Genomic DNA, 112,451 nt, shown 5'->3' with positions numbered 1-112,451 from the left:
AACCCACGGTGTAGGTATTGAGGTACTGCCGGGGAAAATCCGTGGCATTCCAGCTCTGGCCAGTGACGTCGGTGCCGGTGGAACGCATGTCGATGTCGAAAGCGAACTTGGCGATATCGTCCAGATAAAGCGTATCGCCCTCAGCGTCACCGTTGCGGTCAGCACCATCGTTGGTACTGATGCCATCCCAGTTCGGCAGACGGGATCCGCCTAACGGATCGTTGGTGGGAAAGGTACGGTCGTAGGTGGGCAAGCCGTCGGTGATCACCACACCGAAATTCTTCTGGCACCGGTACTGGATCGGGCTGGTGTAGGTGCTGGGGCTATTGTTGTGGTACGGCGCCATGCCCCTGAAATAACGGGTGACCTCGTAATAGCTCTCGGCCAATGGCGTATTGGCGACCGCGCCCAGACCGTTGATGGCGTTGATCAGGGCACTGTAGTTGGCGTTGGCCTGGGTCTGGGTCACGCTGCCGCTGACGGGTGACAGATCGCTGACGACACGGGCGATGTAGCCCCCCGGGCCGGAGTTGCTGAAGTTGGGAGGATTGAAGGTGGCAAGCCCGATGCGCAAGGCACGGTTGTTGGCGACCAGGTCGTTGGAGACATCCCGTGCCACGTTGATTCGATAATCCCTGGGGATTGAGCCATTGGTGTAGTCCCGGTTCGAGCCGTTGGCCAGGGTTACCAGATACGCCAGGTACTTGGCGGTGTAGCGTGTATCGCCCCCACCCACCGGGTCTGGCAGCCGCAGACAGATCCGACCAAGGCCGGGCCGGTAGAAACCGTACCAGCCAGACGAGCAACCGCCCCGCAACAGGCTCATTAACAGAATGTTCGAGTCATCCAGATCCAGTTCATACCTATCGTTGCAATTGCTACTGGCGCTGCATGCATAAGTGCGCGTTTGCGTCACCGTCGGATCAAACCCCGACGCCCAAATGATGTTGTTCATACTCCCCGAGTCATCGATCAGCAGCATCACGTTGGGCGTGACTGCGGCGGCACTCAGCAACGGCGAATCCGAAGGCGTGAAAGCATAGGCCGGTGCAGCCAGGTACAGGCTGAGCAGCACACCCCACAACGCCTGCTTCCAATCGCGACGCACCTTAATATTTCGCATAGATGCTCTCCACGACGCTGCGCTGGTTATTTCCCACCACGGCCACCGCCGTGATCCGGTACAGCGTCGCCGACGTATTGATCGGCACGTTGACCGCCGTCAGCGTGGTGCCCAGATTCTGCACGCCATAGAACCCGCCAGGGACGGCGATCCAGGTCACCCCCGACGATGAATTGCGCCCGGCCGTCGTGAGGGTTGCCGATTCAGCCGGCGGCGCACACTGGGTCGCGGTGGTACACACCGGCAGGGAGTAGGCCTCGGCCTGTACCGCGCTTTCACCAACCCGCAGCGCTGCCTCGGCCAACTGGAAGGACTGGTTGCGTAGCATGACGCTACTGGTCATTTTTTCCTGAAGGGTAGCGCTCTGCATCGACGACAGGCCGATCAGCGTCAGGAGCAGCAGGAAAACCAGGCTGACCAGCAATGCCATACCGCGCTGGCGATGCTTGATGGGCGTTGAATTCATCAGTCGCCCTCACAGAAGCCGGTTGCGCAAAGCGGCAACCACGTTGAAGGTCTGCTCACGCACGTTGTTCTTCGGATCAAAGAGCGTGAGGGTCAGGCGCACGCTGCGGATCAGGGCCGGATTGCTCGGGTTGCGGCTGTAGCTCGATGCCGCGATGTCTGTCGCGCTGCTGGCCACCCCAAATGTCACATCGAATGCCCGGACGTTATCCACCAGCACCGCCTGGGTCGGGTTGCCAGCCCCGGTGCCCATCAACAACTGGTTATTGCTGAAACTGTAGACCAGCCGCCGTATCGGAAACGCCATTTGCCCGGCCGCCGGTATCCGCGCCCCGGTATAGGCGGTCGCCGTGTTGCGACAATCCGAGATCACGGTCCAGGTCGGCACGCCGCCGCTGTTGCCGACATCCGTCGTCACCAGGGTCAGCTTCAGATTGGCATTGTCCCAGCTGATCGGCGTGACCTTGCTGGCATTGAAATCCCCCGCCGAGGACGCGTCGAGGACGGTCTCCAGGCAACCGAACATGCCCACCATACGAAGCTCCTGGACCATCTTGCTCAGAGCGAACCGCGCATCCTCCTGCATCACCGCCGCCGCACCCTGGCTGACGTAGGTGTTTTTGGCGGCGATGAAAATCTGCACCACACCCAGCACGACAATCAGGCTGAGCACCAAAGCGATCATCAGCTCAATCAGGCCGAATCCCCGGCAATGCCTGTTCATGGCGTCGCCCCGGGTGGGTCGACGGCGACGCGACTGGTCAGCACGAAACTGCGTCGCGCCTCGGCGGCGTTGGTCGTGTTGGCGGCCCGGGCGTCATCCCAGGAGATGGTAATGGTGTAGACCCGCTGGTGCAGCGCAACAGTGCCGGTGGCCGTGGCGCCGCCGAAGCTGACGATGTTGGTCTTGAAATCGTAGAGATCCTGGTCCCGGGCTACGTTGAGATTGGGTGAACTGGGCGGCGTAACCGTGTAATCGGCGCCGGAGTTGGCACGAATGCGGTCGAGCATGTCGTAGGCGATGAAGCTGGCCTGGCTGGTCATGCGCGAGCTGTCGGTATATTTGAGGGCATTGAGCTGAACCATCGCCGCTCCCAGCAAGCCCACGCCAAGAATCAGCACCGCCACCAGCACCTCGATCAGTGTCATGCCATCCTGTGCCTGTTTACTGCAACCCTTCATCCGCAACTTCCACCCAATACGATTCGTCCATTGAGGCAAACACTCAGTGTCCTGCTCTGCGCCCCCCTTACATAATTGAAAGTCACCGGCGTGGCCGGTGCCGACAACCCGCCGAGGTTGTTGAAATCAATGCTGGTCACGTCTGAGGTTAGCGTCAGAGTCGCGCCGCTGCTCATCGCTGGAACAACCCGCAATACATTGGGCTCAGCGCCAGTACTGTCATACACCGTCAGCTCGCTGCTCCATACGCTGCCCTGGACCGTGGGGCGAATCCGTGTGGTGACACCACGGTCGATCGCCGTCATCCGGGCGAAGTTCAGTGCCCGGCGCAGGTCGTCAATATCGGTATCGGCCTTGGTGCCCTGCACCGAACCGGTAAGGGCCGGTACCGCCAGGGTGATCAGGAGCAGCAGCACGCCAAGGGCGACCAGCACCTCAATCAGCGTGAAACCTTTTGTACGAAGATCCATCGATGCCCTCCGTCGCCATTGGCTATACCTGCTTCTACACGCTAGAACAAACGACTGCCTGTGGCGAGGGAGCTTGCTCCCTCTCTACAACAAGCCCTCCAGGGAGGAGACGTCATGTATCAACAGGGCTTTAGCCTGATCGAACTGCTCATGGGACTGGCGATTGCCGCGATTGTTCTGCCGTGGGCCGGTTCCGGATACAAAGCCCTGGTGGAATCCACTGACCGCGACGACGCCGCACGGCTGCTGGCCAGCGGTCTGCGCAGCGCCCGCAGCGAAGCAATCACGCGCAATCGGACAGTGACGATTCAAGGAATAGACAACGATTGGAGCCTGGGCTGGCAAATCATGCTGGACGGCGATGACCAGCCACTGCTGACGCAGCACAGCCGCCATGCTCGAATCATTGGCAACGGGCCGGTAAAACACTCGGTGAGATTCGCAAGCCAGGGGGAGCCGCTCCTGCCCAGCGGCGCATTTCAGGCGGGAACGTTACACGTTTGTGCACACCATAAGCCGGTCAGTCACCACCAGGTGGTCCTGTCGCGCAGCGGTCGCGTCAGCCTGCGCAGCGAGAAAACCGAGCAGGCCTTGTGCGAAATGGACTCAAAGCAAGGAGCGCACGCGTAGTTCCTTGGGCATGGAGAAGGTGACGTTCTCCTCGCGACCGGACAATTCATCGGCACCGGTTGCCCCCCAGGCCTGCAGTTGCTGGATCACGCCGCGCACCAACACTTCCGGCGCTGAAGCACCGGCGGTAATGCCGATACGCTCGACGCCGTCAAACCAGCTGCGCTGCATGTCTTCAGCGCCGTCGATCAGGTACGCCGGAGTGGACATGCGCTCGGCCAGCTCACGCAGGCGATTGGAGTTGGAGCTGTTCGGGCTACCGACTACCAGCACGACATCACACTCGTCGGCCAGTTGCTTGACCGCATCCTGACGATTCTGGGTGGCGTAGCAGATGTCATCCTTGCGTGGCCCACCGATGGCCGGGAAGCGCGCACGCAGGGCGTCGATCACTCGACTGGTATCGTCCATGGACAGGGTGGTCTGGGTGACAAACGCCAGCTTTTCCGGGTTACGCACCTGAAGGGCGGCGACGTCCTCTTCATCCTCGACCAGGTAGATCGCGCCACCATTGCTGGCGTCGTACTGGCCCATGGTGCCTTCGACTTCCGGATGGCCCTCGTGGCCGATCAGGATGCACTCACGACCGTCACGGCTGTAACGGGCCACTTCGATATGGACCTTGGTCACCAAGGGGCAGGTCGCGTCGAATACCTTCAGGCCACGGCCGGCGGCTTCGGTACGCACTGCCTGGGAAACCCCGTGGGCACTGAAGATCACGATGACGTCGTCTGGCACCTGGTCCAGTTCCTCGACGAAGATCGCCCCGCGGCTACGCAGGTCTTCGACGACAAATTTGTTGTGGACCACTTCATGGCGCACATAGATGGGCGGCCCGAAGACTTCCAGGGCGCGGTTGACGATTTCGATCGCCCGGTCCACGCCGGCGCAGAAGCCACGGGGGTTGGCGAGTTTGATTTGCATGCTGTGCCTCGTGTCTTGCGCGCAAGAAATTGAATCAGGGCAATCCAGTGTGGGAGCGAGCTTGCTCGCGATGACGGTATATCAGTCAACGTCAATATTGACTGATCCGACGCTATCGCGAGCAAGCTCGCTCCCACAGTGAATCGGGTGGCAGCAGGAACTGCCTGTTAAACCTTAAACCGCCTTCACTTCGATGATTTCCACTTCGAAATTCAAGGTCTTGCCCGCCAACGGATGGTTGAAGTCCACGGTCACCTGGGCGTCGTCGAACGCCTTCACCACGCCCGGCAGTTCGGTATTGGCCGCATCATTGAAGATCACCAGCAACCCTTCGGACAGTTCCATGTCCTGGAACTGGGAGCGTGGCATGGTCTGCACGTTTTGCGGGTTGGGCTGACCAAAGGCGTTTTCCGGTGGAACCACCACGGTGCGCTTGTCACCGGCCTTGAAACCGAAGATCGCCGCCTCGAAGCCCGGCAGCAGGTTGCCGTCGCCAACCTTGAACACGGCCGGAGCCTTGTCAAAGGTGCTGTCGACGGTGTCGCCGTTTTCCAGGTGCAGGGCGAAGTGAAGCTTCACTTCAGTGTTTTGAGCGATACGCTGCTCAGTCATGGACGGCTTCTCCGGGTTTCTTGCTCTTGAACATGTCCAGGGCGAGCATTACGGCGCCCACGGTGATGGCGCTGTCGGCAAAGTTGAACGCAGGGAAATACCAGCGGTTCTGCCAATGCACCAGGATGAAATCGATCACGTGGCCCAAGGCAATCCGGTCATAAAGATTGCCCAGCGCGCCCCCAAGCACCAATGCCAGCGCCACGGCCAGCCAGGTCTCATCGCGACCCAGGCGTTTGAGCCAGACCACCAGCACGCCGCTGACCACGACAGCGATCAGGGCGAACAGCCAGCGCTGCCAGCCCGAACTGTCGGCCAGGAAGCTGAACGCCGCGCCCGTGTTGTAAGCCAGGGTCCAGCTGAAGTAGTCGGGGATGACCACGATCTGCTGGTACATGGTCAGCGAGTTTTCGAAGTGGAACTTGCTGGCCTGGTCAATGACCAGCACCAGCAAGCTCAACCACAGCCAGCTCAGCCGGCCGAAACGGCTCGCCACGTTAGACGCACTAGGCATAGTGACGAACCTCACCAGTGCCGCTGATGTTGTCGACGCAACGGCCGCAGATCTCCGGATGCTCCGGATTCACGCCGACGTCTTCGCGGCAGTGCCAGCAACGGGCGCACTTGGTGTGGTTCGACTTGACGATCTTCAGCTTCAGGCCGCTGACTTCAGTGACGACCGCATCGGCCGGCGCCTGCACCAACGGTGCGACACTGGCGGTGGAAGTGATCAGCACGAAACGCAGCTCGTTGCTCAGCTTGGCCAGATCGGCACTCAGGGCTTCTTCGGCGTAGAGCGTCACTTCGGCCTGCAGGTTGCCACCGACGGCCTTGGCCGCGCGCTGGATCTCCATTTCCTTGTTGACCGCCGCCTTGACCGCCATGATCCGGTCCCAATAGGCACGGTCCAGCTCGAAACCTTGCGGCAGTTCGGTCAGGCCTTCGTACCAGGTGTTGAGCATCACCGACTCGTTGCGCTCGCCCGGCAGGTACTGCCACAGCTCGTCGGCGGTGAATGCGAGGATCGGCGCGATCCAGCGCACCAGCGCTTCGCTGATGTGGAACAGCGCGGTCTGGCACGAACGGCGCGCCTTGCTGTTGGCGCCAGTGGTGTACTGACGGTCCTTGATGATGTCGAGGTAGAAACCACCCAGCTCCTGCACGCAGAAGTTGTGGATCTTGGAGTAGACGTTCCAGAAACGGTACTCACCGTAATGCTCCTGCAATTCGCGTTGCAGCAGCAGGGTACGGTCCACGGCCCAGCGGTCCAGCGCGAGCATTTCTTCGGCCGGCAGCAGGTCGGTGGCCGGGTTGAAACCGGTCAGGTTCGAGAGCAGGAAGCGCGCGGTGTTACGTATCCGCCGGTAGGCGTCCGCGCTGCGCTGCAGGATCTGCTCGGAAACGGCCATCTCGCCGGAATAGTCGGTGGAGGCGACCCACAAGCGCATGATGTCGGCGCCCAGGGTGTCGTTGACCTTCTGCGGGGCGATCACGTTGCCCAGGGACTTGGACATCTTGCGGCCGGACTCATCGACGGTGAAGCCGTGGGTCAGCAACTCGCGGTACGGTGCGTGGTTGTCGATGGCGCAACCGGTCAGCAACGAGGAGTGGAACCAGCCGCGATGCTGGTCCGAACCTTCCAGGTACAGGTCGGCACGCGGGCCGGTTTCATGGCCCATCGGGTGCGAGCCACGCAGCACATGCCAGTGGGTGGTGCCGGAATCGAACCAGACGTCCAGGGTGTCGCTGATCTTGTCGTACAGCGGCGCTTCGTCGCCCAACAGTTCGGCGGCGTCCATCTTGAACCAGGCTTCGATGCCTTCGACTTCGACGCGCTTGGCCACCTCTTCCATCAGCTCGACGGTGCGCGGGTGCAGTTCGCCGCTTTCCTTGTTCAGGAAGAACGGGATCGGTACGCCCCAGTTACGCTGGCGGGAGATGCACCAGTCAGGACGGTTGGCGATCATCGAGTGCAGCCGCGCCTGGCCCCAGGCCGGCACGAACTTGGTGTCCTCAATGGCTTTGAGGGAGCGCTGGCGCAGGGTGTCGCCAGTGGCTGGCTGCTTGTCCATGCCGATGAACCACTGCGCGGTGGCGCGGTAGATCAGCGGAGTCTTGTGGCGCCAGCAGTGCATGTAGCTGTGTTCGATGACGGTGGTGTGCAGCAGCGCGCCGACTTCGGTCAGTTTGTCGACGATGGCCGGGTTGGCTTTCCAGATGAACTGGCCGCCAAAGAACTCCAGCGACGGCACGTACACGCCATTGCTCTGTACCGGGTTGAGGATGTCGTCGTTGACCATGCCGTACTTCTTGCAGGTCACGAAGTCGTCAACGCCATAGGCCGGCGCGGAGTGAACCACACCAGTGCCTGCGCCCAGCTCTACGTAGTCGGCCAGGTACACCGGCGACAGGCGGTCATAGAACGGATGACGGAAATTGATCAGTTCCAGCGTCGAACCTGGCGCGGTAGCCAGCACCGAGCCTTCGAGGTTGTAGCGGGCCAGGCAGGACTCGACCAGTTCTTCGGCCAATACCAGCAGCTTGTCGCCAACATCGACCAGGGCGTAGTTGAATTCCGGGTGAACGTTCAACGCCTGGTTGGCCGGGATGGTCCACGGGGTGGTGGTCCAGATCACGATCGACGCCGGTTTGCTCAGCTTGCCCAGGCCGAAAGCGGCGGCGAGCTTGTCTTCATCGGCGATCGGGAACGCGACGTCGATGGTCGACGACTTCTTGTTTTCGTACTCGACTTCCGCCTCGGCCAAGGCCGAACCGCAATCGAAGCACCAGTTCACGGGCTTGAGGCCCTTGAACACAAAGCCGCCCTCGACGATTTTCGCCAAGGCCCGGATTTCGCCGGCTTCGTTTTTGAAGTCCATGGTCTTGTAAGGGTTGGCGAAGTCGCCCAGCACGCCGAGGCGGATGAATTCGGACTTCTGCCCTTCGATCTGCTCGGTGGCGTAGGCACGACACAATTCGCGGGTCTTGTCCGCGCCCAGGTTCTTGCCGTGGGTCACTTCAACCTTGTGCTCGATCGGCAGGCCATGGCAATCCCAGCCCGGGATATACGGCGCGTCGAAACCCGACAGGGTCTTGGAGCGCACGATCATGTCCTTGAGAATCTTGTTCAGCGCGTGACCGATGTGGATCGTGCCGTTGGCGTACGGAGGGCCGTCGTGCAGGACGAACTTCGGACGATCCTTGCCAATCTCGCGCAACTTTCCGTACAGGCCAATGCTGTCCCAACGCTGCAGAATCTGTGGTTCGCGCTGAGGCAGGCCGGCCTTCATAGGGAAGGCGGTGTCCGGAAGGTTTAGCGTGGCTTTATAGTCGGTCATTTAAGGCTCTTCATTAGCGATTGGCGCTGGTTGCGACAAGGGCACGGGCGGCGGCGATATCTGCATGGATCGCCGTCTTGAGCGCCTCCAGAGAGGCAAAACGCTGCTCTTCACGCAGCTTTTGGTGGAAAACCACCGTCAAACGCCGGTCATACAGATCGCCGGCAAAATCCAGAACATGTACTTCGAGGTGGGCCTTGCCATCCCCCTGGACCGTGGGCCGGACGCCGATATTGGCGACACCGGGCCAGGTCTTGCCGTCGATCTCGACACTCACCAGGAACACCCCGGTCAGCGGTACACGACGACGCTTGAGTTGCACGTTGGCCGTCGGCGTGCCCAGTTGGCGCGCCAGTTTCTGCCCGTGCAGGATCCGTCCGGCAATCCGGTACGGCCGGCCGAGCAAACGCTCGGCCAATTCGAAGTCGGCAGCCGCCAGGGCATTGCGGACCTGGGTACTGCTGACGCGCATGCCATCCATCTCCACGGTCTGCGCCGCTTCGACGGTAAAGCCCCGGGCCTTGCCGGCCTGTTGCAGGTAATCGAAATCCCCTGCCCGGTCGCAGCCGAAACGGAAATCATCACCGACTTCCAGATGTTTTATGTCCAGACCGCCCACCAGGATGGTCTCGACGAATTCGGCGGCACTGAGCTTGCTCAGGCGCTGATTGAAGGCCAGGCACAAGACCCGGTCGACGCCTTCGGCGGCCAGCAGATGCAGCTTGTCCCGCAGCCGGGCCAGACGGGCCGGCGCGGTGTCCGGGGCGAAAAATTCCCGGGGTTGCGGCTCGAAGATCACCACGCAACTGGGCACGCCCAATTCCTGGGCACGCTCGCGCAACCGCGCCAGGATAGCCTGGTGGCCACGGTGAACACCGTCAAAGTTGCCAATAGTGGCGACACAGCCCCGATGCTGGGGGCGCAGGTTGTGGAGGCCTCGAACCAGCTGCATAACGCGCTTCTTGCTCATAAAGTGGCCGATTATAACCACACCCGGCGGCCGACGACAGGCAACACCGTAACCCAAAGTGATCGAGCCGACAAAACCACTGCCCGGCCCGGGATTATCGAGGGTAAACCCTCAGCTCAAGCCCTTGCGGTTGAAGTCGCGCAGGCGAAAGCCCATCAGCAGCAGCATGCCGAAATACGCCACCACACCCGCCGCGACCAGTACACCCAGGCGCAGGAAACGCTCGAGCATCTGCCCTTCGCCCCAGGCTGGCATGAAATGCATCGCCCCCAGCAGCACCGCCGACATCACCCCCACGGCCACCAGCAGCTTGAGGCCGAACTTGCCCCAGCCCGGCTGCGGCTGATACATCTTCTGCTTGCGCAGTTGGTAAAACAGCAGCCCAGCGTTGAGGCACGCGCCGGCACTGATCGCCAGGGCCAGGCCAGCGTGGGCCAGCGGGCCGATCAGCAACAGGTTGAACAATTGGGTCATCACCAGGGTAAAAATGGCGATTTTCACCGGCGTGCGAATGTTCTGCTGGGCGTAGAAGCCTGGCGCCAGCACCTTGATCACAATGATCCCGAGCAAGCCCACCGAGTAAGCGATCAGAGCACGCTGAGTCATCAAGGCGTCGAACGCATTGAATTGACCGTACTGGAACAATGAAACGGTCAACGGCTCAGCCAGGATGCCCAGCGCCAGGGCACAAGGCAACACCAGCACGAAGCACAGGCGCAGGCCCCAGTCGAGGATGCGCGAGTATTCCTGGCGGTCCTGGCTGGCATAGGTCTTGGCCAGGGTCGGCAACAGGATCGTGCCCAAGGCCACGCCCAACACGCCGGACGGCAACTCCATGAGGCGGTCGGCGTAGTACATCCACGACACCGAGCCGGCCACCAGGAACGAAGCGAAAATGGTGTTGATGATCAGGGAAATCTGACTCACCGAAACCCCGAGGATCGCCGGCAACATCTGCTTCATCACCCGCCACACGCCGCTGTCGCGCAGATTCAGGCGCGGCAGCACCAGCATGCCGATTTTCTTCAGGTGAGGCAGCTGATACAGCAACTGCGCCAAGCCACCCACCAGCACCGCCCAACCAAGTGCCATCACCGGCGGGTCGAAGTACGGCGTCAGGAACACCGCAAAGACGATCATGCTGACGTTGAGCAGGGTCGGCACGAAGGCCGGCACCGAGAAACGGTTCCAGGTATTGAGGATCGCCCCGGCCAGGGACGACAGGGAAATCAGCAATATATAAGGAAAGGTCACCCGCAACAGGTCCGAGGTGAGCTGGAATTTTTCCGGGGTATCGGTAAAACCCGGTGCCGTGGCCCAGATCACCCAGGGCGCGGCGAGCATGCCGGCGACCGTAACCAGCGCCAGCACCAGCGTCAGCAAACCCGTGACGTAGGCAATGAACGTGCGGGTCGCTTCGTCGCCTTTCTGGCTTTTATATTCCGCCAGGATCGGCACGAAGGCTTGGGAAAACGCCCCTTCGGCGAAGATTCGCCGCAACAGATTGGGCAACTTGAAGGCGATGAAGAAGGCGTCGGTGGCCATCCCGGCACCGAATATCCGAGCGATCAGCGTGTCACGAACGAACCCCAGGACGCGTGAAAGCATCGTGATAGAGCTGACGGCAGCCAACGATTTGAGCAGATTCATGAAAAGAGTTTTTGCCTGTCGATAAACAGCAGGCGAACAACGCGCCCACTTATGCGATACTCCGCGCCGCTAAACAGTGCAGAGCCAAAGCCCGCGAGTTTACAGGTCGCACGCCGGAAAGAAATCATCCGGTGCGTTGTACCTGCCATTCAGCGGAACGCGTCACCCGCCCTTGACAAGACATCAACTCATCGGCATGATTCGCGGCCTATTTTGTTTGCTATTTCCTAAAAAGTCTTTCGAGGAGCTCGACGGTGGCCAACACACCTTCCGCCAAAAAACGTGCAAAACAGGCTGAGAAGCGTCGCAGCCACAACGCCAGCCTGCGTTCCATGGTCCGTACCTACATCAAAAACGTAGTTAAGGCCATCGACGCAAAAGACGCTGAAAAAGCACAAGCTGCTTACGTTCTGGCTGTGCCAGTTATCGACCGTATGGCCGATAAAGGCATCATCCACAAGAACAAGGCTGCTCGCCATAAGAGCCGCCTGAATGGCCACGTAAAGGCCCTGAACGTTGCCGCTGCTGCCTAAGCGACGCGCTCGTTAAAAAACCGACCTTAGGGTCGGTTTTTTATTGCCTGGGATTTACCACACATACCGCAAAAAAATGTGGGAGCGAGCCTGCTCGCGATAGCTGACTAACACTCAATACAAGTTGACTGTTATATAGCTATCGCGAGCAGGCTCGCTCCCACACTGGGATTTGCGTCGGGTTATTGGGTACGAGCCCACGGCAGGATCGGGATCGCCGTCACCGCATTCTGCGGACTGCCTTCGATCACACGGTCGCTGTAGACCAGGTACACCAGCGTATTACGCTTCTTGTCGAGGAAGCGCACCACCTGCATGGTCTTGAATACCAACGACGTGCGCTCCCTGAACACCTCCTCGCCGTCCTTGAGCTCCCCCTTGAAGCTGATGGGACCGACCTGGCGGCAGGCAATGGATGCCTCGGCGCGATCCTCGGCCAGGCCCAGGCCGCCCTTCACACCACCGGTCTTGGCCCGGGACAGATAACACGTCACCCCGTCCACCTTCGGATCATCGAAGGCCTCAACGACGATCCGGTCATTTGGCCCGACAAACTTGAACACCGTCGACACTTGGCCAATTTCCTCGGCCGAGGCCAGCAGCGGCAATGCCACCAGCAAGCCGATCAATCCTTTTGCCAAACCCATGATTTTTCCTTAGACGAGAATCAGGTTGTCACGGTGAACCAGCTCTGGCTCGGCCATGTAACCCAACAGACCGACAATCGCATCAGACGATTGACCGATGATTTTTTGTGCTTCGAGCGCGCTGTAGTTGGCCAGGCCGCGAGCGATTTCGCGACCATCCGACGCCACACACACCACCATTTCGCCGCGACGAAAACTGCCCTGGACCAGCTTCACGCCCACCGGCAGCAGACTTTTATTGCCCTGGGACAGCGCCGACACCGCCCCCGCATCCAGCACCAGCGTGCCACGGGTTTGCAGATGCCCGGCCAGCCATTGCTTGCGCGCCGCCAGCATGCCGCGCTCAGGGGACAACAATGTGCCGATGCGCTCGCCCGCCTTCAGGCGATCCAGCACCCGCTCCAGCCGACCACCGACAATGATAGTGTGAGCCCCGGAGCGAGCAGCCAGACGGGCGGCGCGCAGCTTGGTCTGCATGCCGCCACGCCCCAGCGCACCACCGGTACCGCCCGCCACCGCATCCAGCGCCGGATCATCGGCACGGGCTTCGTAGATCAGCTTGGCATCAGGATTGTTGCGCGGGTCGGCGTCGAACATGCCGTCGCGATCCGTGAGGATAACCAGCAGGTCCGCCTCCACCAGGTTCGCCACTAACGCGGCCAGAGTGTCGTTGTCGCCGAAACGAATCTCGTCGGTGACCACAGTGTCGTTTTCGTTGATCACCGGGATGACTTTCAGCTCGACCAGCGCCCGCAAGGTACTGCGGGCATTGAGGTAGCGCTTGCGGTCGGACAGGTCGTCATGGGTCAGCAGGATCTGCGCCGTATGGCGACCGTGCTCGGCAAAGCTCGACTCCCAGGCCTGCACCAGCCCCATCTGACCGATGGCGGCAGCGGCCTGCAACTCGTGCATCGCGCTGGGTCGCGATGTCCAGCCCAACCGGCTCATGCCAGCGGCTACAGCCCCCGAAGAGACCAAGACCAGTTCGACGCCAGCCTCATGCAAAGCCACCATCTGCTCGACCCACACCGCCATTGCCTTGCGATCCAGGCCCTTGCCATCCGCCGTCAGCAATGCACTGCCGATCTTCACGACCCAGCGCTGCGCACCCGTCACCTTGCTCCGCATCATCTTCAACCTTTGCCAGCGAACGGCGCGACCCAGCACCGCCCATGAGATTATTCGTATTTGCGTTTTACAGATACCAAAACGCCGCTCGAATGAGCGGCGCCTTGGAAACTGGCTGGTTGCGATGATAACACCGCACTGAAACACTTAAACCTGTGGGAGCGAGCTTGCTCGCGATTGCATTGGGTCAGCAATATTGATACCGGCTGTCACACCGCTATCGCGAGCAAGCTCGCTCCCACAGGTCCTGGTTTCAACTGAGTGACATCAGCACACGATCAGTCGCGAACGTAGATGATTTCCGGACCGTCTTCGTCATCCACGTCTTCTTCGTCCCAATCGTCGTCACCGATGTCATGGACCGACTTCACGCCGCTGCGACGCAGGGCACGCTGATCATCCAGCGCCTGCAACTGAGCACGCGCCTCGTCTTCGATACGCTGATCGAGCTCGGCCAACTCTTCCTTGTAGGCAGGGTCATTGGCCAGGCGATCGGCACGATCTTCCATGTAACGCATGATGTCGTGGCACAGGCGCTCGGTGCCTTCTTTGGCAATGGCCGAGATCACGTAGACCGGACCTTCCCACTCCAGGCGATCGACGATTTCCTTGACCCGCTCCTCGTGCTCTTCTTCGAGGATCTGGTCGCACTTGTTCAGCACCAACCAGCGATCACGCTCTGCCAGGGCCGGGCTGAACTTGGTCAGCTCGCTGACAATGACTTCAGCCGCATCAGCAGCACTGGTTTCATCCAGCGGCGCCATGTCCACGAGGTGCAGCAACAGCCGGGTACGGGACAAGTGCTTGAGGAAGCGAATCCCCAGGCCGGCGCCATCGGACGCACCTTCGATCAACCCCGGAATGTCCGCAACCACAAAGCTCTTCCAGCGATCGACACTGACCACGCCCAGGTTCGGCACCAGGGTGGTGAACGGGTAATCGGCGACTTTCGGCTTGGCTGCCGATACCGAGCGAATGAAGGTGCTCTTGCCGGCGTTCGGCAGACCCAGCAGGCCCACGTCGGCCAGCACTTTCATTTCCAGCTTCAGGTCACGCTGCTCGCCCGGCTTGCCTGGCGTGGTCTGGCGCGGCGCACGGTTGGTACTGGACTTGAAACGGGTGTTACCCAGACCGTGCCAGCCACCATGGGCCACCAGCAGACGCTGGCCAGCCTTGGTCAGGTCGCCAATGACTTCCTGGGTGGCGGAGTCGATCACCGTGGTGCCGACCGGCACGCGCAGGATCAGGTCTTCGCCCTTTTTGCCGGTGCAGTCGGTGCTGCCGCCGTTGGAGCCACGCTCGGCATCGAAGTGACGGGTGTAACGGTAGTCCACCAGGGTGTTGAGGTTTTCGTCGGCGAGCATGTAGATCGAGCCGCCATCGCCGCCGTCACCACCGTTCGGACCACCGTTCTCAATGAATTTTTCTCGACGGAAACTCATGCAACCATTGCCGCCGTCGCCGGCCTTTACTCGAATCGATACTTCATCAACAAACTTCATGACACACGCCTCTCGCCATACGGACGAGCCAAAAAAACAAGACATAAGACTCTTGCAAAAATGAGCGCAGCGACCTGATGACACGCCCCAACCGCAGCGCCGACAGCCCATACAAACAGTTTTGCAAGAGACTCACCCCACAAACGAAAAAGCCCCGTCGCAAGACAGGGCTTTTCCAGCGGTCTCGCAATTAAGCTGCGATAACGCTTACGTAACGACGACCGAAGGCGCCTTTTACTTCGAACTTGATCACGCCTTCGACTTTAGCGAAGAGGGTGTGATCCTTACCCATGCCTACGCCGTAGCCAGCGTGGAATTGGGTGCCGCGCTGACGCACGATGATGTTGCCCGCTTTGATAGCCTGGCCGCCATACATCTTGACGCCAAGGCGTTTGGCTTCTGAGTCGCGACCGTTACGGGTACTACCACCAGCTTTTTTGTGTGCCATGAGTTCAATTCTCCTAGTGAGGAATTAGGCTGAAATTAAGCCTGAATACCGGTGATTTTGATCTCGGTGTACCACTGGCGGTGGCCCATACGCTTCATGTGGTGCTTACGGCGACGGAACTTGATGATGCGGACTTTATCGTGACGACCTTGGGAGATCACTTCAGCCACAACGGTAGCGCCAGCAACGACTGGAGCGCCGATATTCACGTCATCGCCATTGGCGACCAACAGAACGCGATCAAAAGTCACGGATTCGCCAGTAGCGATTTCCAGTTTTTCGATCTTCAGGTATTCACCTGGGGCGACCTTGTATTGCTTGCCACCAGTAACAATTACTGCGTACGACATGGTATTTCTCCGATAATCCTGCTCACCCAGCGCTTTATAAGAAGAGGTATTGGCTGGCATGGCTGCATGGGCTGGAAGGCCCGGATGCAATTGCGTAAGGCAGGTGCTGCCCAGGAAGTTCAGGGTGCGCGATTGTACGCAAGCCGCAAGCGCCTTGCAAGAGGCCGTCCATCGCGCCTTGACAGGCCCAGGCGTGGGTCCTAGCATGCCGCGCAACCCTTCTGGAGCACCTGTCGCTGATGCAACCCCAAGCTTTCTACCGCGCGGTGGCGGACGATTTTAGCGCCGTCGACGGCATCATCAAGAAGCAGCTGACTTCCCGAGTGCCGCTGGTATCGAAAATCGGCGATTACATTACTTCGGCCGGGGGCAAACGCCTGCGTCCTTTGTTGGTGCTGTTGTGTGGCAAGGCCTTGGGCCGCGAAGGCGACGACATGCGCCTGCTGGCCGCCACCATCGAATTCCTGCACACCGCGACCCTGCTGCATGACGACGTGGTCGACATGTCCGGCATGCGCCGCGGCCGCTCGACCGCCAACGCCATGTGGGGCAACGCCCCAAGCGTGCTGGTGGGCGACTTCCTGTATTCGCGCTCGTTCGAAATGATGGTCGAGCTGGGCTCGATGCCGGTGATGAAGATCCTGTCCCAGGCCACGCGCATCATCGCCGAAGGCGAAGTGCTGCAGCTGTCCAAGGTGCGCGACGCCAGCACCACGGAAGAAACCTATATGGAAGTCATCCGCGGCAAGACGGCGATGCTCTTCGAAGCCTCGACCCACAGCGCCGCCGCCCTGGCCGGCGCCAGCGCCGAGCAAAGCGAAGCGTTGCGCACCTTTGGCGATCACCTGGGCGTGGCCTTCCAGTTGGTGGACGACCTGCTGGACTACAAGGGCGACGCCGAGACTTTGGGCAAGAACGTCGGGGACGACCTGGCCGAAGGCAAGCCGACCCTGCCGCTGATCTACACCATGCGCGAAGGCACCCCTGAGCAGGCAGCACTGGTACGCCAGGCGATCCAGAAAGGCGGGATCGAAGACCTGGAGAGCATCCGGGAAGCGGTTGAAGCCTCCGGCTCGCTGGACTACACCGCGAACCTGGCCCGTGACTACGTCGCCCGCGCGATCAAATGCCTCGACGCCCTGCCGGCCAGCGAATACCGCGATGCGCTGGTGGAACTGAGCGAGTTTGCGGTGGCTCGCACCCATTGATGGCATGAAGCCCCTGTGGGAGCGAGCAAGCTCGCTCCCACAAGGGTATTTCACTGCCCTGCCCTTCGCGGCCTAAAACCCTATATAATGTGCGCCCTTTTGCCCTCCTGATACCCAAGGAACCTTAGTGAGCACGTTGCCTCCCTGCCCGAAATGCAATTCCGAATACACCTACGAAGACGGTACTCAACTGGTCTGCCCGGAGTGTGCCCACGAATGGTCTGCCAGTGGTGAAGCTGAAACGGCGTCCGATGAGACGGTGAAGAAAGATTCGGTCGGCAATGTCCTGCAGGACGGCGACACTATCACCGTGATCAAGGACCTGAAGGTCAAAGGCACGTCGCTGGTGGTCAAGGTGGGCACCAAGGTCAAGAACATCCGTTTGTGCGATGGCGATCACGACATCGACTGCAAGATCGACGGCATCGGCCCGATGAAGCTCAAATCCGAGTTCGTCAGAAAAGTCTGAATCTTGTGTATTCCATCCCACGCCCCGCGTGGGATGGTGCTTCACCCTCCCCGCTCCAACCCCCGTTTGCGCCTCCGAGCCATGCGCAAGCCGATTGAGCCACCGCAACCCACCATCAGAAAAACAATTCGAACACCAATAGAGTCTTGCTATTTAGCGAATAAGAATTATTCTCATAACGCCCATCAAGGAGATGAGAACCATGACTTATTTGATCGATGCCTGGCTGGACCGCCCACACCCTTACCTGAGAATCCTGCATCGGGAAACCGGGGAAGTCTGTGCGGTGCTTGAAGAAGAAGCCCTGAACGAACTGCAGGACCAGGGGGATCTGGACCTCAACAGCCTCAATTCCAGCGAGCCGCTGGTGCTCAAGGAACTGGTGCGCAATCTGTTCCTGTTCTGTTACGCCCGGGCGTTGCGCCCTACGGCGGATTTCAATGGCAGGTTTCATGGATGAAGCGCGCAAACCCTGTGGGAGCGAGCCTGCTCGCGATAGCGGTGTGACACTCAACATCAATATTGACTGACCGACCGTCATCGCGAGCAGGCTCGCTCCCACAAAAGCCTGCTTAAGCGTTGATGCCTTACAGAACGTCCAACAGCTCGACGTCAAACACCAGTACGCTGTGCGGCGGAATGCTGCCAACGCCTTGAGCGCCGTAGGCCAGTTCGCTTGGCACGTACAAACGCCATTTGCTGCCGGCGTTCATCAATTGCAAGGCTTCGGTCCAGCCTGGGATCACGCCACCCACCGGGAATTCGGCAGGCTGGCCACGATCGTAGGAGCTGTCGAACACAGTGCCGTCGATCAGAGTGCCATGGTAATGGGTACGCACCTGGTCTTCACGGCTCGGCTTGGCGCCTTCGCCCTGAGTCAGCACTTCAAATTGCAGGCCCGAGGCCAGGGTGGTGATGCCTTCGCGCTTGGCGTTTTCAGCCAGGAATGCACGACCTTCGCCAGCGGCGGCTTCTGCCTTGGCGGCAGCTTCGGCCTGCATGATTTCGCGAATGACTTTGAAGCTGGCGGACATCTCGTCCTGGCCCACACGGCTCGGCTTGCCGGCGAAAGCGTCGGTCAGGCCAGCCAGGATTGCGTCCAGGCTCACGCCCGGTGGCGGGTTGTCGCGCAGTTGGTCGCCCAACTGACGGCCAATGCCGTAGCTGACGCGGGTTTCGTCGGTGGACAGGTTAACTTCGGACATGATGCTGCTCCGCTGTGCGGACGGCTCGGGAATTTGCCGTGCTTGACACAGCGCCTCCCGGAGCGCCCGGAACCAAAAGGGCGAGCAGACTAGCACAGATGCCGCAGCGGGTGACGAGCCCCCTGATCAAAGCGCCGCCACCAGAAACGACAACGCCCGCCTGCTTTGCAACAGACGGGCGGTGCGCCGCAGCGATGAACGGACCTCAGTGCTTGGTCAGTTTATCCAGGTAACCCATGGCAAACGCCGAAACCACGAAGGTCATGTGGATGATCACGTACCACATCAGGTGCTCGGGATCGACGTTCTTGGCATCCATGAAGATGCGCAGCAGGTGAATCGAGGAAATGGCAACGATCGAGGCCGCAACCTTCATTTTCAGCGAGGACGAATCCATGGTCCCGAGCCAGTTGAGCTTTTCCTTGTCGGAATCGATGTCCAGTTGCGAGACGAAGTTCTCATAGCCGGAAATCATCACCATCACCAACAGGCCGCCCACCAGCGCCATGTCGATCAGCGACAGCAGCACCAGAATCAGCTCGGATTCGGCCATGGCAAACACATTGGGAATGATGTGAAAGACTTCCTGGAAGAACTTCAGGGCCAGGGCCAGCAAGCCGAGGGACAGCCCGAAATAGATCGGCGCCAGCAGCCAACGGGAGGCGTACATTGCATTTTCGATAAAGCGTTCCATTGAGTCTCACACCAGGGCTGAAAAATCGCGGCGAGTATATCAGTCACGACCTGGGTCATAAACGCCAGGCCCATCCGCGACTTCAGCCCTTGGAGCTAAACCGTACTGCCAGCGCCCGCACGATGACGGCTTTCAATGCAACGGGCGAAACTCGAAGCCGTCAACGCTGCGACAACGGCCTCCATTGATTTCCCGCAATTGGGCCTGCATGTGCAGGCACCAGATCTGCGGGTCGTCGGCCAGCTCATAACCATGCGTTGTCAGGCTTTGCACAATGGTGTCGAGAATGGACTCAGCGGCATTCGGGCCGGGAAAAGGGCCTTGGGCCTTGATGGCCGAAGGTTGTTCGCCAGCCATTCCGGCGGCAAAGAGCAAGGTCCACATACCGGTATCTCCCGCCAGCGGACGGATGGCGCATTCGATACGGGTCACAAGGCCCAGGCATTGACGAGTGAGGCAAAGGTTGCGCGACATGGCGGCGCCCCTCGATAGATCCGGTATTCAGCCTCAGGACAAGGCTGTTTCGATCCGATGATGGCTCTCGTTATCCTTGAACTGAGGATAGAAGAAAAGTTCCGGCCGCAAGCCCCGCCGAGACCAGAATGCGCCGAATGGTCATAGTGTGAATATTGACGCCAAAGTGGTGGCACTTTTTAGCCATCACCACAAACAATTGTGGGAGCGAGCCTGTGGGAGCAAAGCTTGCTCGCGATGACGTCGTCACAGACAACACCTCTGTTGGCTGTAAAACCGCTATCGCGAGCAAGCTTTGCTCCCACAAAGCTCGCTCCCACATTGACCTACTCCGACCTGGAACGCATCAAGCCGGCTTGGCCTCCGCCAGCGCCTGTTGCGCCAGTTCCTTTTCCGCTTCCTTGATGTCGTCTTCGCTGATCATCTCCGCGATCACCCGCAGCCGTTCCACCACCCGGGCATTGACGCTCCCTTCGGGGAACTCACCGTTTTCATCCGGCTCGCCGGCAGGCTCACCCACCAGCAGGCTCAGGGCTTCGTCGGCCTGGCGCACCGCATAAACGTGGAACTGCCCGGCGCGCACGGCGGCGAGCACCTTCTCGTCGAGCATCAGGGTGGCGACGTTGGCCTGGGGGATGATCGCCCCCTGCTCGCCGGTCAGCCCACGGGCTTCGCAGAGGCGGAAGAAGCCTTCGATCTTCTCGTTGACCCCGCCCACCGCCTGCACTTCACCGAACTGGTTGATCGAGCCGGTGATAGCGAAACACTGCTTGAGCGGCGTCTTCGACAAGGCAGAAATCAGCGTACACGCTTCCCCCAGGGACGCGCTGTCGCCGTCCACGTAGCCGTAGGATTGCTCCAGGGCGATGCTGGCCGAGATCGCCAGAGGAAACTCCTGGGCGTACCGGCTGCCCAGGTAACCGGTGAGGATCATCACGCCCTTGGAGTGGATCGGCTGGCCGAGGTTGACCTCTCGCTCAATGTCGACGATGCCGCTGCCGCCGGGGTAGACCGTGGCGGAAATCCGCGCCGGCACGCCGAACGCCGAATCCCCCACCTCCAGCACCGTCAAGCCGTTGCACTTGCCTACGGCCGCGCCGTCGGTGTCGATCAGGATGATTCCCGCCAGCATGTCGTCGAGGATCCGCGCCGAGACGCGCCCGGTGCGGGTGGCCTTGGCCTTGAGGGCGCGTTCGATGTGACCGGCATCGGTCATCTCGTCACCGGCCAACTGACGAATGAAATCCGCCTCGCTGACCAGCTGGAACAGATCGCCAATCCGCGCCGACAAACGCCCCTGATGTTCGGCCAGGCGCGCACTGTAGGTGGCCAGGCGCGCCACCGCATCGGCGGTCAACGGGGCCATGCCCTCCTCCGAAGTACGGGTCTTGAGCAACTGGGCGAACTGCTCCAGGCTTTCATCCCCCATCGGAATGTCTTCGTCGAAATCCACCAGCACGCGAAACATTTCCTGGAAGTCCGAATCCAGGTCCTGCAAGGCGTAGTAGAGCTGGCGGGCGCCGATGATCACCACTTTGACTTGCAGTGGAATGTGCTGCGGGGTCAGGGTGACCGTGGCCAGACGCCCCAGCTCCCCCAGTGGCGACTCCATTTTCAGTTTGCGCGATTGCAGGGCACGTTTTAGTGCATCCCACACGAACGGCTCGCCAAGCATTTTTTCTGCTTCAAGGATCAGGAAACCACCGTTGGCCCGGTGCAACGCCCCCGGGCGCAGTTGTCGATAGGTGGTGTAGAGCGCGCCCTGGTCAGTGCTGTATTCAATGCGCCCAAACAGGTTGTCGTAGGTCGGGTGCGGTTCAAACACCACCGGCGCGCCACCGCTGGTTGGGTGCCCTACCATCAGGCTCGGGGCGTATTGCTCCTCCAGGAGCTTGCGGGCAATGGCGTCGGTCTTGCTGTCGTCCACCAACTGCTCGACCACCGTTTTGAGCAAGTAGACCTGCATGGCTTGCAAGTAACCGCAGACCGCGGCGTTCTCTGCGTACTTTTCCGACAGCGGCGCCAGCAACGGTTGCAGGGCCAGGGTGATGGTTTCTTCGTTAAGTTGACGCAACTGGTTGCTGGACTCGCGCTTCCACTGCGGCAGGCTGGCGAGCTCTTCGTTCAGGCGTTCTTCCAGGCCCGAGATGTCGTCATGAAAACGCTCGCGCTCGGACTCCGGCAACTGGGCGAATTCCGCTTCGTCCAGGGCCTTACCCTCGCTCATCGGCGTGAAGGCGATGTTACTGCTGTCGCGGTACAGGGCGACATCCTTCTCCAGCGCCAGGCGCTCGATGACATCCAGGGCACGGTCGTAGCGCTGGTTGAAAGCACGGTCGATGGCGCTTTTTTTCTGTTGATAGGACGGATGCTCGAACACCGCCGGGAAAGTCGCCAGCAGGTTGTCGATCAGGCCGTTGATGTCGGCGATGAAAGCCCCCGCCGTACCCGATGGTAGCTCCAGGGCACGGGGTTCGCGGGGCTCATCGAAATTATTGACGTAGACCCAGTCCGCCGGGGTCTGCATACGCTTGCCTTCGGCCTTGAGATAACGCTTTACGAACGAAAACCGGCCAGTGCCGGGCTCTCCCATGACAAATACGTTGTAACCGGGGCGCGGCATGGCCACGCCGAACTGCAATGCTTCGACCGCACGCTCCTGGCCAAGCACACCGCGGAAGGGTTCCAGATCATTGGTGGTAGAGAAGCTGAACTGTTCAGCGGAAAACGGGCGGGTCAGCGCTTCGGGCGCTAGACGCAAGCTGGCAGCAACAGGATCAGGCATCGGGCTTCCTTACATCAGGCGGGGCAGATAGCGGCATTCTGGCGCTGCCTGCACCTGACTGGCAAGAAGCGCCTCAGGCCAAAGCATAGTCCAGGGGCATCCCCTGAGCCCGAGCCCGTAAATTCATGACACTGCTGTTACTTTTTGCAAAATGTCACGGAACCCCAGGATCGTGCCTAAACTCCAAATTGCGCGGCTGGAACAATAACCGGCCCACTGGCCTGTAGGGTCAGACCCTGTCCATTGGTATGCACATAAAAGAGAACATAGCTATGAAACGGATTCTTCTCGGTACTCTCTTCACCGCTGTATCCCTCAACGCCATGGCTCAGGCGCCAGGCGGTCCGGATTGCGGCTGGGGCAACATGCTGTTCGAAGGTCAGCGTGGCACCCCAGCTCACTTCCTGGCATCCACCACCAACGGCACCTCGGGCAACGCCACCTTCGGCATGACATCCGGCACCAACGGTTGCTCGACCAACGCGGCACTGACCTACGGTGGCAAGTCCTGGCTGGCCATGAATGGCATGATGAACGAGCTGTCCGAAGACATGGCCAAGGGCCAAGGCGAAGCGCTCACCACCTACGCCGTAGTACTGGGCGTGGCACCGGAAGACCGTGCGCATTTCTCCGCTGTCACTCACGAGCACTTCCAGCAGATCTTCAGCAAGGCTGATGTGACCGCAGAAGACGTGCATACCAACACCCTGGCCGTGCTGAAAAGCGACCCACGCCTGGCCAAGTACGCCACTCCAGCTTAAGCTCGACACCACTCGCTCCTCTCGGGGAGCGGGTTTTCTTTTTGGGGCCCCTTCCGGTCTTTATTTTTCGACTGTCCAAGTAGCCAACTATGCTCAAACGCCTTGCCTGGCTGGCGCTCTGTGTGTGCGCCCCGTTGTCCGCCGCACCTCATGTCGACCCTCAACGCTTGCAGCAACTGGCCAACGACCGTTTCTGGATTTCCCTGGGCCACTACGAAACCGCCAAGCTCGGTGGCTGGCGCAGCTATATCAGCGACAAAGAGTTTTTCCTCGCTCCCGACGGCAACGAACATCCCGACCACGAACTGGCCGCCACGGTGCAAGCGCTGTACGGCCCGGCCAGCGCTGGCCAGCAACACGCCCAATGTGTGTACCCGGCGCGAACACGCTGGCTGAAGGCGCAGCTCAACCTGACGGATCTGCCGACGGTTGACTGCAGCGAATTCACCCAATGGTTCAAGGATGTCGCGCCCCACAGCGCGGTGATGATTTTTCCGGCCGCCTACCTGAACAGCCCTTCTTCGATGTTTGGCCACACCCTGCTGCGCATCGACCAGGCCGATGTGCAAAGCGACAAGACCGCGCTGCTCAGCTATGCGATCAACTTCGGTGCCTACATCGAAGGCTCGGACAACAGCATTCTGTATGCCTGGAAAGGCCTGATGGGCGGTTACCCGGGCCTGTTCGCCCTGGTGCCCTATCAGGAAAAGCTCTCCGAGTACCGCAGCCTGGAAAACCGCGACCTGTGGGAATACCGCCTCAATCTGAGCCAGGTGGAAACCGAGCGCATGGTCGAGCATGTGTGGGAACTCAAGCAGATTGAGTTCGACTATTTTTTCTTCGACGAAAACTGCTCCTATCGCCTGCTCGAACTGCTGCAAGTGGCCCGTCCCAGCCTGCGGCTGACCGAACAGTTCCCGTTGACGGCGATTCCCACCGACACCGTGAAGGCGGTGAAAGAAGCCGGGCTGGTGGAAAGCATCGAATACCGGCCCTCCCGTGAGCGGGAACTGCTCAGCCGCGCCGAACCACTCACCGACGACGAGCAGCAGTGGGTGCTGAAAGTCAGCGCCGACCAGAAACAACTGCAGACTTCAGCATTCAAGGCATTGCCTCGCGCTCGCCAGGCGCTGATCATCGACACCGCCTATCGCCTGGAGCGCTACCGCGCCAACGGCCAGGAACGCGACCCACAGCGCGCCCAGCGCAGTTTCGAACTATTGCGGGCGATCAACCAGAACCCCGCGCCGGAACTCGACATCCCGCAACCGGGCCTGCCCGAGGATGGCCACGAGTCGCGCACCTGGCAGGCTGGCCTCGGCACTCGTGGCGACCGGGCGTTCGGCGAATATGGCCTGCGCATGGCTTATCACGACCTCAACGACAACGCCGAGAGTTTCCCGTTGGGCGCACAGATCGAGATCCTGCAACTGAAGCTGCGCCAGTACGAAGGCAATGACTGGCAGTTACAGCAGCTGGACCTTGCGACCATTCGCTCCCTGACTCCGCGCAACGAACTGCTGCAACCGCTGTCCTGGCAAGTCACCGGCGGCCTGGAGCGGGTGCCGGGCAAGCACGACGACGAAACCCTGGTCAGCCACGTCAATGGCGGAGCCGGCGGCACCTGGGCACTGGGTGACGACATGCTGGGGTTTGCCTTGGGCACGGTGCGGGTCGAACACAACAACGACTTCGCCCAGTTCATCGCTCCGGCCGCAGGCTTCAACACTGGCGTGCTGTGGAAAAACCCGCTGGGCAACTTGAGCCTGGAGGCCAAAGGCGACTATTTCATCAACGGCGAAGTGCGCCGTAGCGTGAGCCTGAACCAGCAGTGGGAACTGTCACGCAACCTCGGTCTGCGCCTGAGTGCCCAGCGCGAGTTCAGCCATCTGGCGTCACCGGAGAACGAAGTGATGCTGGAGGTGAAGTGGTATCACTATTGACCGGGGCATACCCCGCACTCACCTAAGCGAACAGATTCATCACAGCGCTTTCACATCGGCCTGACGAATCCACTTCTAAACTTCTCTTATGAGTGGATCAGGCAGGAATGCAAAAAAAATGAGGCGCGCGGTGGTGCTGAGTGTGGTGATGTTGCTCGGTGGCTGCGAAACCACCCACGAAAACCTGATCGCCCGGGGTTACCCTCCGGCATTCGCCGACGGCTTTGATGACGGTTGCAGCAGCGGCCGGCAGGCAGCCGGCGTGATCACCGGCCAGTTCAGGAAGGACGTGCCACGGTATCTCAAGGACGCTCCCTATGCCGAAGGCTGGAGCGACGGTTTCCGTCAATGCCAGGCCATGCGCGAAAGTGAGGAGCGTAACGCTTACCGCGAACGCCATTGGGACGAGCGAGAACGGGCCTGGCAGCAGCAGAAGGACCAGGACGCAGCCCGGGCTTATCGCTCACAGTGAGTCGCGTACAGACATCCGCTGAAACCAAAAGCCTGCGACCATGGCCCAAACTCCAATAGAGGAGAACATCATGAGTCGCGCCTTCGTCAATGAGGACAACGCCGCTGCCCAGGCCGATCAGCCGGTCGAACGCCAGGTCAGCGCGCAACCCAATTACGTCACGCCCGCCGGACTCGCCCAATTACAGGCCCGGGTCGCTGAGCTGCAGGCGCTGCACAGCCAGCAGGTGGCCAGGGGAGAACTGGCGGACAAGCAGCGAATCGCGGATATCGAACGGGATCTGCGGTATTTCAATCAGCGTTTGCAAAGCGCGCAGGTCGTTACGCCAACCTCATTGGATCAGGTGCGGATCGGGCATTGGGTGACCTTTGTCGATGAGCATGACCACGAGCAGCGAGTGCAGTTGGTGGGTGAAGATCAGGCCGATGCGGCCAGCGGACTGGTCAATTGGGGCTCGCCGCTGGGGCGGGCGTTGCTGGGGACGAAAGTTGCCGATGAAGTGATCTGGAAACGGCCGGTGGGGGATTTGACCATTGAAGTGGTGGCGATAGAACCGGGGTGATCTTGCCGGCCTCATCGCGAGCAGGCTCGCTCCCACAGGAATCGCGCCTCACCGTGCAGCTTGTGGCTGACCCAAAACCAGCGTGGGAGCGAGCCCCACCGTGCAGCTTGTGGCTGACCCAAACCAGTGTGGGAGCGAGCCTGCTCGCGATGGCGGCGGGTCAGGCAACTTACGCTGGCTGATCCACCGCTATCGCGAGCAGGCTCGCTCCCACAGGGTTTGTCGCTCGGTCGCCGGCCGAATCAGGCCAGCTTCTTGTGCCTTACGCGGTGCGGCTGGGCAGCGGCTTCGCCCAGGCGTTTCTTGCGATCGGCCTCATACTCGGTGTAGTTGCCTTCGAAGAACACCGCTTGCGAGTCGTCTTCGTACGCCAGGATGTGGGTCGCCACACGGTCGAGGAACCACCGGTCGTGGGAGATCACAATCGCTGCGCCCGGGAAGTCCAGCAGGGCTTCTTCCAGGGAACGCAGGGTTTCGACGTCGAGGTCGTTGGACGGTTCGTCGAGTAGCAGGACGTTGCCGCCCTCCTTCAAGGTCAACGCCAGGTGCAAGCGACCGCGTTCACCACCGGACAGGTCCTTGACGAACTTCTGCTGGTCGCCGCCCTTGAAGTTGAAGCGCCCCACGTAGGTGCGCGACGGAATTTCATAGTTGCCGATGCGGATCTGGTCGGAACCGTCGGAGATCTGCTGGAACACGGTCTTGCTGCCGTCCAGGTCTTCACGGCTCTGGTCGACACAGGCCAGCTGCACGGTTTCGCCGATTTCGATGGTGCCCGAATCCGGTGTTTCCTTGCCCATCAGCATGCGGAACAGTGTGGATTTACCCGCACCGTTACCACCGATCACACCGACAATGGCGCCTTTGGGCATGGCGAACGACAGGTTGTCGATCAGCACGCGGTCGCCGTAGCCCTTGGTGACGTTCTTGAATTCGATGACCTTGTCGCCCAGGCGCGGACCGGCCGGGATGTAGATCTCGTTGGTTTCACTGCGCTTCTGGAATTCCTGGGACTGCATTTCCTCGAAGCGTTGCAGACGTGCCTTGGATTTGGACTGGCGGGCCTTGGCGCCTTTGCGCACCCACTCCAGTTCTTCCTTCATGGCTTTTTCATGGGCCGACTGCTGCTTGGATTCCTGGGCCAGACGATCGGACTTGGCTTCGAGCCAGCCCGAGTAGTTGCCTTCGTAAGGAATACCCGCGCCGCGGTCCAGTTCCAGGATCCAGCCGGCGACGTTGTCCAGGAAGTAACGGTCGTGCGTGATCGCGACCACAGTGCCCGGGAAATCGTGCAGGAAGTGTTCGAGCCAGGCGACGGAATCGGCGTCCAGGTGGTTGGTCGGCTCGTCGAGCAACAGCATGTCCGGCGCCGACAGCAGCAGGCGGCACAGAGCCACACGACGCTTTTCACCACCGGACAGGTGTTCAACCTTGGCATCCCAGGCCGGCAGGCGCAGCGCATCGGCGGCGACTTCCAGCTGGCGATCCAGGTTATGGCCATCGCTGGCCTGCAGGATCGCTTCGAGCTTGGCCTGTTCGGCGGCCAGCTTGTCGAAGTCGGCATCCGGTTCGGCGTAGGCCGCGTAGACCTCGTCCAGGCGCGCCTGGGCATCCTTGATCACGCTGACCGCCTCCTCGACCACTTCCCGTACGGTCTTGGTCGGATCCAGCTGAGGCTCTTGAGGCAGGTAACCGATGTTCAAGTCGGGCATCGGACGGGCTTCACCGTCGAACTCGTTGTCGACACCGGCCATGATTTTCAGCAGCGTGGACTTACCCGAACCGTTGAGGCCCAGTACGCCGATCTTGGCCCCGGGGAAGAACGACAGTGAAATGTTTTTCAGGATTTCCCGCTTCGGCGGAACAACTTTGCTCAGCCGATGCATGGTGAAGACGTATTGAGCCATGGTGAACCTAGCGTCAGTGACAGGTGAAAAGAACGAGCCAGGCCATGCGCGGCGCCGGCGCTTGACGGTCATCAATGCCGGCGGGCAGATAAAGCCTGGGGATCGGAGCTTGCGCGCTCTTGTTTGACCGGCAAAGCTACCTCAACCATCGGTCAAGGTCCAGCCGCCAGGGGCTGGCACTTTGCCACAAGTCAAGGCATGCTAGCCGCCCTTTGGGCGTCCGGCTTATAGTGCACGTCGCGCCAGTCCAGCAAACTGCAGGATTACAGCTTGTCCAACGTCACGCCGACCCTGTCCCCACGCGCACCGACTGCTGCGAGCGGCTCGCCCCTGCGCGGGACATTGAAGGGCGCGCTGGCCACACTGGTGCTCTTGCTGCTTGGGTTGCTCTTCTGGCAGTTGCTTGATCAATTGCGCGAAACCCAGCAGCAACAGCGCCAGTACACCATCGATTACACCGCCGACCTGGCCGCGCAAGTCAGCCTGAACATGGCCTTGAATGCGCAGATCGCCCTCAACCTGCTACCGATCGTCGAACAACCGCAGAGCGCCGACGAACAGCAGGCCCTGTTGCGCAAACTCCAGCAATCGTTGCCCGAGCTACGCAGCCTGGCGTTGCTGAGCCCTTCCGGCCGGGTGCTCAGCGACAGTGATCCTGCCAGCCACGATGCCGATTACCTGGCAGAGCTGGTACGGCGCAGTCGGGCCCAGGCGCACTATTTCAGCAATGCCGACGACGGCTCCGTGGTGCATCTGTTGTTGCACCAGGCCAGCGGCAGCAGCCGCAGCTATTGGGCGCTGCGCCTGACCCCAACCTTCTTTTCGACCCTGACCAAGCAGGCCGATACAGGCATGCGCCCACTGTGGCTGGTGGAAAACCGCCTCAACCAGCAAATCATCAGCCGGGACGAAAGCCTGCCCTCGGCCAGCCCTACCCGGCTGTCCCCGGATGATCTGAGCAACACCGTGCTGACCGTGCCCCTGAGCAGCAGCGACTGGCAGTTGCGTGGACTGTTCGACCGGCGCCAGGTGCTGGAGCAATTGCTGCCGGCCTTCATCGGCAAATGCCTGCTAGGCCTGGCGTTTTCAATGCTGCCGGTGATCGCGCTCTTGAGCATGCGCCGCCGCCAGCGTCAGTTGCACGAGGGCCGCCGACGCTACCAGGATATTTTCGAAGGCACCGGCGTCGCGCTCTGCGTGCTTGACCTGTCGAGCCTCAAGGCGTTTTTTGAAAGGACCGGCCTGCGCAACGGCGACCAGTTGCGCGCCTGGTTGGCAGTCCCTCACCAGCTTGAACAACTGCAGCAGGAAGTTCACGTCACCGAGGTCAATCAGATGGCGTTGAAGCTGCTCAACGTCAATTCCTGCGAACGGGCCTGGCAACTGCTGGTCGGCAATGCTGCCCAGGACAACAACCCGGTGGGTTCGAAGCTGCTCGAAGCGCTGCTCGACCAGCACAAGCAGTTGGAGCTGGAAATCAAGCTGCAGGACGCTCATGGCCGTGATCAGCACCTATGGCTGGTGCTGCGTCTGCCGGAAAAACAACAGGACTACAACGCCGTCATCCTGAGCATCAGCGACATTACCAGCCGCAAGCTGATCGAACTGTCGCTGCTCGAACGCGAAGGCTTCTGGTCCGACGTGGTGCGCACCGTACCGGACCATCTCTATGTGCAAGACGTGATCAGCCAGCGGATGATCTTCAGCAACCATCACCTGGGACAGACCCTGGGGTACGACCGCACCGAACTGCACCAGATGGGCGAATACTTCTGGGAGATCCTGTTGCACAGCGAAGACGCCGATCACTACCACAACTTGCGCCAGGCACAACGCCAGGCCGGGTATGCGCAACTGCTGCAATGCCAGCTGCGCTTTCGCCATCGCAATGGCAAATGGCGGCGCTTCGATATTCGCGAACAAGCCCTGGCCCGGGACCGGCACGATCAGGTGACACGGATCATCGGCGTAGCCAAGGACATCACCGAACAGATCGAAGCCAGCGAATCGCTGCGCGACAGCGAACAACGCTACCGGATGCTCGCCGAAAGCATCAGCGACGTGATTTTCTCCACCAACAGCAAGCTTTCGCTCAACTACGTCAGCCCCTCGGTGCAAGCAGTGCTGGGCTACAGCGCTGACTGGATATTCCAGAACGGCTGGCAATCAACCATCGCCAACCCGCAACAACTGACCGGCATCTACACCTTGATGGATCGGGTCAGCAAAGCCCTCGACAAGCCTGAGCAACTGGCCGAGTTGCGCAACCAGATGCAGACCCAGCTGTTTCTGTTCGACTGCCTGCGCGCCGACGGGCGCAAGATCCCCATCGAGCTGCGGCTGGTACTGGTGTGGGATGAGCACGGCGCGTTCGAAGGCGTGCTGGGCGTGGGCCGCGATATCAGCCAGCAACGACGCGCCGAAAAAGACCTGCGCATGGCCGCCACGGTATTCGAGCATTCGACCTCGGCGATCCTGATCACCGACCCGGCCGGTTACATTGTCCAGGCCAACGAAGCCTTCAGCCGCGTCAGCGGGTATGCGGTGTCGCAGGTGCTGGACCAGTTGCCCAACATGCTGACCGTGGACGAGCAGCAGGAAGCCCACCTGCGCTACGTGCTCAAGCAGTTGCAGCAACACAGCACGTGGGAAGGCGAGGTCTGGCTCAAGCGCCGCAATGGCGAGCACTATCCGGCCTGGGTCGGCATCACGGCGGTGCTGGACGATGAAGGCGACCTGGCCAGCTACGTGTGCTTCTTCAGCGACATCAGCGAACGCAAGGCCAGCGAACAGCGCATCCATCGCCTGGCCTACTACGACGCGTTGACCCACCTGCCCAACCGCACGCTGTTTCAGGATCGCCTGCACACCGCGCTGCAATCGGCCGAGCGCCAGAAAAACTGGGTCGTGCTGATGTTCCTCGACCTGGACCGCTTCAAGCCGATCAACGACTCTCTGGGTCACGCCGCCGGCGACCGGATGCTCAAGGAAATGGCCACGCGGCTGCTCGGCTGCGTGGCCGACGACGACACCGTGGCGCGCATGGGCGGCGACGAATTCACCCTGCTGCTGCAACCGCGTTCCAGCCGCGAAATGGCGCTCAACCGGGCGATCAACGTGGCCGAGCAGATCCTCGCCAGCCTGGTCCGACCGTTCGTACTGGAAGGTCGGGAGTTCTTCGTCACCGCCAGTATCGGTATCGCCCTGAGCCCTCAGGACGGCAACGAGCTGAGTCAGCTGATGAAGAACGCCGACACGGCCATGTATCACGCCAAGGAGCGCGGCAAGAACAACTTCCAGTTCTACCAGGCCGACATGAACGCCAGCGCCCTGGAACGACTGGAGCTGGAAAGCGACCTGCGCCACGCCCTGGAGCAGAACGAGTTCGTGCTGTATTACCAGCCACAGTTCAGCGGCGACGGCAAACGCCTGACCGGCGCCGAGGCCTTGCTGCGCTGGCGCCATCCACGACGCGGGCTGGTGCCGCCAGGGGACTTCATCCCGGTACTCGAAGAGCTCGGGTTAGTGGTGGACGTCGGTGACTGGGTGATCAGCGAAGCCTCTCGGCAGCTCAAGACCTGGCACCAGGCCAAGGTCCGGGTGCCGAAAGTCTCGGTCAACATTTCGGCCCGGCAGTTCTCCGATGGCCAGCTCGGTACGCGCATCGCCAACATCCTGCGTAGCACCGGCCTGCCGCCGGCCTGTCTGGAACTGGAACTGACCGAAAGCATCCTGATGCGTGAAGTCAGCGAGGCGATGCAGATCCTGGCCGGGCTGAAAAACCTGGGCCTGAGCATCGCCGTGGATGACTTCGGCACCGGTTATTCGTCCCTCAACTACCTCAAGCAATTCCCCATCGACGTGTTGAAAATCGACCGCACCTTTGTCGATGGCCTGCCATCCGGCGAACAGGACGCCCAGATCGCCCGGGCGATCATCGCCATGGCCCACAGCCTCAACCTGGCGGTGATTGCCGAAGGGGTCGAAACCCACGAGCAACTGGACTTTCTGCGCGAGCACGGCTGCGATGAAGTCCAGGGCTACCTGTTCGGCCGGCCGATGCCGGCCAACCGGTTTGAGGCGCAGTTCAGCAATGATGCGCTGTTCATGCTCGACTGAAAGCTTGTGCTGGCCGGGCGGGCCTCATCGCGAGCAGGCTCGCTCCCACAATTGCTTTTGGCTGTCCTTGGAATAGACATACACCACAGCCCCCCTGTGGGAGCGAGCCTGCTCGCGATGAGGCCAGTACAGGCAGCGTGAATCCCATTCGTCCGCGACATGACGTCCTTTCATATGCCTTCCAAAACCGGTTGGGTTAGAATGCCCCCCTTTTCTGCCCCCGATCCTTGAGGACCGCCATGTTCAGCCGTGATTTGACTATTGCCAAGTACGACGCCGATCTCTTTGCCGCCATGGAGCAAGAAGCTCAGCGCCAGGAAGAGCACATTGAGCTGATCGCTTCGGAAAACTACACCAGCCCCGCGGTGATGGAAGCTCAAGGCTCGGTACTGACCAACAAGTACGCCGAAGGCTATCCAGGCAAGCGCTACTACGGTGGTTGCGAGTTCGTCGACGTGGTCGAGCAACTGGCCATCGACCGCGCCAAGGAACTGTTCGGTGCCGACTATGCCAACGTCCAGCCTCACGCCGGTTCCCAGGCCAACGCCGCTGTCTACCTGGCGCTGCTGTCGGCCGGTGACACCATTCTGGGCATGAGCCTGGCCCACGGCGGTCACCTGACCCACGGCGCCAGCGTTTCGTCTTCGGGCAAGCTGTACAACGCCATCCAGTACGGCATCGACGGCAATGGCCTGATCGACTACGACGAAGTCGAGCGCCTGGCACTCGAGCACAAGCCGAAAATGATCGTGGCCGGTTTCTCCGCCTACTCGCAGATCCTCGACTTCCCACGTTTCCGCGAAATCGCCGACAAGGTCGGTGCCTACCTGTTCGTGGACATGGCGCACGTTGCGGGCCTGGTTGCCGCTGGCGTCTACCCCAACCCCGTGCCATTCGCCGACGTCGTCACCACCACCACCCACAAGACCCTGCGCGGTCCACGTGGTGGCCTGATCCTGGCTCGTGCCAACGCCGACATCGAGAAAAAGCTCAACTCCGCCGTATTCCCCGGCGCCCAGGGTGGTCCGCTGGAACACGTGATCGCCGCCAAGGCGATCTGCTTCAAGGAAGCGCTGCAGCCTGAGTTCAAGGCTTACCAGCAACAAGTGGTGAAGAACGCCAAGGCCATGGCCGGCGTATTCATCGAGCGTGGCTTCGACGTAGTGTCCGGCGGGACCGAGAACCACCTGTTCCTGCTGTCGCTGATCAAGCAGGACATCTCCGGCAAAGACGCCGACGCAGCGCTGGGCAAGGCGTTCATCACCGTGAACAAGAACTCGGTGCCCAATGATCCACGCTCCCCGTTCGTCACCTCCGGCCTGCGCTTTGGCACCCCGGCCGTGACCACTCGTGGTTTCAAAGAAGCCGAGTGCAAGGAGCTGGCTGGCTGGATCTGCGACATCCTGGCGGACCTGAACAACGAAGCGGTGATCGACGCCGTTCGCGAGAAGGTCAAGGCGATCTGCAAAAAGCTGCCGGTATACGGCGCTTAATCAGCCCGTTACACCTCAGTAAGAAAGGCCTCCATTGAAAGATGGGGGCCTTTTTCATGGGCGCAAACAATTACCCCAAATAATTAACCCCCACGCTTATCTAATGTCTTGCAATACACACACCACCACCGACAGCTAATAAATCAATAATATCGCTCCATAACTGCACACTTCATAAACCCAACGAGGAGTCGAATCACATGGACCGTGATCAATCTTTTAACGCCACACTTCGAATGTTTGACAACCACGTCAACCTGCTTGAAATACTTCATGGCAAACCCGCGATGGCCACCGTGAGTTTATTCAGCGGCGGCTTCTTTACCGGCCGCCCGCAAACCCACGACCACTCCAGCCTGCTCGGCATGCGCCCCAAAAATCAGGGTCAATCCAGCAACCCATTGAAATTGCATTTACGACACACCCCGAACGGCTACAACCTGGTCATTAAAAACACGGGGGAACATGAAAACAAACTTATCGGTAAACGCTGGCTTGAGGTTCTCGGCGCACAGGACTCCGGCACGGATGATCCGATGCTCTTTACCCTCGTTGATCATCAGAACAACGCCATCACCCGGCAGAATATTTCCACGCCGCATTTACCTGTCTCGTTCATGACAAAAAATAAAAAATATATCGGCGGATTGAAAGTTCGAGGCTCGCCTTATATTTATCTTGCCGAGACAGAAGAAAAATCGAAAGTGACATTCATCCTGAGTGTTCTTTAAAGAGCATGTCGATACTTTGTGGCGAGAGGGCTGATCCCTCGCCACAGGGAGCTGTGGCGCACTGCTTGCCACCCACATTTTTTTCACTGCAACAAACGGCTCAAGCACAAGGGTTCCGGCCTAACTGGTAAGACCGGTCATGCCAAATCTCTACAGATCAGCTTGCGCAGCAGCGAAAACAGGGCCTAGACTGCGCCTGCACTGGACAAACCGGTAAGACCACAATAATGAAGTCCTGACGCCTCTATTGACGGCGAAAAGGACACCGAACCAGGAATCCCTCCCATGCTCAAATGGTGCTCGCGTTCGATCTTCCTTCAAGTTGTCCTCGGATTGGTGCTCGGCATCGTCTGTGGACTGACCCTTCCCGAATACTCCGCACAGCTCAAACCCCTCGGCGACGGCTTTATCAAGCTGATCAAGATGCTCATCGGCCTGATCGTGTTCTGTGTGGTAGTCAGCGGCATCTCGGGTGCCGGAGACCTCAAGAAGGTCGGGCGCATTGGCCTCAAGTCGGTCATCTACTTCGAAGTATTGACCACCATCGCCTTGGTCATCGGTCTGGTGCTTGCCTTCAGCACCGGTATCGGCAGTGGTGCGAACATCCACCTGGAACAACTCTCCAGCGCGGACATGGGGGATATCGCCCAGCGTGGCGAGCACCTGGTCACCACCACCCAGTTCCTCATGAACCTGATCCCAACCTCGGTGCTCGGGGCCTTCGCTGAAAACAACATTCTGCAAGTGCTGTTGTTCTCCGTGCTGTTTGGCAGCGCCCTGAACCTGGTGGGCGATGCAGCGTCCGGCATCTCGCGGTTGATCAACGAACTGAGCCACGTGATCTTCCGCATCATGGGCATGATCGTGCGTCTGGCCCCCATTGGGGTCTTCGGGGCCATCGCCTTCACTACCAGCAAATATGGCCTGGACTCGCTGCAACACCTGGGCAGCCTGGTGGGCCTGTTCTACCTGACCTGCATCGCCTTCGTTGCACTGATCCTCGGCTTGGTGATGCGTGTCTCGGGCCTGCCGATGTTGCCGTTTCTCAAATACCTGCGTGAAGAGCTGCTTATCGTGCTCGGTACGGCCTCTTCCGACGCCGTGCTGCCACAGATCATGCGCAAGCTTGAGCACCTGGGGATCGGCAGTTCCACCGTCGGCCTGGTGATTCCGACCGGCTACTCGTTCAACCTGGACGGTTTTTCGATCTATCTGACCCTGGCGATTGTGTTCATTGCCAACGCCACCGGCACACCTCTGGCCATGAGTGATTTGCTGACCATCCTGCTGGTGTCACTGATCACCTCCAAGGGCGCCCACGGGATTCCCGGCTCGGCGCTGGTGATCCTGGCTGCCACGTTGACGGCCGTCCCGGCGATCCCGGTGGTTGGCTTGGTGCTGGTACTGGCGGTGGATTGGTTCATGGGCATCGGCCGGGCCCTGACCAACCTGATTGGCAACTGCGTGGCCACCGTGGCGATTGCCCGCTGGGAAAAAGACATCGATGTCCCTCGGGCGCGCAAGGTACTGTCCGGCCAACACGGTTATACCTTCCAATCCAGGAAACCGGTGGGCACTGCCCATCAGCAGCAATTCTGAAAGACTGCGGTGCCGGCCCGCGAACCGGTACCGCCTGATTGATTTTCGAGGAGTCACCAGTGATCAGTTCATCAACCGTCGTCAATTCCGTGGTGGAGAAACTACGTGCCGCCCTCGCTCGGGGCCAATGGCGCTCGGGCGACATGCTGCCCGGCCAACGCGAGCTGGCCGAGCAATTGGGCATCAGCCGACCAAGCCTGCGCGAAGCGGTGATTGTCCTGGAAACCCTGGGGCTGGTGCGTTCGATGCCCGGCAAGGGCGTCGTGGTGCTGGAGGCCAACTTCACCGACACCGCCAATGAAGGCAGCGCCATGGCCGGCGCCAGCCTGGAGGACGTGCTGCAACTGCGCTACACCCTGGAGCCTTTCATCGTCGGCCTTGTGGCGCAATCCATCAGCAGCAAGGAGGTCGGCCAGTTGCGCCTGACCCTCATGGACATGCGCGAAGCGTTGGAGGCCAACGACAGCGACGCTTGCGCCAACGCCTACATTGCCTTCCATGAAGAGCTGTTTGCCTTGACGTCCAACCCGATTTTTCAAAACGTGGTCCAGCAGACCAGCAACGCGCTCAAGCAAAGCGCCGATGTGTTGCGCAATTCACCCCAGCATCTGGCCGAACGCCTGGAGGAAAACGAAGCCGTGGTGCGCGCCATCCGCGCCAAGAACAGCGCCCAGGCCAGTACCGAAATGCGCCGGCATATCCTCAGGGAAGGCCAGCGCATGGGCATCGAACTGAACATTCCGGACGACAACCTCGGCACTTGAGCCACACCCTGCGGAGACCGCCATGAACAACCTCATGCCCCACCCGGATCAGCCTGAGCGCAACGTGCTCGCGTCCCTGTCGCTGCCCGGTCGGGTCGGCAAACCGTCGGTGGACGATATCTACCCGCGGATCTTCGACGCCATCCTCGAACAACGCATTGCTCCGGCCAGCCGTTTCACCGAGGAAAGCCTGGGGGATGTGTTCGGTGTCAGTCGCAGCATCATTCGCCGTGTCCTGGCGCGCCTGTCCCACCAGCAAGTGGTGATCCTGCGGCCCAACCATCGGCCCCAGGTGGCGGCACCGGACCTGGAGCAGACCCGGCAAATACTGCATGCCCGGCGCCTGGCCGAACAGACCCTGGTGCGCCTGGCCTGCAAGGCGCCGCAGCCCAAGGACCTGCAGCGCCTACGCGATCTGATAGAGCGCGAGCGCCAGTGCCTGGATCGCGGCGAACGCGGCCCGGCGATTCGCCTGTCCGGCGAGTTTCACCTGCAATTGGCAGCCATGGCCGGGAATGCGCCGTTGGCGCAGTTTCTCGGCAGCCTTGTGCCCTTAACCTCGCTGGCCCTGGCGCGGCATGAGATCAAGTCCCGCAGGCATTGCGCCTGGCAGGAGCATTTGGCGATCGTAGACGCGATGGAACGTGGCAGCGTTGATCAAGCGTTGCAACTGATGAGCGAGCACCTGGACCATCTTGAACAAAAGCTGCTGATGGCCGCAGGCACCGGGACGTCAAAGTAGCGCGGCTTCGAAGCCTGCGCGGATCTTCTCTTCGGGCAACTCGTCGGCGATGAACACAATGACGCTCTCCCGTGCTTCGCCTGGCGCCCATTCGGTATCCCAGTCAAAACCGTACAGTTTGAGTACGCCCTGGAACACCAGTCGACGGGATTCGCCAGCGATGCTCAGTACCCCCTTGTAGCGCAGCAACTGCTTGCCGTGCTCCTCCAGCAACTGGTTCATGAACTCGCTGAGTTTGTCGATATCCAGCGGTTTGTCGGTGCGAAGCACGAGGCTGCTGATGCGGTCCCCGGTGCTTGCCTTGCCCACCGGTCGCAGGCTGAACCCCGCCCCCAGGTCTGCGTTGAGATTGAAGCCGCGGATGTCGAGCAATTCGGCCAGATCGATCTTGCCGTGCTCCACCACCCTGATCGGCGCCCGTCGGTTGATCCGCGTCAGTCGTTCGCCAAGGGCTTGGACATGGGCTGCGTCCACCAGATCGGTCTTGCTCAGCAGCAGACGGTCGGCAAATCCGACCTGGGCCTGGGCAATGGCCTGGGTCAGGTGGATCTCGGCGTGAGCGGCGTCCACCAGGGTCAGGATACCGTCGAGGATGTAGCGCTCGCGCAGGTCCTCATCGATAAAAAATGTCTGGGCCACAGGGGCCGGATCGGCCAGGCCGGTGCATTCGATCACCAGGCGATCAAAGGCAATTTCGCCGCTGTCCAGCCGTTCGAGTAGCAGGTACAGGGCTTTGGTCAGGTCAGTGTGAATGGTGCAGCACACGCAGCCATTGGCCAGAGTCATGACTTGCACCGGCTCATCGCCCAACAGCTGGGTATCGATGCCGGCATCGCTGAATTCATTCTCGATCACGGCGATTTTCAGGCCGTGCTCGGCCTTGAGCAAATGACGCAAAAGCGTGGTCTTGCCGGCGCCGAGAAAGCCGCTGAGGATGGTGACCGGGATGGGAGAGGACAACGTGATTCTCCTGTTGCGAAATTAAAAGAAGCGCACAGAACCCATGTGGAGGCGAGGCAAACTGTTGCGACGCCATCGCGAGCAGGCTCGCTCCCACAAGGGGGTCTGTGGTGTATGCGAACCCAAGGCCACCCCAAAACAACTGTGGGAGCGAGCTTGCTCGCGATGGCGGTGGGTCAGTCAACATCATCGTAACTGACCCGACGCCTTCGCGAGCAAGCCCGCTCCCACAGGGTTACCTCATCAACCTGAAATCAGTTGATCAACAGCACTTGGGTCCCGCCTTGCCACCGTATCGGGCTTCCTGGCGTTCGCGGAAGAACGCCTCGTAGTCCATCAACGGTTTGTCCGGGTGTTTGCTTTGCATATGCTCGACGTAGTTGTCGTAGTCGGGCATGCCGACCATCAGGCGGGCGGCCTGACCGAGGTATTTACCGAGGCGACTCAAGTCATTGAACATCGTTGCAATCCTCGATTCAGGCGTCCGGCACGGCCTGGAAGGGCGCTTCTTTATCCGTGCGTTCCTTGTGACCCCAGGCAGCGATGCCGACCTTGAGCGCGTAGAACAGGATGCTGAAGACCACCAGCAGGAACAACACCGTCAGCGTTGCGTTGGTGTAAGCGTTGTACACCACGTGCTGCATCTGCTCGATGCTCTTGGCCGGGGCCAGGATCTGGCCGGCGGCCAGGGCATCGTTGTATTTGCGCGCCAGGGCCAGGAAGCCGATCGCCGGGTTGGCGTCGAACAGCTTGATCAGGCCCGCCGTGGTGGTGCAGATCAGCAACCAGACCGCCGGCAGCATGGTCACCCAGACGTAGCGCTGGCGCTTCATCTTGATCAGTACCACGGTGCCGAGCATCAGGGCGATACCGGCCAGCATCTGGTTGGAGATGCCGAACAGCGGCCACAAGGTGTTGATGCCGCCCAGCGGATCGATCACGCCCTGGTACAACAGGTAGCCCCACAGCGCCACACAGCCAGCGGTGGCGATCAGGTTGGCGACCCAGGATTCAGTCCGCTTGAGGGCTGGTACGAACGAGCCCAGCAGGTCCTGCAGCATGAAGCGCCCGGCACGGGTGCCGGCGTCTACCGCCGTGAGGATGAACAGCGCCTCGAACAGGATCGCGAAGTGGTACCAGAACGCCATGGTGTTCTCACCCGGCAACACCGAGTGCAGGATCTGCGCGATCCCCACCGCCAGCGTCGGCGCACCGCCGGCACGGGCCAGGATGGTGGTCTCGCCGATGTCATTGGCCACCGCCTGCAGCGCTTCGGGGGTGATTGCAAAGCCCCAACTGCTGACGGTCTGCGCCACGCTCACCACATCACCGCCGACGATCGCCGCCGGGCTGTTCATGGCGAAGTACACACCCGGCTCGATCACCGAAGCGGCGACCATTGCCATGATGGCCACGAACGACTCCATCAGCATGCCGCCGTAACCGATGTAGCGGGCGTTGACTTCGTTATCGAGCATCTTCGGCGTGGTGCCCGAAGAGATCAGCGCGTGGAAACCCGAAACCGCGCCACAGGCGATGGTGATGAACAGGAACGGGAACAATCCGCCCTTCCACACCGGGCCCGTGCCGTCGGTGAACTGGGTCAGTGCCGGCATTTTCAGCTCGGGCATGGTGACCAGGATGCCGATCGCCAGGGCGACGATGGTGCCGATCTTCAAGAAGGTGGACAGGTAGTCGCGCGGCGCCAGGATCAGCCAGATCGGCAACACCGCGGCAACAAAACCGTAGCCGATCAGCATCCAGGTGATTTGCACGCCGGTGAAGGTGAAGGCCTCGGCCCAGACCGGGTCTGCGGCCACTTGCCCGCCGAGCCAGATCGAACCCAGCAGCAACAGCACGCCGATGAGGGAGATTTCACCGATGCGGCCCGGGCGGATGTAGCGCATGTAGATGCCCATGAACATCGCGATCGGGATGGTCGCCATCACCGTGAAGATCCCCCACGGGCTCTCGGCCAGGGCCTTGACCACGATCAGCGCCAGCACCGCGAGGATGATGATCATGATCAGGAAGCAGCCGAACAGCGCGATGGTACCGGGAACGCGGCCCATCTCTTCGCGGACCATGTCGCCCAGGGAGCGACCGTTGCGACGAGTGGACAGGAACAGGACCATGAAGTCCTGCACGGCACCGGCCAGCACCACCCCGGCGATCAGCCAGAGCGTACCGGGCAGGTAGCCCATCTGCGCCGCCAGTACCGGCCCGACCAGCGGCCCCGCACCGGCAATGGCCGCGAAGTGGTGGCCGAACAGGATGTGTTTGTTGGTCGGGACATAGTCCAGGCCATCGTTGTTGAGCACGGCGGGGGTGGCCCGGCGCGCATCGAGTTGCATCACGTTATTGGCGATGAACAGGCTGTAGTAGCGGTAGGCGACCAGGTAGATGGCCACGGCTGCGACGACGATCCAGAGGGCGTTGATCGCCTCTCCCCGACGCAATGCCACGACGCCCAGGGCGCTCGCTCCCAAGACGGCCAGCAGTAGCCAGGGTATGTGGCGCAGCAGGCTATTATTATTTGTCATTTTTATATTCCGGCCAGGGTGGACAAGAAAGACAGCCATCGGAGTTTAGCGCTAACGAGAACAAAGGCCACCCCCGACATTTGTCTGCCCAGCAGCCCAACGGTGACGACGGCGCGCCAGTTGGGTCTATAGTCAATCAATCTCCAGAAAGGAATGCGTAATGAGCGAACGCCGCCGCTTCGTACGAATCGAGTTCCATGCCCGAACCGAGCTGAGTCAGGGCAAGGACGAGGACAAACTGACTTGGCCGGTCGAACTGCTGGACCTGTCTCTCAAGGGCCTGCTGATCAAAAAGCCCGAGCCCTGGCTTGGCAATCCCGAGAAGACTTTCGTAGCCGACATTCACTTGAGCAACGACGTGGAAGTGCAGATGGAGGTTCGGTTGACCCACGACGACCATGGCCATCTGGGCTTTGTCTGCGAGCATATCGACCTGGACTCCATCGCCCATCTGCGCCGGCTGGTGGAGTTGAACCTCGCCGATCAGGCTGAGCTTGAGCGGGAATTGGCGGCGTTGGTACATATTTGAATAACCCTGCACCACGCAGCAGGCCTCGGAGTTATTCGAACAATGCATCCAGCGCCTGTTCCAGGCGAGTCACGGCAATGATCTGCAACCCGGCAGGCGCTTCCTTCGGCGCGTTGCCCTTGGGCACGATGGCGCGTTTGAAACCGTGCTTGGCCGCCTCCTTGAGCCGCTCCTGTCCGCTGGGCACCGGCCGGACTTCCCCCGACAGCCCCACTTCACCGAACACCAGCAGATCATGGGGCAGCGGCCGATTGCGCAAGCTGGACATGACCGCCGCCATCAACGCCAGGTCAGACGCGGTTTCCAATACTTTGACGCCGCCCACCACGTTGAGGAAAACGTCCTGATCGTGGGTGGGAATGCCACCGTGTCGATGCAGGACCGCCAGCAACATGGCGAGCCGATTCTGATCCAGCCCCAAGGTGACCCTACGCGGGTTCGCCAAATGGCTGTCATCCACCAGCGCCTGAACCTCCACCAGCATCGGCCGGGTGCCTTCCCAGGTCGCCATGACCACACTGCCCGGCACTTCTTCCTGGGCGCGCGTGAGAAAAATCGCCGAAGGATTCGAGACTTCTTTCAAGCCTCTGTCGGTCATGCCGAACACACCCAATTCATTGACGGCGCCAAAGCGATTCTTCACTGCCCGCAGCAACCGTAGGCGACCGTCGGACTCACCCTCGAAATACAACACGGTATCCACCATGTGCTCCAGCACCCGCGGGCCAGCCAGCGCGCCTTCCTTGGTGACGTGGCCCACCAGGAAAATCGCCGTACCGCTCTGTTTTGCGTAGCGCACCAGCAACGCCGCGCTTTCACGCACCTGGGACACGCCGCCCGGCGCCGATTGCAGTTGTTCGGTGAAAATCGTCTGGATCGAGTCGATCACCATGACCTTGGGTTTTTCCAGGCGGGCCGTGGCGATGATGGTTTCGATGCACGTCTCGGTCATGACCCGCAGTTGATCCTGGGGCAGCCCCAGACGCCGGGCGCGCATGGCGACTTGCTGCTGGGATTCCTCGCCAGTGACGTACAGCGCCGGCATGCGCGTGGCCAGGTTGCACAAGGTTTGCAACAGGATGGTGGACTTGCCGATGCCCGGGTCCCCGCCAATCAGCACGACCGAACCGTCCACCAGACCACCGCCCAATACGCGGTCCAGCTCGCCGGACGCGGTGGAAAACCGTGGAATTTCCTCGACGCTGACTTCGGCGAGGGTCTTGATTTGCGCCTGCTGACCGGCCCACCCCGTGCGACCGGTGGGGGCTGCGGCACCGCCACTCTCGACCATGGTTTCGGTCAAGGTGTTCCAGGCACCGCACTCACTGCACTGGCCGGCCCATTTGGGAAAGGTCGAGCCGCACTCGGTGCAGCCATACATGCGCTTTGCCTTGGCCATCTGAACTCCGGGATAAAAACCGCGATGATAGCCCACGCGGGGGTCAGCGCGGGGCCGGCATTCTGATTTCACCGTTGGCCAGGTTCGCCGCGGTATTGCCCAGCGGATCCCGGGCCTGCAGGTCCGCCCCTTTGGCCGCCAAGGCGTCGAGCAACTCGACGCGCTTGAACAGGCCGGCGTACATCGCTGCGGTCTGTCCGGCGCCGTTGCGCTGGTCCGGGTTGCAATCGGTGGACAACAAACGGCGCGCGATCTGCACTTGGCCCTTGAAAATGGCGCCCATCAGCGCCGTGTTGCCCCGGTTGTCCTGGGTGCAGGCATCGGCGCCAGCGGCCAGCAGCCGCTCCACCGCCGCGCCATGGCCGTGGTAAGCGGCCAGGATCAGCGCGGTGTAGCCCTTTTCGTCCTGGCGGTTGAGCGAGTAACCGGCCTCGATAAAGGTCTCGAGCATCGGCACGTCGCCCCGGCGGGCGGCGTCGAAGTAATAAGTTTGCAACTGCTCTTGTACAACCACCGGATCGGTGGGCATGGGCTGATCGGCCCATACGCTCAACGACCCGATTGCGAGCATCGAAAACAGGAAGTTACGCAGCATGACGTCTCCTTGGCGCAAGGCTGTAGATGCAGGGCTGTGGGAGCATGGCTTGCCCGCAACGCAGACGACTCGGTCTGGCTTCAGACCGCAGCGCCTGCTTCGCGAGCAAGCTTTGCTCCCACGGGTTATGCACGTGCCAGGCTGTGGATCAGTCGCTGAGTTTTTCCGCCAGCGCCTTGACCCGGGTCAGATCGCCTTTGGCGACACGGGCTACACCGGTGCCGTATTCAGGATCAGCCTTGTAGAGGAACGACAGGATGATGTGCTTGCTCTCCTCATCGGTGGTCGCCAGCGATCCACCGAAGCTTTCGATCAGGTCATTGCGCTCTTTCTGGTTGAACGAGCGGTACAGGTCACCGGCTTGCTTGAAGTTCTGCTCACGCTGGATCTTCGCCTGCTGGGTACTGCCAGTCAGCGCGGTCTGGCTGTAGCGTGCCGTTGGCTGTTCCTGGCGAGGCATCAGGCGGCTCGGCTGATAATTCACGCCGGTGCTAGTGGCGCCCGAATTCATCGCGCCGTCCTGGTTGCCATTGTTGACCGCCACCTTCGGCGCATTGATGGGCAACTGAAGCGCGTTGGGCCCCACTCGATACATTTGCGTATCGGCATAGGAGAACACCCGCCCCTGCAACAGCCGATCTTCCGACGGCTCGATGCCCGGAACAAGATTGGCCGGCGCCATCGCCACCTGCTCGGTTTCCTGGAAAACATTCGCCGGGTTACGGTTCAAAACCATTTGCCCGACTTTGCGCTCAGGCACACCCGGCCAGATTTTTGTCGCATCAAGAGGATCGAAATCAAACGTGGAAAGGTCCTGCGGGTTCAGCACCTGAACGTACAAGTCCCATTTCGGGAAGTCGCCCTTATTAATATGACTCACCAGATCGTTAGTCATATGGCTGTAATCTTGCCCCTGAACTTTCACAACTTCTTTCGGATCGAGGTTTTTCAGCCCCTGCAAACTTTTCCAATGAAACTTTACGTAGTGAACTTCACCCTTTGCATTCACCAACTTGTAGGCATGCACACCGTTACCGTCCATTTCACGATAACTGGCCGGCGTGCCGGAATTGGAATACAACTCGGTCAGCGTGCGCGTTGCTTCGGGCACGTGAGAAAAGAAATCGAAACGGCGGGCGTCATCATCCAAGTTGGTCCGAGGGTCGGGCTTGAAAGCATGGACCATGTCTGGAAACTTGATGGCATCGCGAATGAAGAAGGTCGGGAAGTTGTTACCCACCAGATCCCAGTTACCCTCGGCCGTGTAGAACTTGGTGGCAAAACCACGGGGGTCACGCAGGGTTTCCGGCGAATGGTTGCCGTGCACTACGGCAGAAAAACGCACGAACACCGGCGTGGCCTGGCCAGCGGCGAAGACTTTGGCCTTGGTCAGGTCACTGAGGTCGTCGGTGACTGTAAATGTGCCATGGGCGCCGGTTCCTCGTGCATGCACCACGCGCTCGGGGATGCGCTCGCGGTCGAAGCGCTGGAGTTTCTGGATCAGTTGCACGTCTTGCAACAAGGTCGGCCCGTTAGGACCGGCTGTTTGCGAGTTCTGGTTGTCGCCCACGGCCGCACCGTTATCGCGGGTCAGGGTGGCCGCGTTAACGGACAAGGACAACAGGCTGGCGGTGAGCACAAAAAAAGCACGGCGAGGGGTAAAAGTCCCGCCGCCAAGGGAAATGTTCATAGGCGTTTCCTCTGATGTTATAGAGCGCATCCATGTGCGCCTTGCAGAGGCTAGTGCTCGAAAAAGAAAAACCTAAATAGAAATGCCGCACCGATCCGATAGAAAAATCCTTATAGGGAATCGGCTCGGGACCGCGTATCACGCGCGATTGATGGCACTTTGTAAACTTTTCCCCCTGTCCCGAGTCGATAACTGAAGCTTTGTAAGCAGGCGTTTCGAGCAGGACGCGTTTGGCTGATTTACACTGCCACCATCCACTTCATCTGTCACAAGGAACAACTCATGGGCGTGATTAACGAGTTCAAGGCCTTCGCGGTCAAAGGCAATGTCGTCGACATGGCCGTCGGGATCATTATCGGTGCTGCTTTCGGCAAAATCGTTTCGTCCTTCGTTGGCGACGTCATCATGCCTCCGATCGGCCTTTTGATTGGCGGGGTGGACTTCAGCGACCTGGCCATCACACTCAAGGCGGCACAAGGCGATGCGCCGGCGGTGGTATTGGCCTATGGCAAATTCATTCAAAGCACCATTGACTTCATCATTGTGGCGTTCGCCATTTTCATGGGCGTCAAGGCCATCAACCGCCTCAAGCGCGAAGAAGCCGTTGCTCCCAGCGCGCCACCGGTTCCGACCAAGGAAGAACTGTTGCTGAGCGAAATTCGCGACCTGCTCAAGGCCCAGAACGAGAGGCCCTGACTCACACTTCGCCGCCTGTGGCGTGGGTTTTTATCTCCTCGCCACAGGCGCCTTTTCTACCAATAGTTTTCCACGGCCACCTGACCTGGCCGACGGCTGAGACTCAGTTGCAGGCCCCTGGCCTTGAGCAGCTTGCGCGTGTCATCGATCATCTGCGGATTGCCGCACAACATCACCCGCGAGTGTTCCGGCGTCAGCTCGATGTCAGCCGCCCTTTCCAACTCGCCATTTTCGATCAGTGTCGTGATTCGTCCGCTGAGCGCACCGGGATGCTGTTCACGGGTGACGGTCGCGATGAAACGAAACTTGTGAGCGTAGCCGGCCAGGTAGTCGCGCTGGCTCAACCCTTTGATCAGCTCCTGATATGCCAGCTCCCGTGCCTCGCGGACGCTGTACACCAGGACGATCGTCTCGAATTTTTCCCATGCTTCGAAATCCTGGAGAATCGAGAGGAACGGTGCGACGCCCGTTCCCGTGGACAGCAGCCACAAATCGCGCCCGTCAACGAAACGATCAAGCGTCAGGTAGCCAAAGGCCTGGCGATCAACCAGCAGGCTGTCGCCTGGCTGCAGCCGACTCAGTTCGCTGGTGAACTCGCCGTCCGGTACCACGATGGAAAAAAACTCGAGGAATTCATCGAACGGCGAAGACACCATGGAATATGCCCGCCAAACGATGGTGCCATCCGCTTTAGCGACCCCGAGCCGGGCGAACTGGCCCGCCCGAAAACGAAAACCGCGATCCCGTGTGGTACGCAACGTAAACAAATGAGGTGCCACGGGCTGCACATCGAGCAAGGTTTGACGGGTGAACTTCTCTGAGCTGTCGATCATGAGCCACTCCAACGAGACAAGACTTACAGTGTCCCGCAAAGTGAGCCCCTTCACCACTGACAACGAGTAGTGGCACTTTAGCTACTAATGCCTCCGTCGCCGAGCATATCTTCTACCAGACTTATACAAAACTATCCCAACTGTAAAATCATACTCAAAAAGTTTATTTCTTAAACATTTCAAACTGTAAGCAAATAAAAAAAAGCTCACTGCAATTTAAGAATAGTCCTACACTAAAAATTCGCATCATGGATTGGATCCGCATGGACGAACTCAACCCAGGAGAGAGCGATGGACAAGTGGAAGGACTTGCTGTTGAGGAAGTTATCCTGTGAAAAGGACTTACAGACGGCCTATCGTCTAGTCCTGAATTTCTTTAACAATCAGGGATTTGAATATTGTGCATTCTCAGCCTATCTCGGAAGCCCGGACAAGCATACCAACAAGGTAAACCTGAATAACTACCCTTATGGATGGGACAGACTATATGAACAGAACGGCTATGCATCGAACGACCCACTAGTAGCACATTGCAATCAATCACCGCTTCCAATCTTGTGGGATGAGACTGTTTTTGCTCAGGCCCCCAAGTTGTGGCGAGAACTTAATCGTCAGGGACTCAAGTATGGCTGGACCCAGGCCGTTCATGATGAACAGGGGGCACACTGCAGCCTTTTCAGCCTGGCCCGGACTCATTGCCCCATCGATATCGACGAGCATTACGCAAATCTGGGCTATGCCATTTTCGCCAGTCAAAGATTGCATGCGCTGGCCAGCAAAAAACTGGCTGACGCTGCCGCGACTCCACAAAAATGTCATTTATCACCCAGAGAGATCGAAGTATTGAGGTGGTCGGCCGAAGGCAAGACGGCTTCGGAAGTGGGCAGAATCCTCTGCCTCTCCGAGCGCACCGTGAACTTCCATGTGTGCAGTTGCATGCGAAAGCTGAACGTCAACAACAAAATCTCAGCGGTAGCCAAGGCGGCCCACATCCATGTGATCTGAACCGTGCGGCGCACTTACCAACCTGAAAAAACCCGCGAGTAATGCCTGGAAAAAAAACGTACCATTTACGGCTCCACTTGAATGATGACGCGCCCAGTACGCGACGAAGTTCATTCAGGCGGTCCCGCTGAGACACCTGCCCCGGGGCAGCGGGACATTCGTTGATCTCCAGAGTCCCAGCCATGCCCTTGCTCGACAGTCCCTTCGCCCAACTTGACCTGATCCGCCAACCCGAACAGCAGAACGAGCCGCTGCAAGCCTTTGACGCAGCCGACGAATACCTGCTCGCGTATCTGGCCGAGCAACAGCCGCTCGCCGATACCCGGGTCCTGGTCCTCAATGACGGCTTTGGTGCCCTGGCGGCGAGCCTTGCCGGCAAGGTTGAAGTCATCAGCAGCAGCGACTCGTACCTGGCCTTGCAGGCGCTGGAGAAAAACCTGGTGCGCAACGGCCTGCCCTTTGATGCGGTGCCGACGTTGCCGGCCAGTGAACCGTTGACCGGACCTTTCGACCGCGTCCTGATCAAAGTGCCAAAAACCCTGGCCCTGCTGGAAGAACAGTTGATTCGCCTGCAAGGCCAATTGGCCCCCGGTGCCCAGGTGATTGCTGCTGCGATGGTCAAGCATCTGCCACGGGCCGCCGGTGACCTGCTGGAACGCTACGTTGGCCCGGTGCAGGCCTCGCTGGCAGTGAAAAAAGCTCGCTTGTTGATCGCCACGCCAGAAGCGCTCCAGCCAGAAACCCGAGTGCCGGCCGCATCCCCCTACCCCACGCGCTATTGGCTGGAAGAGCCGAAGATCGAATTGCTCAACCACGCCAACGTGTTCTGTCGCGAAGGCCTGGACATCGGCACCCGGGCATTTCTGCCGCATCTGCCAAAGAACCTGGGCACCGCCCGCGTCGCGGACCTGGGGTGCGGCAACGGTGTACTGGCAATCGCCAGCGCCCTGCAGAATCCCGAGGCCCACTACACCCTGGTGGATGAATCGTACATGGCCGTGCAGTCGGCCGCAGAGAACTGGCGCGCCGCCCTGGGCGAGCGTGAGGTGACCATACGAGCTGGGGATGGTCTGGCCGGGCAAGAGGCGCAGTCATTGGATGTAGTGCTGTGTAATCCGCCTTTCCACCAACAGCAGGTGGTGGGCGACTTCCTCGCCTGGCGGATGTTTCAGCAGGCGCGCGAAGCACTGGTGGTCGGCGGCGCGCTGTACATCGTCGGCAATCGGCACCTGGGCTACCACAGCAAACTGGCGCGGTTGTTCCGGGGGGTCGAACAAGTGGCCGCAACCCCGAAATTCATCATCCTCAAGGCCCGCAAATAATTTGACCCTGCCCGGGAGCGTCAGTGGGTGGTCAGCCCTGCGGCGTTCATGAACATCCGCATCAGGCTGGCGACGATAAACAGCGCCAGCACACTGCCGGCCCAGATCAGCGCCAGCCAGCCAAGTCGCTGCCAGAGCGGCTTCTTTTCAGCCGCTTCGATGTCTTTCAAATCAGGCTTGGCCATTTTCAATGCCTCGCTGGTCAATCAATGGTAGCCGTCGTCATGGGTCACCTTGCCTCGGAACACGTAGTAGCTCCAGAAGGTGTACACCAGGATCAAAGGAATGATGAACAGCGTCCCGACCAGCATGAACCCCTGGCTCTGTGGCGGTGACGCCGCGTCCCAGATGGAGATGGATGGCGGCACGATGTTCGGCCACAAGCTGATGCCCAGACCGCTGTAACCGAGGAAGATCAGCGCCAGCGTCAGAATGAACGGCGTGTAGTTGGCGTTGCGGGCAACGGCGCGAAACAACCCGTACATGGTCACCAGCACCAGGATCGGCACCGGCAGGAACCAGAACAGATTTGGCAGGGTAAACCAGCGCGCCGCGATATCGGCGTGAGCCAGCGGAGTCCAGATACTGACGATACCGATCACCGCCAGCACCCCGAACGCCAGCGGCCTGGCCAGGTTATGCATCTGCTCCTGCAACTTGCCTTCGGTTTTCATGATCAGCCAAGTGCAGCCGAGCAAGGCGTAGGCGACGATCAAGGCCAGGCCACAGAAGACGGTGAACGGTGTGAACCAGTCCAGGGAGCCGCCGGCGAACTGGCGATCGACCACTTCGAATCCATCAATGAACGCCCCCAACGCCACCCCCTGGAAGAAGGTGGCCGTCAGGGAACCGCCGATGAACGCCTTGTCCCACAGATGGCGCTTGTGAGCCTTGGCCTTGAAGCGAAACTCAAAGGCCACGCCGCGGAAAATCAGCCCGATGAGCATCAGGATCAGCGGCAGGTACAGCGCCGAAAGCACCACCGAATAAGCCAGCGGAAACGCCCCGAACAGGCCCGCGCCGCCCAGCACCAGCCAGGTTTCGTTACCGTCCCAGACCGGCGCTACGGTGTTCATCATCACGTCACGATCACGCTCAGCCTTGATGAAGGGGAAAAGAATGCCGATCCCCAGGTCAAAGCCATCCATGATCACGTACATCATGATGCCGAAGATGATGACCACGGCCCAGATCAGCGGAAGATCAATACCCATGACTCAATTCCCCTTGTGCGAGCTGTCGTTATGGTCCACTTCGTCGTCGCCATCATCGGCGGCCGACAATGGACGGGCCGGGGTACGTTTCTGACCCGGGCCACCGTCGGCCGGCTCATCTTCATGGGCTTCCGGCCCTTTGCGCACCAGGCGCATCATGTAGCTCAGCCCCGCACCGAACAGCGCGAAATACACCACAACGAACAGCACAAGCGTGATGCTCATCTGCGCAAAGCTGTGGCCGGACGAAGCATCGGCCGTGCGCATCAGGCCGTAGACCACCCAGGGCTGGCGACCGATTTCGGTGGTGAACCAGCCTGCCAGGATCGCGATCAGGCCGGACGGCCCCATCCACAAGACCATGTGAAGGAACGGTCGGGATTGGTAGAGCCGGTCGTTGCGGCGCAACCAGAGACTGCACAGACCGGTGAAAATCATCAGCAGCCCCAGGCCCACCATGATCCGGAACGACCAGAACACAATGGTCGAATTCGGTCGGTCTTCAGGCGGAAACTCCTTGAGGGCCGGCACCTGCTTGTCCAGGCTATGGGTCAGGATCAGGCTGCCCAGGTAGGGGATTTCCACGGCGAACCGGGTCTTTTCCGCCTGCATGTCCGGCCAGCCAAACAGGATCAGCGGGGTAGGCTCATTGCCGACGTTTTCCCAGTGACCTTCGATGGCCGCGATCTTGGCCGGTTGATGCTTGAGGGTGTTGAGGCCATGGAAGTCACCAATGACGGCCTGGATCGGCGCCACCAGCAACGCCATCCACATCGCCATCGAGAGCATGCGGCGAATGGCCGGGGTATCCCGACCGCGCAACAAGTGCCAGGCCGCCGACGAACCGACGAAAAACGCCGTGGCGACAAACGCTGCCGTGGACATGTGCAACAGCCGATAGGGGAACGAGGGGTTGAACACCACCGCCAGCCAGTCCACCGGGATGACCCGGCCATCGATGATTTCGTAGCCCTGGGGAGTCTGCATCCAGCTGTTGGAGGACAGGATCCAGAACGTCGAGATCAGCGTGCCGATCGCTACCATGACTGTGGAAAAGAAATGCAGACCGCGCCCGACGCGGTTCCAACCGAACAGCATCACCCCCAGGAACCCGGCTTCGAGGAAGAACGCCGTGAGCACCTCGTAAGTCAGCAGCGGCCCGGTGACCGCGCCGGCAAAGTCAGAGAAACGGCTCCAGTTGGTGCCGAACTGATAGGCCATGACCAAACCGGATACCACACCCATGCCGAAGTTGACGGCAAAGATCTTCGACCAGAAGTGGTACAGGTCGCGGTAGGTGTCGTCGCGGGTCTTGAGCCACAAGCCCTCGAGTACCGCCAGGTAACTCGCCAGGCCGATGGTGATGGCCGGGAACAGGATATGGAACGAGATGGTGAACGCGAACTGGATTCGGGCGAGATCGAGCGCCTCCAAACCGAACATAAGTCTTCCTCTGTCAGGTAAAACCGGCTGCGGGCGGGGCTTGCATCGCAACCTCCAGGGATATGGAGTGCGATGCTTTTCAAATCGTTCTTTTTTTAAACCGTCACAACGCAGGAACGTGGCCGGATGGCCGCCAGCCCAAGCCCCCGAAGGGTATTGACCTGGATCAAGCAATGCTCAAAGAGTAGTCGCATTATGGCCGCCGGACGGCGTGGTCTTTTGTCGCGTGACAGGTTGTCTCAGTGCTGCAATCCTGCTCTAAGCCAAGATTTCTTGAATCTTGAGGAGTGCACTGTTGTGGCGAGGGGATTTATCCCCGCTCGAGTACGCAGCGCTCGCAAAAGCTTGGGGCCGCTTCGCACCCCAGCGGGGATAAATCCCCTCGCCACAAAAAAAGCGTGCCATGTGAAAAGTAGATGCTTGGCTAACTATTTTTCCAGCAACCGCAACCTCCAGTTACAACTCGGTGATAATCTCGATGCCCTCATCACCGGACCCGTCATAGATGCCCAGCCAAGCGCCATTGCTGCTCCGCCACCACCGCCCCTTCATCGCCTTCTGGCTGGCCCGGATTTTCACCGCCAGTGGCTTCCAGATGCTCACCGTGGCCATCGGCTGGAACCTCTATCAACTGACCGGCAACGTATTGGACCTGGGTCTTGTAGGGTTGGTGGAGTTTGCTCCGCGTGTGCTGTTCATGCTGCACACCGGGCATGTGGCCGACCGCTATGATCGCCGCAAGGTCGCGGCGATCTGCCAGTCGTTGCAGGCGATGATTGCCCTGGCGCTGGTCATCGGCAGCGCCACCGATAACGTCACCCGGGAGATGATCTTCATCCTCGCCTTCCTGCTGGGCGCCGCCCGCTCCTTTGAGATGCCGACCACCCAAGCGCTGCTGCCGAGCATCGTGCCGGCCGCGCTGTTTCCCCGCGCCGTGGCCGCCGCGCAGTCGGCCCAGCAGTCCGCGACCATCGTCGCCCCGGCACTGGGCGGTCTGCTCTATGCCTTTGGCAGCGTCTGGGTCTATGGGCCGACCGTGTTGCTCTACGTCATCGCCTGCTGCCTGATGCTCAACCTGCCCGCCCGCCAGACGCCACTGAACAAAGGCAAGGCAACCATGGATTCGTTGCTGGCCGGGATTCGCTTCATCCGCAGCCGCCCGGACATTCTCGGGGCGATTTCCCTGGACCTGTTTGCGGTACTGCTGGGCGGCGCGACCGCGCTCTTGCCGGTGTTCGCCAAGGATATTCTGCTTACCGGTCCCTGGGGCCTGGGCCTGCTGCGGTCGGCTCCGGCGGTGGGGGCCTTGCTGATGTCGCTATGGCTGGCGCGGTTTGCCGTGGAGCGCAAGGTCGGTCGGGTGATGTTCACCGCCGTGGGCGTGTTCGGCGTCGCCACCATTGCCTTCGGCCTCTCCACTTCGTTCTGGTTTTCCCTGGCGGTGCTGGTGGTGCTAGGCGCGGCGGACATGATCAGCATGGTGATCCGCGCCTCCTTCGTGCAGTTGGAAACGCCAGACGAAATGCGCGGCCGGGTCAGCGCCGTGAACGGGCTGTTCATCGGCGCCTCGAACCAGTTGGGCGAGTTCGAGTCCGGCCTGACCGCCCACTGGTTCGGCACCGTGCCGGCGGTGGTCATGGGCGGTGTCGGCACACTGCTGGTGACCGGGGTCTGGATCAAACTGTTCCCGACCCTGGCCAACCGTGACCGGATGCACGAACCGGTGGACGCTGCGAAAACCTAAAGCAATTTATCCAGCGTGATGGGAAAGTCCCGGACCCGTTTGCCGGTGGCGTGATAAATCGCATTGGCCACGGCCGCCGCCACACCAACGATGCCAATCTCACCGACGCCCTTGGAGCCGAGGGCATTGACGATCTCGTCGTGCTCGTCGACAAAAACCACGTCAATGTCCCCGATGTCGGCGTTCACCGGCACATGGTATTCCGCCAGGCTGTGATTCATGTGTCGGCCCAACGCATGGTCAGTCAAGGTTTCTTCGTGCAAGGCCATGCCGACGCCCCAGACCACGCCGCCGAGGATCTGGCTGCGCGCGGTTTTCGGGTTGATCACCCGTCCGGCGGCGATGGCGCTGACCACCCGATTGACCTTCACCGTGCCCAAGTCCTCATCCACCAGCACTTCGACAAACACCGCCGAATGCGTGGCCGTGGCGTAGGCTTGGCGTTTTTCCTCCGGCTCGGCAGTGACCTGAACCTGCAAGGGCGTCTCGCCGCTTTTTTGCGCCAACTCTGCCAACGAGACACAGGCCTCGCCCAGCCGTAGCTGACCGTCGGCAAACGTCACTTGCTCAAGGGTCGCGCCAGCAAAGGCCGGACAGGTCTGCCGCGCCACAGCCAGGAGTTTTTCCTTCAGGGCTTCACAGGCCTGCTGCACAGCGGTGCCCACCGACGAGACGGTGAACGAACCGCCCTGCAGCGGCGCAGTCGGCAGCGACGAATCACCGAGGACAAAGGTGACGTTTTCCAGGGAAACCCCTGACGCTTGGGCGGCGATCTGGGTCATGACTGTGTAGGTGCCAGTACCGATGTCAGTGGTGGCACTGCTGACGGTCAACTGACCGTTGGCATCCAGCGAGGCCCGAGCGCTGGCCTTCTGCTGCATGGCCTCCCACACACCGCCCGCCATGCCCCAACCGACCAACTGCCGACCTTCACGCATGCTGCGCGGTTCCGGGTTGCGCTTGTCCCAGCCAAAACGACGGGCACCTTGGGCGTAGCACTCACGCAACTCCTTGCTGGAATATGGCTTGTCTTCGTTCTCGTTACGCTCGGCATAGTTGAGCAACCGCAGCTGGATCGGATCGATCGCCAGGGCACAGGCCAGTTCATCCATGGCGCACTCCAGGCCGATCAGCCCCAAGGCAGCGCCGGGGGCGCGCATGTCCAGCGGCGTATAGACGTCCAACGGCACCAGTTTGTAGGTCAATTCAACGTTGTCGCAGTGATAGAGCATGCCGCTCCACTCCACCACATGCTCGGTGAAATCTTCAAAGCGCGAGGTCTGGCCGATGGCGGTATGCGCCACCGCCAACAGTCGCCCGTTGGCCGCAGCCCCCAGTTGCAGGCGCTGAAAGGTCCGTGGTCGATAGCCAAAGGTAAACATCTGCTGGCGCGTCAGACTGACCCGCACCGAGCGTTTGAGCGTCAGCGCTGCCATCACCGCCAGGGGCAGTTGGTACTGTGGCCGCAGCCCGGAACCGAAGGCGCCGCCCACATAGGCGGCAAACACTCGCACCTGCTCTTTCTCAAGCCCGAAGACCTTTTGCACATAGGCCTGGCAGTTTTGCGTGCCTTGGGTCTTGTCGTGGATGTGCAGGCTGCCGTCAGGCTGATACAGCACGGTGGAGGCATGAGGCTCCATCGGGTTGTGGTGTTCGATCGGTGTGCTGTAGGACACGTCCACACTGAGGGCCGAACTGGCGTACTCGCCCTGAAAATTCCCACGGGGCTTGGGCAATTCTGCCGGCGCCGGATGGGCTTCGTTTTGCAGGATTGCCAGATCGGTCTGATGGTCCTGGGCTTCATATTCGATTTCAATAAGCGAACCGGCGTAGCGGGCCAGCTCGAGGTTTTCAGCGACCACCAAGGCCAACGGCTGGCCGCTGTAGAGTACCTGATCGTTGTACAGCGGTCGGAACGGCGAACCCTCTGCCGCATCGGCGTCCTCGTAAGGCTCGTCGTAGCTGGCGATCCTGGGACGGTTGGTGTGGTCGATCACCGTGACCACCCCGGGCAACGCCAACGCTCGGGTGGCATCGATGCGCAGCACGCGGCCACGGGCGATGCTGCTGGAGACGACGCTGCCGTGCAGCAAACCGTCCTCGGGGTATTCGCCGGCATATCGGGCCTGGCCGGTGACCTTGAGCAGGCCATCGACCCGGTCAAGTGGTTGCCCTATGGATTTGCTCGAAGCATTCATCAGGCTTGTCCTCCCACCAGTGCGGCATCGCTCAAGGCGCGGACCACCGCCCGGCGCGCCAGTCTGACCTTGAAACCGTTATGTTCCAGCGGCTCGGCGTTTTGCAACAGCGCGTCAGCGGCAGCAGTGAAGGTTTCGCGGCTGACGGTCTGGCCGGTCAGCCAGCTCTCCACGGCCCGGTCGCGCCAGGGTTTGTGGGCCACGCCGCCGAGGGCCAGGCGCGCCTGGCGGATCACCGGCCCGTCCAGCTCGAGCGCCGCCGCTACCGAAACCAGCGCAAAGGCGTAGGAGGCCCGGTCCCGAATTTTCAAGTAATGGCTGTGTTCAGCGAAACCGGCGGCAGGCAACTCAATGGCGGTGATCAGTTCATCATCGGCCAGTTGGTTGTCCCGTTCCGGGGCATCGCCGGGCAGACGGTGAAAGTCAGCGAACTCGATGGTCCGTGCCCCGCCCCGACCGATAACATGCACCACGGCCTCCAAGGCAGCCAGTGCCACGCACATGTCGGAAGGGTGCGTGGCGACACATTGATCACTGGCGCCGAATATCGCGTGCATACGGTTCAAGCCGTCCCGAGCCGGACAGCCGCTGCCTGGCCGTCGCTTGTTGCACGGCACGTTGGCGTCATAGAAGTAATAACAGCGGGTGCGTTGCAGGAGGTTACCGCCGGTGCTGGCCATGTTGCGCAACTGCGGCGAGGCGCCCGCCAGGATTGCCTGGGAGAGCAGCGGATAGCGGCGCTGGATCCAGGGATGCCAAGCCAGATCGGCATTGCTCACCAACGCGCCGATCATCACCCCGCCGGAAGGGGTTTCGCTGAGGTCCGCCAGGGGCAACCCGGTAATGTCGATCAGGTGCTCGGGGCGGGTGAGGTTTTCTTTCATCAGGTCCAGCAGGTTGGTGCCACCGGCAATGAAGCGTGAAACCGGGCTCGACAAGTCGACGGCGGCCTGCACAGTGTCGGGCTTGCTGTATTGGAAAGGGTTCATTGATCACCTCCCTGCTGGCAGACCGGCAATGCCTCTTCGATAGCGTCACGAATGTTGTTGTAGGCGCCGCACCGGCAGAGATTGCCGCTCATCAGTTCGCTGATCTGCGCCCCAGTCTGTGCCCGGCCTTCATTGGCCAATCCCACCGCGGAACAGATCTGCCCAGGCGTGCAGTAACCGCACTGGAAGGCGTCGTGCTTGATGAAAGCCTGCTGCATGGGATGCAACTGATCACCGTTGGCCAACCCCTCGATGGTGGTCAGCTCAGCGCCATCGCACATCACCGCCAGGGTCAGGCAGGCGTTGATCCGCTTGCCATCGCGCAGCACCGTACAGGCACCACATTGACCGTGGTCGCAGCCTTTCTTGCTGCCCACCAGATCCAGTTGCTCACGCAGCAGGTCCAGCAGCGTGGTCCAGGGCAGCACGTGCAGTTCGCGCGCCTGACCATTGAGCGTCAGGCGGATCGGATGGCGGACGAAGGACGCCGGTGTCGCTTCGGACAGGGTCGCGCTCATAAACACCTCACGGTTGGTCGTACACTCGCGGCGTTTTCGCAAACCGCCGTCATAAGGGGTACGACTTCGGGGTGGGGTGAGCGTTCAAGGCAATTTCGACGCGCCGAAAAAGCCTTGGCCATCGCAGGACACACAGATTTGCCTGGCATGTGCGGTATATATGTACCGCACCGAGTGTAATGTATCGCCTTACACTCGATTCCATGATTAAATCCTTCCGACACAAAGGCCTCAGGATCTTCTATGAAACGGGTTCGACCCGTGGAATCCGGGCTGACCATGGAAACCGCCTGGCTCGCATGCTCCAGTTCATGGACCGGGCGCAGTCGCCTGACGACTTGGATATCCCCGGATGGCGACTGCATCCACTCAGAGGTGAGCTGGTTGAATACTGGTCGCTGAGTGTTTCGGGAAACTGGCGGATTATTTTTCGTTTTAGCGGATCGGATATCGAACTGGTCGATTATCTGGACTACCACTGACAGGAGGCTGGAACATGCCCATGCACAATCCGCCACACCCTGGCGAAACGCTACTGATGGATGTGTTGCCCGAACTGGGCATCACAGTCACCGAGCTGGCGCGGCATTTGGGCTTCGCCCGACCGCATCTCTCTCGGGTATTGCACGGCCATGCCCCCGTCAGCCCCGATCTGGCGGTGCGCCTGGAACGGGCCGGGATCGGCAAGGCCAGGGTCTGGCTGGGTGTTCAGACGGACTATGATCTGTGGCAAGCCGAGCAGCGTGAACAACCTTTGATCGAACGCTTACCTCACCACGCCTGATGCCTGTCAGGCCAGCAACTCCGCCGCCACCACGCCCCTCACGCCCTTGCCACAGAGCTGTTCCACCAGCGTCAAGGCAAACGCCAGGGCGGCAGCCGAGCCTTGGGCGGTGATGCAGTTGCCGTCCACCACCACCGGCTGATCGACAAAATTGCAACCGGACAGTTGCTGGCTCACGGCGGGCAGGCAGGTCATGCGGCGCTGGCGCAGTACGCCGAACGCCTGCAAGGCAAGGGCCGGGGCTTCGGCGATGGCGGCGAAGAAACGTCCAGTGGCGGCCTGGTCCTTGATCAGTTGTCGCAGTGGCTGATGGGCCGCCAGGTGTTGGGCGCCGATGATGCCGCCGGGCAGGACGATCAGATCAAAGTCCTGTGCCAACAAGTCCACCAGCATACCGTCGGCGGTCAGGCGCGTGCCGCGGGCACAGGTGAGCATCCGCCGCCCTTCGATACTTGCCACCACCACTTCGACCTGAGCTCGACGCAGCACGTCGATCAGCGTAACGGTCTGCAAGTCGTCGACACCCTCGGCGACGGCTATCAGGGCTCGGGGGATCTTGGTTCCAGGCATCATCGGTGTTCTCCGCTGGGTGGTTTATGAAGCCTAGTCAGGTTTGCCGGGCCGCGTGCGGCTTGTCAGGCTGGAAGGTCATTTGATGTACAGCTGGGTCGACATCCGGTTGCCTGGTGCGTTGATCGACTGGTTGCTGAAGCTGAAGGTGCCTTCCTGCTTGCCCTTCAGATCGAAGACATACAAATAGCCAACCGTTTTGCTCCGCACGGAACAATCATTCAGGTTGCCATTGCTGAACGCACAGACCGGCGAGCGGGTGCCATCGACTTCAAAGCCGTCCAGCGTGACGTGAGGCTGACGGCCATACCCCACCTCCAGCACATAGACCTTGATACTCGGGCCGCTGTGATTGCAACGGGTCTGCTCTTGCCCTTGGGCGATGTCCTCGAAGCCGCAGGCGGGCGACTCGACCTTGAGCACCTTGACCTCGCTCAGGGGCGGCGCCGAAGCGGCATTGACGGCCTGCCCGGGTAACCCCAGGCCCAGCGCACACCCCCATGCGACCAATAGGTGTTTTTTCATACGATGCATAAAGACCTCCCGGAACCGCGCGCAGTATGGCCGACTTGGCGCTTGGGCAAAACATCGACGACGATCGCAGCCACAGCGCCACGCTGCTGGTATGATGCGCGGCTTTTTCCGACCCACAGAAAATTCCCGAGCGCCCCTGGCGGTCTGTGCTTTGCTGTTGAGGTCGATACATTCACGGCGCCCGGCGCGCCACGGGGAGCAGACATGCTGGAAAGGCTGTTTCAACTCAAGGCACACAACACCAACGTGCGGACCGAGATTCTGGCGGGCGTCACCACCTTCCTGGCCATGGCCTACATTCTGTTCGTCAACCCGAGCATCCTCGGCGAAACCGGCATGGACAAAGGTGCGTTGTTCGTCGCCACCTGCCTGGCGGCGGCCATCGGCTCCACCACCATGGGCCTGATCGCCAACTACCCGATCGCCCTCGCGCCGGGCATGGGCCTGAATGCGTTTTTCACCTACACCGTGGTCCTGCACATGGGCCATACCTGGCAGGTGGCGCTGGGTGCGGTGTTCATTTCCGCCGTGTTGTTCTTCCTGCTGTCGATCTTTCGTATCCGCGAGTGGATCATCAACAGCATCCCGCTGCCCCTGCGCTCGGCCATCGCCGCCGGTATCGGCCTGTTCCTGGCGCTGATCGCCCTGAATAACGCCGGCATCGTGGTGAAAAACCCGGCAACCATGGTCGGCCTCGGTGATTTGAAACAACCCGCGCCGATCCTCGCTACCCTCGGCTTCGTCCTGATCGTCGGCCTCGAAGCGCTGAAAGTGCGCGGTGCCGTGCTCATCGGCATCCTGGCGGTCACCGTCGTTTCGATCCTGATGGGCTTCACCCCGTTCGGCGGCGTGATGTCGATGCCGCCGTCCCTGGCGCCGACCTTCCTGCAACTGGACATCAAGGGCGCCCTGGACATCGGTCTGGTGAGCGTGATTTTCGCCTTCCTGTTCGTCGACCTGTTCGACAATTCCGGAACCCTGATCGGTGTCGCCAAGCGCGCCGGACTGATGGGCAAGGACGGCCACATGCCGAAGATGGGTCGGGCACTGATCGCCGACAGCACCGCCGCCATGGCCGGTTCGCTGCTGGGTACCTCCACCACCACCAGCTACATCGAGTCGGCGGCGGGCGTCAGCGCCGGCGGCCGCACCGGCCTGACCGCCATCGTCGTGGCGATCCTGTTTCTGCTGGCGCTGTTCTTCTCGCCACTGGCCTCCAGTGTCCCGGCCTTCGCCACCGCTCCGGCGCTGTTGTTCGTCGCCGTGCTGATGACCTCAGGCCTGGCGGAAATCGACTGGGACGACATCACCGTGGCCGCTCCCGTGGTGATTACCGCGCTGGCGATGCCGTTCACCTATTCCATCGCCAACGGCATTGCCTTCGGCTTCATCGCCTGGACCGCCATCAAACTGGTGTCTGGCCGTGGCCGTGAGCTGAACCCGACGCTGGTCATCCTGTCGATTCTGTTCGTGATCAAGTTGGGTTGGTTCAACGCATGACTTTTGATTCCCAGGCCTACGCCACTCAGCTCCAGGACAAGGTCAGCCGCTTGCGTGACCTGCTGGCCCCGTTCGATGCGCCGGAGCCAGCGGTGTTCGATTCACCGCTGGAGCACTTCCGCCTGCGGGCCGAATTCCGCCTGTGGCGCGAGGCCGGCGAACGGCATTACGCGATGTTCTCCCAGGACGACAAGCGCACGCCGATCCTCATCGAGCAGTTTCCCATCGCCAGCCTGCGCATCAACCAGTTGATGCCGCAACTCAAGGCGGCCTGGCAAGCCAGCGCGCCGCTGAGTCACAAGCTGTTCCAGGTGGAGTTCCTGACCACCCTGGCCGGCGATGCGATGATCACCCTGTGTTACCACCGCCCGCTGGATGAGCACTGGCACGCAGCGGCCACGAAACTGGCGAGCGACCTCGGTGTGAGCATCATCGGTCGCTCCAAAGGCAAACGGGAAGTGATCGGCCATGATTACGTGGTGGAGAAACTCGACGTCGGTGGCCGCACTTTCAGCTATCGCCAACCTGAAGGCGCCTTCACCCAGCCCAACGGCACCGTGAACCAGAAGATGCTCAACTGGGCCTACGAGGCCTTGGGCGATCGCAGCGACGATCTGCTGGAGTTGTACTGCGGCAACGGCAACTTCACCCTGCCTTTGGCCACCCGCGTGCGCAAAGTGCTGGCGACCGAAATCAGCAAGACGTCGGTGAACGCCGCGCTGAGCAACCTCAGCGAAAACGCTGTGGATAACGTGACCCTGGTGCGCCTGTCCGCTGAAGAACTGACCGAAGCCCTGAACGAAGTCCGCCCGTTCCGTCGCTTGCACGGCATCGACCTCAAGAGCTACGCATTCGGCAGTGTCTTCGTCGACCCGCCCCGCGCCGGCATGGACCCGGACACCTGCGAACTGACCCGGCGTTTCGAGAACATCCTCTACATCTCGTGCAACCCGGAAACCCTCGCCGCCAACATCGCGCAACTGCACGACACCCACCGCATCACGCGCTGCGCGATGTTCGATCAATTCCCCTGGACCCATCACATGGAATCCGGGGTGTTGTTGACGCGGCGCTAAACGCTGCGGGGCTGGACAGGGCAAAGCTATGTGGGAGCAAGGCTTGCCCGCGATACAGGCAATGCGGTCGTTCAGAATTTGAGCCGCCTGTATCGCGGGCAAGCCTTGCTCCCACAGATAAATCCCCTCGCCACCATTGCCCTCCCTCACCTCCCGACCAAGATGATGTTCGATCATCGAACACTTATTGCCCGATGCCATCGGCTTTGTTTGACCAAATTAACCATCTAGTACAATTTATCTCCACCGGCTGAAATCCGCCGACATCAACAATAAAAATTGTGGAGAAATTGCGATGCCTCCGATCGTTCTGGTGCTCAACGGCCCGAACCTGAACCTGCTCGGCACCCGCGAGCCGGCGACTTATGGCCACGAAACCCTGGCGGACATCTCCGCACTGTGCGGCCGCGCCGCTGAAGAATTCGGCCTGGCGGTGGAGTTTCGCCAGACCAATCAGGAAGGCGAATTGCTCGACTGGGTGCATGGCGCCCGCGGTCGGTGTGCCGGCATCGTCATCAACCCGGCAGCCTGGACCCACACCTCGGTAGCGATCCGTGATGCGCTGGTCGCCAGCGAAGTCCCGGTGATCGAGGTGCACCTGTCCAACATTCACGCCCGCGAAACGTTCCGTCATCACTCCTTTGTTTCATCGGTCGCCATCGGTGTGATGTGCGGGTTTGGCAGCCATGGTTATCGCCTGGCGCTGGAGCATTTCAGTCAGCGGTTGAAGGGTTGATGAGCATGTCGAATATCACCGTGCTTGCCGGCCTGATTGGTGCGGGCATCCAGGCTTCGCGCACCCCTGCGCTCCATGAGCGCGAGGGCGATGCCCAGGGCATGCGTTACCTCTATCGACTGATCGACCTGGACGCCCTGGGACTCGACAGCGGCGCCCTGCCCGATTTGCTCAAGGCCGCCGAGCGCATGAACTTCACCGGCCTGAACATCACCTTTCCCTGCAAGCAGGCAATCATCCCGTTGCTCGACGAGCTGTCGCCCGAGGCCAGGGGCATTGGCGCGGTGAATACCGTGGTGTTCAAGGAGGGCAAACGCATCGGCCACAACACCGACTGCCTGGGGTTCGCCGAAGGGTTTCGCCGCGGCCTGGGTGAAGTGGCGCGCAAGCACGTGGTCCAGATGGGTGCTGGCGGCGCAGGCGCGGCGGTGGCCCACGCGCTGTTGGCAGAAGGCATACAGACGCTGAGCATTTTTGATGTTGAAGTCAGCCGTGCCGAAGCACTGGCAAACAACCTGAATCAACACTTCGGTCCTGGCCGCGCCCGGGCCGGGCATGATTTGCCTACAGCGATGGCCGAGGCGGACGGCCTGGTGAATACCACGCCCATGGGCATGGCGAAACTGCCGGGCATGCCGGTGCCGGTGGAGCTGCTGCGGGGCCAATTGTGGGTCGCGGAAATTGTCTACTTCCCCCTGGAAACCGAACTGCTGCGCAACGCCCGCGCTCTGGGTTGCCGCACGCTGGATGGCGGCAACATGGCCGTGTTCCAGGCGGTGAAGGCGTTCGAGCTGTTCAGCGGCGTAGCGCCGGATGCGCAGCGGATGCTGGAGCATTTCCAGAGCATGAATCACTGAAACCACCCTTGTGGGAGCGAGCCTGCTCGCGATAGCGGTGAATCAGTCAGTGTTGATGTGACTGACATACCGCTATCGCGAGCAGGCTCGCTCCCACAAAGGTTTCAAGGTCAGGCCTGCAGATACCGCAACACCGACTCACAAATCATCTGGCGATGACGCTGCTTGATCGCTTCGTCCGGCAAATCGATCTGAAAAATCTCACCGAATGTGTGGCGGTTGGACACGCGGTAAAAGCAGAACGAACTGATCAGCAGATGCACATCCAGCGGTTCCAGGCCGGCGCGGAACACCCCCTCTTCGGCACCTCGGCGCAGGATCACGCCCAAGGAATCAAGGATGGTATTGGTCATTGCCTTGATGGCGCCCGATTGCTTGACGTACTCGGCGTTGTGAATGTTTTCGATGCAGACGATGCGCACGAAATCCACATTGCGGTCATGGTGGTCGAAGGTGAATTCCACCAGGCGCCGGATCGCATCGACCGGGGCCAGTTCCGCCAAGTGCAGGCGGCTCTCAGTGTTGCGGATATCGCCGTAGAGTTTTTCCAGCACCTCGACGTACAACTGCTCCTTGCTGCCGAAGTAGTAGTAGATCATGCGCTTGGAGGTGTGGATGCGCTCAGCAATGGCGTCGACCCGAGCGCCGGACAGGCCCTGCTGGACGAACTCGACGATGGCTTCCTGAAGAATGTTTTCCCGGGTTTTCTCCGGGTTGTTCTTGCGACTCTTGCGCGGCTCGACGACAGGTTCGTCGAGGTCTGCGGAAAGCTCTGAATTCGTAGTCATTGCGGGGCTCACGGCCATCACTGCACAGGTTGGCGATTATGGGCCGCACCGCGCAGTCAAGCCAAGCCACGGGGTTGCCCTTTACCGCCGCGTTTACGATTTGCCTACAACTTGGCGTGCCGCAAGCCACCGCTGCGGGACTTGGCCATGGCTGCCAGCCTTACCGCGACATTGGCGGCGCCGTAGCCGGCATAGCCGTTCTTGCGCTGGATGATTTCAAAGAAGAAGCGCCCTTCGAACGGCTCGGTGTAGACGTGAAACAATTCACCGCCCTGGGCATCTCGGTCGTACAACACGTTGAAATAAGCCAGCTCGCTGAGAAACTCATCATCGAAATCGAAACGCGCCACGAGGTCATCGTAATAGTTGAGCGGAATGTCCAGCAGCGGCACGCCGGCCTCTTTGGCGCGGCTGACCTGGGCAAAGATGTCATCGCAGTCGAAGGCGATGTGGTGCACGCCGGAGCCGCGATAACTGGACAGCGCATGGGAGATCGCGGTGTTACGGTTCTCGGAAATATTGAGCGGTAAGCGGATCGAACTGCAACGGCTACGCAGGGCGCGACTCTTTACCAGGCCATACGGATCGGGCAACACCACTTCGTCGTCGGCTTCGAAATCCAGCAGGCTCTTGTAGAACAGCACCCAGCTGTCGAGGCTATCGGCCGGCAGCGCCATCGCCATGTGGTCGATGCGCTTGAGTCCGGCACCGATGACAGCGCCCGGTTGCAGGTTGAAATCGGTGCCGTAGACGTCGGCGTCCTGATCCACCAGGTAAATCAGGCTGCCGTCCGGTGCACGCACCGCCGCCAACTCCAACTCGTTGGGCCCCACCAGGCCGCGATAAGGCTGGCCCTTGTAGGCCACGGCCCGCTCCAGGGCGCTGGCGCTGTTTTTGACCCGCACGGCGGTGGCGCACAGCGATGGCCCGTGAGCTTCGAAAAAGCTGTGGGCAAACGAATAGGGTTCGCAATTGAGGATCAGGTTGATGTCGCCCTGGCGCAGCAGGCTCACGTTCTTGGAGCGATGCTGGCCGGCCTTGACGAACCCCAACCGTTCCAGCCAATGGGACAGCTTCGCGCCAAGACTGTCGTCCACGGCAAACTCAAGGAATTCGATACCGTTGTATTCGCTGGCCGGTGGTGTGGCGAACAGGATGTCAGCATGGCTTGCCGGTGCGGCCTCTTCGGCCAGCCGCTGGCGGGTCTTCTCCTCCAGGTACAGCAACGAACGCAGGCCGTCGGCGGCATTGGCCCGTGGTGGCGCGGCGCGGAAACCGTCGTTGAAAATCTCCAGCGACAATGGCCCGGTGTAGCCACTCTTGATGATCGGTGCCAGGAAGCCCGGCAGATCGAACTCGCCCTGGCCCGGGAAGCAACGGAAATGCCGGCTCCATTCCAGGACATCCATCGCCAGGATCGGCGCATCGGCCATTTGCACGAAGAAAATCTTGTCGCCGGGGATCTGGGCAATCGCACTCGGATCGCCCTTGAGGGACAAGGTATGGAAGCTGTCGAGCAACACCCCCAGATTGGGGTGATCGGCCTGACGCACGATGTTCCAGACCTGTTGATAAGTATTGACGTGCCGGCCCCAGGCCAGCGCCTCGTAACCGATGCGCAAGCCTCGCGCCCCGGCTCGTTCGGCCAGCAATCGCAGGTCATCCACCAAAATCTGCTCATCACCCAGGCTGTCGGCCGAGGCATTACTGCACACCAGCACCAGGTCGGTGCCCAGCTCCTGCATCAGGTCGAACTTGCGCTCGGCCCGCTCCAGATTGCGCGCAAGGCGTTCGCGACGGCAACCTTCAAAATCCCGAAACGGTTGGAAAAGCGTGATGGCGATGCCCAGGTCGGCGCACATCTGCCTGATTTCCCGAGGGCTGCCATCGTAATAGAGAAGGTCGTTCTCGAAGATCTCCACGCCGTCGAAACCGGCGGCGGCAATGGCTTCAAGTTTCTCCGGCAGGGTACCGCTCAAGGACACGGTGGCAATGGAACGCTGCATGACTTCGGCTCCCGGGACAGGCATCGGCTACACACAGGTGTGCCGCTTTTGAAAGAGTGAGCCGATTATTGAGCTGGAGGTTTGTTTCAGCAATTTAATATGTACCAACCGGTTAGTTTTTTGGGCGATTATCGAACACAATGCCCGATCAGCGAATTGACGGTTTTTTGCTCACTGCGCACCATCGGCCCCTCATTGAGGCCGCCCTGATCGTCGGCACCTTTGAACAGACCCAGACCACACCATAAGAATTTCAAAAACGGGTACACGCTATGATTCCTTCCCAAAGCTCCCGCCTGCCCCCCGTCCTTGGTGCCACCACCGCTGGCGTCGGTGACAAGATCCGCGGCGCCCTGGCCGTGGGCAAAACCCGTTGGGGCATGCTCGCCCTGGTGTTTTTCGCCACCACCCTGAACTACATCGACCGCGCCGCACTGGGCGTGATGCAGCCCATTCTCGCCAAGGAAATGAGCTGGACGGCGATGGATTACGCCAACATCAACTTCTGGTTCCAGGTTGGTTATGCCATCGGTTTCGTGCTGCAAGGCCGACTGATCGACCGGATCGGCGTCAAGCGCGTGTTCTTTTGCGCCGTACTGCTCTGGAGCCTGGCGACCGGCGCCCATGGCCTGGCCACGTCGGCGGTGGGCTTCATGGTCTGCCGATTCATCCTGGGCCTGACCGAAGCTGCCAACTACCCGGCCTGCGTGAAGACCACACGGCTATGGTTCCCGGCCGGTGAACGGGCCGTGGCGACCGGTATATTCAACGCCGGGACCAACGTTGGCGCGATGTTCACGCCAATGCTGCTGCCGCTGGTCCTGCAGGTGTGGGGCTGGCAGGCTGCGTTCCTGTGCATGGCCGCGCTGGGCGGGATCTGGCTGGTGTTCTGGGGCCTGAAATACTTCAACCCGGAGGATCATCCCAGCGTCAAACAGGCGGAACTGGACTACATCCAGGCCCAGGACGAACCCGATCAGGTCCGCGTGCCCTTCTCCCGTATCCTGCGCATGCGCGGCACCTGGGCGTTCGCCCTGGCCTACTCGATCACCGCACCGGTGTTCTGGTTCTACCTCTACTGGTTGCCGCCGTTTCTGAACCAGCAATACAACCTGGGCATCAACGTGACCCAGATGGGCATCCCGCTGATCATCATTTACCTCACCGCCGATTTCGGCAGCGTGGGCGGCGGGATTCTGTCCTCATTCCTGATCGGCCGCGGCCTGAACCCGATCAAGGCACGGCTGATTTCCATGTTGCTGTTCGCCTGCTGCATCATCGGCGTGATCCTGGCCGCCGGTTCCAGCAGCCTGTGGATGGCGGTGTTTGCCATCTCCCTGGCCATCGGCGCGCACCAGGCCTGGACCGCCAACATCTGGAGCCTGGTGATGGACTACACGCCCAAGCACATGATGAGCACGGTGTTCGGCTTTGGCGGCATGTGCGCCGCCGTCGGCGGGATGTTCATGACCCAGTTGGTGGGCCACATCCTCACGGTGACCCACAACAACTACACCGTACTGTTCACCCTGATCCCGGCGATGTACTTCATTGCCCTGATCTGGTTGTACTTCATGGCACCACGCAAGGTGCCGACGCTGGAAAGCTGATACCAGTCAGCCCGGGATTCATCCCCATGTGGGAGCAAGGCTTGCCCGCGATGCAGGCACCTCGGTTCACTCAGGACCGTATCGTCTTCATCGCGGGCAAGCCTTGCTCCCACAATCGATCCCACCACGGTGCGCGTTAGCTCCGCCGCTGTTGCCACGCCGCCGCCAGCCCGCTGAGGCAGATCAGCACGATGCCGAACACCGTGGTCAACGTTGGCGTATGGCTGAACAGCAACCAACCCAACAGGCCGGCAAATACGATCTGGCAATACCCGAACGGTGCCAACAGCGCCGGGGCGGCGAAGCGGAAGGCCTGGGTCAGCATCAGGTGCGCCGTCATCCCACACGCTCCCAACGCAAGCATCATTGCCCCATGCACCAGGCTTGGCACCTGCCAGAAGAACGGCACCAGGGCGCTCATCACCAACGTATTGCACAAGCCGGCGAAGAAGTTGCTGGTGGTCGGGCTGTCAATCTCACTGAGCTTGCGAGTGAGCAGTTGATAGAAACAGAAAAACAGCGCCGAACAGAACGGCAATAACACCGCTGGCGTGAACAGGTCACCGCCCGGATGGACAATGATCAACACCCCGATAAAGCCGAAGATCACCGCGATCCACTGACCGCGTGTCACGTGTTCGCCCAGCAAAGGCACCGACAATGCAGTGACCAGCACGGGCGCCAGGAAGTTGACCGCGGTCGCCTCCGCCAAAGGGATGTATAGCAGCGCCGTGGTGAAGAACAGGCTGGTGCCCAACAGACACAACGCACGCGCCAACTGCCATAACGGACGCTTGGTACGCAGCACCCGCAGCCCCGAACGCGGCAGGAAAATCCCGGCCATCAACAGCGTGTGCACCACATAACGCGCCCACACCACCATGATGATCGGATAGAACCCTGAAAGGTATTTGGACAAGGCGTCATGGCTGGAGAACAGGAACGTCGCGCAGAGTATCAACAGGATGCCCTTGAAGGCCTGATTGACGCCGGAAAGCGGAGTGCTGACGGTCATGTAGGAATCCTGTGTTGCTTGATGTAGGGAGCCGATGTCTGCGACGGCGATTCAGCTGAACAACTCCGATGCCTGGCTGGCGTGTGACAATTCCTCGGTAAACGCAAGCAAGGTCGGCGCCAGCTCATGCAGCCTCGATCGCGTCATCCGGGCGGTGGGGCCGGCGATGCTGAGCACGCCCAAGACCCGGCCATCCAGCGGATGACGCACCACGGCTGCAATGGCAGAGGTGCCGACCGCCGAACTCTCCTCGACACAGGCATAGCCCTGCTCCCGGGCCTGACGCAGGTATTGAAGCAGTTCAACGCTGTCACGCGGCGCGTTGGGGCCCACGTCCGCCGGCATTTTCAGGGCCTGGCGGTCCACCAGCGACAGCGCCTCGGCATCGCTCATGCACGCCAGCCAGGCATGGCCCGACGCGGTATAGACCAATGGCGTCTCGCGGCCCATGTCAGGGTCGTAGCGCAACCCGGAGCGAGCGCCCTGGGACTTGGCAATCCAGGTCTGGCGATCACCCTCGATCACACCTAGGCGCACCAGTTCACCGCTTTCCCGAGCCAGACGATCGAGCACCGGCTGCACGATGTCGGCACCACTGCGCGACAGGTAGCGAAAGCCCAGGGCGACCAGGCGGGTCGACAAGTGATAACGCAGGTTCTCGGGATTCTGGCGCACGTAACCCAGGCGCGTCAGTTCAGCAAGCAGGCGGTGCGTGGCGCTCTTGGGAATCTGTAATTGTTCGGCCAACCCTTGCAGAGCCCAGCCGTGGGGATCGCTGGCGAGACTTTCCAGCACATTGAAAACCCGTTCGATTTGACTGCCGGCCATGAAAAATCCAGAGAAGAGAGGCTGATTCCAAAATATGCGAAGTGTAATGCAAATTCTGGAACCAGACATTCATTGTTGACGGATGAACCAAAACCCGTGGCGATTGCCTGAGAGCTCAGGCGTACAGCCTGCGCCTTCAAACGCTAGACTCACTGCGAATGTCTGTCCGTGAACTGGCGGCAACCCCACTCAGCGGCAACACTCTTCACACGGTCAATCAGAGGATTTCCCACATGTTATGGAAAAAAGGTCGCCGCAGTGACAACGTGGTGGACGCCCGCGGTGACGGTGGCGGCGGTGGTGGGATGCGTTTCGGTGGCGGCAAGGGGCTGAGCCTGACGGCCATTGTCCTGATCGTCGGTATCGGCTGGATCACCGGCCAGGACCCCATGCAGATTCTCGGGCAACTGGCCGGGCAGATGGACCAGACCTCGGCCCCCGCCTCCTCCCAAACCCGGCAGGCGCCGCCAGCGAACGATGAACAGGCCGAGTTCGTGCGCTCAATCCTGGGTGATACCGAAGACACCTGGGGCCAGGTCTTCCAGCAGGCCGGGCGCCAGTACCAACAACCCAAACTGGTGCTGTTCAGCGGTCGGGTCAACTCGGCTTGCGGCCTCGCCTCATCAGCCACCGGCCCGTTCTATTGCCCGGCCGATAAACAGGTCTACCTGGACATGAGTTTCTTCCAGGAAATGTCCCAACGGTTCTCCGCCGCTGGGGATTTCGCCCAGGCCTACGTCATCGCCCATGAGGTCGGGCATCACGTCCAGACCCTGCTCGGGGTGTCGGCAAAAATCCAGGAGGCTCGCCGTCAGGGCCGCCAGATGGAAGGCGATGGTGGCCTGCTGGTCCGTCAGGAATTACAGGCCGACTGCCTGGCGGGCGTCTGGGCCAACCATGCACAGAAGCGCCTGAACTGGCTGGAGCCGGGGGACATTGAAGAGGCCTTGACCGCCGCCAACGCCATCGGTGATGACCGCCTTCAGCAGCAGGGCCAGGGCCGGGTAGTGCCGGACTCCTTCACCCACGGCACCTCGGCGCAACGGGTTCGCTGGTTCAAGACCGGGTTTGCCCAGGGTCAGGTCAGCCAATGCGACACCTTCGCGGCAAAAAATCTGTAATGAAGTGGGGCGCCCTCCTCAGCCTGCTGCTGTGCTGCACTTTTACCCAGGCAGACGAACAGGGCGTGGGCGTGGTCGCTCAAGGGCGACTGCAGCTCAAGGGCGGCGCCATGGTCGTCGGCGTGAGTCCACCCCCGGCGTCTATCCAGCGCGTGTTGATCATCCTCCATGGCCGGCTGCGCAACGCCCAGACCTATCTGCACAGCGCCGAAAAGGCCGCCGCACACGCCGGTCAACTGACCACGACCCTGATCATCGCCCCGCAGTTTCTCAACGAACATGACGTTGCCCGCCATCAGTTGCCCAATGACCTGTTGCGCTGGCAAGGCAACGACTGGATGGCCGGCGGCTTATCCACGGGGCCCAAGGCGGTCAGTTCCTTTCAAGTCATCGACGACATCGTCGCCCGGGTCAGTGACCGGCAGCAGTTTCCCGAGGTGAAAGAGATCGTCATCGCGGGCCATTCCGGCGGCGCGCAGGTCGCGCAGCGCTACGCCCTGCTCGCTCGCGGTCAAACCCGGATCGCCCCCAGATTCGTCATCGCCAACCCCTCCTCCTATGCCTATTTCGATGCGCAGCGCCCCATGGCCTTCGACCCGGCCGGTTGTCCCGGCTTCAACCATTGGAAGTACGGCCTGCAGAACCTTCCCGCCTATGCCGCCGGGCAACCCCCCGCTCAACTGGAAGACAACTACATCAAACGCGACATCGTTTATCTGCTTGGGCAACAGGACATCGACCCTGAGCACCCTGCGCTGGATAAAGGCTGTGAAGCGCAGACCCAAGGGCCGTATCGGTTACTGCGCGGGCAGTTCTTTTTCGACTACCTGATCCGGCGTCATCCCGAGGGGCTGAACCAGCGGCTGATCGAAGTGCCGGGGGTGGGGCATAACGGGGATGGGATGTTCAATTCGGCTGAGGGGCAGAAGGCGCTGTTTGGTCAGTGAGTTCTGTAGGGGTAGACAGGGCCTCATCGCGAGCAGGCTCGCTCCCACAAGGGGATCGGTGTCGATCAAAAGTGTGTCCACCGCAGATCTACTGTGGGAGCGAGCCTGCTCGCGATAGCTATCTATCAGCCAACCCCTCTTTCAAGCCGACAGCATCCGCCGCAACTCCCCGCAATCGCGCGCATGCCAATCCGCCAGCTCCGGCCAAGGATTGTCCGGCAGGTTCACCAGCACCGTCCGCGCACCCGCCGCACGGCCGCAGTCCAGATCGAAACGGTAGTCACCCACCATCACCATCGCCTCCGGCGCCACACTCCAGGCCTCGGCCAGTTTCAACAGGCCGCCGGGATGAGGCTTGGGCGGCGCTTCGTCGCGGCCCAGCACATCTTCCACGGCGAAACAGTCCGCCAGACCGATAGCTTGCAGGGTCACGTGGGCCAGTTCGCGAGCGTTGCGCGTCAGGATCCCCAGGCGGTAACCCCGCTGCGCCAGCTCGCGTACCAGCTCGACCGCTCCTGGCGCAGGCCGGGAGCCCAGCGCCAGGTCCCGCTCGTGTTCCAGCAACCAGGCATGCTTGGCTGCGGCTTCGTCGGCCGGCAATGCCGCCAGGTGGGTCAGAATGTCGTCTTCGGCCGGGATCGCCAGGGCCACGCGAATCGCCGCAAAATCATGCACGGCGATGGTCAGCGTACCGTCCATGTCGAACACCCAATGCCGCACCTCGGCCAGACTCATGCCCAGTCCTTGCGGTGGCGAATCAGGCCTTCCTGGGTCACCGACGCCACCAGTTGTCCGGCGCGATTGAACACGCTGCCACGAGAGAACCCACGGGAGTTGCCGGCCCACGGGCTGTCCATCGCATAGAGCAACCAGTCGTCGGCGCGCAGGTCGGCGTGGAACCACAAGGCGTGGTCGAGGCTGGCGACCTGCATGTCCTTTTGCCAAACCGATTTGCCGTGGGGCAGCATCGAGGTGGTCAACAGACCGAAATCCGAGGCGTAGGCCAGCAGGTACTTATGCAGGGCCGGCGAGTCCGCCAGGGCACCATCGGCCCGGAACCACACGTACTTTACCGGATCGGCCGGCTGCGGATTGTAGGGATCTTTCTCGGTGACCGGGCGCACCTCGATCGGTTTGGGACACAGCAGTTTTTCCCGCATGTGCTCGGGCAGCAGGTGCGCCCGCTGCTGGGTCAGTTCCAGCTCCGAAGGCAGGTTCTCCGGCCCGACCACCTGGGGCATGGAGTTCTGGTGCTCAAAACCCTGCTCGTCGTATTGAAACGAAGCGCTGCACGTGAAAATCGGGTTGCCCTTCTGGATCGCCGTGACCCGGCGGGTGCTGAAACTGCCGCCGTCACGCACCCGGTCCACCTGATAGACCACCGGCAAGGCCGCATCGCCCGGACGCAGGAAGTAGCCGTGCATCGAATGCACATGACGGGCCTCTTCCACGGTCTGGCTAGCCGCCGACAGTGACTGGCCCAGCACCTGGCCGCCGAACAACTGGCGAAACCCCAGGTCCTGGCTGCGACCGCGAAACAGGTTCTCTTCGATGGGTTCCAGGGTCAGCAGGTCGACCAGATCTTCCAACACGTGGCTCATTCAGACTTTCCTCACACAGCTCAACCGCGCAGTCGGTGCTGCGACGGTGGATCGATTGTTGGCCCGGGCCATTGTGGCGGGCATTGTAAACGTCCGTGTCGGCTAACCGTGCAGGGTCTGTAGCCACTGTTCACGGTTGATACGATAGAGCACATGTTGACGCAATGGATGACCGACGGCGAGCTTTGGGTGTTCAAAGTCATCGGCCGGGTCATGATGCATGCCGATGGCTTGCATGACTTTCTGCGATGGCAGGTTATCGACGGCGGCGAACGCCACCACCTCATCCAGCCCCAGGCGATCGAACGCACACCGCAAGGCCGTCCATGCGGCTTCGCTGGCATAACCCAGGCCCCAATGCTCCCGGGCCAGACGCCAGCCGATCTCGATCGCCGGAGTGAAGTGCGCGTCGAACCCGACCACGCCCAAGCCGGTAAAGCCGATAAAGGCCCCGGTGTCCTTGCGCTGCAGGGCCCACAAACCAAAGCCATGCTCGGCAAAATGCCCCCGCACGCGCCCGATCAGTGCGGCGCTTTCCAGGCGGCTCAGGGGCGCCGGAAAATAACGCATCACCTGCGCATCGGCAGACATGGCGGCAAACTCCGGCAAGTCCGCGTCGCGCCACTGGCGCAGTATCAACCGCGCGCTTTGCAGTTCCAGTATCGGCTCCATTTGCTTCCTCTCCATGCCCCAACGCCTACTCAAGCGAAATCGCCACGCCCAAATAAACGGCCCACGGCCGCTGCCGGGATCAAGGTGGGAGACGCAGGCGACGTGCCCAGCTTGATCGAGTGAGCCACGCGGCTGCGCCAGGTATCAATTATCGACAGGCTTGGCTTGGCTGGCGAGGAGTTCGTCGCGCTCGTAGGGTGCTACCGGTTCAGACTGCGTTCGTAAGCGGCCAGAACGGTGCGCTCCGACTGCACCAGATAGGCTTCAAGCAGCCGGGTTGCCTCCTCTGATCGCCCTTCTTCGATACAACGCAGGATTGAAACGTTCATATCGACATAGGGCATATGCAGGAACTCCGGATCTTTGAGCAGGCCGAATGCCAGCCGCAGCTCGGCTGATATCTGACCGTAGAACACCACCAATCGCGGGCTGTCGGCGAGTTCGACGATAGCCTTGTGGAACATCATGTTGGCGGTGCCGACAGCCTTCCAGTCCTTGACTTCACGCGCTCGCATGCCCGCCTCCACCGCCTCACGCATATGCAGTGTTCCCGGATGCAGCGGGTAACCCTGGGCAATGGCCTTGCATTCGATAAAGCGACGGACACGATAGATGTCGATGATCGACGCCATATCGGGCACCGCCACGCTCACCCCGCGATTGGGTTCGTGTTTGAGCAACCCCTCGCGGGTCAGGACCCTGAACGCTTCCCTCAAGGTGTTGCGGGAAATCTGCAGGCTTTCGGCCAGGGCCGCTTCGGACAATCGTTGGCCCGGAACCAGTTCACCTTCGACCAGCATTCTGCGGACCTCCTGGGTAATGGATTCTCCCAGCGAGCGAGGAAGGGAAGGTGAAACGTCGTTCATGTGCAATCCAGAATAAGAATAAGAGAAGTCACTTTGATGTTCCATGAGAGCCCCGCCCATGGCAAGGAGCAAGGGTGTCGCCTGCATCATTAAGTAACACCCACGAGTGACAAGGTTACAATTTGGTGCGAATTGTAGCCTTACACTAAACTGATTGTTGAACAATTCAGACGCTATAGATCAACACTTCTAGGCCGATGTTTGAGTTCTGGCACGCTCGTTGCTCAATAAAAAAATATCTCCCACCGTAGGAATTGATGCCGTGACACAGACAGCCGTGACACAGACCGCTCAAGATTTTACAAAGACGCGACGCGCTTCCCTGATCGCAGCAATTTTCATGATGGCAACGTCCGCCATCGGCCCTGGCTTCATCACCCAGACCGCCACGTTCACGGCCAAAATGGGTGCGGCATTTGCGTTCGGTATCCTGGCGTCGATTCTGATCGACTTCGTGGTTCAACTTAACGTCTGGCGTATCGTCACCCTGACCCGAATGCGTGCCGCAGACGTGGCCAACAACGCGATTCCAGGCAGTGGTTACCTGCTGGCGGTGCTGGTGATTTTCGGCGGGCTGGTGTTCAACGTCGGCAACATCGCCGGGGCAGGGCTGGGCCTGAACGCGTTGATGGGGCTTGATGCAAAATGGGGCGGCGGTCTCAGCGCCTTGCTGGCTATCGGCATCTTCCTTTCCCACCGCGCCGGAGTGGCCGTCGACCGACTGATCGTCGTGCTGGGACTGGTGATGATCGCCCTGACCCTGTTCGTGGCCTTCGCTTCCAACCCGCCACTGGGCGAAGCCCTCTATCAAACCGTCCTTCCGGACCAGATCAACTTCGCCACCATTACCACCATTGTCGGCGGCACGGTCGGCGGTTACATCACTTATGCGGGGGCTCACAAACTGCTGGACCGCGGGACTACCGGGGTAGAAAACCTCCAGGCAGTGACCAAGGCAGCCTTGGGCGGCATCATGGTCACCGGCCTCATGCGCTACATCCTGTTTCTCGCCATCCTCGGCGTTGTTGCCAGCGGCGTAGTCATCGACACCTCGGGTCAGGGCGCCAATCCGGCCGCACAAGCCTTCCAGGCAGCAGCCGGGCAGTTCGGCCTGCGCGTCTTCGGTCTCATCCTCTGGGCCGCCAGTATCACCAGCGTGATCGGCGCCGCTTACACCTCCATTTCCTTTGTCACCGTGTTCAAGCCGGACATCACTGAGCTGGGGCGCAACCGCGCCACCACCGTGTTCATCGCCCTGTCGCTGCTGATCTTTGCCCTGATGGGAACGGCTCCCGCCGCACTGCTGCTCTTCGCGGGCGGTTTCAATGGCCTGATACTGCCAATCGGCCTGAGCATCTTTATCTACGTCGGCTGGCGCCGGTCCGACCTCATGGGCGGTTACCATTACCCACGCTGGCTGTTGGTGCTGGGCGCCCTGACCTGCCTGCTGACCTGGTACATGGCAATCAAATCCGTTGGGCCGATCTTCGCCTTCCTCAACGTTGCCTGAGCCCGATAACGAACAAGGAGTCACGTGAATGCCAACCATAGATATCAATAGCGACCTGGGCGAAAGCTTTGGCGCCTGGCACATGGGCGACGATGCCGCGATGCTCGATGTCGTGACCAGCGCCAATGTCGCCTGCGGTTTCCACGCCGGCGACCCGGCCGGCATCCTGCGGACACTGAAAGCGGCGGCGGCCAAAAATGTCACCATTGGTGCCCATGTCGCTTACCCGGACAAAGTGGGCTTTGGCCGCCGAAACATGGACGTGGCCAGCGATGAGCTGACGGCCGACGTGATCTACCAGATCGGCGCGCTGCAAGGCCTGGCCAAGGCCGCCGGTACGTCGGTGCGCTACGTAAAACCCCACGGCGCCTTGTACAACACCATTGCTCACGATCGCCGTCAGGCGCTGGCCGTGATCGAAGCCATCCGCGCGATCGACTCCAACCTCATATTGGTTGCCCTGGCCGGCTCAAGCCTGATTGAACTGGCCCGTAACGAGGGTTTGCAGTGTATCGCCGAAGCGTTCGCTGACCGTGCCTATACGCCACAGGGCACCCTCGTCTCTCGCCGCGAACCAGGCGCGGTGCTGCACGATCCCAAGCTCGTCGCCCAACGTATGCTGCGCCTCGTTGAAGACGGCTGCCTCGAAGCGATCGATGGCAGCCTGACCAAAATCCAGGCCGACTCGATCTGTGTCCATGGCGACAGCCCCGCAGCGGTGGAAATGGCCCGCGAGCTGCGCCGGGTATTGGAACAGGCGCACATGTCCTTGCAGCCCTTTGCCGGAGCACGCCCATGAATGCCCTGGATCTCGCCCGCCAGGCGGCGATTGCCGCTGCCCGGGATGCACGCAGCACTTACCGTAACGGCCGGGTCGCCCCCACGGCGGGTATCGCGCCGGGCATGACCCAGGCCAACCTGATCGCCCTGCCGCGCGCCTGGGCGTACGACTTCCTGCTGTATGCCCAGCGCAATCCCAAAGCCTGCCCGATCCTTGACGTCAGCGACGCCGGCAGCCCGAGTACGCTGCTGGCTGAAGGGGCGGACCTGCGCACTGACATCCCGCTGTACCGCATCTGGCGTGATGGAAAGCTGGCCGAGGAAGTCAGCGATGCCACTCAGGCCTGGGCTGAACACGACGACATGGTGGCCTTTTTGATCGGCTGCAGCTTCACCTTTGAAACCGCCCTGCAAGAGGCCGGCATCGAAGTGCGGCATATCACCGATGGTTGCAACGTACCGATGTACCGGACCAACCGTGCCTGCCGCCCGGCCGGACGTCTACAGGGTGAAATGGTGGTATCGATGCGACCGATCCCCGCCGATCGCGTGGCTGAGGCGAGCACTATTTCCGGACGCTATCCCTCAGTCCATGGCGCCCCGGTGCACATCGGCGAACCCGCGCTGCTCGGGATCCAGGACCTGAGTCGACCCGACTTCGGCGACGCCGTGCGCATCGAACCCGGCGAGATCCCGGTGTTCTGGGCCTGCGGCGTCACTCCCCAGGCCGCGGTCATGGCCTCGGGCGTGCCCTTCGCCATCACCCATGCGCCCGGCCATATGTTCATCACCGATGTGCCTGACAGCACCTATCACGTCTAGGAGTTTCCTGTGCGTTTTCTACCGGTCAACCTGGACGCCCTGCTCGTCGAATTGAAAGACCTCGACGAGACACTGGCGTTGTTCGACGCCCTGATGGCCGAGCCGATTGCTGGCGTGGAGGAAATCATTCCTGCCGCACGAACGCTGCTGATCCAATTTCGCCCCAGCGCCATTGCGCAGCAGGCGCTCGTCAATCGTATCGCTAGCCAAGACCTGAGCCAGCGCCGCGCGATCGAGCATCGCCGGGTGGAAATTCCCGTCCATTACAATGGCGAAGACCTCGACGAGGTCGCCACGCTGCTGGGGATCAGCCGCGCCGAGGTGGTCCAACGCCACACCGCCCATGACTACAGCGTGGCCTTCTGCGGATTCGCGCCGGGCTTCGCCTACCTCACCGGCGGTGCGGGTTTCCAGGTTCCTCGCCGACAAACTCCACGTACCCGCATACCCGCGGGTGCGGTTGCCCTGGCGGGGGAATTCAGCGGTGTTTATCCGCAAGCCAGCCCCGGCGGATGGCAGATCATCGGCGTCACGCCTTTGCAGATGTGGGACCTGAACCGCGCTGAATCGGCCTTGCTGCGTCCAGGCTATAAAGTGCGCTTCACCGATGCTGGCCCGCTCCCGGCGGGTGGCCTGCCCGCCCCCACGGTACCGGCAAGTGCCGCCGCGCCCAGCGGCGCCTATCTGGAAATCATCACCCCCGGTTTGCACAGCGTACTGCAGGATATGGGCCGCCCCGGCCAGACCGGCCAAGGCGTATCCCGTTCCGGCGCGCTGGACCTGGGCGCGCTGCGGGCAGCCAACCGCGCGGTCGGCAACCGCTCGGACATGGCCTGTGTGGAATCGGTACTCGGCGGCCTGAGCTTCGTTTGCCATGGCCGTGCCGTGATCGCCGTCACCGGTGCGCAAACCCCGGTCACAATCACCAACGCCAGTGGCCTGCAATGGCAGGCAAGTCACTACCAGCCCATCGAGCTGGACGCGGGTGACCGCGTCAGCCTGGGTTCCCCCCTCGCGGGGCTGCGCACCTACCTGGCGATTCGCGGCGGCTTTGACGTCACTCCGGTGCTGGGCAGCCTGTCCACAGACACCCTGGCCCAGGTCGGCCCCCCGGCGCTCGCCGCCGGCGACCTATTGGGCTTTACGACACTGACAACGGGAACCAGCGTATCGCTGAACGAAGCCCCAGCCTTTGAGCTGCCTACTGCTGCCAACATCGTCACCCTTGACGTGGTCATGGGACCGCGGACCGACTGGTTTACCGAAGACGCCATCCAGCGTCTGAGCAGCCAGCTCTGGCGCGTCACCTCACAGTCCAACCGCGTCGGTATTCGTCTGGCCGGTGAAATACCGCTAGCGCGCAGCAACCACCATGAGTTGCCCAGCGAAGGCACCTCCGTGGGCGCCATTCAGGTCCCGGCCAGCGGCCAACCGGTTCTGTTTCTCGCCGATCACCCGTTGACCGGTGGCTATCCAGTGATCGCCGCAGTCGCCAGCTACCATCTCGACCTGGCTGGCCAGATCCCTATCAATGCGCAGATTCGCTTCAACCCTGTGGACGGCTTCAAAGAGATTCAACCCGTTACACAAGCTTCTTCAACTGCCGATGTGAAAAAAATTCCATGAAAAAATTACTGATTGCCAACCGTGGTGAAATTGCCGTCCGCATCGCCCGCGCCTGCCGCGACTACGGCGTGCAGTCTGTCGCGGTCTATGCCGACGCGGACATCGACGCCCTGCACGTGCGCCAGGCCGACGAAGCCTACTCACTGAATGGCCAGCGCCCGGCCGAAACCTACCTGGATATCGGCAAACTGATTGCCGTGGCCAAACGCAGCGGCGCCGATGCCGTGCACCCCGGCTATGGTTTTCTGTCTGAACGGGCCGACTTCGCCCGGGCGGTGATCGACGCAGGATTGATCTGGATCGGTCCCAACCCGCAGACCATCGACGTGCTCGGCGACAAGGTCGAGGCGCGAAAAATTGCCCAACTGGTCGGGGCGCCTCTGGTAGCCGGTACGCCTGGCCCGGTCGAAAGCGCCGCCGAAGTATTGGCCTTTGCCGAACAGCACGGCCTGCCAATTGCCATCAAGGCTGCCTTTGGCGGCGGTGGACGCGGCATGAAAGTCGCCTGGCGCATGGATGAAGTGGCTGAATTGTTCGCCTCCGCCGTGCGCGAAGCGCAAGCAGCCTTTGGTCGTGGCGAGTGCTATGTCGAGCAGTTCCTCGACCGCCCTCGGCACATCGAAGCGCAGATCCTCGCCGACAAACACGGCAAGGTCGTCGTCATCGGCACGCGTGACTGCTCCTTGCAGCGGCGCAATCAGAAGCTGGTGGAGGAAGCGCCAGCGCCCTTTATCAGCGACGAACAGCGCCAGCGTATTCATCAATCCGCTCAGGATATCTGCGCCAAAGCCGGCTACGTCGGTGCCGGCACGGTGGAGTTCCTGCTCAGCCAGGATGGCACCCTGTCGTTCCTTGAGGTCAATACCCGCTTGCAGGTCGAGCACCCGGTGACCGAAGAGACCACTGGGGTGGATCTGGTGATCGAACAACTGCGGATCGCCGACGGTTTGCCGTTGTCCTTTAGTGAGACGCCGACCCCACGTGGCCATAGCTTCGAATTTCGCATCAATGCGGAAGACCCAGGCAAGGGCTTCCTGCCCACCCCCGGTCAGATCACCGATTTCCTGCCACCGTCTGGCCCGGGTGTGCGCCTGGACAGCGGCGTGATAAGCGGCTCGCGAGTGCCCAGCACCTTCGACTCGATGATGGCCAAACTGATCGTCACCGGCGCCACCCGCGAACAGGCTATTGTCCGCGCCCGACGCGCCTTGGCGGAATTCAACATTGAAGGCATTGCCTCGGTGCTGCCGTTCCACCGGGCCGTGATGGACCATGACGACTTCACCGGTGCCAATAAATTCGCCGTGCACACGCGCTGGATCGAAACCGTTTTCGCCGAACAGATCACGCTCGCCCCACGTACCGCGGTATCGGCCGACCCAGGCATCCTGCGCACGTTTGTCGAGATCGACGGCAAGCGCCACGAACTGGGCCTTCCGGCTGCGCTGCTGCGAGGCGTCAGCCTGAACGCAGCGGGAACCGCCAGCGAAAGCACGGCCCCCTCCGAGGTCACTGATCCGCAGGCGGTACTGACGCCCGTGGCGGGTAATCTGCATACCTGGGTCGTCGAAGACGGCGAGTCGGTGAGCACCGGGCAAGTGATCGCGGTTGTAGAAGCCATGAAAATGGAAACCTCGGTCCTCGCACCTTGTGAAGGCCAGGTGCAGATCGCCAAACAGGCCGGCGACTATTTTGAAGCCGGCTCCGTCATTGGCCGCATCAAAACAGCTCTCTGATTTAAAACTTTTCTTTTCGCAGTCAGTACGCGCAACGGGGTAATAACCCGGTTGCCGCGTGCTGCCCGCAGAAAACTGTAGATGTAACTTTGCAATCAAAATAACGATAAAACCCAACACATAAATCTGCTGTTATCTGGAGCATAAAGAGCATGTCAATCAATAAGACTTTGGCTATTGCGGGTACTTGCGCGTTGATTTTCCCTTTTACGGCATCTGCAGATTTTATTGCCGACAGTAAGGCCAGTGTGGAACTGCGTAACTTCTACTTCAATCGTGACTTTCGCAACGGTCCTCCCACGGCCCAGCGGGACTCGGCAAAAGAATGGGCCCAGGGCGCCATGTTGCGATTCGAGTCAGGTTATACCGCCGGCACCGTGGGCCTGGGCATCGACGCGGTTGGCATGCTCGGCCTCAAGCTTGACGGCGGTGATGGTTCCGGTGGCACGGGCCTGTTGCCGGCTGACCTTAGTTCGAAAAACGGCCGCGGCTCACAGGACGAATATTCCAAACTTGAGTTGACGGCCAAGGCGAAGGTGTCGGAAACCGCTCTAAAGGTTGGCTCACTCGCCTTCCGTACGCCCGTGGTATCGAGCAATGACACACGCCTGTTGCCCTCCACCTTCGAAGGCGCGCTACTGACCTCCAAAGACATTGATCAGTTGGTCCTGCAAGGCGGCAAGCTGGAGCAAATCAAGTTCAACAGTTCCTCGAACTATCAGGACTTCACGGGTAACCGCATCGGCGGTGTCAGTGATGACTTCCGCTTTGCCGGCGGTACTTACAGTTTCAACAAAGCCCTTAGCACAAGTCTGTTCTACGGCAATCTGGAAAATGTCTATCGACAGTTCTTTGGCGGCGTCGTCTATGAAATACCTCTTGCCGCGCAACAGTCGCTGAAGTTCGATCTACGTTATTCGAAAAGTACCGATGACGGTAACTTCCGCCCCCTCGATAACCGCGCCGCGAACGGACTGGTTGCCTACACTCTGGGCGCCAACGTGTTCACCGCCGCCTATCAACGCATGAGCGGTGACGATCCCTTCCCGTACATTGCCAATAGCGACCCATACCTGGTCAACTTCGTCCAGATCAATGACTTTGCCAACACCCAAGAGCGCTCCTGGCAGCTGCGTTATGACTACAACTTCGCCGCGCTGGGCATTCCCGGGCTGACGTTCATGAGTCGTTATGTCCAGGGTGACAACGCGTTGGTCGGGGGCAGTAATACGGGCAAAGAGTGGGAGCGCGATACGGATATCGGTTACGTGGTCCAAAGCGGTTCGCTGAAAAACCTCGGGGTCAAACTCAGAAACGCTACGGTTCGTTCGAACTTCAGCAATGACCTGGATGAAACCCGCCTGATCGTCAGTTACACATTAGCGCTCTAAGAATCACCGCATCCCCCTGTGGGAGCGAGCCTGCTCGCGATGGCGGCTGATCAGCCTGCATGGATGTCGGCTGACAGATCGCTATCGCGAGCAAGCTCGCTCCCACAGGGATCTGTGCTGATAGAATGCCCCGCTTATTCCCGTCCTCCGCAGCTCACGCCATGACCCCAACCGTCTGCCCCCATATCCCAAATGTCGCCATCATCGGCGGCGGCCCTGCCGGCCTGATGGCGGCCGAGGTGTTGAGCCAGGCCGGGATACAGGTCGACCTGTACGACGGCATGCCTTCGGTGGGCAGGAAATTCCTGCTGGCCGGTGTCGGTGGCATGAACATCACCCACTCGGAAGACTTCACGCCGTTCCTGTCCCGCTACGGCGAGCGCGCGCCCAATATCGCCCCGCTGCTGCGGGCATTCGGCGCCAACGAGTTATGCCAATGGATTCACGGATTGGGCATCGAGACCTTTGTCGGCAGTTCCGGGCGGGTATTTCCTACCGACATGAAAGCCGCCCCGCTGCTGCGCGCCTGGCTCAAACGCCTGCGCGATGCCGGCGTGATGATCCATACCCGCCATCGCTGGCTGGGCTGGAACCCCGACGGCAGCTTGCTAGTCGCCGCTGCGGACGGCGAAAAAACACTGCGCCCCACTGCGACATTGCTGGCACTGGGCGGTGGCAGTTGGTCACGCCTGGGCTCCGATGGTGCCTGGATGCTGCCACTGGAACAGCGCGGTGTAGGCCTTGCGCCCTTGCAGCCGAGCAATTGCGGATTCGAAGTGCCGGCCTGGAGCGATCTGATGGTCAGCAAATTCGCCGGTGCCCCGCTGAAAAATATCGCCATCGGCCTGAATGACGATGTACCGCGCCTCGGTGAATGCGTGATCACCGCCACCGGCATCGAAGGCAGCCTGATCTATGCCCTGTCGGCGCCGATTCGCGAAGCCATCAACCAACATGGCAGCGCGACGATCCATCTGGACCTGCTGCCAGGCCGACCTGTGGATAAAATCCAGCAAGCCCTGAGCAAGCCACGCGGTTCACGCTCAATGGCCAAGCACTTGCACAGCCAGTTGGGGATCGACGGGGTCAAGGCCGCGCTGTTACGCGAACTCACGCCCGCCGATTGTTTTAGCGACCCGGCGCGGCTGGCCCAGGCAATCAAGGCCTTGCCCATCACCCTGGTGAAACCCCGCCCGCTGGACGAAGCCATCAGCAGTGCCGGTGGCGTGACCTTCGAAGCCCTGGACGAACGCCTGATGCTCAAGCAGATGCCTGGCGTGTTCTGCGCCGGGGAAATGCTCGACTGGGAAGCACCGACCGGCGGCTATCTGCTCACGGCCTGCTTTGCCAGCGGCCAGGCGGCTGGGCTGGGAATGTTGGAGTGGTTACAGCGCAAGGTTTGAAAACCCAGGCGCGGCTATCGCGAGCAGGCTCGCTCCCACATTTGATTTGTGTACACCGTCAATGTGGGAGCGAGCCTGCTCGCGATGGCGGCCTGTCAAACGCTGCGGGTCATCAAGGCTTACGCTTGCGCGGCCCGGTGTTGAACACCGGCACTTTACGCACTGGCTTGACCGAGGGCTCCACGGGCGAGGCGTCGCCGCTGTCGACCCACTTGCCCAGGTTGCGCTTGCCGCCACCGCCCGAGGCTTTCGGTTTCTTCGGTTTTTTCGGCTTCTTGATGACCTGGCCGCTGGCATCGGTCTCCGGCACCCGGTGTTCTGGCTCGAAGTCCTGTTCCATCTGCCGTGGCAACGTCTGACGGGTCAGAGTTTCGATGGCTGACAGCAGATTCACTTCATCGGCGCAGACCAGGGAAATCGCTTCCCCGGTGGAACCCGCCCGACCAGTACGACCGATACGGTGGATGTAATCCTCAGCGACGATCGGCAAATCGAAATTCACCACCAGCGGCAAGTCTTCGATATCCAGTCCGCGAGCGGCGACGTCGGTGGCCACCAGGATCTGGATTTCACTGGCCTTGAAACGGTCCAGCGCGCGCTGGCGGGTGGCCTGGGGTTTATCGCCGTGGATGCCGTCGGCATTGACACTCATGCCCTGGAGTTTTTCCACCAGCGCATCGACACCGTTGCGGGTCTTGGCAAATACCAGCACCTGTTTCCACTTGTTCTTGCGCATCAGGTGCACAAACAACTCTGGCTTGCGCTTCTTGTCCACCGTCACCACCCATTGCTTGACGGTGTTGGCGGCCACGTTGCGCGGGCTCACTTCGATGCTCAACGGGTCGTTGAGCATTTGCCCGGCCAGCAAGCGGATCGCGTCGGAGAAGGTTGCCGAGAACAGCAGCGTCTGGCGCTTCTTCGGCAGCGCTTTATAGATATTCGCCAGCTCCTCGGAGAAGCCCAGGTCGAGCATGCGGTCGGCTTCGTCCAGCACCAGGGTCTGCAGCTGATTGAACTTCAGCGCGTTCTGGCGGAACAGGTCGAGCAAGCGTCCCGGCGTGGCGACCAGCAGATCAACCCCTTTGCGCAGCTTCATCATCTGCGGGTTGATGCTGACACCGCCGTACACCGCATAGGTGCTCAACGGCAGGTTTTGCGCGTATTGGCGCACGCTTTCGTGGACCTGCTCGGCCAGTTCACGGGTCGGCACCAGAATCAGCGCCCGTACTGAGTTGGCGCTGACCTTCGGCCCCTCGGTGGTCAGCAACTGCAACAGCGGCACGGCGAAACCGGCAGTCTTGCCGGTGCCGGTCTGGGCCGCGGCCATCAGGTCGCGACCGGCCAACACCGCCGGCATGGCTTGGGCCTGCACCGGGGTTGGGGTCTGGTAGCCGAGCGTCTCAAGGGCGCGCAGCAAGGGTTCGATCAGGCCAAGGGTGGCGAAAGTCATGGAAGTACCGTAGGAAAATCAGCGCAAGGTGTGCAATGCGCGGCAGTTTACCCTAAATCAGGATTCGGCCGGCGCAGGCTTGGGTTTGCGCCACTGGGGCAATCCAATCAACACCACGGCACTGATGATCACCAACATCGCCAGGGCCTCTTCGATCCCGATGGTTTCACCGGCGAACACAATGCCCAGCAACACCGCCACCGCCGGGTTGACGTAGGCATAGCTGGTGGCCGCCGCCGGACGTACGTGCTTGAGCAGGTACATGTAGGCGTTGAAGGCAATGATCGAACCGAAGCAGGTCAGGTAAGCCAGTGCGATCCAACCTTCCAGCGGCGGCATGCTGTCCAGGTGTTCGCCGCTGGCCACGCTGCCGACCAATAGCACCACACCGCCCACCAGCATTTCCACGGCACTGGCCATCGCCCCCGCAGGCAGCGGCAAATGTTTGCTCAGCACCGAACCGAAGGCCCAGGACGCCGCCGCGAACAGCAGCAAGGTCGCGCCCAATGGGCTCGATTGCAGGTTGGAACCGAGGTTGAGCATGGCAATGCCGATCAACCCCAGCACAATCCCCGCCCACTCCAGACGGGTATTACGGGCGCCCCAGAAATATCCGCAGAGCAAGGTAAACAACGGCACCGTCGCCACGGCCAGCGCCGCCACCCCGGACGCCACACCCGTGTGTTCAGCGACACTGACCGCGCCATTGCCGAAACTGAGCAACAACACGCCGATGACAGCCCCCGCCTTCCACTGCGCCCAAGTCGGGGCCGGCGCCCCGCGCCAGCGCAGGAAACCGTACATCAGCGAGCCGGCGATCACGAAGCGAATCCCGGCCAGCAGCAGCGGCGGCCAATGCTCCACACCGATGCGAATCACCAGGTAGGTCGACCCCCAGATGACGTACAAGGCAAAAAATGCAGCGATCAATGGCAAGGGGAAACGGCGTGGGCCAGGCATGGTCAGCTCGAAGTCAGGACAATGAAAGACGCTATTCTAGAAAGGCGACAGGCGGAAAATAAGTTACAAAACCTGTTTATCCGAACCGTACACTTTTAAAAACACGGAGATCAGCGTTATAAACCGTACTTTCGAAAGTCAGCCCCTTGGAAGCCCGAACCGTGGATAAATACGACCGCATGCTGCTCAGCGCCCTGTTGGAAAACGGTCGTGCGTCCTATGCCGAACTGGCCCGCAAAGTGAACCTGTCGGCCCCGGCCGTGGCCGAGCGGGTCAGCAAGCTGGAAACCAGCGGCGTGATCACCGGCTACCAGGCGAAAGTCGACATGGCGAAAATCGGCTTGCCGGTGCAGTGCGTCATCGAACTGCGCATGAACCAGCACGGCAACCAGAAGACTTACGATGAACTGTGCAGGATCCCGCAACTGACCGAATGCCATCGGGTGACGGGCGACCCGTGCGTGATCATGCAGGCGGCGGTCGGCTCGATGCCAGAACTGGAAGAGCTGATCAACCGCATCGCCAAGTTTGGCTTCAGCAAGACCTCGATCGTGTTGTCCAGCGCGATTGAAAAGCGGGTGCCGTTGGGGCAGTTGGAAGGTAACGGGAAGTAACACTGATCGAAACTGTGGTGTGTTTAGAACCCGCGATGCCGCTTGAGGTGCTCGTTGATCTTCGCCGCCGGCACTTTCTGCAAACTGCACAGCAAATCGTGGGACAACTCCCGCAGCCCGTGCTGTTGCCGCAGCTGCGTCGCCAGGTGCGCGGTGAGGTTGGCGGCCATTTCGGCGTCGGCCATGGCCCGGTGAGCCTGGCCCGTGTGGGGCAGGCCGGCGAAGGTGTTGAGCGTGCCGAGCTTGTGGTTCGGCGCCGTCGGCATCAGGCGCCGGGCCAGCAGCAGTGAACAGGCAAAATTCTGCAAGCGGGTACGTTTGATCCGGCCCAGCTCGAAATCCCAGAACTTCTGGTCGAATGCGGCGTTGTGGGCCAGCAGCGGCGTGATGCCGACGAACTCGCTGACCTCGTTCATCACCTTTTCCGCCGGCGGGGCGCTGCGCAGCATGGCGTTGCTGATGCCGGTCAGTTGCTCGATGAACGCAGGCACGCGCACACCGGCGTTCATCAGGCTCTGATAGCGATCCACAATCCGGCCCTGTTCGAGAATCACCACGGCGATTTCGGTGGCCCGGCAACTGCTGCTCGGCGTGATGCCGGTGGTTTCAAAGTCGATGACTGCGATGCGTTCCAAACCTGTCTGAACTCCGTAAAAATCAATTCTTGAGCAGCAACGCGCCTTCGATCGGCACGTAGCGGCTGGCGGCGCGAATCAGCGAGTTGGCCGTCAGCCCCGGTACGCCATAAGCCACCGCCTGGACCCCGTGTTTGCTGATGATGCGTTCGAGCAGCATGTCGAAATCGCCATCACCGGAGGCCAACACCACTTCGTCAACGTGATCAGCGGCGTCCATGATGTCCAGGGTGATGCCCACGTCCCAGTCACCCTTGGCCGAGCCGTCGCTGCGCTGGATGTAAGGCTTGAGCTTCACGACAAACCCCAGGTTGCGCAGGATTTGCTGGAATTGCTGCTGCTTGCTGTCGCCGCGATCGATCGCATACGCGTAGGCCTCGACGATCTGCCCCTGCTTGCTGACATCGGCCCACAAGGCCGCGTAGTTGAAATGGCAACCATAAGCCTGGCGCACGGTGTAGTAGAGGTTCTGGACATCGGCGAACACTGCGATTTTTTTCACCGCGTTTCCTCTTGAATGCACAAGCCGGCAGAGCGGGCCCGAAAAGTTGCCCAGTATGCCAGCCCAGAGGAATGTTCCGCGAATAATCGGTCCGAGGCACCTGGGCGCCCCGGACGAATGGCAGGTCAGACAAAGGAGTCGTCATCGCCGAAGAAGGATGAATCGTCGCTGTAGTCGGCGTCGGCGAAACCGCCCTGGTCGTTGCCATAGGCATCGTTACCAGCGACGTTTGAGTCATTGCCCCAGCCGCCGTCACTGCTTGCCGTGTCGTTGACCGGTTGGGCCGGCTCTGGCTCGATGACCTCGACGACTTCCTGAGGCTGCTGGGCACCGTGGAACAGACTGCTGATGCCCTGGGCCAGCATCACGCCCCCGGCCACGCCAGCCGCGGTTTTCAGCGCGCCGCTCATGAAGCTGCCGGCCCCTGGAGCCTGCTGTTGCGCGGCGCCGTAGTTAGCGGGCGGCGCGGCGTAGTTCTGCTGGGGTGGCGCATTGAAGCCAGGCCGCGCCGGTTCGCGCCAGCCGCCACCGCTGGCGGGCGAAGCGCCTGGAGCGGACGTTGGCCGTGGGTCGCGCGAGCTGCCACCGAAAATACTCGAGAGAAAACCACCACCGCTGGGCGCTGGAGGCTGTTGCCGGGCCTGTTGCAGGTCCGCTTGCAACTGCTCGATCTGCTGGGTCAGTTGCCTGTTCTGCTCGTCAAGGCTTTTGAGCGCCGTCTCTTGCACCAGAATCGCCTGGGTCATGAAATAGCCCGCCGCGGGCTGGCGGGTCATATGTTCCTTGATCCGCGCCTCGGCCTGGACATCGCGCGGGACTGCATCCTTTTCGGCCTGTTGCAGCCGTGAAAACAGTCCATCGATCAGGGTTTGTTCTTCGCTGTTCATGGCGACCTCATCAGATTGCCGGGTAGAAAAACCATGCCGGCCCTACAGGACCGGTGCCAGCCAGTAATGGGGCTGGGCACAGAGGTTTCAATGGTCTTTACCTGATGTTTACGTTTGCTTGTGCAGGCGCCTGATCGGTTAAAGTGTCGGACCGCTTTTTGACCTGCGATACCGACTCATGAATCCGTTTGACGTGCTGCGCGACTCTTTGTATTTCTTCAAACGCCATCTTGGCCGGATCGCCCAGCTGTGCCTGCCGCTGGTGATCCTCGAGGCCGTGCTGCAACAAGGCGTGGACAGCGCCGTGGGCCCCGAAGGTTTTTCCGGCTACAGCCTGATCGTCGGGCTGCTGATATACCCGCTCTACACCGCCGCGCTGATTCTGTTTCTCGACGCCCGCAGTCGCGGTGAATCGCCCCGTCCCCGTGACCTTCTCGCGACGGCCCTGACCCTGTGGCCACGCTTTGCCCTGCTGACCGCACTCAATACGTTGCTGATTCTGGTGGGCATTTCGTTGTACTTCCTGCCGGGCCTTTGGCTGATGGTGGTCCTGGCCTTTGGCGAATACCTGCTGGTGCTGCGCGGCCTGACTCCGCTGGCAGCAATGAAGGAAAGCCTGCGCCTGAGCCGCGGCAGTTTCTGGCGCATCCTGTTGTGCATTCTTTGCGTGATGGTCCCGCTCTGGCTGCTCAAGGGCGCCAGCCTGTCGGTGTACCCGCCGCCCCAGAACCCGTTGATCACCTTGCTGATCGACAGCGTTCACAGTTTCCTGCAGCTGTTCACCACCGTGGTGCTGTTCCGGATGTTCATGCTGGTCGCGGAAAAACCTGACAGCCGTTGACGACTGCTGCGCAGGTTACGGGCTTGGGCTCGGCAACTGCTCTCGGTTATGCTCGGGATCACTTTTGCGTATTGCACATTTAAGTCGAGCCATGACCCGTCTATTGCGCTACACCTTGCTGGGCCTGTTGTTGATTCTCGGCCTGGCCGCCCTGTCGATCTATAGCCTGACCTGGCGCCCACAATCCCGGGAAGCACTGCCGGTCAGTTGCCCCGCCAACACCGCAACGCTCGTGCCTGGCCAGGCCTTGAAGGTGATGACCTGGAACGTCCAGTTCCTGGCCGGCAAGCGCTACGTGTTCTGGCACGACCTGGCCCAGGGTGACGATGAAAGCCCGACCCTCGAAGACATGGCCTTCAGCCTCGACGAAGTGGCAAGGGTCATTCGCGACGAGCAACCGGACGTCGTGTTGCTCCAGGAACTGGACGACGGCGCCAAGGCCAGCGACTACCAGAACCAGCTCAAGTTGTTGCAGGAACGATTGACCGACCTGTATCCGTGCAGCACCAGCGCCTTTGACTGGAAAGCCGATTTCATCCCCGACCCGCATATCTTCGGCAGCGTCGGCCGGCAGTTGGCGACGTTGAGCCGTTACCGCATCGATCAAGCGGAACGGGTGCAGTTGCCGGTGGCCGGGGCCAATTTCATCAGCCGTCAGTTCCAGCCGAAAAACGCTTTGTTGGTCAGTCACCTGCCGCTGAGCAGTGGTGGCCACCTGGTCGTGCTCAACACCCACCTGGAACGGGCCACGCAGCCGGATGAAACCCTGCCGAACCAGGTCAAGGCCGTGAGCAAGGTACTGGACAAACTTGAATCGCGAGGCAAACCCTGGCTGATCGGTGGCGACTTCAATCTGCTACCCCTGGGCCAATACCGGCGCCTGCCAGCCGCGCAGCGCACGCCCTACTCCGCCGACAGCCCTCTGCACCTGCTGTGGGACAAATACCCGATGATCCCCACCAACAACGAAGCCAGCGGCATCGATCGCAGCCACTGGCTGACCCACTACCCGAACGACCCCGGCCTCAACGGCCCTGACCGCACTGTCGACTACCTGTTCTACAGCCCTCGGATCAAGCGGGTCGAGGCTCGGGTGCGGCAGGACGATACCTTGCGTATCTCCGATCATTTGCCGGTGATTGCCCGATTCCTGTTGCCGGCCACGCCGTGACGCCAAGCCACATTCGCCGTCAGACGAGTGTGGCGCTGGTCCGAGTAACCCACGCTTGATCAGGGTCGAGTACCTGTCTCGGCTTCCTGAACCGTCCAGGGTTTGACTTGTTCGCTCAGCGTCAGTCCCAAACCGGGGCGAGTGGGCACCAGCATCCGACCGTCACGGGTTTCCAGACGCTCGTTGAACAGCGGCTCAAGCCATTCGAAATGCTCGACCCAGGGCTCGGTCGGATAAGCGGCTGCCAGGTGAACGTGCAGTTCCATGGCGAAATGGGGAGCCAGCATCAGGCCCGCCTGCTCGGCCATTGATGCGACCTTCAGGTAAGGGGTGATGCCGCCTACGCGTGGCGCGTCGGGCATCAGGAAATCAGCGCCGCGCTGCTTGATGAACTCGGCATGTTCAGCAACGCTGGTGAGCATTTCACCCGTGGCAATCGGTGTATCGAACTGCTGCGCCAACGCGGCATGGCCTTCAGCGTCATAGCAGTCCAGCGGCTCTTCAATCCAGATCAGGTTGTACGCTTCAAACTGCCGACACATGCGCTGGGCCGTCGGGCGATCCCATTGCTGGTTGGCATCCACCATCAACGGGAAGTTGTCACCCAAGTGCTTGCGCACCGCACTGACCCGTTCAATGTCGATGGCGCAATCCGGTTGCCCAACCTTCAACTTGATGCCGCCAATTCCCTTTTCTCGCGAGAGGTCAGTGTTCTTCATCAACTGATCAAGCGGGGTGTGAAGGAAGCCACCGGAAGTGTTGTAGCAACGCACCGAGTCACGTTGAGCACCGAGCAAGCGCGCCAGCGACAGGTTGGCGCGCTTGGCCTTCAGATCCCACAACGCCACGTCGAACGCCCCGATGGCCTGGGTCGACATACCGCTGCGGCCCACCGACGCGCCAGCCCAGCACAGCTTGGTCCAGAGTTTGGCAATGTCACTGGGGTTTTCCCCGATCAGCGCTGGGGCGATTTCCTTGGCATGAGCGAATTGTCCCGGCCCACCGGCACGCTTGGAGTAACTGAAACCCAGGCCCTGATGCCCATCGACGGTCTCGATTTCGGCAAACAGGATGGCGATTTCAGTCATCGGTTTTTGCCGTCCGGTAAGGACCTTGGCATCACTGATGGGATTGGCCAGCGGCAGGATGACCGAAGCGACACGAACCCAGGCGATTCGGTCGTCATCGGAGGACTTGAGCGATTGTTGTACGAGCATGGGGCTCTCCTTGGACAGGCTCTGAAGGCGACGATGATTGCGCAATCATCACGAGACATAAAAAAGACCTTCGTCGATGCTTCAGAAGGTCTCTTGTCTCGATACTACACTGATTGCGCAATCATTCAATCCCGTAAATCCCCGGAAAATCCACTGCCAGGCTCAGGTACTGGCGCGGTCGATGAACGTGAAGCCGGTGTCAATTCGCACGGGTTTGAGATGGGCGCCGGGATTGTCGAATCGTTCAAGCAGTGCTTCAGCCACTTGCAGGCCAATCCTGCCGCCGTCGACGCTGACGGTCGACAGCGCCGGGTAAACCTGCGCCGCGCTGCTGAGATCCCCGAAGCCCATGACGGCCAGCTCAGCGGGCACCTTCAAGCCAAGGCTGGCGGCTTGCGCCAACACACCTTGAGCCACGGTATCGGAGCTGCACACCACGATGTCGGGGCGTACCGGCAGATCCAGCAGCCGCCGCAGCCCCTCGCGCCCCACCTCCAGCGTGGCGGGGGGCGCCAGGACTTCCATGGGCACCTCTTCAATGCCCTGGCGCTGCAGCTCGGCGATAAGACTGTTGCAGCGACGCAGGCCACGCGGGTCGCTGATGGTCACCACGGAAAAGCGCTGGTAACCCTTTTCAAGCAAATGTCGCGCGGTCTCTTGCCCGACTTTTTCATGGGAGAAGCCAACCAGCATGTCCAAAGGGTCTTCACTCAGATCCCAGGCCTCGACCACGGGAATTCCCGCCTGGGCGAGTCGCAAGCGACTTGATTCGGTATGGAGCGTACCGGTCAATACGATGCCGTCCGGACGACGACCGAGTACGGCTTCAAGCAGTTTCTCTTCCTGCTCCGCGCTGTAGCCGGTCAGACCGAGCAGGGTTTGATAGCCCGCTTGGGTCAGGCGGTCCATCAGCGATTGCACGGTGTCTGCAAAAATGGAGTTAGCGATGGTTGGAAGGAAAATCGCCACCAGACGACTTTTGTTGCTCGCCAGGCTACCCGCCAGCATGTTCGGCACATAGCCCGATTGGCGCACCGCTTCGCGGACCTTCTCCCGCGTGTTCTCGCTCACCAGTTCCGGGCGATGCAAAGCCCTGGAAACGGTCATTGGCGAGACGCCTGCAATCTTTGCCACATCGATCAACGTCAGGCTCGAACCCCTGGTGGCCAAGGTCATCGGTGCCTGGGAGGTGGGCGCTGCTGGTTTCTTTGCCATGAACTGTTCCGAATCTGAAGCCAAGTAACCGGGACTGCGTATAAAGCAGTTGATGGGTCGGTGAATCTACCATTTGCGCCGCCATGCTGGCGGGCCAAACCGGCGGTTTATCACTTGCGGGGTTTGATCCGGGCCGTGGCTTCGGCCACCAGCGGATCGTCCGGCCAGTAATGCTTGGGATAACGTCCCTTGAGGTCTTTCTTTACTTCGGCATAGGTGCTGCGCCAGAAATTCGCCAGATCCTGGGTCACCTGCACCGGTCGCCGCGCCGGTGACAACAGGTGCAGTTTGACGACCTGTCGGCCGCCGGCAATGCGTGGGGTGTCGGCCAGGCCGAACAGTTCCTGCAAGCGTACCGCGAGAATCGGCGGGTGCTCGCTGTAGTCCAGGCGAATCGACGAGCCCGAGGGCACGCTCAGATGATGGGGTGCCCATTCATCCAGCCGCTGCGGCAAGGGCCAGGGCAGCAGGTTGTGGACAATACTCGACAGGTCCAGGTTGGCGAAATGGCTGAGGCGTGACACGCGTCCCAGGTACGGCATCAACCATTGCTCAAGCGTGTTCAGTAGCGCCCCGTCGCTGACATCTGGCCAATCACTCTCGCCCTTGGCCTCCAGGTCGAGCCGGCGCAACAGTGCCACCCGCGCCTGCCATTGCCGCAGCTCCGGCGTCCAGGGCAGCAACTCCAGACCCTTGCGCCGTACCAGGTTCACCAGCGCCTGGCTGCGCGCCGACTCATCCAGCCCGGTCAGTGGCTCACGGCTGAGCACCAGTTCGCCGACCTTGCGCTGGCGCTCGGCCCGCAGCACGCCTTCACGCTCGTCCCAATCCAGTTGATCCACCGTACGCACCTGTTCGGCCAACACCGAATCAAACAGCGCCGGCTCGAAATCCGTCGCCAGGTAGATTCGCTCTTCCCGCTGCCCCTGTCGGCTGCCCAGGTCGGCGATCACCAGCCACGGCTGTTTCATCAGGCTGTCCGCTTCGGCAAACAACGCTGCACGGCCGTTGGCCAGGCGATACTCCGCCCCGCCGGGCCGCCGCTGTTGAGCGACGCGATCCGGGTAGGCCAACGCCAGTAAAGCGCCCAGCCAGCGCGGATGTTCGGGGTCGGCGACGGCGTCTTCGGCTTTGCCCCGCAGGTAACCGCGATATTGCCGGGCCAGTTGCCGCGCCCGCTGTACCCCGCCCTGGGCGCCACGGGCCGCCCGCTCTTCACCGGACAGCAACGCCAGGCGCGTGTGCAGGTCCGCCCCGGCGCCACGCAGAATGTCTCGCTCACCCAACAGCGCCGCGACGTTGCACGCCATGTCCGCCAGCCCCAGCGACTGCCCGCGCAGCAACAAATGCGCGATGCGCGGGTGAGCCGGCAGTTCGGCCATGGCTTGGCCATGACGGGTCAGTTGCTCGCCGTCCAGCGCGCCCAGGCGTTGCAGCAGCTCCTGCGCCTGGGCATAAGCGGCGGTGGGCGGGATGTCGAGCCAGACCAATTGCTGCGGCGTCACGCCCCAACGCCCCAATTGCAGAGCCAGCCCGGCCAGGTCCGCCGAAAGAATCTCTGCGCTGCCATAAGCGGCCAGTTGTTCGTGCTGGTCTTCGGACCACAACCGATAGCACACCCCCGGCTCCAGACGCCCGGCCCGCCCGGCCCGCTGAGTGGCGCTGGCCCGGGAAATCCGCTGGGTGTCGAGGCGGGTCATGCCGCTGCCCGGATCGAAACGTGGCACTCGCGCCAATCCGGCATCGATCACCACCCGCACGCCATTGATGGTCAGGCTGGTTTCGGCGATGTTGGTGGCCAGCACCACTTTGCGCTGGCCGGGCGGCGCCGGGTCGATGGCCGCGCGTTGGGCGGCGAGGTCCAGCTCGCCATGCAATGGACAGAGCAGCACATTACCGCCTTCACCCAAGGCATCGGCCAGTTGCTGATGAACCCGGCGGATCTCCGCTTGCCCAGGCAAGAACACCAGCACGCTGCCGGTTTCATCGTGCAGCGCTTCGAGCACGGTCTGCACCAGGCGCGGCTCGATGAACTCGCCGGGCTGGAACGGCCGGCCCCAGCGCACCGTCACCGGGAACATGCGCCCTTCACTGCGCAGGATCGGCGCGTCGTCCAACAACCCGGCCAGACGCTCGCCTTCCAGCGTCGCGGACATCAGCAGGATTTTCAGCGGCTGGTCGTCGCGAAACAGCTCGCGGCCATTGAGACTCAAGGCCAGGGCCAGGTCGGCGTCGAGACTGCGTTCGTGGAACTCATCAAAAATCAGCAGCCCCACGCCCTCCAGCGCCGGGTCGTCCTGCAAGCGGCGGGTGAGGATGCCTTCGGTGACCACTTCAATGCGGGTCTTGGGGCCCACCTTGCTGTCGAGACGAATTCGGTAGCCGACGGTTTCACCGACCTTTTCCCCCAGCTCGCTGGCCAGTCGCTCGGCCGCCGCCCGTGCCGCCAGGCGCCGGGGCTCAAGCATCAGAATCGTCTGCCCGGCCAGCCAGGACTCATTCAACAGGGCCAAGGGGACGCGGGTGGTTTTACCAGCGCCGGGCGGCGCTTCGAGCACGGCTTCGTGACGCGACGCCAAGGCTTGACGCAGGGCAGGTAAAACTTCATCAATCGGCAAAGAAATCATGCTGGCTCCAAAACAGAGGGCCGAGTATAACGGCGAACTGTTTAGCGTGGTCTGGACTCCAACCAGCAACGCCTTTACCTGCTCAGGAGATTGCTATGCGTATTCCCTTTCGCGTGATCGGCGGCGTTCTGGTCGCCTCCCTGCTGACCCAGATCAGCGCCTGCGGCTCGATCTTCTACCCCGACCGTCGCGGCCAGATCGACGGCAAGATCGACCCGGCGATTGCCGCGCTGGACGCCGTCGGCCTGCTGTTCTATATCATCCCCGGCCTGATCGCGTTCGCCGTGGACTTCGCCACCGGGGCGATTTATTTCGAGCCCGGCAGAAGCGTCCAGATCGAGCCAGAAAAACTCAAGCCGGCGATCAACGCCGACGGCAGCGTCAACAACCAAAAGCTGCAAGCGATTTTGGAGAGCGAACTGGGCCGCAGTTTCCCCCTGGACGACCCACGTTTGATCCAAAGCAAGGGCAACGCCCAGCAACTGGCCGCCCTCGGGCTTAAACCGGCCGCGTGATGGGCGCTATTGAAGGAACGACCGCGCCATGACCACCAGCACCGAACATGCCCGTCTGCTGCGTCTGGCCACCCGTGCTTCGGTGGCCGTGGCGCTTATTCTGGTCATTGCCAAGGCACTGGCCTGGTGGCTGAGCGGCTCGGTGAGCATGCTCGCCGGCCTGACCGACTCGGCGCTGGACGGCGTCACGTCGCTGCTCAACCTGCTGGCGGTGCATTACGCATTGCGCCCCGCCGACGAGGACCATCGTTACGGCCACGGCAAAGCCGAGTCCCTGGCCGGCATGGCCCAGGCATTGTTCATCGGCGGCAGTGCCGTGTTGATTGCGCTACAGGCGTTTGAGCGTCTGAAAAACCCGGTCCCGGTGGAAGCGGCCTGGCTCAGTGTCGGCGTGATCGTATTCTCCCTGGGGCTGACCCTGGCCTTGTTGGCGCTGCAACATCGGGTCGTCCGCGCCACCGGCTCCAACGCCGTGCGCGCTGACTCGCTGCACTATCGCTCGGATCTGTTGCTCAACGGCAGCATCCTGGTCGCCCTGGTGCTGGCCGGGTTGGGCTGGCATCAACTGGATGCCTGGTTCGGCCTGGGCATCGCCGTCTACATCCTGTGGAGCGCGATCCAGATCGCCCGGGAAAGCTTCGCGGTATTGATGGATGAGGAACTGCCGCCCGACGTCAGCCAGCGCATGCTGGAACTGGCCTGCGCGGTGCCCGGGGTACTGGGTGCCCACGATCTGCGCACGCGGATCTCAGGTAACCATTGGTTCGTGCAACTGCATCTGGAACTGCCGGGAGAACTGACCCTGTCAGTAGCCCACGGCATCAGCGACCAGGCCGCCGATGCCATACACCGCGCCTATCCGAAGGCGGAAGTGTTGGTGCATGCCGATCCGTCGGAAGTGGTGAAGCGCACCAGCGCCTGACGCCGAACACAGAACCCCGTGGCGAGGGAGCTTGCTCCCGCTGGCCTGCGCAGCAGGCCCAAGATTTTACGGTCGCTGCGCAACCGAGCGGGAGCAAGCTCCCTCGCCACAGGGGAGTGTTTTTCTTTCGAGTGATCAGTACGTCACCTGATACCCACGACTGCTCAAGCAACTCCCCTGGGCTTGGCGATAGGTCTGCACCACTTGCGGCGCGGGTGGGTAGGTGTAGTTGCGCGGATCGAAACCGCTCTGCTGCACCGCCCAGCGATAGCATTCGTAGCCATCCTGATTGACCTGCTCGGGAGACTGGCCGTTGGCTGGATAAGCCACCACATCGTAGCTGTTGCCTTGGGGCTGGGGTTGCGGGTTGCTCACCGGCGCGTCAACGACGACGTAGTCCCGGGTGTTGGCTTCGTAGATGTAATAGGCACCGGCGGCGAGGAAAAACAGCGAACCGCCGATCCAGACTTCCCGGGCATAATCGGGCAGATAACGGGTACGGATTCCGCGCGGCGGCTCAACCACGATATAGCGCGGCCCTTGGGGGCGATACCAGTAACCGCCCGAATAAAAATAGTCATGGCCACGGTAAGGCACGCGGTAGTGACGATCCGGAAAACGATCGATTACATACCCAGGACGATATTGCGGCCCCGGCCCCCAGCCGTTGCCATGACCCTCCGGCCGACCGGACCAGTGCTGATCAGGGCGAGGGTCATGGCTGGGGCGTGGCCCACCGCTCGGATAACCATCACTGCGGCGCGGAATATCGCGGTAGTAACCCGGCCTCGGCTCCTGAGTCTGGGTCACGCTGTCGGGGCGGCCCTGGATCGGCAGGCTGTTACCCGGTGGCTGCGGCGGACGACCATTGGGGTCTTGCGGCGGGCGGTTGTAGGGCTGGCCGCCTTGAGCGTGAGGCTGGACCTCAAACTGGCGGCTGTTGTCGCCGCGAATGATCTCGTTGCTCTGTGGCCGGGGTTGGCCTGAATAACCCTGGCCATTGCCACCTCGCCCGTCCGGGCCGCCACGATTTTGCTGATCGTCGGCCACTCCCTGCGCACTGACACTTGCCCACAACAGACCAACACCTGCCAAACGCCAGATGCGCGACTTCATGAAATTCCTCACAACGGTTCAGGGCCTGATGAATGAGACTGGAAAAGCCTAGGCCGGTTCTGCGACAGATTATCAGTCGCCGCCATTATTTCGCAGGCATAAAAAAGGGAGGCCCGTCGGCCTCCCCTTGAGAACTTCGTCCGTGCGCGACGCTTTTGACGTCGGCTCACCTCACGCCGTCTTCTGGACAGTGTGCAGCTCGGGGGTCTGCCAGACACCGGTGGGTGCTGCGACCGCGGCCGGCCGGATTAGGCGGGCCGCACTGGACTGTTTGTCCGAGCAGTGATCTTGGTGATAAGAATAGGCTCGGAGCACCGACGAATGATTGCGAAGATTGCGTAAATAAACATCACTTGCGCAATTTTTTACCCGCGATAGATAATATCCAGCAATTATCCAGACAAAGGCCCGACCAATGAGCAAACTCGACCGTTACGACCTGAGCATTCTGGCGGAATTGCAGCGCGACGCGCGCATCTCCAATCAGGAGCTGGCCGAACGCATCGGCCTGTCGCCGTCCCCCTGCTCGCGGCGGGTCAAGCAATTGGAAGACGACGGCTACATTACCCGTCAGGTCGCCCTGCTCGACCGCAAAATGCTCGGCCTGAGCCTGACGGCCTACGTGCTCATCGGCATGGACCGCCACACCCCTGAACGTTTCGAGAACTTCGAAGCCGCCATCCGCAATTTGCCCCAGGTGTTGGAATGCAGCCTGGTGACCGGCATGGATGCGGATTACCAGCTCAAGGTCGTGGTGCCGGACATGGACCATTATCAGAAACTGCTGCTGGGGCATCTGACCCGGATTGACGGGGTCACCAGTGTGCGGTCCAGCTTCGTGTTGAACCAGGTGCTCAACAGCACCGAACTGCCGCTGACTCATCTGCGCGGCTGACGACAAACGAGCGCCGCTTCACAGCCGCTCACCGACGTACGCGCGCATCGGCCAGCCCCCGAACCCAAACCACACTCGCCTTGAAGCCACGAATCAGCCTTTGAATTCCCGCGAGGCGTATTCGGCGAGCTTGCCCTGGATAAAGTCCAGAAAGCACTGGATCCTCAGGGCCAGTTGGGAGTTGCGGTAATACACCGCGTTGATCGGTTGGCGATATCCGCTGTTGGCATCGGCCAGCAGCACCTTGAGCCGGCCGGCACGGATGTCTTCACGGGTCATGAAGTCCGACAGGCACGCTATGCCCTGCCCTTGCAGCGCCAAGTGACGCACGGTTTCGCCACTGGACGCGCTGATGGCAGGCTGGATCGGCCAACGATCACCGTGCTCGTGACGCAGCGGCCACTGATTGAGGCCCTCATTCTGGGCAAACCCCAACAGTGCATGCCGGGCCAGTTCGGCGACAGTGGCAGGTGTACCGTGCTGCTTCAGATAGGCCGGGCTGGCCAGGATATGCAGCGGACTGCACCCCAGGGATCGGGCATGTAGCGTCGAGTCGCTGAGGGTGCCGATGCGGATCGCTATGTCGGTACTTTGCTCGAGCAAATCGATGATCAGGTCGTTGCTGTTGAGTTCGAGCTGGATATCCGGGTAGAGCCCGCGGAACTCTTCGATATGCGGCACGATAGCGTGCAACATGAAAGGCGAAGCCGCATTGATCCGCAACCGCCCCGCCGGGTTTTTCTGGCGAGACGACAGGCGCTCCTCCAGCTCATCCATCTGGTCGAGAATGCCCTTGGCCTGCTCGAAGAAATACTTGCCCTCTTCGGTCAGGTCCATGCGCCGCGTGGTGCGGTTGATCAGCGTGGTATCGAGCTTGGCTTCCAGGCGCGACAAGGTGCGACTGACCGCAGACGGCGTCTGCCCGACCTGCTCGGCGGCGGCGGATATCGACCCGCACTCGATCACGCAGACGAAAATCTGCAATTCGTCGGATCTGGCTTTCACGTATCCCCCTGTCGACTGCGCTCTCTTGTGGCGAGGGAATCTATCCCCGCCGGGCCGCAAAGCGGGCCCGAGCCCCAGGATAGTATCGGGATACGTGACAAAAGAAAGGTCACGCCTTCAGGCCGAACACCTCAATCAAGTGCTGCTCATAACGCGCCACATCGGCCTCGATATTCGGGCGTTTCATCACGTCCACAGACAGGAAGGTTGGCAATCCGCTCATGCCCAGGAACTGGTTGGCCTTGTGGAACGGGAAGTACACAGCGTCCACACCCTTGGCTTCAAAGAAGTCGGTCGGGTCATCGAAGGCTTGCTGCGGGGCGTTCCAGGTCAACGACAACATGTATTGCTTGCCCTGTAACAAGCCACCGCTGCCGTATTTCTGCGAAGCATCGGAGCGGGTGCGGCCGTCGCTGGCATAGAGGCTGCCATGGCCTTCGGTGAAGACCTCATCGACGTATTTCTTGACGGTCCACGGCGCGCCCATCCACCAGCCTGGCATCTGGTAAATGATCACGTCGGCCCAGAGGAATTTGGCAACTTCTTCCTTGATGTCGTAACCACCGTCGATGAACGTGGTTTTCACATCGAACCCGCCACGGTCCAACACGCTGACCGCCGCATCATGGAGGGTGGCGTTATAGCGACCGTCGGAGTGAGCGAATTGTTTACCACCGTTGAGCAGCAGGACTTTTTTCATGGAGAGCCTCATCGGATTCCAGGGGACACGGTTGAACGGTCACCCAATGGAAAGATTGAAAATGATGGCGGCAGAGTACCGATGAGCTTGCGGCGGAGTAAGCACTGCAACGGCAAAACTGATTTGATCTATACGCACGAATAGGTAGCCAATTCTTGCCGTAGCATTCGCATACTTTTATTCAGGAGCCTCTCCGATGAGCGAATTGCACGGTTTCATCCTGCACGCCAAGACCCGTCCGGAAAAAGCCGAAGCCTTCGAAACGCTGTTTCGTGCCTACGTGGAACCGAGCCGTGCCGAACCCGGTTGCATCGAATATCACATGCTGCGAGACCGGCAAGACCCGACCCTGTTTATCTTCTATGAAATCTGGCAATCCCAGGCTCATCTGGACGTGCATTCGAACCTGCCGCACATGAAGCAGTTTTTTGAGCAGCGCATGGAATACCTGGAGCGCGATTTCGAGATCCGCCGCGTCGACATGCTCAGCCCGTCCTCGGCTAGCCGCTGATCAGCAAATGGCCGCCGAGCACAGCGAGGCCAATGAAAAATACCCGCCTGAACAGCACGGCGCTGATGCGCTGACGCAGCCATTGCCCCAGCCACATCCCCAACAGCGCTGGCGCCAGGGCCAGCACCGAAGCACTTAATTCGCCACCGCCCAAGGCGCCGCGCCACAGCAGGCCGGCCGCCAGGGCCAGTGTCGAAACCGTGAATGACAACCCCAACGCCTGCACCAGTTCGTCCTTGCTCAAGCCCAACGCTTGCAGGTACGGCACCGCCGGGATGACGAACACACCCGTCGCACAAGTGATGAGGCCAGTGAGCAGACCGCACAACGGCGCTGCCCACGGCTCAACACTGGCAGCGACCCGCAATGTCGGCAGCAACAGCCCGCTCAGCGCGTACAGCAATAACGCGCCACCCAATGCTCGCACCGCCCAAGGTCCCCCCACCGTATCGAACCACAACGTGCCCAGAGCGGTGCCGATGCAAATCGCCAGCAACAGTGGCCACAAGCGCCTGATCAGGGTTTGCAGATGACCACCAAAGGTCAGTTGCCAGATATTGGTCAGCGTGGCCGGGATGACGAGCAACGCCGCAGCCTGTGTCGGAGCCATAGCCAGGCCGAGCAGGCCCATGGAAATGGTCGGCAGGCCGAGGCCGATCACACCCTTGATGGTGCCGGCCAGCAGGAAAGTGCCTATGACCAGCAAAGAAAGGGCAGGGCCAAGATTTTGATAGAAAGCCATGAGTGTGTTCATGGGGCTATCGTGGGCCCTGGCGGTCGGGTTTTAAATCTGCCATATACTGAGACAGCCTCTGGCCGAGCAAGAGGCTGAAGAATTTGCTGAGGCTGTAGACGCCATCGCGAGCAGGCTCGCTCCCACCTTGGATCCTGCATTGTTCTCGTGGGAGCGAGCCTGCTCGCGATGACAATGTTCCAGACACCCCAGAACCCGGCACAGGATCACATCCCCCATGCACTTCGACCTCACCGACCTGCGCCTCTACCTGCACATCCTCGACACCGGCAACATCACTGCCGGCGCTGCCCGCAGCCATCTGTCCCTGGCAGCGGCCAGTGCCCGGGTCCGGGCCATGGAGGCCTCCCTGGGGATCGAGTTGCTCGAACTCGGGCGGCGCGGTGTAACACCCACATCGGCCGGCCAGGCACTGGCGCAACATGCCCGGGTGTTGCTGCAACATGCCGAACACCTGCAACAGGACCTCGGCGAATACGCCCGCGGCGTCAAAGGCCGGGTGCGGTTGTTGTGCAACACCAGCGCCATGACCGAATACCTGCCGGAATTGCTGGCCGAGTTTCTCAAGGCCCATTCCAACCTCGACATCGATCTGCAGGAATTGCCCAGCTCACGGATCACCCATGCACTGCGTCAGGGTGCGGCGGACCTGGGTATCATCTCCGACGCGGTGGACACCGCCGGCCTTGAAACCCGCCCCTTTCGCGATGATCCGCTGGTATTGATCCTGCCCTCGGAACATCCCCTGGCTGACGGTCGCCTGCTGAGTTTCAATGAGACCCTCGGGCATGATTATGTAGGCCTGAACGCGTCCAGTGCGCTGGCGATCTACCTCGAAGAACAGGCGCTGCACAGCGGACGACGCATGCACATTCGCATTCGCGCCGACGGTTTTGATGGCGTGATTCGCATGGTCGCTCATGGTGCGGGCATTGCCATCGTGCCAAAGGCCGCGATCGCGCGGCGCCCGCCCGAATCTTCCTGGCAATGGGTCTCGCTGCAAGAGGCCTGGGCTCAACGCTCACTGCGGCTGTGCGCCCGCCGCTTCGACAACTTGCCCGCCTACGCCAAAGCCCTTGCCACGCACCTGACCGCTCGCTGATGCGCGCTTCTGGATAGGCCGGTGTCGAGCACAGGCATCTGCCCGATCATGTCGCGCGTTAGGGTGCCTGCTCTCTTCTGTCCCTTTCGGAGTTCACATGACCGCCCCCATCACCGTCCTGCGCGATACCCATCCGCTGCCCGTACTCGATGCCTGCAAATGGGAAAAACTCGAAGGCGATCCGCACACCGTCAACCTCAACGCCTACACCAGCGAAGACGGCAGCAAGATCATGGGCACCTGGATCTGTACACCGGGCAAGTGGCGCGTCGACTATGTGAAGTGGGAGTACTGCCATTTCCAGGAAGGCTACTGCATCATCACCCCCGATGGCATGGAGCCGATCCATCTGCGGGCCGGTGACATCTTCGTCATCGAGCCGGGCATGAAAGGCACGTGGGAAGTGGTCGAGACCGTGCGTAAATATTTCGTCTTTGCCTGAAACAAAAAACCGAGAGACCACCCGACATGGTCTCTCGGAAAACAGCTTTCCAAATTGCACAGGCTCTGTGGCGTCGGTGCCCCAGCTCTTATTGCGGCTTGCGATAGCTGTTAACAATCGCCGAAAAATCCTTGCCGCCCTCGCCCCGCTGACTCATCGCCTGGTACAACTGCTGCGCAACCGCGCCTAGCACCACCGGCTGATGAACCTGCCGCGCCGCTTCGGTAGCCAGGCCCAGGTCCTTGAGCATCAGCTCGGCACCAAAGCCCCCGGTGTAGCCACGGGACGCCGGTGCTGTTTCGATCACGCCAGGCCACGGGTTGTAGGTGTCCGAACTCCAGCAACGGCCTGTTGAGCTGTTGATGATCCCGGCCAGTACCTGCGTATCGATCCCCAGGGCATCGCCCAGGGCCATGGCTTCGCTGACGCCTACCATGGAAATCCCCAACAGCAGGTTGTTGCAGATCTTGGCGATCTGCCCGGTGCCGACGTCGCCGCAATGCACGATATTACGGCCCATCTGCGCCAGCACCGGTTGCAGGGTGGCGAACAATTCAGCAGTGGCACCCACCATGAAGGTCAACGTGCCGGCCGCTGCGCCACCGGTGCCGCCGGAGACTGGCGCGTCGGCCATTGCTACGCCTTGTTTGGCGGCTGCGGCGGCAACATCGCGAGCGGTCTGCGGGTCGATGGTGCTGCAATCCACCGCGGGCGTACCGGCGGCGATGCCGGCCAGTACACCGTCTTCACCCAGCCAGACGCTGCGTACATGGGCAGCAGCCGGCAACATGGTGATCACCAGGGCCACGCCCTGGGCCGCATCGCGAGGTGAGGCGCTGATGGTGCCGCCCAATGTGGCCAGTTCAGCCAGCACCGTCTGGTTCAGGTCGAACAGGTTCAGCGAGTGGCCGGCCTTGAGCAGATTGCGCGCCATGGGGGCGCCCATGTTGCCCAGACCGATAAATGCGATCTTCATGTCCGGCTCCTTAACGCAGATTGATGGTGGTGTTCACACCGTCATTGACGCTGTCATCATCGAACCAGCGTGCGGTAACGGTCTTGGTCTGAGTGTAGAACTGCACCACTTGTTTGCCGTAGGGGCCCAGGTCGCCAAGCTTCGAACCACGGGAGCCGGTGAAGCTGAAAAACGGCACCGGTACCGGAATCGGGATGTTGATCCCCACCTGGCCGACGTCGATTTCGCTCTGGAATTTACGCGCCGCCGCCCCGCTTTGCGTGAACAGGCCGGTGCCGTTGCCAAACGGGTTGGCATTGACCAGGGCGATTGCCTGATCAAGGGTGTCGACTTCCAGCACCACCAACACCGGACCAAAGATTTCTTCGGTGTAAATACGCATCTTGGTAGTCACGCCGGAAAACAGGGTCGGGCCGACGAAGTTGCCTTGCTCGAAACCCGGCACGCTGATGTCACGGCCATCAAGTTCCAGCTTGGCCCCTTCCTGTACGCCACTCTCGATCAATTCAAGAATCCGCGCCTTGGCCCGCTTGGAAATGACCGGGCCGACATCCGTGCCCGGCTCACTGCCGGCGTTGACCTTGAGCTTCTGCGCCAAGGCCTTGAGCTCGGGCAGCCATTGCTTGGCCGCGCCCACCATGACCACCACCGAAGTGGCCATGCAACGCTGGCCCGCCGCCCCGAAACCGGCGCCGACCAAAGCATTGAGGGTCTGTTCGCGATTGGCATCAGGCAACACCACCGCATGGTTCTTGGCGCCCATCATCGACTGCACGCGCTTGCCATGCCGACCCGCCAGGTCATACACGTGGGTGCCGACCGCCGTTGAGCCGACAAAGGAAACCGCCTTGATGTCCTTGTGGGTGCAGAGGGCATCCACCACATCCTTGCCGCCATGTACCACGTTGAGCACGCCCGCCGGCACGCCAGCCTCGATGGCCAGCTCCACCAGCAGCATGGTCGACAGCGGGTCCTGCTCCGACGGTTTGAGCACGAAGGTGTTACCGCAGGCGATGGCCATCGGGAACATCCACAGCGGAATCATCGCCGGGAAATTGAACGGGGTAATGCCCGCGCACACACCAATCGGTTGGCGCAACGTGTAGGTATCGACGCCGCCGGCAACGTTCTCGGCAAACTCGCCCATTTGCAGGGTGCCGATGGAACAGGCGTGTTCGACCACTTCCAGGCCACGGAAAATATCGCCCTCGGCATCAGCGATAGTCTTGCCCTGCTCGGCGCTCAGTACGGCGGCGATGCGTTTGGAGTGCTCGCGAATCAGCGCCTGGAGCTTGAGCATGATGCGCATCCGCGCACCGATGGGGGTCAGCTTCCAGGTCTGGAAAGCACGCTGGGCGGCGGCAATGGCGGCATCGACTTCCGACGCCGTGGCGAACGGGACTTTCGCCAGTACCTGCTGGGTGGCCGGGTTGACGATGTCGTGCCATTCGCTGGACTGGGATTCAACCCACTCGCCGTCGATCAACAATTTTACGGTTTGCAGGGCAGTGTCGCTGGGCGTAAGGGAAACGTTCATGCTGGCCTCCGGGACTTGTTCTTATAGAGCGCGCTGGTTCAGCACAGATCAAGGTGCATAGACAGACACCTTGGTGATGAGACGGTTTTTGGAGTATAGATGTGCAAACTTCTAATAAGAACGCACATAAAAACCGGTCCATCATGCAAAAAAACATCACCTCCCTGGGGTCGCTAAATTGGGACGACCTCAAGTTTTTCCTCGAAGTGGCCCGCACCCGCAAGGCCAGCACGGCGGCCAAGCGCCTGGCCGTCGACTACACCACGGTGTCGCGACGCATCAGCTCGCTGGAAACGTCATTGGGGACGCTGCTGTTCGAAAAATCCCGGACCAACGGTTTTGTCCTGACCGCCGAAGGCCAGCGTCTGCTGGGTTACGCCGAATCGATCGAAAGCACCCTGCACATGGCCTGCGAACAGGTGTCAGGCTCTGGGGTGGCGTTGTCCGGCCACGTGCGCATGGGCTGTACCGAGGGCTTCGGCAGCTTCTTCATCACGCCGCAACTGAGTCATTTCGTCGATGCCTACCCGGCCATTTCCGTGGACATCCTGCCGCTGCCGCACTTCATCAGCCTTTCCAAGCGCGAAGCCGACATCGTCATCGCCCTCGAACGCCCCGAACATGGCCCGTATGTGTGCTGCAAACTGTGCGACTACCGACTGCAGCTCTACGCCACCCAGCCATACCTGGACAGCCATCCTCCCATCCACCGACCGGCGGACCTGAGCAAGCATTCGTTCATCAGCTACGTGGATGATTTGGCGTTCAGTTCCGAGCTGCTCTACTTGGCGAATGTATTGCCGGGCGCCCATGCTCACCTGCGCAGCACCAGCGTGATTGCGCAGTTCGTGGCAGCGCAGCAAGGACGATCATTGGCGATCCTGCCGTGCTTCCTCGCCGCCCAGGATCCGCGCCTGCTGCCGGTGCTGCCGGAGGAAATCACCGTCACCCGGCAGTTCTGGATGTACTGCCGGGAGGATTTGAGGAAGCTCAAACGCATCACGCTGTTGTGGGATTACATCCGCGAAGTGACTGAGCAGAATCAGCCATTGTTGATGGGCGAGAGCCGAGAGATGGTATTCGCCGACTAGTCGGCGATGACCACGATGGCGACGCGACGGTTTTCGGTGCGCCCCTCGACCGTGTCGTTGGAGGCGACTGGCCTGCTACTGCCCAGCCCCCGTGTTTGAACGTTTTCTTCGCGCATGCCCACGCCAATCAATACCTTGCTCACGCTGTAGGCCCGACGTATCGACAGTTGTTCGTTATAGGTTTGCGAGCCTGATGCGTCGGTATGACCATCGATCCGCACCCGCTCGATTCCGGCCCCCAGCAGAGCCTTGCCGATTCGCTCGACAATCTCGGTACTGGCCGGGTTGAGGGTTTCCACATCGCTGCCAAACAGTACTTTGCCGGACAGGCCGAAAGCCCATCCCTCATCGGTCAATTCGAACCCTTGTTGTTTGAGCACGGCGACTTGCGCCGGGGTAAGACCTTTTTGGGGTGTCGTCTGGCAGCCGGTCAGGGCCAGAACGGTGATGAACAAAAGCGCGGCGAAACGCTGCAGGGAGATTTGAGGATATAGGCGCACGAGTCAGCTCCTGGCGTGAAGATCAGCAACCGGGTGCTCCGACCCGGCCGTGTGTTGACCGCCTCTGGCGAGGCGCTTGGCCTGATACATCGCCGCATCGGCGGCATTGAGCAAGGCGCCTGGTGTCGCGCCATGATCAGGATAAACGGCGATGCCGACACTCAGAGAGGTCAGCACCGAGGCATTGCCGGGCAATTGAATGGGCATTTCCATGCTGGCTATGATTTTCTCGGCAATCCGTTCGGCATCCTCGGTCCGGTGCAAGGGTGCAAGCAGCACGGCAAATTCGTCACCGCCCAGGCGCGCCACCAGGTCACCTTCACGCAACTGTGCCCGGACCCGTGTCGCCACCGCCGTCAGCACCGCATCACCGGCAGCATGGCCGAAGTTATCGTTGATACCCTTGAACCGGTCACTGTCCAGATAGAGCACGGCGACCTGCTCGTCGAGTTTGTTGGCATTGCGTAGTGCACGGATCAGCCGGCCTTCGAAAAATGCCCGATTCGGCAATCCGGTCAGGCTGTCATGACTGGCCTGGTGAGCCAGGGTTTCGTTCTCGCTTTGCAGGTGGGTTTGCCAGGACTCCAGCTCATCAAGCAGCGCGTTGAAGTCATTGCCCAGGTTATCCAGTTCGGCGATAGCGGCCGGCGGTACGCGTCGGTCGAGGGCGCGCTCGCTGCGCGCGGCATGGGCCACCTCAGCGAGGCTGCGCAGCGGCCCGGTGATTGCGCGTAACTGGCGCCGCGCCAGATACAACGCCACCCAGGCGCTCACCGCCGTGCACAGGACAATTCCCGCCAGGCCGCTAAGCAAAAACCGCAAAAGGCTGCCGCCATGTCCCGACAGTAGAACTGCGCCTATATTCTGTCCCTGATGGATGATTGGCAGGCTGATGGGCTTTTCCAGGAAGGTTTTGGCGATGTGCCTTTCCAATTCCGACAACAAGCCGGTTTCCGGTCGCTGCCAGCGAGCCAGCAGACGCCCATGCTCGTTGAACACCTCGGCATCGGCGACCTCTTCGGTGGAGGCAATCACAGCCAGCGCCTCGGTCGCCGCCACTGAGTCATCGAACACCACGGCCGCTTCAACGGTATAGCTGATCGAGCGGGCGATCAGGTGCAGGTTGTGATCGGCATAGACTCGCAGCGCCAGTACACCAAGCAACGTCAGGGAGACACTGGCCATGGTGATCGCCACCAACGCGACAATCAGGTGACCGCGACCAATGACCGAGCCCAGTGTGGGACGGATCCGTGCCGTGGGCAGATTCATGGGGCTGCTGGCCTGCGACGTGAAAGCTGCAAAACGCTGGGGTGAATGCGCACGCCACTGCGCGCCACCGAATCCAGGTTGACCTCGAACGAGACCTGTTCGTCAGCGACCCGCAGACAGAACAGGCTGCCGACGGTGCACTGATCGCCGCCTTCACTGATGCTCAACACAGGTTTACCGATCAAGGACGCGAACAGCCGGGTGCGCTCGTCATGGGTCAATCTGCCGATGTAGATCGCGTTGCAATCAGTGGCAATACTGGGGTGGTCGGCCAGCACCCGCTGCACAGTCACAGGCCGGCCAGTGGCCTGAGTCGTACCCTTGACCAAATCGTCTGTGTATTGAGTCGGCCCGACAATGCACAACTGCAATTGCGCTGGTTCCACGGGCCAGCGGGCGTAGCTGAGAATTCCCAACACAACCTGGGTGACGGATTCGGCCCGCTGTTCAGCCCGGGTCGTGGTGGCCTGATCCTGGGCGACAACCACAGGCGCCAGTAAGCACAGCAGGCCGGCAAGCAAATATTGCCTCCAGCCCTTGCGGCGCACTGTCTCCTGAACAGCCACACTCATGGAAAGTCTCTTGGTCGATGCAATAAGTGCCGGAAAGATAGCACAGTGCCAAAAAGCCAGCGAGGCAGCGCCCTACGACGCTTACGACACAAGCGTGCAGAACAGCCGCCCTGGGCACTGAATCGCGAAAGTCGATCGCTCAGACAGCTCCTTCCAGCGCCAGCATCAACCCGCTCAAGCGCTTGACCTTGCGCTGAACCGCCTCTTCAAAGACGCCCGCTCGCGGCTCAATCAGACTGAACCACTGCTTGCCCCGAGTAATGGCGGTGTACACCAATTCTTTCGTCAGCACCGGGTTCAGCGCATCCGGAAGAATCAAAGCCGTATGGGCGAACTCCGAACCTTGGGATTTGTGCACCGTCATGGCAAAGACAGTTTCTACATCGTTCAGGCGACTGGGCAGGACGAAACGCACACCGCCCTGGCCATCGTTACGAGGGAACGCCACCCGCAGAACCTGCTTGCCGGCGTCTGGCCCCTCACGCTCGGGCAGCTTGAGCGCGATACCGATATCGCCATTCATCAGGCCCAACCCGTAGTCGTTGCGGGTCATCAGAACCGGGCGCCCTTCGTACCATTGATGATCGCTGTCGATAAGCTGGGCCTTGAGTAGCGCGGCGGTGATGCGCTGGTTCAACCCCGCGACGCCCCACGGGCCTTTGCGTACGGCACAAAGCAGCTGGAACTCGTCGAAAGCCGACAGGACTTCCCGAGCCCAATCGGTCCAGCAGCTGTCCTCAAGCGGTCGGGAAATGGCCGGGCGGCGCTGACGCAACAGGCTCAAGTAATGCCGATAACCCTTCGGCCCTTCTGCCTTGCCGTCGAGTAACAAGCGCTCCAGCGCCCCATCGTGTTCGCCCCTCAGCGCCAGGGAAAACAGGTCGGTGAATTCGCCTTCGAGCAGCAGTTGACGGGCCTGTTCCGGTTGTTGCTGGTTGACCCGACGCGCCAGTTGACCGATCCCACTGCCCTCACCGAAGCGCCGCGAATGCCTGAGCATGACCACTTGCTGGGCCAAGGCATGAGTGCCATCGAGGTCTTGCCGCAGATCACTGGCCGCCAGGTTTTCACCGCTGACCGACTCCAGCCAGGCCAGGGTCCGGGGGCTGTACCAACCCTCCTCGGCGTCCCGACACAGGTCCCCCAGTACCGCACCGGCCTCAACAGAAGCCAGTTGGTCCTTATCACCCAGCAATACCAGTCGCGCATGAGTCGGCAGCGCATCCAGCAGATTGGCCATCATCTCCAGATCGATCATGGAGGCTTCATCGATCACCAACACATCCAGTGGCAAGCGATTGCCCCCATGGTGGCGAAAATGTCGGGTGCCAGGCCGACTGCCCAACAAACGATGGACCGTGGTGACATCACAGGGAATACGCTCGCGCACGGCGTCAACCACATCGAGGGTGCGAACCTGCTGGCTGATGGACTCGGTCAGACGCGCCGCCGCCTTGCCTGTCGGCGCGGCCAGGCGGATCCGCAGCGGTTTGCCGGCCTCGACGGCGGGCGCCTGAAGCAAGGCGAGCAAGCGCACAACCGTGGTGGTCTTGCCGGTACCCGGGCCGCCAGTGATGATACTGAAGGCTCCCCGGGTCGCCAGCGCACAGGCCAGTTTTTGCCAATCGATCGGGCCAGCGGCGTTGGCCGGCCCGAACAACCCGTTCAAACGCTCGCGAAGATCATCAGGTGCCGCTTCATGTTCGGCAAGCCGTTGTCGCAACGCCTCATCGATCCGCCGCTCATAAGCCCAATAACGACGCAGATAAAGCCGCTTACCTGATAACACCAAAGGGCGTTGCCGCGCTTCTTCATGCTCATCGACGGCCAAGGCCACCAGAGCACTGGAAGCCAGGACCTTGCACCAGTGAGCCCCATCGAGGGTCCGTAGTATTTGCGAGGGCAACAACTCTACCCCCGTTTGCGAGTCGCCTTCAGGCGGCAGTGACAGGGCGAAATCCGGCTCCTTGAGCGTTTCGAACAGATCCAGGCAGACATGCCCGTGACCCAACTGATGGCTGGTGAGCGCCGCAGCAAGCAGCACCAACGGATCATCTTCAGGCGC

At 61.0% G+C, this 112,451-nt stretch carries 109 protein-coding genes (2 of these 109 running past the window's edge); 46 read left to right on the top strand and 63 right to left on the bottom strand.

Annotated elements, in window-relative coordinates; genetic code table 11:
• The 5 genes in view from GKKCFE_RS02475 to GKKCFE_RS02455 are tightly spaced (at most 9 nt apart) and all read right to left on the bottom strand, a layout consistent with a single transcriptional unit that may run on beyond the window.
• Window positions 1–1,123, bottom strand: the beginning of a protein-coding gene (locus GKKCFE_RS02475) for a pilus assembly protein (protein WP_160893360.1). It extends 1,979 nt beyond the left edge of the window; 1,123 of the gene's 3,102 nt are visible here — the first part of the coding sequence; it begins with the start codon at window positions 1,121–1,123; its stop codon lies beyond the left edge, outside the window.
• Window positions 1,110–1,589 (bottom strand): pilus assembly PilX family protein, encoded by a 480-nt coding sequence (locus tag GKKCFE_RS02470; RefSeq protein ID WP_076386379.1) that lies wholly within the window; start codon window positions 1,587–1,589, stop codon window positions 1,110–1,112. The genes GKKCFE_RS02475 and GKKCFE_RS02470 overlap by 14 nt, the downstream gene beginning before the upstream one ends.
• A 9-nt stretch (window positions 1,590–1,598) precedes the next feature.
• The gene (locus tag GKKCFE_RS02465; RefSeq protein ID WP_160893358.1) at window positions 1,599–2,312 is read right to left on the bottom strand and encodes a PilW family protein; all 714 of its coding nucleotides are present in this window, start codon (window positions 2,310–2,312) and stop codon (window positions 1,599–1,601) included.
• On the bottom strand, window positions 2,309–2,770 hold the full coding sequence (gene pilV, locus GKKCFE_RS02460) for a type IV pilus modification protein PilV (protein ID WP_047230174.1): 462 nt from the start codon (window positions 2,768–2,770) through the stop codon (window positions 2,309–2,311). The genes GKKCFE_RS02465 and pilV overlap by 4 nt, the downstream gene beginning before the upstream one ends.
• Complete coding sequence (locus GKKCFE_RS02455) at window positions 2,767–3,240, bottom strand: GspH/FimT family pseudopilin (RefSeq protein WP_047230173.1); 474 nt, start codon at window positions 3,238–3,240, stop codon at window positions 2,767–2,769. Before GKKCFE_RS02455 ends, pilV begins: the two co-directional genes overlap by 4 nt.
• A gap of 114 nt (window positions 3,241–3,354) precedes the next feature.
• On the opposite strand from GKKCFE_RS02455, the gene GKKCFE_RS02450 reads away from it, so the two are divergent.
• Entirely contained in the window at window positions 3,355–3,870 is a 516-nt protein-coding gene (locus GKKCFE_RS02450) for a GspH/FimT family pseudopilin (RefSeq protein ID WP_076386386.1), read from the top strand.
• Here GKKCFE_RS02450 and ispH read toward each other — a convergent pair.
• The 6 genes from ispH to murJ all read right to left on the bottom strand — a co-directional run bounded on the left by ispH (window position 3,847) and on the right by murJ (window position 11,364).
• Window positions 3,847–4,794, bottom strand: a complete 948-nt coding sequence (ispH, locus tag GKKCFE_RS02445) for a 4-hydroxy-3-methylbut-2-enyl diphosphate reductase (RefSeq protein ID WP_047230171.1) — start codon at window positions 4,792–4,794, stop codon at window positions 3,847–3,849. The two genes, GKKCFE_RS02450 and ispH, sit on opposite strands and share 24 nt — an antisense overlap.
• A gap of 174 nt (window positions 4,795–4,968) precedes the next feature.
• Window positions 4,969–5,406, bottom strand: a complete 438-nt coding sequence (fkpB, locus tag GKKCFE_RS02440) for an FKBP-type peptidyl-prolyl cis-trans isomerase (RefSeq protein ID WP_316912581.1) — start codon at window positions 5,404–5,406, stop codon at window positions 4,969–4,971.
• Window positions 5,399–5,920 carry a signal peptidase II gene (gene lspA, locus GKKCFE_RS02435; RefSeq protein WP_047230169.1) on the bottom strand — a complete coding sequence of 174 codons (522 nt, stop codon included), beginning with the start codon at window positions 5,918–5,920 and terminating at the stop codon, window positions 5,399–5,401. The genes fkpB and lspA overlap by 8 nt, the downstream gene beginning before the upstream one ends.
• A complete protein-coding gene (gene ileS / locus GKKCFE_RS02430; protein ID WP_445577449.1) occupies window positions 5,913–8,744 on the bottom strand; it encodes an isoleucine--tRNA ligase in 2,832 nt (943 codons plus the stop codon). Before ileS ends, lspA begins: the two co-directional genes overlap by 8 nt.
• A 13-nt stretch (window positions 8,745–8,757) precedes the next feature.
• Complete coding sequence (gene ribF, locus GKKCFE_RS02425; protein ID WP_047230167.1) at window positions 8,758–9,696, bottom strand: bifunctional riboflavin kinase/FAD synthetase; 939 nt, start codon at window positions 9,694–9,696, stop codon at window positions 8,758–8,760.
• 129 nt (window positions 9,697–9,825) lie between these two features.
• On the bottom strand, window positions 9,826–11,364 hold the full coding sequence (murJ, locus tag GKKCFE_RS02420) for a murein biosynthesis integral membrane protein MurJ (protein WP_076386390.1): 1,539 nt from the start codon (window positions 11,362–11,364) through the stop codon (window positions 9,826–9,828).
• A gap of 254 nt (window positions 11,365–11,618) precedes the next feature.
• Here murJ and rpsT point away from each other — a divergent pair, with 254 nt between their 5' ends.
• The gene (rpsT, locus tag GKKCFE_RS02415; protein WP_003185593.1) at window positions 11,619–11,897 is read left to right on the top strand and encodes a 30S ribosomal protein S20; all 279 of its coding nucleotides are present in this window, start codon (window positions 11,619–11,621) and stop codon (window positions 11,895–11,897) included.
• Between the two features lie 182 nt (window positions 11,898–12,079).
• On the opposite strand, the gene GKKCFE_RS02410 is transcribed toward rpsT, so the two are convergent.
• From GKKCFE_RS02410 to rplU, 5 genes are all read right to left on the bottom strand, one after another.
• Window positions 12,080–12,544 carry a CreA family protein gene (locus GKKCFE_RS02410; RefSeq protein ID WP_076386392.1) on the bottom strand — a complete coding sequence of 155 codons (465 nt, stop codon included), beginning with the start codon at window positions 12,542–12,544 and terminating at the stop codon, window positions 12,080–12,082.
• A 9-nt stretch (window positions 12,545–12,553) separates the two neighbouring features.
• Entirely contained in the window at window positions 12,554–13,672 is a 1,119-nt protein-coding gene (gene proB, locus GKKCFE_RS02405) for a glutamate 5-kinase (protein WP_445578023.1), read from the bottom strand.
• A gap of 278 nt (window positions 13,673–13,950) precedes the next feature.
• Window positions 13,951–15,174 (bottom strand): Obg family GTPase CgtA, encoded by a 1,224-nt coding sequence (gene cgtA / locus GKKCFE_RS02400; protein WP_047230163.1) that lies wholly within the window; start codon window positions 15,172–15,174, stop codon window positions 13,951–13,953.
• 190 nt (window positions 15,175–15,364) lie between these two features.
• Window positions 15,365–15,622, bottom strand: a complete 258-nt coding sequence (gene rpmA / locus GKKCFE_RS02395) for a 50S ribosomal protein L27 (protein ID WP_003205738.1) — start codon at window positions 15,620–15,622, stop codon at window positions 15,365–15,367.
• A gap of 35 nt (window positions 15,623–15,657) precedes the next feature.
• Window positions 15,658–15,972 carry a 50S ribosomal protein L21 gene (gene rplU, locus GKKCFE_RS02390; RefSeq protein WP_003176051.1) on the bottom strand — a complete coding sequence of 105 codons (315 nt, stop codon included), beginning with the start codon at window positions 15,970–15,972 and terminating at the stop codon, window positions 15,658–15,660.
• A gap of 239 nt (window positions 15,973–16,211) precedes the next feature.
• Here rplU and GKKCFE_RS02385 point away from each other — a divergent pair, with 239 nt between their 5' ends.
• From GKKCFE_RS02385 to GKKCFE_RS02375, 3 genes are all read left to right on the top strand, one after another.
• Window positions 16,212–17,180, top strand: a complete 969-nt coding sequence (locus GKKCFE_RS02385; protein ID WP_047230162.1) for a polyprenyl synthetase family protein — start codon at window positions 16,212–16,214, stop codon at window positions 17,178–17,180.
• A gap of 127 nt (window positions 17,181–17,307) precedes the next feature.
• On the top strand, window positions 17,308–17,649 hold the full coding sequence (locus tag GKKCFE_RS02380) for a zinc ribbon domain-containing protein YjdM (RefSeq protein WP_076386396.1): 342 nt from the start codon (window positions 17,308–17,310) through the stop codon (window positions 17,647–17,649).
• Between the two features lie 202 nt (window positions 17,650–17,851).
• Window positions 17,852–18,109, top strand: coding sequence for a PA4570 family protein (locus GKKCFE_RS02375; protein WP_047230160.1), 258 nt, complete (start codon window positions 17,852–17,854; stop codon window positions 18,107–18,109).
• 127 nt (window positions 18,110–18,236) lie between these two features.
• Here GKKCFE_RS02375 and GKKCFE_RS02370 read toward each other — a convergent pair whose 3' ends face one another.
• From GKKCFE_RS02370 to GKKCFE_RS02355, 4 genes are all read right to left on the bottom strand, one after another.
• A complete protein-coding gene (locus tag GKKCFE_RS02370) occupies window positions 18,237–18,854 on the bottom strand; it encodes an FKBP-type peptidyl-prolyl cis-trans isomerase (protein ID WP_025215564.1) in 618 nt (205 codons plus the stop codon).
• A gap of 205 nt (window positions 18,855–19,059) precedes the next feature.
• A complete protein-coding gene (locus GKKCFE_RS02365; RefSeq protein WP_047230159.1) occupies window positions 19,060–19,548 on the bottom strand; it encodes a TIGR00645 family protein in 489 nt (162 codons plus the stop codon).
• Between the two features lie 132 nt (window positions 19,549–19,680).
• Window positions 19,681–20,022 carry a PA4575 family protein gene (locus tag GKKCFE_RS02360; protein WP_047230158.1) on the bottom strand — a complete coding sequence of 114 codons (342 nt, stop codon included), beginning with the start codon at window positions 20,020–20,022 and terminating at the stop codon, window positions 19,681–19,683.
• A gap of 346 nt (window positions 20,023–20,368) precedes the next feature.
• On the bottom strand, window positions 20,369–22,807 hold the full coding sequence (locus GKKCFE_RS02355) for a Lon protease family protein (RefSeq protein ID WP_047230157.1): 2,439 nt from the start codon (window positions 22,805–22,807) through the stop codon (window positions 20,369–20,371).
• Window positions 22,808–23,079: 272 nt separating this feature from the next.
• On the opposite strand from GKKCFE_RS02355, the gene GKKCFE_RS02350 reads away from it, so the two are divergent.
• The 4 genes from GKKCFE_RS02350 (at window position 23,080) to GKKCFE_RS02335 (ending at window position 26,545) form a co-directional block, all read left to right on the top strand.
• Window positions 23,080–23,568 carry a DUF3015 domain-containing protein gene (locus GKKCFE_RS02350; RefSeq protein ID WP_047230156.1) on the top strand — a complete coding sequence of 163 codons (489 nt, stop codon included), beginning with the start codon at window positions 23,080–23,082 and terminating at the stop codon, window positions 23,566–23,568.
• An 89-nt stretch (window positions 23,569–23,657) separates the two neighbouring features.
• A complete protein-coding gene (locus tag GKKCFE_RS02345) occupies window positions 23,658–25,511 on the top strand; it encodes an Lnb N-terminal periplasmic domain-containing protein (RefSeq protein ID WP_445577448.1) in 1,854 nt (617 codons plus the stop codon).
• Between the two features lie 118 nt (window positions 25,512–25,629).
• Window positions 25,630–25,983, top strand: coding sequence for a hypothetical protein (locus GKKCFE_RS02340; protein ID WP_047230154.1), 354 nt, complete (start codon window positions 25,630–25,632; stop codon window positions 25,981–25,983).
• Between the two features lie 70 nt (window positions 25,984–26,053).
• The gene (locus GKKCFE_RS02335; RefSeq protein ID WP_445577447.1) at window positions 26,054–26,545 is read left to right on the top strand and encodes a GreA/GreB family elongation factor; all 492 of its coding nucleotides are present in this window, start codon (window positions 26,054–26,056) and stop codon (window positions 26,543–26,545) included.
• 242 nt (window positions 26,546–26,787) lie between these two features.
• On the opposite strand, the gene ettA is transcribed toward GKKCFE_RS02335, so the two are convergent.
• Window positions 26,788–28,452: an energy-dependent translational throttle protein EttA gene (gene ettA / locus GKKCFE_RS02330; protein WP_047230152.1), complete on the bottom strand. Its 1,665-nt coding sequence runs from the start codon at window positions 28,450–28,452 to the stop codon at window positions 26,788–26,790.
• A 270-nt stretch (window positions 28,453–28,722) separates the two neighbouring features.
• Here ettA and GKKCFE_RS02325 point away from each other — a divergent pair, with 270 nt between their 5' ends.
• From GKKCFE_RS02325 to GKKCFE_RS02300, 6 genes are all read left to right on the top strand, one after another.
• A complete protein-coding gene (locus GKKCFE_RS02325) occupies window positions 28,723–32,571 on the top strand; it encodes a bifunctional diguanylate cyclase/phosphodiesterase (RefSeq protein ID WP_139051198.1) in 3,849 nt (1,282 codons plus the stop codon).
• A 239-nt stretch (window positions 32,572–32,810) separates the two neighbouring features.
• Complete coding sequence (gene glyA, locus GKKCFE_RS02320) at window positions 32,811–34,064, top strand: serine hydroxymethyltransferase (RefSeq protein WP_047230150.1); 1,254 nt, start codon at window positions 32,811–32,813, stop codon at window positions 34,062–34,064.
• A 200-nt stretch (window positions 34,065–34,264) separates the two neighbouring features.
• Window positions 34,265–34,795 (top strand): hypothetical protein, encoded by a 531-nt coding sequence (locus tag GKKCFE_RS02315; RefSeq protein WP_047230149.1) that lies wholly within the window; start codon window positions 34,265–34,267, stop codon window positions 34,793–34,795.
• A gap of 285 nt (window positions 34,796–35,080) precedes the next feature.
• Window positions 35,081–36,394, top strand: a complete 1,314-nt coding sequence (locus GKKCFE_RS02310) for a C4-dicarboxylate transporter DctA (RefSeq protein WP_076386402.1) — start codon at window positions 35,081–35,083, stop codon at window positions 36,392–36,394.
• Window positions 36,395–36,453: 59 nt separating this feature from the next.
• A complete protein-coding gene (locus GKKCFE_RS02305) occupies window positions 36,454–37,158 on the top strand; it encodes a FadR/GntR family transcriptional regulator (RefSeq protein WP_047230147.1) in 705 nt (234 codons plus the stop codon).
• Window positions 37,159–37,180: 22 nt separating this feature from the next.
• Entirely contained in the window at window positions 37,181–37,900 is a 720-nt protein-coding gene (locus GKKCFE_RS02300) for a GntR family transcriptional regulator (RefSeq protein ID WP_339492659.1), read from the top strand.
• On the opposite strand, the gene yjiA is transcribed toward GKKCFE_RS02300, so the two are convergent.
• The 3 genes from yjiA to GKKCFE_RS02285 form a co-directional block, all read right to left on the bottom strand.
• The gene (gene yjiA / locus GKKCFE_RS02295; protein WP_047230146.1) at window positions 37,892–38,860 is read right to left on the bottom strand and encodes a GTPase; all 969 of its coding nucleotides are present in this window, start codon (window positions 38,858–38,860) and stop codon (window positions 37,892–37,894) included. The two genes, GKKCFE_RS02300 and yjiA, sit on opposite strands and share 9 nt — an antisense overlap.
• 262 nt (window positions 38,861–39,122) lie before the next feature.
• Window positions 39,123–39,320, bottom strand: coding sequence for a YbdD/YjiX family protein (locus GKKCFE_RS02290; protein ID WP_047230563.1), 198 nt, complete (start codon window positions 39,318–39,320; stop codon window positions 39,123–39,125).
• 16 nt (window positions 39,321–39,336) lie between these two features.
• Entirely contained in the window at window positions 39,337–41,403 is a 2,067-nt protein-coding gene (locus GKKCFE_RS02285; protein ID WP_076386404.1) for a carbon starvation CstA family protein, read from the bottom strand.
• 160 nt (window positions 41,404–41,563) lie between these two features.
• Between GKKCFE_RS02285 and GKKCFE_RS02280 the strand changes: the two genes are divergently transcribed.
• Complete coding sequence (locus GKKCFE_RS02280; protein ID WP_107322961.1) at window positions 41,564–41,932, top strand: PilZ domain-containing protein; 369 nt, start codon at window positions 41,564–41,566, stop codon at window positions 41,930–41,932.
• 31 nt (window positions 41,933–41,963) lie between these two features.
• Here the strand turns inward: GKKCFE_RS02280 and radA are convergent, their stop codons facing one another.
• The 3 genes from radA to katB all read right to left on the bottom strand — a co-directional run bounded on the left by radA (window position 41,964) and on the right by katB (window position 45,616).
• Window positions 41,964–43,331 carry a DNA repair protein RadA gene (gene radA / locus GKKCFE_RS02275; protein ID WP_030140305.1) on the bottom strand — a complete coding sequence of 456 codons (1,368 nt, stop codon included), beginning with the start codon at window positions 43,329–43,331 and terminating at the stop codon, window positions 41,964–41,966.
• Between the two features lie 43 nt (window positions 43,332–43,374).
• Window positions 43,375–43,926: an ankyrin repeat domain-containing protein gene (locus GKKCFE_RS02270; protein ID WP_445577446.1), complete on the bottom strand. Its 552-nt coding sequence runs from the start codon at window positions 43,924–43,926 to the stop codon at window positions 43,375–43,377.
• Window positions 43,927–44,074: 148 nt separating this feature from the next.
• Window positions 44,075–45,616, bottom strand: coding sequence for a catalase KatB (gene katB, locus GKKCFE_RS02265; protein WP_047229581.1), 1,542 nt, complete (start codon window positions 45,614–45,616; stop codon window positions 44,075–44,077).
• Between the two features lie 282 nt (window positions 45,617–45,898).
• Between katB and mscL the strand changes: the two genes are divergently transcribed.
• On the top strand, window positions 45,899–46,312 hold the full coding sequence (gene mscL, locus GKKCFE_RS02260) for a large-conductance mechanosensitive channel protein MscL (RefSeq protein ID WP_047229580.1): 414 nt from the start codon (window positions 45,899–45,901) through the stop codon (window positions 46,310–46,312).
• A 56-nt stretch (window positions 46,313–46,368) separates the two neighbouring features.
• Here the strand turns inward: mscL and GKKCFE_RS02255 are convergent, their stop codons facing one another.
• Window positions 46,369–47,145 carry a ferredoxin--NADP reductase gene (locus GKKCFE_RS02255; protein ID WP_047229579.1) on the bottom strand — a complete coding sequence of 259 codons (777 nt, stop codon included), beginning with the start codon at window positions 47,143–47,145 and terminating at the stop codon, window positions 46,369–46,371.
• A gap of 291 nt (window positions 47,146–47,436) precedes the next feature.
• On the opposite strand from GKKCFE_RS02255, the gene GKKCFE_RS02250 reads away from it, so the two are divergent.
• Complete coding sequence (locus tag GKKCFE_RS02250) at window positions 47,437–48,150, top strand: autoinducer binding domain-containing protein (protein WP_047229578.1); 714 nt, start codon at window positions 47,437–47,439, stop codon at window positions 48,148–48,150.
• Window positions 48,151–48,332: 182 nt separating this feature from the next.
• Window positions 48,333–49,472: a class I SAM-dependent methyltransferase gene (locus tag GKKCFE_RS02245; RefSeq protein WP_316912578.1), complete on the top strand. Its 1,140-nt coding sequence runs from the start codon at window positions 48,333–48,335 to the stop codon at window positions 49,470–49,472.
• Window positions 49,473–49,492: 20 nt separating this feature from the next.
• Here the strand turns inward: GKKCFE_RS02245 and GKKCFE_RS02240 are convergent, their stop codons facing one another.
• The 3 genes from GKKCFE_RS02240 to GKKCFE_RS02230 are packed head-to-tail and all read right to left on the bottom strand — an operon-like array spanning window position 49,493 to window position 52,129.
• Window positions 49,493–49,657: a DUF2474 domain-containing protein gene (locus GKKCFE_RS02240; RefSeq protein WP_076386412.1), complete on the bottom strand. Its 165-nt coding sequence runs from the start codon at window positions 49,655–49,657 to the stop codon at window positions 49,493–49,495.
• 21 nt (window positions 49,658–49,678) lie between these two features.
• Window positions 49,679–50,686, bottom strand: coding sequence for a cytochrome d ubiquinol oxidase subunit II (cydB, locus tag GKKCFE_RS02235; RefSeq protein WP_047229576.1), 1,008 nt, complete (start codon window positions 50,684–50,686; stop codon window positions 49,679–49,681).
• Between the two features lie 3 nt (window positions 50,687–50,689).
• A complete protein-coding gene (locus tag GKKCFE_RS02230; RefSeq protein WP_047229575.1) occupies window positions 50,690–52,129 on the bottom strand; it encodes a cytochrome ubiquinol oxidase subunit I in 1,440 nt (479 codons plus the stop codon).
• A 505-nt stretch (window positions 52,130–52,634) separates the two neighbouring features.
• On the opposite strand from GKKCFE_RS02230, the gene GKKCFE_RS02225 reads away from it, so the two are divergent.
• Window positions 52,635–53,873 (top strand): MFS transporter, encoded by a 1,239-nt coding sequence (locus GKKCFE_RS02225; protein WP_047229574.1) that lies wholly within the window; start codon window positions 52,635–52,637, stop codon window positions 53,871–53,873.
• Here GKKCFE_RS02225 and GKKCFE_RS02220 read toward each other — a convergent pair.
• Genes GKKCFE_RS02220 through GKKCFE_RS02210 form a run of 3 tightly spaced genes read right to left on the bottom strand, consistent with a single transcriptional unit; the run spans window position 53,870 to window position 57,578 of the window.
• Window positions 53,870–56,071 carry a xanthine dehydrogenase family protein molybdopterin-binding subunit gene (locus GKKCFE_RS02220; RefSeq protein WP_445577445.1) on the bottom strand — a complete coding sequence of 734 codons (2,202 nt, stop codon included), beginning with the start codon at window positions 56,069–56,071 and terminating at the stop codon, window positions 53,870–53,872. The genes GKKCFE_RS02225 and GKKCFE_RS02220 overlap by 4 nt on opposite strands.
• Complete coding sequence (locus GKKCFE_RS02215; RefSeq protein WP_047229572.1) at window positions 56,071–57,060, bottom strand: FAD binding domain-containing protein; 990 nt, start codon at window positions 57,058–57,060, stop codon at window positions 56,071–56,073. Before GKKCFE_RS02215 ends, GKKCFE_RS02220 begins: the two co-directional genes overlap by 1 nt.
• Window positions 57,057–57,578 carry a (2Fe-2S)-binding protein gene (locus GKKCFE_RS02210; protein WP_445577444.1) on the bottom strand — a complete coding sequence of 174 codons (522 nt, stop codon included), beginning with the start codon at window positions 57,576–57,578 and terminating at the stop codon, window positions 57,057–57,059. Before GKKCFE_RS02210 ends, GKKCFE_RS02215 begins: the two co-directional genes overlap by 4 nt.
• 203 nt (window positions 57,579–57,781) lie before the next feature.
• Here GKKCFE_RS02210 and GKKCFE_RS02205 point away from each other — a divergent pair, with 203 nt between their 5' ends.
• Both GKKCFE_RS02205 and GKKCFE_RS02200 read left to right on the top strand, forming a co-directional pair.
• Complete coding sequence (locus GKKCFE_RS02205) at window positions 57,782–58,060, top strand: type II toxin-antitoxin system RelE/ParE family toxin (RefSeq protein WP_188252417.1); 279 nt, start codon at window positions 57,782–57,784, stop codon at window positions 58,058–58,060.
• A gap of 14 nt (window positions 58,061–58,074) precedes the next feature.
• Entirely contained in the window at window positions 58,075–58,362 is a 288-nt protein-coding gene (locus GKKCFE_RS02200) for a HigA family addiction module antitoxin (RefSeq protein ID WP_139051201.1), read from the top strand.
• A gap of 6 nt (window positions 58,363–58,368) precedes the next feature.
• Here GKKCFE_RS02200 and GKKCFE_RS02195 read toward each other — a convergent pair whose 3' ends face one another.
• Both GKKCFE_RS02195 and GKKCFE_RS02190 read right to left on the bottom strand, forming a co-directional pair.
• Complete coding sequence (locus GKKCFE_RS02195) at window positions 58,369–58,935, bottom strand: DJ-1 family glyoxalase III (protein ID WP_047229570.1); 567 nt, start codon at window positions 58,933–58,935, stop codon at window positions 58,369–58,371.
• 75 nt (window positions 58,936–59,010) lie between these two features.
• Window positions 59,011–59,466, bottom strand: a complete 456-nt coding sequence (locus tag GKKCFE_RS02190; RefSeq protein WP_076386416.1) for a DUF4879 domain-containing protein — start codon at window positions 59,464–59,466, stop codon at window positions 59,011–59,013.
• A gap of 204 nt (window positions 59,467–59,670) precedes the next feature.
• Here GKKCFE_RS02190 and GKKCFE_RS02185 point away from each other — a divergent pair, with 204 nt between their 5' ends.
• The 4 genes from GKKCFE_RS02185 to GKKCFE_RS02170 all read left to right on the top strand — a co-directional run bounded on the left by GKKCFE_RS02185 (window position 59,671) and on the right by GKKCFE_RS02170 (window position 63,635).
• The gene (locus tag GKKCFE_RS02185; protein WP_445577443.1) at window positions 59,671–60,966 is read left to right on the top strand and encodes an NCS2 family permease; all 1,296 of its coding nucleotides are present in this window, start codon (window positions 59,671–59,673) and stop codon (window positions 60,964–60,966) included.
• Window positions 60,963–62,042: a tRNA (uridine(54)-C5)-methyltransferase TrmA gene (gene trmA, locus GKKCFE_RS02180; protein ID WP_160892567.1), complete on the top strand. Its 1,080-nt coding sequence runs from the start codon at window positions 60,963–60,965 to the stop codon at window positions 62,040–62,042. Before GKKCFE_RS02185 ends, trmA begins: the two co-directional genes overlap by 4 nt.
• 295 nt (window positions 62,043–62,337) lie before the next feature.
• Complete coding sequence (gene aroQ, locus GKKCFE_RS02175; protein WP_339492510.1) at window positions 62,338–62,778, top strand: type II 3-dehydroquinate dehydratase; 441 nt, start codon at window positions 62,338–62,340, stop codon at window positions 62,776–62,778.
• A gap of 5 nt (window positions 62,779–62,783) precedes the next feature.
• Entirely contained in the window at window positions 62,784–63,635 is an 852-nt protein-coding gene (locus tag GKKCFE_RS02170) for a shikimate dehydrogenase (RefSeq protein ID WP_370695173.1), read from the top strand.
• A 110-nt stretch (window positions 63,636–63,745) separates the two neighbouring features.
• Here the strand turns inward: GKKCFE_RS02170 and GKKCFE_RS02165 are convergent, their stop codons facing one another.
• The 3 genes from GKKCFE_RS02165 to GKKCFE_RS02155 form a co-directional block, all read right to left on the bottom strand.
• Window positions 63,746–64,423 carry a TetR/AcrR family transcriptional regulator gene (locus GKKCFE_RS02165; protein ID WP_047229564.1) on the bottom strand — a complete coding sequence of 226 codons (678 nt, stop codon included), beginning with the start codon at window positions 64,421–64,423 and terminating at the stop codon, window positions 63,746–63,748.
• A gap of 104 nt (window positions 64,424–64,527) precedes the next feature.
• The gene (gene quiC, locus GKKCFE_RS02160) at window positions 64,528–66,429 is read right to left on the bottom strand and encodes a 3-dehydroshikimate dehydratase QuiC (RefSeq protein WP_445577442.1); all 1,902 of its coding nucleotides are present in this window, start codon (window positions 66,427–66,429) and stop codon (window positions 64,528–64,530) included.
• Between the two features lie 128 nt (window positions 66,430–66,557).
• Window positions 66,558–66,698 carry a hypothetical protein gene (locus GKKCFE_RS02155; RefSeq protein WP_157952141.1) on the bottom strand — a complete coding sequence of 47 codons (141 nt, stop codon included), beginning with the start codon at window positions 66,696–66,698 and terminating at the stop codon, window positions 66,558–66,560.
• 3 nt (window positions 66,699–66,701) lie between these two features.
• On the opposite strand from GKKCFE_RS02155, the gene GKKCFE_RS02150 reads away from it, so the two are divergent.
• The gene (locus GKKCFE_RS02150) at window positions 66,702–68,039 is read left to right on the top strand and encodes an MFS transporter (RefSeq protein WP_107322969.1); all 1,338 of its coding nucleotides are present in this window, start codon (window positions 66,702–66,704) and stop codon (window positions 68,037–68,039) included.
• 136 nt (window positions 68,040–68,175) lie between these two features.
• Here the strand turns inward: GKKCFE_RS02150 and GKKCFE_RS02145 are convergent, their stop codons facing one another.
• Complete coding sequence (locus tag GKKCFE_RS02145; protein WP_047229561.1) at window positions 68,176–69,054, bottom strand: DMT family transporter; 879 nt, start codon at window positions 69,052–69,054, stop codon at window positions 68,176–68,178.
• A 51-nt stretch (window positions 69,055–69,105) separates the two neighbouring features.
• The gene (locus GKKCFE_RS02140) at window positions 69,106–69,882 is read right to left on the bottom strand and encodes an IclR family transcriptional regulator (RefSeq protein WP_047229560.1); all 777 of its coding nucleotides are present in this window, start codon (window positions 69,880–69,882) and stop codon (window positions 69,106–69,108) included.
• A gap of 233 nt (window positions 69,883–70,115) precedes the next feature.
• Between GKKCFE_RS02140 and ypfJ the strand changes: the two genes are divergently transcribed.
• Together ypfJ and GKKCFE_RS02130 are read left to right on the top strand one after the other, a co-directional pair.
• Window positions 70,116–71,003, top strand: a complete 888-nt coding sequence (ypfJ, locus tag GKKCFE_RS02135) for a KPN_02809 family neutral zinc metallopeptidase (RefSeq protein ID WP_047229559.1) — start codon at window positions 70,116–70,118, stop codon at window positions 71,001–71,003.
• Entirely contained in the window at window positions 71,003–71,950 is a 948-nt protein-coding gene (locus tag GKKCFE_RS02130) for an alpha/beta hydrolase (RefSeq protein ID WP_445577441.1), read from the top strand. The genes ypfJ and GKKCFE_RS02130 overlap by 1 nt, the downstream gene beginning before the upstream one ends.
• Before the next feature lie 141 nt (window positions 71,951–72,091).
• On the opposite strand, the gene GKKCFE_RS02125 is transcribed toward GKKCFE_RS02130, so the two are convergent.
• The 4 genes from GKKCFE_RS02125 to GKKCFE_RS02110 form a co-directional block, all read right to left on the bottom strand.
• Complete coding sequence (locus GKKCFE_RS02125; RefSeq protein WP_445577440.1) at window positions 72,092–72,685, bottom strand: HAD family hydrolase; 594 nt, start codon at window positions 72,683–72,685, stop codon at window positions 72,092–72,094.
• Window positions 72,682–73,551, bottom strand: a complete 870-nt coding sequence (gene tesB, locus GKKCFE_RS02120) for an acyl-CoA thioesterase II (protein WP_047229556.1) — start codon at window positions 73,549–73,551, stop codon at window positions 72,682–72,684. Before tesB ends, GKKCFE_RS02125 begins: the two co-directional genes overlap by 4 nt.
• Before the next feature lie 102 nt (window positions 73,552–73,653).
• Window positions 73,654–74,223 carry a GNAT family N-acetyltransferase gene (locus GKKCFE_RS02115; protein WP_047229555.1) on the bottom strand — a complete coding sequence of 190 codons (570 nt, stop codon included), beginning with the start codon at window positions 74,221–74,223 and terminating at the stop codon, window positions 73,654–73,656.
• A 200-nt stretch (window positions 74,224–74,423) separates the two neighbouring features.
• Complete coding sequence (locus GKKCFE_RS02110; RefSeq protein WP_076386424.1) at window positions 74,424–75,089, bottom strand: GntR family transcriptional regulator; 666 nt, start codon at window positions 75,087–75,089, stop codon at window positions 74,424–74,426.
• Window positions 75,090–75,366: 277 nt separating this feature from the next.
• Between GKKCFE_RS02110 and GKKCFE_RS02105 the strand changes: the two genes are divergently transcribed.
• From GKKCFE_RS02105 to GKKCFE_RS02075, 7 genes are all read left to right on the top strand, one after another.
• On the top strand, window positions 75,367–76,599 hold the full coding sequence (locus GKKCFE_RS02105; protein ID WP_445578022.1) for an NRAMP family divalent metal transporter: 1,233 nt from the start codon (window positions 75,367–75,369) through the stop codon (window positions 76,597–76,599).
• Window positions 76,600–76,627: 28 nt separating this feature from the next.
• Complete coding sequence (locus GKKCFE_RS02100; protein ID WP_076386426.1) at window positions 76,628–77,398, top strand: LamB/YcsF family protein; 771 nt, start codon at window positions 76,628–76,630, stop codon at window positions 77,396–77,398.
• On the top strand, window positions 77,395–78,201 hold the full coding sequence (locus GKKCFE_RS02095) for a putative hydro-lyase (RefSeq protein WP_445577439.1): 807 nt from the start codon (window positions 77,395–77,397) through the stop codon (window positions 78,199–78,201). The genes GKKCFE_RS02100 and GKKCFE_RS02095 overlap by 4 nt, the downstream gene beginning before the upstream one ends.
• A 9-nt stretch (window positions 78,202–78,210) precedes the next feature.
• A complete protein-coding gene (locus GKKCFE_RS02090; protein ID WP_445577438.1) occupies window positions 78,211–79,827 on the top strand; it encodes a 5-oxoprolinase subunit B/C family protein in 1,617 nt (538 codons plus the stop codon).
• The gene (locus tag GKKCFE_RS02085) at window positions 79,824–81,563 is read left to right on the top strand and encodes an acetyl/propionyl/methylcrotonyl-CoA carboxylase subunit alpha (protein WP_445577437.1); all 1,740 of its coding nucleotides are present in this window, start codon (window positions 79,824–79,826) and stop codon (window positions 81,561–81,563) included. Before GKKCFE_RS02090 ends, GKKCFE_RS02085 begins: the two co-directional genes overlap by 4 nt.
• Window positions 81,564–81,715: 152 nt before the next feature.
• A complete protein-coding gene (locus GKKCFE_RS02080) occupies window positions 81,716–82,954 on the top strand; it encodes an OprD family porin (RefSeq protein ID WP_076386434.1) in 1,239 nt (412 codons plus the stop codon).
• 161 nt (window positions 82,955–83,115) lie between these two features.
• Window positions 83,116–84,357 carry a TIGR03862 family flavoprotein gene (locus GKKCFE_RS02075; RefSeq protein WP_445577436.1) on the top strand — a complete coding sequence of 414 codons (1,242 nt, stop codon included), beginning with the start codon at window positions 83,116–83,118 and terminating at the stop codon, window positions 84,355–84,357.
• Window positions 84,358–84,469: 112 nt separating this feature from the next.
• Here the strand turns inward: GKKCFE_RS02075 and GKKCFE_RS02070 are convergent, their stop codons facing one another.
• A complete protein-coding gene (locus tag GKKCFE_RS02070) occupies window positions 84,470–85,807 on the bottom strand; it encodes a DEAD/DEAH box helicase (protein WP_047229546.1) in 1,338 nt (445 codons plus the stop codon).
• Between the two features lie 57 nt (window positions 85,808–85,864).
• Window positions 85,865–86,767, bottom strand: coding sequence for a drug/metabolite exporter YedA (gene yedA / locus GKKCFE_RS02065; protein WP_047229545.1), 903 nt, complete (start codon window positions 86,765–86,767; stop codon window positions 85,865–85,867).
• A 161-nt stretch (window positions 86,768–86,928) separates the two neighbouring features.
• Between yedA and GKKCFE_RS02060 the strand changes: the two genes are divergently transcribed.
• Window positions 86,929–87,381 (top strand): Lrp/AsnC family transcriptional regulator, encoded by a 453-nt coding sequence (locus tag GKKCFE_RS02060; RefSeq protein WP_047229544.1) that lies wholly within the window; start codon window positions 86,929–86,931, stop codon window positions 87,379–87,381.
• A 23-nt stretch (window positions 87,382–87,404) separates the two neighbouring features.
• Here the strand turns inward: GKKCFE_RS02060 and GKKCFE_RS02055 are convergent, their stop codons facing one another.
• The 3 genes from GKKCFE_RS02055 to GKKCFE_RS02045 all read right to left on the bottom strand — a co-directional run bounded on the left by GKKCFE_RS02055 (window position 87,405) and on the right by GKKCFE_RS02045 (window position 89,405).
• Entirely contained in the window at window positions 87,405–88,016 is a 612-nt protein-coding gene (locus GKKCFE_RS02055; protein WP_445577435.1) for a 3'-5' exonuclease, read from the bottom strand.
• A gap of 22 nt (window positions 88,017–88,038) precedes the next feature.
• The gene (locus GKKCFE_RS02050) at window positions 88,039–88,518 is read right to left on the bottom strand and encodes a LabA-like NYN domain-containing protein (RefSeq protein ID WP_003185707.1); all 480 of its coding nucleotides are present in this window, start codon (window positions 88,516–88,518) and stop codon (window positions 88,039–88,041) included.
• Window positions 88,519–88,643: 125 nt separating this feature from the next.
• Window positions 88,644–89,405, bottom strand: coding sequence for a DUF2076 domain-containing protein (locus GKKCFE_RS02045; RefSeq protein ID WP_445577434.1), 762 nt, complete (start codon window positions 89,403–89,405; stop codon window positions 88,644–88,646).
• 178 nt (window positions 89,406–89,583) lie between these two features.
• Between GKKCFE_RS02045 and GKKCFE_RS02040 the strand changes: the two genes are divergently transcribed.
• Window positions 89,584–90,246 (top strand): hypothetical protein, encoded by a 663-nt coding sequence (locus GKKCFE_RS02040; protein WP_076386444.1) that lies wholly within the window; start codon window positions 89,584–89,586, stop codon window positions 90,244–90,246.
• Between the two features lie 91 nt (window positions 90,247–90,337).
• The gene (locus GKKCFE_RS02035) at window positions 90,338–91,417 is read left to right on the top strand and encodes an endonuclease/exonuclease/phosphatase family protein (RefSeq protein WP_047229540.1); all 1,080 of its coding nucleotides are present in this window, start codon (window positions 90,338–90,340) and stop codon (window positions 91,415–91,417) included.
• Window positions 91,418–91,476: 59 nt separating this feature from the next.
• Here the strand turns inward: GKKCFE_RS02035 and GKKCFE_RS02030 are convergent, their stop codons facing one another.
• The 3 genes from GKKCFE_RS02030 to hrpB all read right to left on the bottom strand — a co-directional run bounded on the left by GKKCFE_RS02030 (window position 91,477) and on the right by hrpB (window position 96,476).
• Window positions 91,477–92,634: an L-talarate/galactarate dehydratase gene (locus tag GKKCFE_RS02030; RefSeq protein ID WP_173407412.1), complete on the bottom strand. Its 1,158-nt coding sequence runs from the start codon at window positions 92,632–92,634 to the stop codon at window positions 91,477–91,479.
• A 162-nt stretch (window positions 92,635–92,796) separates the two neighbouring features.
• Complete coding sequence (locus GKKCFE_RS02025) at window positions 92,797–93,849, bottom strand: LacI family DNA-binding transcriptional regulator (protein WP_047229538.1); 1,053 nt, start codon at window positions 93,847–93,849, stop codon at window positions 92,797–92,799.
• 110 nt (window positions 93,850–93,959) lie between these two features.
• Complete coding sequence (gene hrpB / locus GKKCFE_RS02020) at window positions 93,960–96,476, bottom strand: ATP-dependent helicase HrpB (protein ID WP_445577433.1); 2,517 nt, start codon at window positions 96,474–96,476, stop codon at window positions 93,960–93,962.
• Window positions 96,477–96,571: 95 nt separating this feature from the next.
• Here hrpB and GKKCFE_RS02015 point away from each other — a divergent pair, with 95 nt between their 5' ends.
• Both GKKCFE_RS02015 and GKKCFE_RS02010 read left to right on the top strand, forming a co-directional pair.
• Window positions 96,572–96,991 carry a hypothetical protein gene (locus GKKCFE_RS02015; protein WP_047229536.1) on the top strand — a complete coding sequence of 140 codons (420 nt, stop codon included), beginning with the start codon at window positions 96,572–96,574 and terminating at the stop codon, window positions 96,989–96,991.
• A gap of 28 nt (window positions 96,992–97,019) precedes the next feature.
• Window positions 97,020–97,913: a cation diffusion facilitator family transporter gene (locus GKKCFE_RS02010; protein ID WP_047229535.1), complete on the top strand. Its 894-nt coding sequence runs from the start codon at window positions 97,020–97,022 to the stop codon at window positions 97,911–97,913.
• 135 nt (window positions 97,914–98,048) lie between these two features.
• On the opposite strand, the gene GKKCFE_RS02005 is transcribed toward GKKCFE_RS02010, so the two are convergent.
• On the bottom strand, window positions 98,049–99,029 hold the full coding sequence (locus GKKCFE_RS02005) for a DUF6515 family protein (RefSeq protein WP_445577432.1): 981 nt from the start codon (window positions 99,027–99,029) through the stop codon (window positions 98,049–98,051).
• A 415-nt stretch (window positions 99,030–99,444) separates the two neighbouring features.
• Here GKKCFE_RS02005 and GKKCFE_RS02000 point away from each other — a divergent pair, with 415 nt between their 5' ends.
• Complete coding sequence (locus GKKCFE_RS02000; protein ID WP_047229533.1) at window positions 99,445–99,924, top strand: Lrp/AsnC family transcriptional regulator; 480 nt, start codon at window positions 99,445–99,447, stop codon at window positions 99,922–99,924.
• Window positions 99,925–100,017: 93 nt separating this feature from the next.
• On the opposite strand, the gene GKKCFE_RS01995 is transcribed toward GKKCFE_RS02000, so the two are convergent.
• Both GKKCFE_RS01995 and GKKCFE_RS01990 read right to left on the bottom strand, forming a co-directional pair.
• Window positions 100,018–100,929 (bottom strand): LysR family transcriptional regulator, encoded by a 912-nt coding sequence (locus tag GKKCFE_RS01995; RefSeq protein ID WP_047229532.1) that lies wholly within the window; start codon window positions 100,927–100,929, stop codon window positions 100,018–100,020.
• A gap of 109 nt (window positions 100,930–101,038) precedes the next feature.
• Window positions 101,039–101,629: an NAD(P)H-dependent oxidoreductase gene (locus GKKCFE_RS01990; RefSeq protein ID WP_047229531.1), complete on the bottom strand. Its 591-nt coding sequence runs from the start codon at window positions 101,627–101,629 to the stop codon at window positions 101,039–101,041.
• Between the two features lie 196 nt (window positions 101,630–101,825).
• On the opposite strand from GKKCFE_RS01990, the gene GKKCFE_RS01985 reads away from it, so the two are divergent.
• Window positions 101,826–102,140, top strand: coding sequence for a putative quinol monooxygenase (locus GKKCFE_RS01985; protein ID WP_047229530.1), 315 nt, complete (start codon window positions 101,826–101,828; stop codon window positions 102,138–102,140).
• Here the strand turns inward: GKKCFE_RS01985 and GKKCFE_RS01980 are convergent.
• Window positions 102,130–102,894 (bottom strand): sulfite exporter TauE/SafE family protein, encoded by a 765-nt coding sequence (locus GKKCFE_RS01980; RefSeq protein WP_047229529.1) that lies wholly within the window; start codon window positions 102,892–102,894, stop codon window positions 102,130–102,132. The two genes, GKKCFE_RS01985 and GKKCFE_RS01980, sit on opposite strands and share 11 nt — an antisense overlap.
• Window positions 102,895–103,111: 217 nt before the next feature.
• Between GKKCFE_RS01980 and GKKCFE_RS01975 the strand changes: the two genes are divergently transcribed.
• Window positions 103,112–103,996, top strand: a complete 885-nt coding sequence (locus GKKCFE_RS01975; protein ID WP_445577431.1) for a LysR substrate-binding domain-containing protein — start codon at window positions 103,112–103,114, stop codon at window positions 103,994–103,996.
• 97 nt (window positions 103,997–104,093) lie between these two features.
• Window positions 104,094–104,438: a cupin domain-containing protein gene (locus GKKCFE_RS01970; protein WP_047229527.1), complete on the top strand. Its 345-nt coding sequence runs from the start codon at window positions 104,094–104,096 to the stop codon at window positions 104,436–104,438.
• An 88-nt stretch (window positions 104,439–104,526) separates the two neighbouring features.
• Here the strand turns inward: GKKCFE_RS01970 and mmsB are convergent, their stop codons facing one another.
• Together mmsB and GKKCFE_RS01960 are read right to left on the bottom strand one after the other, a co-directional pair.
• Complete coding sequence (gene mmsB / locus GKKCFE_RS01965) at window positions 104,527–105,414, bottom strand: 3-hydroxyisobutyrate dehydrogenase (RefSeq protein WP_139051222.1); 888 nt, start codon at window positions 105,412–105,414, stop codon at window positions 104,527–104,529.
• A gap of 10 nt (window positions 105,415–105,424) precedes the next feature.
• Complete coding sequence (locus GKKCFE_RS01960) at window positions 105,425–106,951, bottom strand: CoA-acylating methylmalonate-semialdehyde dehydrogenase (protein ID WP_188252435.1); 1,527 nt, start codon at window positions 106,949–106,951, stop codon at window positions 105,425–105,427.
• 143 nt (window positions 106,952–107,094) lie between these two features.
• On the opposite strand from GKKCFE_RS01960, the gene GKKCFE_RS01955 reads away from it, so the two are divergent.
• Window positions 107,095–108,042 (top strand): LysR family transcriptional regulator, encoded by a 948-nt coding sequence (locus GKKCFE_RS01955; protein WP_107322983.1) that lies wholly within the window; start codon window positions 107,095–107,097, stop codon window positions 108,040–108,042.
• Here GKKCFE_RS01955 and GKKCFE_RS01950 read toward each other — a convergent pair.
• The 4 genes from GKKCFE_RS01950 to recD all read right to left on the bottom strand — a co-directional run.
• A complete protein-coding gene (locus GKKCFE_RS01950) occupies window positions 108,039–108,542 on the bottom strand; it encodes an OmpA family protein (protein WP_188252436.1) in 504 nt (167 codons plus the stop codon). The two genes, GKKCFE_RS01955 and GKKCFE_RS01950, sit on opposite strands and share 4 nt — an antisense overlap.
• A 3-nt stretch (window positions 108,543–108,545) precedes the next feature.
• Window positions 108,546–109,814, bottom strand: coding sequence for a diguanylate cyclase domain-containing protein (locus tag GKKCFE_RS01945; protein WP_047229522.1), 1,269 nt, complete (start codon window positions 109,812–109,814; stop codon window positions 108,546–108,548).
• The gene (locus GKKCFE_RS01940) at window positions 109,811–110,386 is read right to left on the bottom strand and encodes a YfiR family protein (RefSeq protein ID WP_076386458.1); all 576 of its coding nucleotides are present in this window, start codon (window positions 110,384–110,386) and stop codon (window positions 109,811–109,813) included. The genes GKKCFE_RS01945 and GKKCFE_RS01940 overlap by 4 nt, the downstream gene beginning before the upstream one ends.
• A gap of 139 nt (window positions 110,387–110,525) precedes the next feature.
• A protein-coding gene (gene recD, locus GKKCFE_RS01935; RefSeq protein WP_339492483.1) for an exodeoxyribonuclease V subunit alpha crosses the window boundary here: on the bottom strand, window positions 110,526–112,451 show its 3' portion. 171 nt of this gene lie beyond the right edge of the window; 1,926 of the gene's 2,097 nt are visible here — the last part of the coding sequence; its start codon lies off the right edge, out of view — the gene reads right to left on this strand; the stop codon is at window positions 110,526–110,528.

The organism is Pseudomonas sp. E141 (genome assembly GCF_052659885.1).
Note: the sequence above shows the minus strand (reverse complement) of the source record. Positions and strands in the feature narration are given on the sequence as shown.

Bases quoted from the DNA above. Each gene is read 5' to 3' on its own strand.
- GKKCFE_RS02300 (WP_339492659.1), top strand. From the start codon at position 37,181: ATGAACAACCTCATGCCCCACCCGGATCAGCCTGAGCGCAACGTGCTC.
- GKKCFE_RS02365 (WP_047230159.1), bottom strand. From the start codon at position 19,548: ATGGAACGCTTTATCGAAAATGCAATGTACGCCTCCCGTTGGCTGCTG.
- GKKCFE_RS02410 (WP_076386392.1), bottom strand. From the start codon at position 12,544: ATGGGTTTGGCAAAAGGATTGATCGGCTTGCTGGTGGCATTGCCGCTG.
- GKKCFE_RS02130 (WP_445577441.1), top strand. From the start codon at position 71,003: ATGAAGTGGGGCGCCCTCCTCAGCCTGCTGCTGTGCTGCACTTTTACC.
- tesB (WP_047229556.1), bottom strand. From the start codon at position 73,551: ATGAGCCACGTGTTGGAAGATCTGGTCGACCTGCTGACCCTGGAACCC.
- murJ (WP_076386390.1), bottom strand. From the start codon at position 11,364: ATGAATCTGCTCAAATCGTTGGCTGCCGTCAGCTCTATCACGATGCTT.
- GKKCFE_RS02030 (WP_173407412.1), bottom strand. From the start codon at position 92,634: ATGCTCGTACAACAATCGCTCAAGTCCTCCGATGACGACCGAATCGCC.
- pilV (WP_047230174.1), bottom strand. From the start codon at position 2,770: ATGAAGGGTTGCAGTAAACAGGCACAGGATGGCATGACACTGATCGAG.
- rpmA (WP_003205738.1), bottom strand. From the start codon at position 15,622: ATGGCACACAAAAAAGCTGGTGGTAGTACCCGTAACGGTCGCGACTCA.
- GKKCFE_RS02025 (WP_047229538.1), bottom strand. From the start codon at position 93,849: ATGGCAAAGAAACCAGCAGCGCCCACCTCCCAGGCACCGATGACCTTG.
- GKKCFE_RS01980 (WP_047229529.1), bottom strand. From the start codon at position 102,894: ATGAACACACTCATGGCTTTCTATCAAAATCTTGGCCCTGCCCTTTCT.
- rplU (WP_003176051.1), bottom strand. From the start codon at position 15,972: ATGTCGTACGCAGTAATTGTTACTGGTGGCAAGCAATACAAGGTCGCC.
- GKKCFE_RS02070 (WP_047229546.1), bottom strand. From the start codon at position 85,807: ATGACTTTCGCCACCCTTGGCCTGATCGAACCCTTGCTGCGCGCCCTT.
- GKKCFE_RS02285 (WP_076386404.1), bottom strand. From the start codon at position 41,403: ATGACAAATAATAATAGCCTGCTGCGCCACATACCCTGGCTACTGCTG.
- GKKCFE_RS02075 (WP_445577436.1), top strand. From the start codon at position 83,116: ATGACCCCAACCGTCTGCCCCCATATCCCAAATGTCGCCATCATCGGC.
- quiC (WP_445577442.1), bottom strand. From the start codon at position 66,429: ATGCAGCGTTCCATTGCCACCGTGTCCTTGAGCGGTACCCTGCCGGAG.
- ettA (WP_047230152.1), bottom strand. From the start codon at position 28,452: ATGGCTCAATACGTCTTCACCATGCATCGGCTGAGCAAAGTTGTTCCG.
- GKKCFE_RS02010 (WP_047229535.1), top strand. From the start codon at position 97,020: ATGACCACCAGCACCGAACATGCCCGTCTGCTGCGTCTGGCCACCCGT.
- hrpB (WP_445577433.1), bottom strand. From the start codon at position 96,476: ATGATTTCTTTGCCGATTGATGAAGTTTTACCTGCCCTGCGTCAAGCC.
- GKKCFE_RS01975 (WP_445577431.1), top strand. From the start codon at position 103,112: ATGCACTTCGACCTCACCGACCTGCGCCTCTACCTGCACATCCTCGAC.
- ileS (WP_445577449.1), bottom strand. From the start codon at position 8,744: ATGACCGACTATAAAGCCACGCTAAACCTTCCGGACACCGCCTTCCCT.
- aroQ (WP_339492510.1), top strand. From the start codon at position 62,338: ATGCCTCCGATCGTTCTGGTGCTCAACGGCCCGAACCTGAACCTGCTC.
- GKKCFE_RS02355 (WP_047230157.1), bottom strand. From the start codon at position 22,807: ATGCCTGATCCTGTTGCTGCCAGCTTGCGTCTAGCGCCCGAAGCGCTG.
- GKKCFE_RS01940 (WP_076386458.1), bottom strand. From the start codon at position 110,386: ATGAGTGTGGCTGTTCAGGAGACAGTGCGCCGCAAGGGCTGGAGGCAA.
- GKKCFE_RS02230 (WP_047229575.1), bottom strand. From the start codon at position 52,129: ATGTTCGGTTTGGAGGCGCTCGATCTCGCCCGAATCCAGTTCGCGTTC.
- GKKCFE_RS02145 (WP_047229561.1), bottom strand. From the start codon at position 69,054: ATGACCGTCAGCACTCCGCTTTCCGGCGTCAATCAGGCCTTCAAGGGC.
- GKKCFE_RS02225 (WP_047229574.1), top strand. From the start codon at position 52,635: ATGCCCAGCCAAGCGCCATTGCTGCTCCGCCACCACCGCCCCTTCATC.
- GKKCFE_RS02170 (WP_370695173.1), top strand. From the start codon at position 62,784: ATGTCGAATATCACCGTGCTTGCCGGCCTGATTGGTGCGGGCATCCAG.
- GKKCFE_RS02215 (WP_047229572.1), bottom strand. From the start codon at position 57,060: ATGAACCCTTTCCAATACAGCAAGCCCGACACTGTGCAGGCCGCCGTC.
- GKKCFE_RS02315 (WP_047230149.1), top strand. From the start codon at position 34,265: ATGGACCGTGATCAATCTTTTAACGCCACACTTCGAATGTTTGACAAC.
- GKKCFE_RS02200 (WP_139051201.1), top strand. From the start codon at position 58,075: ATGCCCATGCACAATCCGCCACACCCTGGCGAAACGCTACTGATGGAT.
- GKKCFE_RS02185 (WP_445577443.1), top strand. From the start codon at position 59,671: ATGCTGGAAAGGCTGTTTCAACTCAAGGCACACAACACCAACGTGCGG.
- GKKCFE_RS02110 (WP_076386424.1), bottom strand. From the start codon at position 75,089: ATGAACGACGTTTCACCTTCCCTTCCTCGCTCGCTGGGAGAATCCATT.
- GKKCFE_RS02290 (WP_047230563.1), bottom strand. From the start codon at position 39,320: ATGTTCAATGACTTGAGTCGCCTCGGTAAATACCTCGGTCAGGCCGCC.
- GKKCFE_RS02035 (WP_047229540.1), top strand. From the start codon at position 90,338: ATGACCCGTCTATTGCGCTACACCTTGCTGGGCCTGTTGTTGATTCTC.
- GKKCFE_RS02080 (WP_076386434.1), top strand. From the start codon at position 81,716: ATGTCAATCAATAAGACTTTGGCTATTGCGGGTACTTGCGCGTTGATT.
- GKKCFE_RS02220 (WP_445577445.1), bottom strand. From the start codon at position 56,071: ATGAATGCTTCGAGCAAATCCATAGGGCAACCACTTGACCGGGTCGAT.
- GKKCFE_RS02450 (WP_076386386.1), top strand. From the start codon at position 3,355: ATGTATCAACAGGGCTTTAGCCTGATCGAACTGCTCATGGGACTGGCG.
- GKKCFE_RS01960 (WP_188252435.1), bottom strand. From the start codon at position 106,951: ATGAACGTTTCCCTTACGCCCAGCGACACTGCCCTGCAAACCGTAAAA.
- GKKCFE_RS02100 (WP_076386426.1), top strand. From the start codon at position 76,628: ATGCCAACCATAGATATCAATAGCGACCTGGGCGAAAGCTTTGGCGCC.
- proB (WP_445578023.1), bottom strand. From the start codon at position 13,672: ATGCGGAGCAAGGTGACGGGTGCGCAGCGCTGGGTCGTGAAGATCGGC.
- GKKCFE_RS02385 (WP_047230162.1), top strand. From the start codon at position 16,212: ATGCAACCCCAAGCTTTCTACCGCGCGGTGGCGGACGATTTTAGCGCC.
- GKKCFE_RS02370 (WP_025215564.1), bottom strand. From the start codon at position 18,854: ATGTCCGAAGTTAACCTGTCCACCGACGAAACCCGCGTCAGCTACGGC.
- yedA (WP_047229545.1), bottom strand. From the start codon at position 86,767: ATGCCTGGCCCACGCCGTTTCCCCTTGCCATTGATCGCTGCATTTTTT.
- GKKCFE_RS01990 (WP_047229531.1), bottom strand. From the start codon at position 101,629: ATGAAAAAAGTCCTGCTGCTCAACGGTGGTAAACAATTCGCTCACTCC.
- lspA (WP_047230169.1), bottom strand. From the start codon at position 5,920: ATGCCTAGTGCGTCTAACGTGGCGAGCCGTTTCGGCCGGCTGAGCTGG.
- ribF (WP_047230167.1), bottom strand. From the start codon at position 9,696: ATGCAGCTGGTTCGAGGCCTCCACAACCTGCGCCCCCAGCATCGGGGC.
- GKKCFE_RS02360 (WP_047230158.1), bottom strand. From the start codon at position 20,022: ATGTCGCGCAACCTTTGCCTCACTCGTCAATGCCTGGGCCTTGTGACC.
- GKKCFE_RS02240 (WP_076386412.1), bottom strand. From the start codon at position 49,657: ATGGCCAAGCCTGATTTGAAAGACATCGAAGCGGCTGAAAAGAAGCCG.
- GKKCFE_RS01955 (WP_107322983.1), top strand. From the start codon at position 107,095: ATGCAAAAAAACATCACCTCCCTGGGGTCGCTAAATTGGGACGACCTC.
- GKKCFE_RS02045 (WP_445577434.1), bottom strand. From the start codon at position 89,405: ATGAACAGCGAAGAACAAACCCTGATCGATGGACTGTTTTCACGGCTG.
- GKKCFE_RS02335 (WP_445577447.1), top strand. From the start codon at position 26,054: ATGAGTCGCGCCTTCGTCAATGAGGACAACGCCGCTGCCCAGGCCGAT.
- trmA (WP_160892567.1), top strand. From the start codon at position 60,963: ATGACTTTTGATTCCCAGGCCTACGCCACTCAGCTCCAGGACAAGGTC.
- GKKCFE_RS01985 (WP_047229530.1), top strand. From the start codon at position 101,826: ATGAGCGAATTGCACGGTTTCATCCTGCACGCCAAGACCCGTCCGGAA.
- GKKCFE_RS01970 (WP_047229527.1), top strand. From the start codon at position 104,094: ATGACCGCCCCCATCACCGTCCTGCGCGATACCCATCCGCTGCCCGTA.
- GKKCFE_RS02280 (WP_107322961.1), top strand. From the start codon at position 41,564: ATGAGCGAACGCCGCCGCTTCGTACGAATCGAGTTCCATGCCCGAACC.
- mmsB (WP_139051222.1), bottom strand. From the start codon at position 105,414: ATGAAGATCGCATTTATCGGTCTGGGCAACATGGGCGCCCCCATGGCG.
- GKKCFE_RS02190 (WP_076386416.1), bottom strand. From the start codon at position 59,466: ATGCATCGTATGAAAAAACACCTATTGGTCGCATGGGGGTGTGCGCTG.
- katB (WP_047229581.1), bottom strand. From the start codon at position 45,616: ATGAACATTTCCCTTGGCGGCGGGACTTTTACCCCTCGCCGTGCTTTT.
- GKKCFE_RS02465 (WP_160893358.1), bottom strand. From the start codon at position 2,312: ATGAACAGGCATTGCCGGGGATTCGGCCTGATTGAGCTGATGATCGCT.
- GKKCFE_RS02270 (WP_445577446.1), bottom strand. From the start codon at position 43,926: ATGCTGCGTAACTTCCTGTTTTCGATGCTCGCAATCGGGTCGTTGAGC.
- glyA (WP_047230150.1), top strand. From the start codon at position 32,811: ATGTTCAGCCGTGATTTGACTATTGCCAAGTACGACGCCGATCTCTTT.
- GKKCFE_RS02115 (WP_047229555.1), bottom strand. From the start codon at position 74,223: ATGGAGCCGATACTGGAACTGCAAAGCGCGCGGTTGATACTGCGCCAG.
- GKKCFE_RS02205 (WP_188252417.1), top strand. From the start codon at position 57,782: ATGATTAAATCCTTCCGACACAAAGGCCTCAGGATCTTCTATGAAACG.
- GKKCFE_RS02245 (WP_316912578.1), top strand. From the start codon at position 48,333: ATGCCCTTGCTCGACAGTCCCTTCGCCCAACTTGACCTGATCCGCCAA.
- GKKCFE_RS02455 (WP_047230173.1), bottom strand. From the start codon at position 3,240: ATGGATCTTCGTACAAAAGGTTTCACGCTGATTGAGGTGCTGGTCGCC.
- GKKCFE_RS02000 (WP_047229533.1), top strand. From the start codon at position 99,445: ATGAGCAAACTCGACCGTTACGACCTGAGCATTCTGGCGGAATTGCAG.
- fkpB (WP_316912581.1), bottom strand. From the start codon at position 5,406: ATGACTGAGCAGCGTATCGCTCAAAACACTGAAGTGAAGCTTCACTTC.
- GKKCFE_RS02345 (WP_445577448.1), top strand. From the start codon at position 23,658: ATGCTCAAACGCCTTGCCTGGCTGGCGCTCTGTGTGTGCGCCCCGTTG.
- cydB (WP_047229576.1), bottom strand. From the start codon at position 50,686: ATGGGTATTGATCTTCCGCTGATCTGGGCCGTGGTCATCATCTTCGGC.
- GKKCFE_RS02255 (WP_047229579.1), bottom strand. From the start codon at position 47,145: ATGATCGACAGCTCAGAGAAGTTCACCCGTCAAACCTTGCTCGATGTG.
- GKKCFE_RS02210 (WP_445577444.1), bottom strand. From the start codon at position 57,578: ATGAGCGCGACCCTGTCCGAAGCGACACCGGCGTCCTTCGTCCGCCAT.
- GKKCFE_RS02150 (WP_107322969.1), top strand. From the start codon at position 66,702: ATGATTCCTTCCCAAAGCTCCCGCCTGCCCCCCGTCCTTGGTGCCACC.
- GKKCFE_RS02350 (WP_047230156.1), top strand. From the start codon at position 23,080: ATGAAACGGATTCTTCTCGGTACTCTCTTCACCGCTGTATCCCTCAAC.
- mscL (WP_047229580.1), top strand. From the start codon at position 45,899: ATGGGCGTGATTAACGAGTTCAAGGCCTTCGCGGTCAAAGGCAATGTC.
- ypfJ (WP_047229559.1), top strand. From the start codon at position 70,116: ATGTTATGGAAAAAAGGTCGCCGCAGTGACAACGTGGTGGACGCCCGC.
- GKKCFE_RS02340 (WP_047230154.1), top strand. From the start codon at position 25,630: ATGAGGCGCGCGGTGGTGCTGAGTGTGGTGATGTTGCTCGGTGGCTGC.
- GKKCFE_RS02085 (WP_445577437.1), top strand. From the start codon at position 79,824: ATGAAAAAATTACTGATTGCCAACCGTGGTGAAATTGCCGTCCGCATC.
- GKKCFE_RS02005 (WP_445577432.1), bottom strand. From the start codon at position 99,029: ATGAAGTCGCGCATCTGGCGTTTGGCAGGTGTTGGTCTGTTGTGGGCA.
- GKKCFE_RS02015 (WP_047229536.1), top strand. From the start codon at position 96,572: ATGCGTATTCCCTTTCGCGTGATCGGCGGCGTTCTGGTCGCCTCCCTG.
- GKKCFE_RS02375 (WP_047230160.1), top strand. From the start codon at position 17,852: ATGACTTATTTGATCGATGCCTGGCTGGACCGCCCACACCCTTACCTG.
- GKKCFE_RS02165 (WP_047229564.1), bottom strand. From the start codon at position 64,423: ATGACTACGAATTCAGAGCTTTCCGCAGACCTCGACGAACCTGTCGTC.
- radA (WP_030140305.1), bottom strand. From the start codon at position 43,331: ATGGCCAAGGCAAAGCGCATGTATGGCTGCACCGAGTGCGGCTCGACC.
- GKKCFE_RS02140 (WP_047229560.1), bottom strand. From the start codon at position 69,882: ATGGCCGGCAGTCAAATCGAACGGGTTTTCAATGTGCTGGAAAGTCTC.
- GKKCFE_RS02250 (WP_047229578.1), top strand. From the start codon at position 47,437: ATGGACAAGTGGAAGGACTTGCTGTTGAGGAAGTTATCCTGTGAAAAG.
- GKKCFE_RS02095 (WP_445577439.1), top strand. From the start codon at position 77,395: ATGAATGCCCTGGATCTCGCCCGCCAGGCGGCGATTGCCGCTGCCCGG.
- GKKCFE_RS02470 (WP_076386379.1), bottom strand. From the start codon at position 1,589: ATGAATTCAACGCCCATCAAGCATCGCCAGCGCGGTATGGCATTGCTG.
- GKKCFE_RS02310 (WP_076386402.1), top strand. From the start codon at position 35,081: ATGCTCAAATGGTGCTCGCGTTCGATCTTCCTTCAAGTTGTCCTCGGA.
- GKKCFE_RS01945 (WP_047229522.1), bottom strand. From the start codon at position 109,814: ATGAATCTGCCCACGGCACGGATCCGTCCCACACTGGGCTCGGTCATT.
- GKKCFE_RS02195 (WP_047229570.1), bottom strand. From the start codon at position 58,935: ATGATGCCTGGAACCAAGATCCCCCGAGCCCTGATAGCCGTCGCCGAG.
- GKKCFE_RS02125 (WP_445577440.1), bottom strand. From the start codon at position 72,685: ATGAGTCTGGCCGAGGTGCGGCATTGGGTGTTCGACATGGACGGTACG.
- GKKCFE_RS02040 (WP_076386444.1), top strand. From the start codon at position 89,584: ATGAATCCGTTTGACGTGCTGCGCGACTCTTTGTATTTCTTCAAACGC.
- cgtA (WP_047230163.1), bottom strand. From the start codon at position 15,174: ATGAAGTTTGTTGATGAAGTATCGATTCGAGTAAAGGCCGGCGACGGC.
- ispH (WP_047230171.1), bottom strand. From the start codon at position 4,794: ATGCAAATCAAACTCGCCAACCCCCGTGGCTTCTGCGCCGGCGTGGAC.